Origin of the sequence: Mycobacterium sp. NPDC049093 (assembly GCF_040704635.1) — a bacterium.
GTDB lineage: Bacteria > Actinomycetota > Actinomycetes > Mycobacteriales > Mycobacteriaceae > Mycobacterium.
The window spans coordinates 285,189-398,133 of record NZ_JBEZJS010000006.1 but is presented as its reverse complement, the minus strand read 5'-3'; the positions used below and the strand labels follow the sequence as shown (position 1 = coordinate 398,133).

116 protein-coding genes and 1 tRNA gene (2 of these 117 only partly in view) are annotated in these 112,945 nt (G+C 66.2%); 51 read left to right on the top strand and 66 right to left on the bottom strand.

What is annotated here, in order from left to right; all coding sequences use genetic code 11:
- The 7 genes from AB0876_RS25145 to AB0876_RS25115 form a co-directional block, all read right to left on the bottom strand.
- Positions 1-158, bottom strand: partial view of an MFS transporter gene (locus tag AB0876_RS25145; protein ID WP_526043223.1) — the beginning only. The gene continues 1,309 nt to the left of window position 1, outside the view; the window shows 158 of its 1,467 coding nt (coding positions 1-158); the start codon lies at positions 156-158; its stop codon lies beyond the left edge, outside the window.
- A 12-nt stretch (positions 159-170) separates the two neighbouring features.
- On the bottom strand, positions 171-836 hold the full coding sequence (locus tag AB0876_RS25140) for a nitroreductase family protein (protein ID WP_526043222.1): 666 nt from the start codon (positions 834-836) through the stop codon (positions 171-173).
- Complete coding sequence (locus tag AB0876_RS25135; RefSeq protein WP_526043221.1) at positions 833-1,225, bottom strand: Rid family hydrolase; 393 nt, start codon at positions 1,223-1,225, stop codon at positions 833-835. The genes AB0876_RS25140 and AB0876_RS25135 overlap by 4 nt, the downstream gene beginning before the upstream one ends.
- A 49-nt stretch (positions 1,226-1,274) precedes the next feature.
- Positions 1,275-2,216 (bottom strand): NADP-dependent oxidoreductase, encoded by a 942-nt coding sequence (locus AB0876_RS25130; protein WP_526043285.1) that lies wholly within the window; start codon positions 2,214-2,216, stop codon positions 1,275-1,277.
- Positions 2,217-2,376: 160 nt separating this feature from the next.
- On the bottom strand, positions 2,377-2,661 hold the full coding sequence (locus tag AB0876_RS25125; protein ID WP_526043220.1) for an FAD-dependent oxidoreductase: 285 nt from the start codon (positions 2,659-2,661) through the stop codon (positions 2,377-2,379).
- Positions 2,649-3,137, bottom strand: a complete 489-nt coding sequence (locus AB0876_RS25120) for a hypothetical protein (protein WP_526043219.1) — start codon at positions 3,135-3,137, stop codon at positions 2,649-2,651. The genes AB0876_RS25125 and AB0876_RS25120 overlap by 13 nt, the downstream gene beginning before the upstream one ends.
- Before the next feature lie 15 nt (positions 3,138-3,152).
- Entirely contained in the window at positions 3,153-3,584 is a 432-nt protein-coding gene (locus AB0876_RS25115) for a cupin domain-containing protein (protein WP_526043218.1), read from the bottom strand.
- A 640-nt stretch (positions 3,585-4,224) separates the two neighbouring features.
- Between AB0876_RS25115 and AB0876_RS25110 the strand changes: the two genes are divergently transcribed.
- The 16 genes from AB0876_RS25110 (at position 4,225) to AB0876_RS25035 (ending at position 15,537) form a co-directional block, all read left to right on the top strand.
- Entirely contained in the window at positions 4,225-5,001 is a 777-nt protein-coding gene (locus tag AB0876_RS25110) for an SDR family NAD(P)-dependent oxidoreductase (RefSeq protein ID WP_526043217.1), read from the top strand.
- 41 nt (positions 5,002-5,042) lie between these two features.
- Positions 5,043-5,504 (top strand): peptide-methionine (R)-S-oxide reductase MsrB, encoded by a 462-nt coding sequence (msrB, locus tag AB0876_RS25105; RefSeq protein WP_526043216.1) that lies wholly within the window; start codon positions 5,043-5,045, stop codon positions 5,502-5,504.
- Positions 5,501-6,049 (top strand): peptide-methionine (S)-S-oxide reductase MsrA, encoded by a 549-nt coding sequence (gene msrA / locus AB0876_RS25100; protein ID WP_526043215.1) that lies wholly within the window; start codon positions 5,501-5,503, stop codon positions 6,047-6,049. Before msrB ends, msrA begins: the two co-directional genes overlap by 4 nt.
- Positions 6,050-6,184: 135 nt before the next feature.
- Complete coding sequence (gene tal, locus AB0876_RS25095; protein ID WP_526043214.1) at positions 6,185-7,297, top strand: transaldolase; 1,113 nt, start codon at positions 6,185-6,187, stop codon at positions 7,295-7,297.
- On the top strand, positions 7,294-7,848 hold the full coding sequence (locus AB0876_RS25090; RefSeq protein ID WP_526043213.1) for a DUF421 domain-containing protein: 555 nt from the start codon (positions 7,294-7,296) through the stop codon (positions 7,846-7,848). The genes tal and AB0876_RS25090 overlap by 4 nt, the downstream gene beginning before the upstream one ends.
- Positions 7,845-8,444 (top strand): molybdopterin-dependent oxidoreductase, encoded by a 600-nt coding sequence (locus AB0876_RS25085; RefSeq protein ID WP_526043212.1) that lies wholly within the window; start codon positions 7,845-7,847, stop codon positions 8,442-8,444. The genes AB0876_RS25090 and AB0876_RS25085 overlap by 4 nt, the downstream gene beginning before the upstream one ends.
- Before the next feature lie 3 nt (positions 8,445-8,447).
- On the top strand, positions 8,448-9,188 hold the full coding sequence (locus tag AB0876_RS25080) for a ferredoxin reductase (RefSeq protein ID WP_526043211.1): 741 nt from the start codon (positions 8,448-8,450) through the stop codon (positions 9,186-9,188).
- A gap of 24 nt (positions 9,189-9,212) precedes the next feature.
- Complete coding sequence (locus tag AB0876_RS25075; protein WP_526043210.1) at positions 9,213-9,494, top strand: DUF6510 family protein; 282 nt, start codon at positions 9,213-9,215, stop codon at positions 9,492-9,494.
- Positions 9,495-9,507: 13 nt separating this feature from the next.
- Positions 9,508-10,578: a sodium:calcium antiporter gene (locus AB0876_RS25070; protein WP_526043209.1), complete on the top strand. Its 1,071-nt coding sequence runs from the start codon at positions 9,508-9,510 to the stop codon at positions 10,576-10,578.
- A gap of 128 nt (positions 10,579-10,706) precedes the next feature.
- Positions 10,707-11,243: a YkgB family protein gene (locus AB0876_RS25065; protein WP_526043208.1), complete on the top strand. Its 537-nt coding sequence runs from the start codon at positions 10,707-10,709 to the stop codon at positions 11,241-11,243.
- Positions 11,244-11,386: 143 nt separating this feature from the next.
- Entirely contained in the window at positions 11,387-11,701 is a 315-nt protein-coding gene (locus AB0876_RS25060; RefSeq protein WP_526043207.1) for a hypothetical protein, read from the top strand.
- A complete protein-coding gene (gene usfY, locus AB0876_RS25055) occupies positions 11,685-11,990 on the top strand; it encodes a protein UsfY (protein WP_526043206.1) in 306 nt (101 codons plus the stop codon). The genes AB0876_RS25060 and usfY overlap by 17 nt, the downstream gene beginning before the upstream one ends.
- A gap of 100 nt (positions 11,991-12,090) precedes the next feature.
- A complete protein-coding gene (locus AB0876_RS25050) occupies positions 12,091-12,687 on the top strand; it encodes a sigma-70 family RNA polymerase sigma factor (RefSeq protein ID WP_526043205.1) in 597 nt (198 codons plus the stop codon).
- A 274-nt stretch (positions 12,688-12,961) separates the two neighbouring features.
- A complete protein-coding gene (locus AB0876_RS25045) occupies positions 12,962-13,153 on the top strand; it encodes a hypothetical protein (RefSeq protein ID WP_526043204.1) in 192 nt (63 codons plus the stop codon).
- Positions 13,154-13,180: 27 nt separating this feature from the next.
- Positions 13,181-13,903 carry a sensor domain-containing protein gene (locus tag AB0876_RS25040; protein WP_526043203.1) on the top strand — a complete coding sequence of 241 codons (723 nt, stop codon included), beginning with the start codon at positions 13,181-13,183 and terminating at the stop codon, positions 13,901-13,903.
- Between the two features lie 353 nt (positions 13,904-14,256).
- On the top strand, positions 14,257-15,537 hold the full coding sequence (locus tag AB0876_RS25035; RefSeq protein ID WP_526043202.1) for an acyl-CoA dehydrogenase family protein: 1,281 nt from the start codon (positions 14,257-14,259) through the stop codon (positions 15,535-15,537).
- Between the two features lie 58 nt (positions 15,538-15,595).
- On the opposite strand, the gene AB0876_RS25030 is transcribed toward AB0876_RS25035, so the two are convergent.
- The 3 genes from AB0876_RS25030 to AB0876_RS25020 all read right to left on the bottom strand — a co-directional run bounded on the left by AB0876_RS25030 (position 15,596) and on the right by AB0876_RS25020 (position 18,999).
- Positions 15,596-15,751, bottom strand: a complete 156-nt coding sequence (locus AB0876_RS25030; protein WP_003879572.1) for a hypothetical protein — start codon at positions 15,749-15,751, stop codon at positions 15,596-15,598.
- Positions 15,752-15,855: 104 nt separating this feature from the next.
- On the bottom strand, positions 15,856-18,336 hold the full coding sequence (gene ponA2 / locus AB0876_RS25025) for a transglycosylase/D,D-transpeptidase PonA2 (RefSeq protein WP_491841376.1): 2,481 nt from the start codon (positions 18,334-18,336) through the stop codon (positions 15,856-15,858).
- Between the two features lie 174 nt (positions 18,337-18,510).
- Positions 18,511-18,999: a hypothetical protein gene (locus tag AB0876_RS25020; protein WP_491841377.1), complete on the bottom strand. Its 489-nt coding sequence runs from the start codon at positions 18,997-18,999 to the stop codon at positions 18,511-18,513.
- A gap of 251 nt (positions 19,000-19,250) precedes the next feature.
- Here AB0876_RS25020 and phoA point away from each other — a divergent pair, with 251 nt between their 5' ends.
- From phoA to AB0876_RS25005, 3 genes are all read left to right on the top strand, one after another.
- Positions 19,251-20,753: an alkaline phosphatase gene (gene phoA / locus AB0876_RS25015; RefSeq protein ID WP_526043201.1), complete on the top strand. Its 1,503-nt coding sequence runs from the start codon at positions 19,251-19,253 to the stop codon at positions 20,751-20,753.
- Between the two features lie 172 nt (positions 20,754-20,925).
- A complete protein-coding gene (locus tag AB0876_RS25010) occupies positions 20,926-21,270 on the top strand; it encodes a hypothetical protein (RefSeq protein WP_526043200.1) in 345 nt (114 codons plus the stop codon).
- Between the two features lie 74 nt (positions 21,271-21,344).
- On the top strand, positions 21,345-21,485 hold the full coding sequence (locus tag AB0876_RS25005; protein WP_491841380.1) for a hypothetical protein: 141 nt from the start codon (positions 21,345-21,347) through the stop codon (positions 21,483-21,485).
- A gap of 27 nt (positions 21,486-21,512) precedes the next feature.
- Here AB0876_RS25005 and AB0876_RS25000 read toward each other — a convergent pair whose 3' ends face one another.
- Positions 21,513-22,688, bottom strand: a complete 1,176-nt coding sequence (locus AB0876_RS25000) for an FAD-dependent oxidoreductase (RefSeq protein WP_526043199.1) — start codon at positions 22,686-22,688, stop codon at positions 21,513-21,515.
- Between the two features lie 78 nt (positions 22,689-22,766).
- Here AB0876_RS25000 and AB0876_RS24995 point away from each other — a divergent pair, with 78 nt between their 5' ends.
- On the top strand, positions 22,767-23,330 hold the full coding sequence (locus AB0876_RS24995; protein WP_491841382.1) for a TetR/AcrR family transcriptional regulator: 564 nt from the start codon (positions 22,767-22,769) through the stop codon (positions 23,328-23,330).
- Positions 23,331-23,395: 65 nt separating this feature from the next.
- Here the strand turns inward: AB0876_RS24995 and AB0876_RS24990 are convergent, their stop codons facing one another.
- From AB0876_RS24990 to AB0876_RS24980, 3 genes are all read right to left on the bottom strand, one after another.
- Complete coding sequence (locus AB0876_RS24990; RefSeq protein WP_526043198.1) at positions 23,396-24,331, bottom strand: type IV toxin-antitoxin system AbiEi family antitoxin domain-containing protein; 936 nt, start codon at positions 24,329-24,331, stop codon at positions 23,396-23,398.
- A 127-nt stretch (positions 24,332-24,458) separates the two neighbouring features.
- Positions 24,459-27,311, bottom strand: coding sequence for an MMPL/RND family transporter (locus tag AB0876_RS24985; protein WP_491840479.1), 2,853 nt, complete (start codon positions 27,309-27,311; stop codon positions 24,459-24,461).
- Between the two features lie 141 nt (positions 27,312-27,452).
- Positions 27,453-29,387, bottom strand: a complete 1,935-nt coding sequence (locus AB0876_RS24980) for an ABC transporter ATP-binding protein/permease (protein WP_526043197.1) — start codon at positions 29,385-29,387, stop codon at positions 27,453-27,455.
- A 267-nt stretch (positions 29,388-29,654) separates the two neighbouring features.
- Here AB0876_RS24980 and AB0876_RS24975 point away from each other — a divergent pair, with 267 nt between their 5' ends.
- From AB0876_RS24975 to AB0876_RS24965, 3 genes are all read left to right on the top strand, one after another.
- Positions 29,655-29,900, top strand: coding sequence for a zinc ribbon domain-containing protein (locus AB0876_RS24975; protein ID WP_526043196.1), 246 nt, complete (start codon positions 29,655-29,657; stop codon positions 29,898-29,900).
- A 19-nt stretch (positions 29,901-29,919) separates the two neighbouring features.
- On the top strand, positions 29,920-31,176 hold the full coding sequence (gene fmdA / locus AB0876_RS24970) for a formamidase (RefSeq protein ID WP_055115280.1): 1,257 nt from the start codon (positions 29,920-29,922) through the stop codon (positions 31,174-31,176).
- A gap of 115 nt (positions 31,177-31,291) precedes the next feature.
- Positions 31,292-32,869, top strand: a complete 1,578-nt coding sequence (locus AB0876_RS24965) for a serine/threonine-protein kinase (protein ID WP_526043195.1) — start codon at positions 31,292-31,294, stop codon at positions 32,867-32,869.
- On the opposite strand, the gene AB0876_RS24960 is transcribed toward AB0876_RS24965, so the two are convergent.
- Positions 32,818-34,431, bottom strand: a complete 1,614-nt coding sequence (locus AB0876_RS24960) for an adenylate/guanylate cyclase domain-containing protein (RefSeq protein WP_526043194.1) — start codon at positions 34,429-34,431, stop codon at positions 32,818-32,820. The two genes, AB0876_RS24965 and AB0876_RS24960, sit on opposite strands and share 52 nt — an antisense overlap.
- 153 nt (positions 34,432-34,584) lie before the next feature.
- Between AB0876_RS24960 and AB0876_RS24955 the strand changes: the two genes are divergently transcribed.
- Complete coding sequence (locus tag AB0876_RS24955; protein WP_526043193.1) at positions 34,585-35,412, top strand: universal stress protein; 828 nt, start codon at positions 34,585-34,587, stop codon at positions 35,410-35,412.
- A gap of 13 nt (positions 35,413-35,425) precedes the next feature.
- Here the strand turns inward: AB0876_RS24955 and AB0876_RS24950 are convergent, their stop codons facing one another.
- Genes AB0876_RS24950 through AB0876_RS24925 form a run of 6 tightly spaced genes read right to left on the bottom strand, consistent with a single transcriptional unit; the run spans position 35,426 to position 41,268 of the window.
- Complete coding sequence (locus tag AB0876_RS24950) at positions 35,426-36,166, bottom strand: SDR family NAD(P)-dependent oxidoreductase (RefSeq protein WP_526043192.1); 741 nt, start codon at positions 36,164-36,166, stop codon at positions 35,426-35,428.
- A 3-nt stretch (positions 36,167-36,169) separates the two neighbouring features.
- Complete coding sequence (locus tag AB0876_RS24945) at positions 36,170-37,744, bottom strand: dipeptide ABC transporter ATP-binding protein (protein WP_526043191.1); 1,575 nt, start codon at positions 37,742-37,744, stop codon at positions 36,170-36,172.
- On the bottom strand, positions 37,741-38,622 hold the full coding sequence (locus tag AB0876_RS24940; protein WP_526043190.1) for an ABC transporter permease: 882 nt from the start codon (positions 38,620-38,622) through the stop codon (positions 37,741-37,743). The genes AB0876_RS24945 and AB0876_RS24940 overlap by 4 nt, the downstream gene beginning before the upstream one ends.
- On the bottom strand, positions 38,619-39,605 hold the full coding sequence (locus tag AB0876_RS24935; RefSeq protein WP_526043189.1) for an ABC transporter permease: 987 nt from the start codon (positions 39,603-39,605) through the stop codon (positions 38,619-38,621). The genes AB0876_RS24940 and AB0876_RS24935 overlap by 4 nt, the downstream gene beginning before the upstream one ends.
- Positions 39,602-41,125: an ABC transporter substrate-binding protein gene (locus AB0876_RS24930; protein WP_526043284.1), complete on the bottom strand. Its 1,524-nt coding sequence runs from the start codon at positions 41,123-41,125 to the stop codon at positions 39,602-39,604. Before AB0876_RS24930 ends, AB0876_RS24935 begins: the two co-directional genes overlap by 4 nt.
- Before the next feature lie 14 nt (positions 41,126-41,139).
- Positions 41,140-41,268 (bottom strand): hypothetical protein, encoded by a 129-nt coding sequence (locus tag AB0876_RS24925; RefSeq protein ID WP_526043188.1) that lies wholly within the window; start codon positions 41,266-41,268, stop codon positions 41,140-41,142.
- A 5-nt stretch (positions 41,269-41,273) separates the two neighbouring features.
- Between AB0876_RS24925 and AB0876_RS24920 the strand changes: the two genes are divergently transcribed.
- Together AB0876_RS24920 and AB0876_RS24915 are read left to right on the top strand one after the other, a co-directional pair.
- Positions 41,274-41,813: a hypothetical protein gene (locus tag AB0876_RS24920; protein WP_526043187.1), complete on the top strand. Its 540-nt coding sequence runs from the start codon at positions 41,274-41,276 to the stop codon at positions 41,811-41,813.
- On the top strand, positions 41,810-42,889 hold the full coding sequence (locus AB0876_RS24915; RefSeq protein ID WP_526043186.1) for a DUF4185 domain-containing protein: 1,080 nt from the start codon (positions 41,810-41,812) through the stop codon (positions 42,887-42,889). Before AB0876_RS24920 ends, AB0876_RS24915 begins: the two co-directional genes overlap by 4 nt.
- A gap of 4 nt (positions 42,890-42,893) precedes the next feature.
- Here the strand turns inward: AB0876_RS24915 and AB0876_RS24910 are convergent, their stop codons facing one another.
- Positions 42,894-43,640, bottom strand: a complete 747-nt coding sequence (locus AB0876_RS24910) for an SDR family NAD(P)-dependent oxidoreductase (RefSeq protein ID WP_526043185.1) — start codon at positions 43,638-43,640, stop codon at positions 42,894-42,896.
- Positions 43,641-43,801: 161 nt separating this feature from the next.
- On the opposite strand from AB0876_RS24910, the gene AB0876_RS24905 reads away from it, so the two are divergent.
- Together AB0876_RS24905 and AB0876_RS24900 are read left to right on the top strand one after the other, a co-directional pair.
- A complete protein-coding gene (locus AB0876_RS24905) occupies positions 43,802-44,884 on the top strand; it encodes an NAD(P)H-dependent amine dehydrogenase family protein (RefSeq protein ID WP_526043184.1) in 1,083 nt (360 codons plus the stop codon).
- A gap of 63 nt (positions 44,885-44,947) precedes the next feature.
- Positions 44,948-46,783, top strand: a complete 1,836-nt coding sequence (locus tag AB0876_RS24900) for an Hsp70 family protein (protein WP_526043183.1) — start codon at positions 44,948-44,950, stop codon at positions 46,781-46,783.
- 41 nt (positions 46,784-46,824) lie between these two features.
- Here the strand turns inward: AB0876_RS24900 and AB0876_RS24895 are convergent, their stop codons facing one another.
- The 9 genes from AB0876_RS24895 to AB0876_RS24855 all read right to left on the bottom strand — a co-directional run bounded on the left by AB0876_RS24895 (position 46,825) and on the right by AB0876_RS24855 (position 57,282).
- Positions 46,825-47,826: an FAD binding domain-containing protein gene (locus tag AB0876_RS24895; protein ID WP_526043182.1), complete on the bottom strand. Its 1,002-nt coding sequence runs from the start codon at positions 47,824-47,826 to the stop codon at positions 46,825-46,827.
- Positions 47,823-48,362, bottom strand: a complete 540-nt coding sequence (locus AB0876_RS24890; RefSeq protein WP_526043181.1) for a (2Fe-2S)-binding protein — start codon at positions 48,360-48,362, stop codon at positions 47,823-47,825. Before AB0876_RS24890 ends, AB0876_RS24895 begins: the two co-directional genes overlap by 4 nt.
- 38 nt (positions 48,363-48,400) lie before the next feature.
- The gene (locus AB0876_RS24885) at positions 48,401-50,620 is read right to left on the bottom strand and encodes a xanthine dehydrogenase family protein molybdopterin-binding subunit (protein WP_526043180.1); all 2,220 of its coding nucleotides are present in this window, start codon (positions 50,618-50,620) and stop codon (positions 48,401-48,403) included.
- Between the two features lie 61 nt (positions 50,621-50,681).
- Positions 50,682-51,770: an NADH:flavin oxidoreductase/NADH oxidase gene (locus AB0876_RS24880; protein ID WP_526043179.1), complete on the bottom strand. Its 1,089-nt coding sequence runs from the start codon at positions 51,768-51,770 to the stop codon at positions 50,682-50,684.
- On the bottom strand, positions 51,770-52,747 hold the full coding sequence (locus tag AB0876_RS24875; protein ID WP_526043178.1) for an amidohydrolase family protein: 978 nt from the start codon (positions 52,745-52,747) through the stop codon (positions 51,770-51,772). Before AB0876_RS24875 ends, AB0876_RS24880 begins: the two co-directional genes overlap by 1 nt.
- Positions 52,744-53,181 carry a cupin domain-containing protein gene (locus AB0876_RS24870; protein ID WP_526043177.1) on the bottom strand — a complete coding sequence of 146 codons (438 nt, stop codon included), beginning with the start codon at positions 53,179-53,181 and terminating at the stop codon, positions 52,744-52,746. The genes AB0876_RS24875 and AB0876_RS24870 overlap by 4 nt, the downstream gene beginning before the upstream one ends.
- A gap of 28 nt (positions 53,182-53,209) precedes the next feature.
- Positions 53,210-54,400: an FAD-dependent oxidoreductase gene (locus AB0876_RS24865; RefSeq protein ID WP_526043176.1), complete on the bottom strand. Its 1,191-nt coding sequence runs from the start codon at positions 54,398-54,400 to the stop codon at positions 53,210-53,212.
- Positions 54,397-55,752, bottom strand: a complete 1,356-nt coding sequence (locus tag AB0876_RS24860; RefSeq protein WP_526043175.1) for an MFS transporter — start codon at positions 55,750-55,752, stop codon at positions 54,397-54,399. The genes AB0876_RS24865 and AB0876_RS24860 overlap by 4 nt, the downstream gene beginning before the upstream one ends.
- Positions 55,753-55,782: 30 nt before the next feature.
- Positions 55,783-57,282 (bottom strand): aldehyde dehydrogenase, encoded by a 1,500-nt coding sequence (locus AB0876_RS24855; protein WP_526043174.1) that lies wholly within the window; start codon positions 57,280-57,282, stop codon positions 55,783-55,785.
- Positions 57,283-57,287: 5 nt separating this feature from the next.
- Here AB0876_RS24855 and AB0876_RS24850 point away from each other — a divergent pair, with 5 nt between their 5' ends.
- Positions 57,288-59,186, top strand: a complete 1,899-nt coding sequence (locus tag AB0876_RS24850; protein WP_526043173.1) for a helix-turn-helix domain-containing protein — start codon at positions 57,288-57,290, stop codon at positions 59,184-59,186.
- A gap of 57 nt (positions 59,187-59,243) precedes the next feature.
- Here the strand turns inward: AB0876_RS24850 and AB0876_RS24845 are convergent, their stop codons facing one another.
- Genes AB0876_RS24845 through AB0876_RS24825 form a run of 5 tightly spaced genes read right to left on the bottom strand, consistent with a single transcriptional unit; the run spans position 59,244 to position 62,662 of the window.
- Positions 59,244-59,894, bottom strand: coding sequence for a TetR/AcrR family transcriptional regulator (locus tag AB0876_RS24845; protein WP_526043172.1), 651 nt, complete (start codon positions 59,892-59,894; stop codon positions 59,244-59,246).
- Positions 59,894-60,796, bottom strand: coding sequence for a fumarylacetoacetate hydrolase family protein (locus tag AB0876_RS24840; RefSeq protein WP_526043171.1), 903 nt, complete (start codon positions 60,794-60,796; stop codon positions 59,894-59,896). Before AB0876_RS24840 ends, AB0876_RS24845 begins: the two co-directional genes overlap by 1 nt.
- A gap of 11 nt (positions 60,797-60,807) precedes the next feature.
- Entirely contained in the window at positions 60,808-61,458 is a 651-nt protein-coding gene (locus AB0876_RS24835; RefSeq protein ID WP_526043170.1) for a VOC family protein, read from the bottom strand.
- Positions 61,455-61,838, bottom strand: a complete 384-nt coding sequence (locus AB0876_RS24830) for a hypothetical protein (RefSeq protein ID WP_526043169.1) — start codon at positions 61,836-61,838, stop codon at positions 61,455-61,457. The genes AB0876_RS24835 and AB0876_RS24830 overlap by 4 nt, the downstream gene beginning before the upstream one ends.
- The gene (locus AB0876_RS24825; protein ID WP_526043168.1) at positions 61,835-62,662 is read right to left on the bottom strand and encodes an SDR family NAD(P)-dependent oxidoreductase; all 828 of its coding nucleotides are present in this window, start codon (positions 62,660-62,662) and stop codon (positions 61,835-61,837) included. The genes AB0876_RS24830 and AB0876_RS24825 overlap by 4 nt, the downstream gene beginning before the upstream one ends.
- A gap of 84 nt (positions 62,663-62,746) precedes the next feature.
- Here AB0876_RS24825 and AB0876_RS24820 point away from each other — a divergent pair, with 84 nt between their 5' ends.
- Positions 62,747-63,118 carry a hypothetical protein gene (locus AB0876_RS24820; RefSeq protein WP_526043167.1) on the top strand — a complete coding sequence of 124 codons (372 nt, stop codon included), beginning with the start codon at positions 62,747-62,749 and terminating at the stop codon, positions 63,116-63,118.
- On the top strand, positions 63,115-64,671 hold the full coding sequence (locus AB0876_RS24815; RefSeq protein ID WP_526043166.1) for an acetolactate synthase large subunit: 1,557 nt from the start codon (positions 63,115-63,117) through the stop codon (positions 64,669-64,671). Before AB0876_RS24820 ends, AB0876_RS24815 begins: the two co-directional genes overlap by 4 nt.
- On the opposite strand, the gene AB0876_RS24810 is transcribed toward AB0876_RS24815, so the two are convergent.
- Together AB0876_RS24810 and AB0876_RS24805 are read right to left on the bottom strand one after the other, a co-directional pair.
- Positions 64,672-65,715, bottom strand: coding sequence for a class I SAM-dependent methyltransferase (locus AB0876_RS24810; RefSeq protein WP_526043165.1), 1,044 nt, complete (start codon positions 65,713-65,715; stop codon positions 64,672-64,674).
- 2 nt (positions 65,716-65,717) lie between these two features.
- Positions 65,718-65,960, bottom strand: a complete 243-nt coding sequence (locus tag AB0876_RS24805; RefSeq protein WP_526043164.1) for an LPXTG cell wall anchor domain-containing protein — start codon at positions 65,958-65,960, stop codon at positions 65,718-65,720.
- Positions 65,961-66,006: 46 nt separating this feature from the next.
- Here AB0876_RS24805 and AB0876_RS24800 point away from each other — a divergent pair, with 46 nt between their 5' ends.
- Complete coding sequence (locus AB0876_RS24800) at positions 66,007-66,750, top strand: SHOCT domain-containing protein (RefSeq protein ID WP_526043163.1); 744 nt, start codon at positions 66,007-66,009, stop codon at positions 66,748-66,750.
- A gap of 2 nt (positions 66,751-66,752) precedes the next feature.
- Here the strand turns inward: AB0876_RS24800 and AB0876_RS24795 are convergent, their stop codons facing one another.
- From AB0876_RS24795 to AB0876_RS24785, 3 genes are all read right to left on the bottom strand, one after another.
- The gene (locus tag AB0876_RS24795; protein ID WP_526043162.1) at positions 66,753-68,126 is read right to left on the bottom strand and encodes a styrene monooxygenase/indole monooxygenase family protein; all 1,374 of its coding nucleotides are present in this window, start codon (positions 68,124-68,126) and stop codon (positions 66,753-66,755) included.
- Between the two features lie 67 nt (positions 68,127-68,193).
- Complete coding sequence (locus tag AB0876_RS24790; protein ID WP_526043161.1) at positions 68,194-68,826, bottom strand: MBL fold metallo-hydrolase; 633 nt, start codon at positions 68,824-68,826, stop codon at positions 68,194-68,196.
- Entirely contained in the window at positions 68,823-69,914 is a 1,092-nt protein-coding gene (locus AB0876_RS24785; protein WP_491840505.1) for an S-(hydroxymethyl)mycothiol dehydrogenase, read from the bottom strand. Before AB0876_RS24785 ends, AB0876_RS24790 begins: the two co-directional genes overlap by 4 nt.
- A 102-nt stretch (positions 69,915-70,016) precedes the next feature.
- Here AB0876_RS24785 and AB0876_RS24780 point away from each other — a divergent pair, with 102 nt between their 5' ends.
- The 3 genes from AB0876_RS24780 to AB0876_RS24770 all read left to right on the top strand — a co-directional run bounded on the left by AB0876_RS24780 (position 70,017) and on the right by AB0876_RS24770 (position 72,372).
- Positions 70,017-70,901 carry a chemotaxis protein CheY gene (locus AB0876_RS24780; protein WP_526043160.1) on the top strand — a complete coding sequence of 295 codons (885 nt, stop codon included), beginning with the start codon at positions 70,017-70,019 and terminating at the stop codon, positions 70,899-70,901.
- 11 nt (positions 70,902-70,912) lie between these two features.
- Complete coding sequence (locus AB0876_RS24775) at positions 70,913-71,746, top strand: serine hydrolase domain-containing protein (protein WP_526043159.1); 834 nt, start codon at positions 70,913-70,915, stop codon at positions 71,744-71,746.
- 113 nt (positions 71,747-71,859) lie between these two features.
- Positions 71,860-72,372: a DUF3145 domain-containing protein gene (locus tag AB0876_RS24770; protein WP_491840508.1), complete on the top strand. Its 513-nt coding sequence runs from the start codon at positions 71,860-71,862 to the stop codon at positions 72,370-72,372.
- 4 nt (positions 72,373-72,376) lie between these two features.
- On the opposite strand, the gene AB0876_RS24765 is transcribed toward AB0876_RS24770, so the two are convergent.
- From AB0876_RS24765 to AB0876_RS24745, 5 genes are all read right to left on the bottom strand, one after another.
- Positions 72,377-72,901, bottom strand: coding sequence for a hypothetical protein (locus tag AB0876_RS24765; RefSeq protein ID WP_491840509.1), 525 nt, complete (start codon positions 72,899-72,901; stop codon positions 72,377-72,379).
- Between the two features lie 4 nt (positions 72,902-72,905).
- Complete coding sequence (locus AB0876_RS24760) at positions 72,906-75,140, bottom strand: DUF4185 domain-containing protein (protein WP_526043158.1); 2,235 nt, start codon at positions 75,138-75,140, stop codon at positions 72,906-72,908.
- 125 nt (positions 75,141-75,265) lie between these two features.
- Positions 75,266-76,720, bottom strand: a complete 1,455-nt coding sequence (locus AB0876_RS24755) for a flavin-containing monooxygenase (protein WP_526043157.1) — start codon at positions 76,718-76,720, stop codon at positions 75,266-75,268.
- Complete coding sequence (locus AB0876_RS24750; RefSeq protein ID WP_526043156.1) at positions 76,717-77,646, bottom strand: patatin-like phospholipase family protein; 930 nt, start codon at positions 77,644-77,646, stop codon at positions 76,717-76,719. The genes AB0876_RS24755 and AB0876_RS24750 overlap by 4 nt, the downstream gene beginning before the upstream one ends.
- On the bottom strand, positions 77,643-78,527 hold the full coding sequence (locus AB0876_RS24745; RefSeq protein WP_526043155.1) for an SDR family NAD(P)-dependent oxidoreductase: 885 nt from the start codon (positions 78,525-78,527) through the stop codon (positions 77,643-77,645). Before AB0876_RS24745 ends, AB0876_RS24750 begins: the two co-directional genes overlap by 4 nt.
- Positions 78,528-78,633: 106 nt before the next feature.
- Here AB0876_RS24745 and AB0876_RS24740 point away from each other — a divergent pair, with 106 nt between their 5' ends.
- Positions 78,634-79,269, top strand: coding sequence for a TetR/AcrR family transcriptional regulator (locus AB0876_RS24740; RefSeq protein ID WP_055115214.1), 636 nt, complete (start codon positions 78,634-78,636; stop codon positions 79,267-79,269).
- Positions 79,270-79,284: 15 nt separating this feature from the next.
- Positions 79,285-80,319, top strand: a complete 1,035-nt coding sequence (locus AB0876_RS24735) for an alpha/beta hydrolase (RefSeq protein WP_526043154.1) — start codon at positions 79,285-79,287, stop codon at positions 80,317-80,319.
- On the opposite strand, the gene AB0876_RS24730 is transcribed toward AB0876_RS24735, so the two are convergent.
- On the bottom strand, positions 80,244-81,143 hold the full coding sequence (locus AB0876_RS24730; protein WP_526043153.1) for a diacylglycerol kinase: 900 nt from the start codon (positions 81,141-81,143) through the stop codon (positions 80,244-80,246). The two genes, AB0876_RS24735 and AB0876_RS24730, sit on opposite strands and share 76 nt — an antisense overlap.
- Positions 81,140-82,720: an FAD-binding oxidoreductase gene (locus AB0876_RS24725; protein ID WP_526043283.1), complete on the bottom strand. Its 1,581-nt coding sequence runs from the start codon at positions 82,718-82,720 to the stop codon at positions 81,140-81,142. Before AB0876_RS24725 ends, AB0876_RS24730 begins: the two co-directional genes overlap by 4 nt.
- A gap of 50 nt (positions 82,721-82,770) precedes the next feature.
- Here AB0876_RS24725 and AB0876_RS24720 point away from each other — a divergent pair, with 50 nt between their 5' ends.
- Together AB0876_RS24720 and AB0876_RS24715 are read left to right on the top strand one after the other, a co-directional pair.
- Positions 82,771-83,358, top strand: coding sequence for a TetR/AcrR family transcriptional regulator (locus tag AB0876_RS24720; protein ID WP_491840516.1), 588 nt, complete (start codon positions 82,771-82,773; stop codon positions 83,356-83,358).
- A complete protein-coding gene (locus AB0876_RS24715) occupies positions 83,355-84,902 on the top strand; it encodes a glycerol-3-phosphate dehydrogenase/oxidase (RefSeq protein WP_526043152.1) in 1,548 nt (515 codons plus the stop codon). Before AB0876_RS24720 ends, AB0876_RS24715 begins: the two co-directional genes overlap by 4 nt.
- Before the next feature lie 20 nt (positions 84,903-84,922).
- Here AB0876_RS24715 and AB0876_RS24710 read toward each other — a convergent pair whose 3' ends face one another.
- A complete protein-coding gene (locus AB0876_RS24710; protein WP_526043151.1) occupies positions 84,923-85,801 on the bottom strand; it encodes a LysR family transcriptional regulator in 879 nt (292 codons plus the stop codon).
- An 85-nt stretch (positions 85,802-85,886) separates the two neighbouring features.
- Between AB0876_RS24710 and AB0876_RS24705 the strand changes: the two genes are divergently transcribed.
- A complete protein-coding gene (locus tag AB0876_RS24705) occupies positions 85,887-86,636 on the top strand; it encodes an SDR family oxidoreductase (RefSeq protein WP_491840519.1) in 750 nt (249 codons plus the stop codon).
- A gap of 76 nt (positions 86,637-86,712) precedes the next feature.
- Here the strand turns inward: AB0876_RS24705 and AB0876_RS24700 are convergent, their stop codons facing one another.
- The 7 genes from AB0876_RS24700 to aceE all read right to left on the bottom strand — a co-directional run bounded on the left by AB0876_RS24700 (position 86,713) and on the right by aceE (position 96,394).
- Entirely contained in the window at positions 86,713-88,137 is a 1,425-nt protein-coding gene (locus tag AB0876_RS24700) for an acyl-CoA carboxylase subunit beta (RefSeq protein ID WP_491840520.1), read from the bottom strand.
- Between the two features lie 32 nt (positions 88,138-88,169).
- Positions 88,170-89,423, bottom strand: coding sequence for a 3-oxoacyl-ACP synthase KasB (gene kasB, locus AB0876_RS24695; protein WP_491840521.1), 1,254 nt, complete (start codon positions 89,421-89,423; stop codon positions 88,170-88,172).
- Between the two features lie 75 nt (positions 89,424-89,498).
- The gene (gene kasA / locus AB0876_RS24690) at positions 89,499-90,749 is read right to left on the bottom strand and encodes a 3-oxoacyl-ACP synthase KasA (RefSeq protein ID WP_491840522.1); all 1,251 of its coding nucleotides are present in this window, start codon (positions 90,747-90,749) and stop codon (positions 89,499-89,501) included.
- The gene (acpM, locus tag AB0876_RS24685; RefSeq protein WP_003884427.1) at positions 90,746-91,042 is read right to left on the bottom strand and encodes a meromycolate extension acyl carrier protein AcpM; all 297 of its coding nucleotides are present in this window, start codon (positions 91,040-91,042) and stop codon (positions 90,746-90,748) included. Before acpM ends, kasA begins: the two co-directional genes overlap by 4 nt.
- Positions 91,043-91,130: 88 nt before the next feature.
- The gene (locus tag AB0876_RS24680) at positions 91,131-92,051 is read right to left on the bottom strand and encodes an ACP S-malonyltransferase (protein ID WP_526043282.1); all 921 of its coding nucleotides are present in this window, start codon (positions 92,049-92,051) and stop codon (positions 91,131-91,133) included.
- 173 nt (positions 92,052-92,224) lie between these two features.
- Positions 92,225-93,508, bottom strand: coding sequence for a PucR family transcriptional regulator (locus tag AB0876_RS24675; RefSeq protein WP_491840523.1), 1,284 nt, complete (start codon positions 93,506-93,508; stop codon positions 92,225-92,227).
- Between the two features lie 96 nt (positions 93,509-93,604).
- Complete coding sequence (gene aceE / locus AB0876_RS24670) at positions 93,605-96,394, bottom strand: pyruvate dehydrogenase (acetyl-transferring), homodimeric type (RefSeq protein ID WP_526043150.1); 2,790 nt, start codon at positions 96,392-96,394, stop codon at positions 93,605-93,607.
- Between the two features lie 301 nt (positions 96,395-96,695).
- On the opposite strand from aceE, the gene AB0876_RS24665 reads away from it, so the two are divergent.
- The 4 genes from AB0876_RS24665 (at position 96,696) to AB0876_RS24650 (ending at position 98,286) form a co-directional block, all read left to right on the top strand.
- Positions 96,696-97,112 (top strand): Rv2240c family protein, encoded by a 417-nt coding sequence (locus tag AB0876_RS24665; protein ID WP_491840525.1) that lies wholly within the window; start codon positions 96,696-96,698, stop codon positions 97,110-97,112.
- 147 nt (positions 97,113-97,259) lie between these two features.
- A complete protein-coding gene (locus AB0876_RS24660) occupies positions 97,260-97,694 on the top strand; it encodes a DUF3052 domain-containing protein (protein ID WP_491840526.1) in 435 nt (144 codons plus the stop codon).
- Positions 97,694-98,155, top strand: a complete 462-nt coding sequence (locus AB0876_RS24655; protein WP_491840527.1) for a peroxiredoxin — start codon at positions 97,694-97,696, stop codon at positions 98,153-98,155. The genes AB0876_RS24660 and AB0876_RS24655 overlap by 1 nt, the downstream gene beginning before the upstream one ends.
- 56 nt (positions 98,156-98,211) lie before the next feature.
- A tRNA-Val gene (locus tag AB0876_RS24650) sits at positions 98,212-98,286 on the top strand.
- Positions 98,287-98,310: 24 nt separating this feature from the next.
- Here AB0876_RS24650 and AB0876_RS24645 read toward each other — a convergent pair.
- Together AB0876_RS24645 and AB0876_RS24640 are read right to left on the bottom strand one after the other, a co-directional pair.
- Complete coding sequence (locus tag AB0876_RS24645; protein ID WP_491840528.1) at positions 98,311-98,610, bottom strand: hypothetical protein; 300 nt, start codon at positions 98,608-98,610, stop codon at positions 98,311-98,313.
- A gap of 249 nt (positions 98,611-98,859) precedes the next feature.
- On the bottom strand, positions 98,860-99,630 hold the full coding sequence (locus AB0876_RS24640) for a response regulator transcription factor (protein WP_491840529.1): 771 nt from the start codon (positions 99,628-99,630) through the stop codon (positions 98,860-98,862).
- Between the two features lie 314 nt (positions 99,631-99,944).
- On the opposite strand from AB0876_RS24640, the gene AB0876_RS24635 reads away from it, so the two are divergent.
- Complete coding sequence (locus tag AB0876_RS24635; protein ID WP_491840757.1) at positions 99,945-102,188, top strand: SulP family inorganic anion transporter; 2,244 nt, start codon at positions 99,945-99,947, stop codon at positions 102,186-102,188.
- Between the two features lie 31 nt (positions 102,189-102,219).
- Here the strand turns inward: AB0876_RS24635 and AB0876_RS24630 are convergent, their stop codons facing one another.
- From AB0876_RS24630 to AB0876_RS24615, 4 genes are all read right to left on the bottom strand, one after another.
- Entirely contained in the window at positions 102,220-102,993 is a 774-nt protein-coding gene (locus AB0876_RS24630) for a response regulator transcription factor (protein ID WP_491840530.1), read from the bottom strand.
- A 241-nt stretch (positions 102,994-103,234) separates the two neighbouring features.
- Entirely contained in the window at positions 103,235-103,738 is a 504-nt protein-coding gene (locus AB0876_RS24625) for a hypothetical protein (RefSeq protein ID WP_491840531.1), read from the bottom strand.
- Between the two features lie 60 nt (positions 103,739-103,798).
- A complete protein-coding gene (locus tag AB0876_RS24620; protein WP_491840532.1) occupies positions 103,799-104,191 on the bottom strand; it encodes a VOC family protein in 393 nt (130 codons plus the stop codon).
- 24 nt (positions 104,192-104,215) lie between these two features.
- A complete protein-coding gene (locus tag AB0876_RS24615) occupies positions 104,216-105,043 on the bottom strand; it encodes an oxygenase MpaB family protein (RefSeq protein WP_491840533.1) in 828 nt (275 codons plus the stop codon).
- A 36-nt stretch (positions 105,044-105,079) separates the two neighbouring features.
- Here AB0876_RS24615 and AB0876_RS24610 point away from each other — a divergent pair, with 36 nt between their 5' ends.
- Complete coding sequence (locus AB0876_RS24610; protein ID WP_491840534.1) at positions 105,080-106,054, top strand: cobalamin biosynthesis protein; 975 nt, start codon at positions 105,080-105,082, stop codon at positions 106,052-106,054.
- Here the strand turns inward: AB0876_RS24610 and AB0876_RS24605 are convergent.
- From AB0876_RS24605 to AB0876_RS24595, 3 genes are read right to left on the bottom strand one after another with little or no spacing between them, the layout of a single operon-like run.
- Entirely contained in the window at positions 106,008-106,838 is an 831-nt protein-coding gene (locus AB0876_RS24605) for an SURF1 family cytochrome oxidase biogenesis protein (protein ID WP_491840535.1), read from the bottom strand. The genes AB0876_RS24610 and AB0876_RS24605 overlap by 47 nt on opposite strands.
- Positions 106,838-107,338: a low molecular weight protein-tyrosine-phosphatase gene (locus AB0876_RS24600; RefSeq protein WP_088304475.1), complete on the bottom strand. Its 501-nt coding sequence runs from the start codon at positions 107,336-107,338 to the stop codon at positions 106,838-106,840. The genes AB0876_RS24605 and AB0876_RS24600 overlap by 1 nt, the downstream gene beginning before the upstream one ends.
- Positions 107,331-108,008: an HAD-IA family hydrolase gene (locus tag AB0876_RS24595; RefSeq protein WP_088304476.1), complete on the bottom strand. Its 678-nt coding sequence runs from the start codon at positions 108,006-108,008 to the stop codon at positions 107,331-107,333. The genes AB0876_RS24600 and AB0876_RS24595 overlap by 8 nt, the downstream gene beginning before the upstream one ends.
- A gap of 53 nt (positions 108,009-108,061) precedes the next feature.
- On the opposite strand from AB0876_RS24595, the gene cobC reads away from it, so the two are divergent.
- The 4 genes from cobC to AB0876_RS24575 are packed head-to-tail and all read left to right on the top strand — an operon-like array spanning position 108,062 to position 112,077.
- On the top strand, positions 108,062-109,084 hold the full coding sequence (cobC, locus tag AB0876_RS24590) for an Rv2231c family histidinol phosphate aminotransferase CobC (protein WP_491840536.1): 1,023 nt from the start codon (positions 108,062-108,064) through the stop codon (positions 109,082-109,084).
- Entirely contained in the window at positions 109,081-110,214 is a 1,134-nt protein-coding gene (locus AB0876_RS24585; RefSeq protein WP_491840537.1) for a Nif3-like dinuclear metal center hexameric protein, read from the top strand. The genes cobC and AB0876_RS24585 overlap by 4 nt, the downstream gene beginning before the upstream one ends.
- A 28-nt stretch (positions 110,215-110,242) precedes the next feature.
- Positions 110,243-110,971, top strand: a complete 729-nt coding sequence (locus AB0876_RS24580; RefSeq protein WP_491840538.1) for a zinc ribbon domain-containing protein — start codon at positions 110,243-110,245, stop codon at positions 110,969-110,971.
- Complete coding sequence (locus AB0876_RS24575) at positions 110,968-112,077, top strand: bifunctional RNase H/acid phosphatase (protein WP_491840539.1); 1,110 nt, start codon at positions 110,968-110,970, stop codon at positions 112,075-112,077. Before AB0876_RS24580 ends, AB0876_RS24575 begins: the two co-directional genes overlap by 4 nt.
- Position 112,078: 1 nt before the next feature.
- Here AB0876_RS24575 and relB read toward each other — a convergent pair whose 3' ends face one another.
- The gene (relB, locus tag AB0876_RS24570) at positions 112,079-112,660 is read right to left on the bottom strand and encodes a type II toxin-antitoxin system RelB family anti-toxin (protein WP_491840540.1); all 582 of its coding nucleotides are present in this window, start codon (positions 112,658-112,660) and stop codon (positions 112,079-112,081) included.
- A gap of 48 nt (positions 112,661-112,708) precedes the next feature.
- On the opposite strand from relB, the gene AB0876_RS24565 reads away from it, so the two are divergent.
- Positions 112,709-112,945 carry the start of an FAD-dependent oxidoreductase gene (locus tag AB0876_RS24565; RefSeq protein ID WP_491840541.1) on the top strand. It continues 1,317 nt past the right edge of the window, so the window shows 237 of its 1,554 coding nt (coding positions 1-237); it begins with the start codon at positions 112,709-112,711; its stop codon lies off the right edge, out of view.

The following is a 112,945-nucleotide window of genomic DNA, read 5'->3' as shown; positions in this document are numbered from 1 at the left end:
TCGATGATCCACTGCTGCAACGTCAGACCTCCTCCGAGGTCATGTTCGACGGCGGCCACCGCGAGATTGATCACGGTGGAGTCGAGGAACGCCACCATGGACACGGTCACCGCGACCACCATCGCCCGGCTGGTCGGTGGGGCGCTGCGCAACCTCACTGCAGTCTCCGCTCACCATCGGTCACAATGCACCACGCGGTCGAGCGGAATCCGTTTGGCAGGGCGAAATGTCGTGCCGGTGTAATAGGCCGTCGGGATCATCGTGGCGTGGTAGACGTTGTCGGGCAGGCCGAGGATTGCCCGCATCTCCTCGTCGGCCAGAATCGTCGCCCCGGTCCACGTGGTTCCCAAACCCCGGGACCGCGCCGCGAGCATGTAGCTCCACGTAGCGGGCATGATGGAACTCCAATACTGGTTGGCGTTCGCGCTCGTCAACGTGCCGTCACCGTCGATGACCTCGACGCACGGGATCATCAAGACCGGGACCTCGCCGATGTGCTCGGCAAGGTACGCCGCACTGTCGGACACCTTGCGCTGCTCGCGATTACGCACGGGGTCGTCGTTGAACCGATCGGCGACCGCATAAGGGGATGTGACGATCCAGTCCCATGTGCGGCGGTAGACATCGGCGATCGCCCGGCGCTGTTCGGTCTCGGTGACCACGATGAAACTCCAGTTCTGCAGGTTGGACGATGTCGGTGCCTGCACCGCGATCTCCAGGCATTCCCGGATCAGGCCGAGGGGAACGGGTCTGGTCAGGTCGAGACGCCGGCGTACCGAGCGAGTGGTGGTAAGCAGCGCATCGGTGGACAGATCCACGATGGGGTAATCGCTCATGCCGGCAGGACGGCGATGGCTTCGACTTCCACGCGGATACTGGGCCACACCAATCCGTCGATGATGGCCAGCATCGCGGCGGGTTGGTGGCAGACGACCTCTTTGCTCACCGCCATATAGGCGGAGACATTGTCGCGGGTGGTGAGCCATTGGCGCATGTAGACGATGTCGGTCAGCTTGGCGCCGGCCTCGGCGAGCGCCTTTTCGACATTGGCCCAGCACTGCCGGGCTTCGTCGGTGAAGTCCTCGGGAATGGTGCCGTCGTCACGCAGTCCGGGTGTCCCGGAGACCAAAATCTGTGTGTTGCTGCCGGATACCGCAATGGCGTCGGAGTATCCCGAGGCGATGTGGGCGCCCACTCCGGTGAAGATCCTGTTGGTGGTGGTCATTTTGGGGACTCCTTGATCAGTGTGAGACTTGCTTGGGGCCTGTTGCTGGTCACTGCCATTTCTCCCTATCTGCCTTGATGACTGCGCCGTTGGGCTCGTGACCGGCGACGACGTCCGCGAGGGCCTGCGCGGCTTGATTCAGGCCCCAGGCACGCGGGGTCGGCATTCTCAAACGGTGGGAGGCGAGCAGCGCGGTCAGGTGGCTGAGTTGAGCGCCGTCGGAACGGACGTAGACCGCGGTCACGTTGATGCCGCGCACGGGAGCCGGTGGGTTCGGGGTGATGGTGGCCAGTCGTCCGCCATCGGCCAGCGCGGTCATCGCTGTTTCGGCGCCGCCGGGAGCTGCGTTGGCGACGGCACCGATGGAACCGTTCGCCAACGCCCGCGCGTGTTCCGGCCACATCGGGTCGCGGTAGTCGATGACTTCACGGACGCCATACCCACGGACTCGGTCGGTGCTGCGCGGGCCTGCGGTAGCGAGCACATCAACTCCCCGAAGCACCGCTAGCTGGACGATGAGGCCGCCGGTGACTCCACCCGCGCCGTGGACGAGCAATGTTTCTCCACTGCGAAGAGCCAACGCCTCGCCGACGACCTGCCCGGCAGTCAACGCTGGCACCGGAAAGATCGCCGCTGTCTCCCACGTAATCGTGGGCGGTTTGTGAGCGAGTGATCCGACGGCTGCGATCAGATACGGCGCCCAGGCGCCTTGAGCACGAAGCGGCACAGGGTGACACAGCACCTCGTCGCCCACATTGAAGCCGGTGTCCGTGGCGCCGACGGCACTGATGACACCGGCCGCCTCCACACCGAGGGCCAGCGGTGGGCGTGTCCCGACGTCCCACTCGCCCGTGCGAATGATGTCGTCCCAGTTGCCGATACCGGCGCTCCGCATGTCGACGAGGACTTCATCGGGCGCCAATGGTCGCGGCTCGGGCAGTTCGAACGTCTCCACCTCGTTGCCGAACGCACGAATACCCGCCACAAGCATGGTCACGGTGATACGACCTCCCGGTGCGCCGAACCGTTGCTTTTCGCCTCGGTTCTCAGGTGATGAGCTAGTTCGGTTTCTTGGGCGAGCAGCGGATCCCAGGCCTGACTGTCCGTCGGGTGCGGCGCGACAGCGTGGCGTGTCATGATCAGAAACATGCTCAATGATCACGTCGCGTTTTGCGAAGACTGCTGAAAGATCCAGCGCACCAGCGCGATATCGCTTCTTGTGCACCGGGGACCGACTTCGCCAGGTGGAACACCTCGACCGGGCGGATCAGTGTCTTGCTCGGGTTACACCCCCGGTAATGGCACTCGCCCGCCAGCAGGCGATACGCGACGATCGCGACGGAAAGGCCCGCCGACGCGAGCTTTCGCACGGCGACCACGCCGCCCACGCCGCCAAGCGCGATTACGTCGGACTCCGTACGAGTCACCTCGACCATCTCTTCCAGCGATCTTCGGCGAGAACAGCCTGAGCCTGCCGGATCGGCCTTGGACGACATCGTTGTGCGGCGGCTGGGTCGACTATGGCGTAGGCCGCGGCCGCGCTCGCTGCGGAGAAGACGCTGTAGCTCAGCGGTGCCTCCAAACCGACCGATACCGCCATCGCGACGCCAAATATCACCAGCACCAAGCAAGTTGCCGCGCCGACGAATTTCGGCAGCCAGCCGGTCAGAAGCAGGGCGCCAAGAGTGGTTTCGGTGACGGTGGCGCCCCAGGCGAGCGCGGTCAGAAACCATCCAGAGGCAAACGGAACGAGCTGGTGGACATAAGCTTCGAAGGCACCCATGCTGCCCCAACTGCCCTGGCCGACGGGCTCCCACCAGCCGAATCGGTCAGCGACAGCGGACAGGAAGGCCGCCGCGAGCGACAGCCGCAGTGCTACCCGTACCACCCGGACCAGATCAGGCCTGCGCATGGACGACTCCTGGCATCAATTGTTGGCGCCGTCATCGGCTGTCAGTGGCCCGTCTCCGGTATCGACCAGAAAGACTGCGAGTAATTCAGCGGGCTCGGTTTCACTGGCGTTTTCACTGACGGTGTGGTGCGCGCCAGGGAGTTCACGCCACGTTTCACCGGCGTGGTAGACGCGCGCGGGTTCGCCGTCGACCTGGCTGCGGATCGCTCCGGACAACACGTAGGCGACGATGAACGCGGATCTCGCGTGGTGGTGAGATGCGCTCTTCGCTCCCGGGGGATAGCTGACGGTCACCGCCTGCAGTGATTTCCCGGGCACAGTGGTGGGCTCGTCGAACGCTTTGCGGACAACTGGGGCCCGGTCCGGATTCGACGGTGCGGGGTCGGCGTGGGCCGCAGGCGCGAGTAGCAGAAAAGTGATCACCGCGGCGGAGATTCTCAGGGTCATCATCGGCTGCCTTCCGGGTCGATTGTCTTGACGACGAGCCGATCTGACTGCACGATGCGAGACAGTCCGGCGTGGGCCGGCACCCTCCTCCATCTCCACTCGCCATCTGCTGAGCAAGCATTCACCGACGCAGGGTGAGCGGCCATCACCCGTCGAGCTAATTCACCCGGGTGAGTGCGAAGAACGGTATCGCCACCAGCGAGCGAGGCGGACGCCACGGCGAGGAGACCGATGATCGGCATCGTCAGTCATTATCCCAAGGTCAGATATTCGCTGAATTCTGCAGCAGGAGTTGATAATTGCATCTGATCGCGGTCACACAACAGCAGGCTGCGGTGAGGCCACGCGTTGGTCAGGTCGACAGGCCCAGATCTCGCGACGGCCTCTGGGGGTAATCGAGACACGCCCTGAACGCAACGCTGCCCCGGTCAGCGAGCGGATGGCCGGCAGCCCGTCGGTGTCAGCCGCAACGATTTCGTGGCTCGGTCGCTCGGACACCGCCTGTCGAGATTGCGAATGTGCAGACTGCCTGGCCGGAGGGTCACCCGGGTGATTGGTGGCGCCGGGTGACGACAGCTAACCCCCGGCGGGGCCAGGCTGGACGCGCAGCAGCTGAAGAAGACAGGAAAGGGGCTCCGTTGTGGCTGGAGAGTTCGAAGGAAAGAAGATCATCGTGGTCGGCGGGAGTGCCGGCATGGGACATCAGGCCGCGCTCGATGTAGTCGAACGCGGTGGCAGCGCGGTGGTCATCGGACGCTCGAAACGTCGTGTCGACGACACCGTGGCCGAGTTGCAGAGTCTCAACGGGCAAGCGTGGGGGATCGCCACCGATTTGACCGACCGGTCCGCGGTGGCCGATGTCCAAGGGGTGTTGACCGAAAACCACGGTGACGCAACGTTGATGGTCAACGCGGCGGGATTCTTCGTCCCGAAACCGTTTCTGGACTACGACGCAGAGACCTACGATTCCTATCTCGATCTGAATTACGCGCTGTTCTTCCTCACCCAGACCGTGACGGCCGCCATGATCGCCGGGGGTGCCGGTGGATCGATCGTCAACATCGGCTCGATGTGGGCTCATCAGGCCATCGGAGCGACCCCGTCGACCGGGTACTCCATGCAGAAGGCGGGGTTACACGCCCTGACTCACAATCTGGCCATCGAGCTGGCCGATCATCAAATCCGGGTCAACACCGTCGCACCGGCCGTGGTGAAAACGCCGTTGTACGAAAAGTTCATCCCCACTGACCAGATCGACGCCACCCTGGCGACATTCGCGCCGATGCATCCCCTGGGCCGGGTCGGCACACCGACCGACGTGGCGAACGCCATCACGTTTCTGCTCTCCGATGAGGCGAGCTGGATCACCGGGGCGATTCTCAACGTCGACGGCGGCATCATGGCCGGCCGCAACTAGATATCAGACAGCCCGATCTGAAATCATCACGAGGAGTAGCAGTGACGCACCAATACCACAAGAATCCCGACGCGATCGATGCGTTGAGCCCTGAGCAGTACTACGTGACGCAGGAGAACGGCACCGAATTGCCGTTCACCGGCGAGTATCTCGACAACCACGAACCTGGCATCTACGTCGACGTCGTGACAGGCGAGCCGTTGTTCGCCTCAATCGACAAGTTCGACAGCGGTACCGGATGGCCGAGCTTCACCAAGCCGCTCGACGGCGACAACATCGTCGAGAAGTCCGACCGCCGCCACATCGTGGTGCGCACCGAAGTGCGCTCACGTCATGGCGACAGCCATCTCGGGCACGTGTTCACCGACGGACCCAGATCCGAAGGTGGTCTGCGCTACTGCATCAACTCCGCGGCGTTGCGTTTCGTCCACCGTGACCAACTAAAGGCCGAGGGGTACGGCCTTTACCTGAGCCTGTTCGAAACCACCGAGGTGCAGCCATGACCACCAAGACCGCGATTCTCGCGGGCGGGTGCTTCTGGGGCATGCAGGACCTCATCCGCAACCAGCCCGGCGTGGTCGCTACCCGCGTGGGCTACACGGGGGGTCGCAACGCCCACCCGACGTACCACAATCATCCCGGCCACGCGGAAGCTGTCGAGATCGTCTACGACCCGACGCAGACCGATTACCGCGCGCTGCTGGAGTTCTTCTTCCAGATCCATGACCCGACCACAAAGAACCGGCAGGGCAACGATGTCGGTTCCAGCTACCGGTCGGCGATCTTCTACCTCGACGACGAGCAGAAACGCATCGCGCTGGACACCATCGCCGATGTCGACGCCTCGGGACTGTGGCCGGGCAAGGTGGTCACCGAGGTGACGCCTGCCGTCGATTTCTGGGAGGCCGAGCCCGAGCACCAGGACTACCTGGTCCACTACCCGAACGGGTACACCTGCCATTACCTACGTCCGGACTGGAAATTGCCGTCCCACAGTGGTTCTGACGCCGGGGTACGCACGCCTGCGGAGTCGGGCCGTCATGAGTGAGCGCTACCTCGGACATGGACACCGCACGTCGGTGAGTGATCGGCAGATGCTGGTCGCCGCGTTCGCGCCACCGATCGTCGCGCTAATCGTACTGTTCGCCGGTAGAGCAGCGCATCCATCGAATGCAGTCTTGCGGTGACGCAGAACGCCGTTCTGAACGCCCTGTCAGCGGCGGGGGTGGCGGTCTGGTTGGACGACTTGTCTCGGGACCGCCTGCAATCGGGCGATCTGCAGCGGTTGATCGATGCCAGGAGCGTCGTCGGCGTCACCACCAACCCGTCGATTTTTCACGACGCGATCGTGCACAGCCAGGCCTATTCTCCGCAGCTGGCCCGGTTGGCCGAAAGCGGCGCCGACGCCGAATCGGCCATCCGGACCGTGATCACCGACGACGTACGGGCGGCCTGTGACGTCCTGCGGCCACAGTGGGAAGCCTCGCGAGGTCTGGATGGTCGGGTGTCGATCGAGGTCGATCCGCGGCTGGCCCACGACACCGAGGCGACAGTCAGCCAAGCAGTGGAGCTGTGGAGGATCGTCGACCGGCCCAACCTGTTCATCAAGATTCCCGCGACGACGGCCGGGATGCCTGCGATCACCGCAGCGGTGGCCGAAGGTATCTCCGTCAACGTGACACTCATATTCTCCGTCGATCGTCACCGCCAGGTGATGGATGCGTACCTGGATGGGCTGGAGGCCGCGCAGCGAGCCGGTCGGGATCTGACCGAAATACATTCGGTGGCATCGCTCTTCGTCTCGCGCGTCGATGTTGAGATCGACCGGCGGCTGGAAGCGATCGGTTCCGATGCCGCCAAGGCGCTGCGTGGTAAAGCGGCGATCGCCAATGCGCGCCTGGCCTATGTGGCCTATCAGGAGGTGTTCGAGGCCGGATCCCGGTACGCCGCGCTCAGCTGCGCCGGTGCCCGCGGGCAGCGGCCACTGTGGGCATCCATTGGGGTGAAGAACCCCGCCTATCCCGACACCATGTACGTCACCGGACTGGTTGCGCCGAACACCGTGAGCACGATCCCGGGCCGAACCCTGGATGCCCTCGCCGACCACGGTGTCATCTCTGGTGACTCGATCGCCGGCACGGCCGCCCAGGCCCGGCAACTGCTCGACGACGTCCGCGGGGTCGGAGTCGATCTCGCTGACGTCTTCGCGGTCTTGGAACGAGATGGTGTGGCCAAGTTCGCGGACTCCTGGCGGAAACTGCTGGCGGCGTACCGCTCATCGGCGGTGTCGACATGAACCGGATCGTCGATGTCCTCATCGGCGATGTCGCCGGGGTGGGGGACGTGGCGATCAAGACCTCGGCTCTGTTCTTGACCGCGGCGATCCTGTTCCGCTTCACCGAACGACGCACCTTGGCGGAATTCGCGCCGTTCGACTGGATCGCTGCAGTCGCGGCCGGCGCCATCGTGGGCCGTGCCGCCACCGCCACCGACACCGCGTGGCTGCAGGCGACCACAGCACTGCTGTGCATCCTGGGCGCCCACGCGGTCCTGGCGCGACTGCGGTTGATTCCCGCATTGTGTCGGATCATCGATCCGCCGTTGATGGTCCTGATCAGTGACGGGGAAGTGAACTGGCGCAACCTGCGCCGTTGCGGCCTGACCGCCGCCGATCTGGAGGCGGTGCTGCGCGAGCACGGGTACCCCGACGCCGGCGGTGTTCGGCTGGCCATTCTCGAAACCAAAGGGGCCATTTCGATTCTGTGGGCCGACACGATCCACGCACCACGAGCGCGGACGCCGATCCCGGGGAACCGACAAAACACCGGACAGAGGGAGCACCAATGACTGTCGTCAACAAAGGCTTCCGCGGTCGCCGCACAGAAGCGGCCCGTGAGTTGCCGCCAGGCCAGCATCTGACCGCGGACTTCCCGGTCCTGCAAGCCGGACCGACTCCGCATATCAACCTTGATGACTGGCGATTCACCATCCGAGAGGAGTCCGGAGCCGAGCATGTATGGACGTGGGCCGAATTGCTGGAACTGCCCCGCGAGCGGCCCACTGTCGACATCCACTGCGTCACCACCTGGTCGAAACTGGATACCGAGTGGGAAGGTGTTTCGCTGGATTCGCTTTTCGCTTCGGTCAACTCGGACTCCGAGTTCGCGCTCGTCAGCTCCTATGGTGGTTACACCACGAACCTCCCGGTGACCGATCTCCTCGGTGGCAGGGCCTGGATCGTGTACGGCTACCAAGGCAAGCCGCTACCCGACGTGCACGGTGGCCCAGCTCGGTTGCTGGTGCCGCACCTGTACTTTTGGAAGTCCGCGAAATGGGTGCGGTCCATCGAGTTACGCGCCGGCGACACATCCGGCTTCTGGGAGGGCCTGGGCTATCACAACTATGGTGACCCGTGGCGCGAACAACGCTATACCGGGGACTGAGTCGTGGCCGACGGTGTGGCGCGTAAGTTGCCCTGGCGGATCGCCCGCGTGGTGGACTCTGCATTCGAGACGGAATTGGCGCAGACGATCGGTCTGTCCGTGCCGGGCTGGAGTGGCCACGCGGCCGGTCAGCACATCGAGCTGAAGCTCACCGCAGAGGACGGGTACAGCGCACAACGCAGCTATTCACTGGGCAGGCCGGCCGACGGTGAGCACATCGAACTCACCGTGCAACAGATCGCCGACGGCGAAGTTTCGCCCTATCTCGCGGGAATGCGCCCCGGCGAGAACATCGAGATCCGCGGACCCATCGGCGGCTGGTTCGTCTGGCGTCCGGGTGAGAAGGCGCGGATCCTGTTGGTCGCCGGCGGATCGGGCATCGTCCCGTTGATGGCGATGTTGCGGCAGCGGGTACTGTTGGGCAGCACGAAGTTTCGACTTGTCTACTCGGTGCGCAGACCTGCCGACGTCTATTACGCCGACGAATTGTCCCGGCTCGAGCGTGATTGCGACTGGCTGCGGGTCACAGTGGTCCACACCCGGGCGGCCCCGTCGCACAGCATTCGGCCACCCGGCCGGCTCGGCGTAGGTGATCTCGCCGTGCCCGGGTGGATGCCCGACGACGATCTCCGCAGCTACGTCTGCGGTCCCAACGGATTCGTGGAGTCGGTGACATCGATGCTGATCGGGTTGGGACATTCGCCGTCCACCATCAGGACCGAGCGGTTCGGGCCGAGCGGCTGATCCGACAACGAGGAAGAAGGAACGATGTCAGAACCGATGCTGGTCGACGGTAACGCCGCGGCAGGTGCTTTCGCCGAAGCACTGGGATTCGATGCCACCTCCGCGATGTTGACGTGCGCCGGTTGCGCCACCGTCTCGGCATTCGCCGAGTGTCATGTCTATGGTCGCGCACCGGGGGTCGTGGTGCGGTGCCCGGGCTGTGGCTGTGTGCTGGCCCGGTTGGTGCGCACACCCACTGACGCGTGGCTCGATTTGCGAGGCTCTCAATCTATGCGTATTCCGTTGTGGGAGACGCAAACCCCATGACGGTAGCCGTCTCGTGAGCGAATCTCCGATGTGGCTGCTGACCGTGATGTTCATCGTTGCGGGCGCGGCGATCTGGGCTGCGGGCATCCGACTAACGGATCAGACCGATGTACTGAAGACGCGGCTGGGCCTCGGCTCGGCATTCGGCGGCCTGATCCTGCTGGCGATTGCCACCAACCTCCCCGAGGTCGCCATCGTCGTTGCCGCCACGGTGGCGGGCAATATCGGTGTGGCGGTGGGGAACATCCTCGGCGGCATCGCGATCCAGACGGTGCTGTTGGTGGTACTCGACGCTTTCGGGGTGCGTGGCTTCAGGCCACTGACCTACCGCGCGGCGTCATTGGTGCTGGTGCTGGAGGCCGCTCTCGTCGTTGCGGTGCTGGCGATTGCGATCATCGGCACCCAGTTGCCCGCAACGCTGATCACAGCGCGGCTGACGCCCGCTCCGGTGCTGATCATGTTGGTGTGGGTGCTCGGCCTGGTGTTGTTGCACCGGGCCGAACAGTCGTTGCCCTGGCACGGGTCGGGGCAGCCTCCCGACGGCCAGCAGCATCCCCGTGGGCACCGCAGCGTGATGTGCGAGATTCAAGCCTCCGCCGAGGGAACCAGTACCGGCAGAGCAGCCGTGGGCTTCGTCTCCGCGGCTGTGGTCACGCTCATCGCCGGCGTCGTGTTGGAGCGCAGCGGCGATGCCATCGCTGACCGTGTCGGTCTGTCCGGCGTATTGTTCGGCGCTACCGTACTGGCCGCGGCGACCTCGCTGCCCGAGCTGTCCACCGGTCTGCGATCCGTGCGACACGGTGACTACCAGCTCGCTGTGTCCGACATATTCGGCGGAAACGCTTTCCTTCCAGTCCTTTTCGTACCTGCAACGCTGCTGTCGGGGCAGGCCGTGTTGCCGGGCGCGCAGCGCACTGACATCTATCTCACGGCACTGGGAATCGTGTTGACGCTGACCTACGCCGTGGGTCTGGTGTTCCGCCCGCGCCGCCGCATCGTGCGCCTGGGCGTCGACTCGCTGGCCGCCCTCATCTTTTACGGAGTGGGCATGGTCGGACTGTTCAGCGTCTCGAACATGCGGTGAAGAGACAGGCCTTCGGCTCTCACCCGGGTGAGAACCGCCGTGGGGTGAAGACGGCTCACCTCCTGCGCGCAGATAGTGGTAACTGTCCGAGCAGTAAGGCGGCGATGTGAGATAGGAACGGAGAGGCGATGTCACACGATCAGGTCACCGACATGGTGGCCGATGGAGCGAGAAAGTTCCGGGCGAGCGCCATCGCGGCACTCGTAGCCCGCTATGGCCTGGTCATTGTGCTGGTGTGGTTCGGCGCAATGAAATTCACTTACTATGAGTCGCACGGTATTTCACCGCTGGTGGCGAACAGTCCGCTCATGAGCTGGATCTACGACCTCATCTCCATAAGCGCATTCGGTCGGTTCCTCGGTACTTTCGAGCTGATCGCAGCGGTTCTGCTTGCCCTCAAACCGTGGTTCCCGAAGGCGTCCATCGCCGGAGGTGTATTGGCCTCGCTCTTTTTTCTGACCACACTCAGCTTCATGATCACCACTCCCGACGTGGGCGAAGCGTCTGCCGGAGGATTCCCGGTATTGTCGGCCAACGGGCAGTTCTTGATGAAAGACATTGCCTTACTTGGTCTGGCGGTATGGCTGCTCGGGGACGCAATCGACGCGACCCGCCACCGGGAAAGGCAGGCCGTCACACGTCCCGACCTTCTGCGTTCATCGTGACTGGGTCGGCGCGCGGACGAACAGAGGGCTCAACTGTGCTGTCGTCCACGTCGACGGCACAAATTTTGCTGCGTGCAGTTCTGCTGTTGGCCTGGTGGGCCATTGGACTACTGATTGCGGCGTGGGTCGTTCCCGGAGTCACGTTGTCGGCACGGGGTTTCATCGTCGCCGTGGGGGTGTTCGCGGTAACGCAGACGATCCTGTCGGTGCCGATCATGAAGTTGCGACACGGTTACGCATCGCTGCTCCTTGGAGGAACCGGTCTGGTCTTGACGATCGTCGCTTTGATCCTGGCATCGGTGTTGGCGCAGGGGCTGACCATGGACGACGCAGCATCCTGGCCGGCCACAGCGGTCGTGGTGTGGCTGGTGACAACGATCGCGGCGGTTACGTTGCCCGAGTTGCTCATTCGGGACGAGGGCGACGACGGAGGGAGAGGTGATGGGCGACACGAATGACGATCCGACCGATCATTTCCGGACGACGCAGCCGCACGCCGGTATCGCGTTGAAGGACAACTTCTATTGGCCGGGGCTGATTCTGCTGTCCGTAGCGATGCTTGGGGTGATCGCCACGGTGGCAGCCGCAGCGTACGGACATTACGAGTGGTTGTCCACCACGGTGCTCATCGTGATTCTCGGGGTGGTCGCTGCAGTGTTGTGGTTTGTCATGGAAAATCGCCGAGTGACCCGCGTCGAGGCACTGTGGGAAGCGGCGCACCCGAGCAGGCGGATGCGAACGCGCTGAATCACAACAGCCGACACCAAAAGCGTTACGGCAGAATCACCCGGGTGGGTAGCCGACCTGGATGATGACAACTCACCCGGGCCATGCCGAGGATGTCCGCATGGCAACAATTGATCACTCTGAAGGCGGCGGCTCATCACCGAATGTGCGAGCTCCGGAGCTGGACATACGGTTCGCCAACGACGTGCTGCCGCATCTGAACCAACTCCACAACCGCGCCCGCCGAATGACCCGCAACGCCGTGGACGCCGAAGATCTGGTCCAGGAAACGATGTTGAAGGCGTACTCAGGATTCCATACCTTCGCGGAAGGAACCAACATTCGGGCGTGGCTCTTCCACATCATGACGAACGCGTACATCACCGGTCTGCGACGTGCGAAATGTCGGCCGAGCGAGTACCTCTGCGACCACATCACCGATCGGCAACTCGTCGCCCAGAGCCAGCGCTCCTCGTCAGGACCGCGATCAGCAGAACTTGATGCACTGGATGCGCTACCCGACGTCGAACTCGCCGACGCATTGGCGACATTGCCGATCCAGTTCCGGCTGGCGATCTACTATCGCGATGTCGCAGGACTTCCGTGTCGGGAGATCGCCGAGATCATGTCGTGCCGCGAAGGCACCGTCATGTCGCGTCTGCACCGCGGACGGCAACGACTACGAACCTTGTTGGGGCCCGCCCTCGAAGGGGCATGAGCTCGGCGGCGGGGGTCTGGAGCGGGCGCATAGGCTTCGGCCACCGGAAGCGTTGTGCGCGCGGTAACCCTTCGGGAACCAGACGTGTTCACGCATTGCGCGCTTCAGGCCGTCGTGCTGTTTCCCAACTCCGACCGGACCAAAGGCCTCCTCCGATGACGGAGTGCTCAGCATGGTGAGCACCCAGACCAACGCGCAGAAGGACGGATGGGCTGTGGTCCCGAGACCTGGAGATGGGCCAGATCGAGAACCGTCTGTTGGGGTGTGGTGGCCAATGCCGGCCCAACTCTGTGAGACCTCGCTCGGCGTCGAGGCCGGTGGTGTCACCGTTGCTGCGGATGCCCTGCGCGCCGAGTTTGATGATGATTCGGTAACAGTTTCGGAAAGTCTTAATCTGTTATTGGAAATGTCCTGCGTCGAGTGGGCCTTCGCTGTTTTTCTGGATTTATCCAACGGGTCAATATGACCGTGACTCAGATGTGCCGGCGAAGAAATGGGGGAACGACGAATGCACATTGCGACCACCGCGATCACGATTGCTGCTGCTTGCGCCCTTGCCGCGGGCTGCGGGCAGTCAACGGAACAAGCAGCCGAGCCCACACCGACAAAGCCCATGATCACGTCGTTTCCGCCGACGCCGCTGAGACAAAAAACACTGCCCCGATTGTTGCTGTCCCCCGAACAGATCAACGCGGCAATGACCGCAGGGGGCATGACGGTCACGGGTACCGACTCTCGAATGTCTGACGACAGCGGGACGATGGCGCCCCGCGAGTGCCTCGCCGTCGACGGCGCCGCCCAAGCACCCGTGTATGCCAACAGCGGCTTCACCGACGAGCAAGAGGTGTCGCTGGCGGTGCCGGATGTCCTCACTCACTACGCCAAGCAGGCGGTGGTCCGATTCGCCGACGCCGACCAGGCCAAGGCCTTCTATGACTCGTCAGCGCAACAGTGGCCGGCGTGCAAGCACTACACCCACACGCAGACCGGCACTCTGTGGGACGTGGGGCCCATCTCCACCGACGGCGGCGTACTGAGAACTGTGACAACCCAGACCAACGCCCAGGCGGGCGGGTGGGCCTGTGGCCGGGCATTGACCGCGAACAACAACATCGTGGTAGATGTCAATACCTGCAGCGCCAACCCGGCCGATTCGGCCGTCAAGATCGTCAGGCAGATCTCCGCCCGGATCGATGCACCGCCCATAGGCTCGTAGGTTTCGGCGATATCAGGCCAACACGGTGACCACGCCGAGCGCGGTCCCACACAAAATGACGACTGCGGTAACTACCGCGTACGCGAACACCTCCGCCGGGCGCACTCCTACTGGTCGTCGCGTCCGCGAGATGGCCTCAGACCAGGCTGTCGCCCATCAACTGGACGTCCGATGGCGCCGAGGATCCGCAAGATGCCCGGCTCGCCAGCAGAATGCCGCCGATCGTGTGTGGATCCGCCGTCACCTTGTGGGTAGCCACGGGGTTCTCGGAGTCTTTTCCCTCGCGGGCTGTGCGGCGGATGCTAGACAGGGGTACATGCCTGACGATCAGGGCATCACTCGAGGAGGCCTGTATGGCATGGGATTTCAGCACCGACCCGGAGTTCCAGAAAAAGCTCGACTGGGTCAAGCAGTTCTGTGAGGACAAGGTCGAGCCGCTCGACCACGTCTTCCCATATGCGGTGCGTTCACCCGATCCGGTGGTGAAATCGTATGTCCGAGAGCTGCAACAGGAGGTCAAGGATCAGGGCCTGTGGGCCATCTTCCTGGACTCTGAGCTCGGCGGCCCCGGTTTTGGACAGCTCAAGCTCGGGTTGCTCAACGAGATCATCGGACGATACGCGGGCGCACCGCACATGTTCGGAGCGTCGGCGCCCGACACCGGCAACATGGAGATGCTCGCCGCCTACGGCACCGACGAACAGAAAGAACGCTGGCTGATTCCACTGCTCAACCAGGACCTGTTCTCGGCGTATTCGATGACCGAACCTCAGGGCGGTAGCGACCCCAGCCTGTTCAAGACGCATGCCGTGCGTGACGGCGACGAGTGGGTGATCAACGGCGAGAAATGGTTCACCTCGGCCGGCCGGGTGGCCGACATTCTGTTCGTGATGTGTACCAACGGCATGTTCGTGGTGCCGCGCACGACACCGGGTGTCGAAATCATGCCCGAGCCGCGAAATCACAACCACATCGTCTACCGCGATGTCCGGGTTCCGCTCGACCACCTGCTCGGCCCGGAGGACGGGGCAAAGGTGTTGGCGCAGAGACGTCTTGGTGGTGGACGGATTCACCACGCGATGCGCACCATCGCCCAGTGCAACTTGGCGTTCGACATGATGTGCGAGCGGGCGCTCAGTCGGAAATCTCACGGCAAGGTCATATCCGAACATCAGATGGTGCAGGAGAAGATCGCCGAGTCCTACGCCACGATCAAGATGCTTCGGCTGTTCGTACTCGAAACGGCGTGGAAGATCGACAACACCTCCACGCAGGAGGCACGCACCGAGATCGCTGCCGTCAAGTTCACCATGGCGAAGGTGTTGCGGGAGGTGTCGTTCAACGCGCTGCACATTCTCGGTTCGCTTGGCACCACTGATCTCACGCCCCTTCAGGCGATGTATGCCGGAGCTCCGACCATGGGCATCGCCGACGGCGTCGACGAGGTACACAAGGCCACGGTGGCCCGCCGCGTGCTCAGGGATTACCACCCGCACGAGGGACATTTCCCGACGGAGTTCATCCCGTACAAGCGAGACGAGGCCCGCAGGAAGCTGGAGCCCGTACTGGCCGCGAGACCAGATCTGGCTGCGTCCGCCGAGGCCTACCAGAAGTATTTCGAACGCCACCGCTGAGCCTTCCCGCCCGAATTACGGTGGGCGGGAAGGCATCGCGGCCGGGCAGTCGGGACAGCTAGAACCAGACTTTCCGCCCTCCGACGGGGCGGCCGACGGCGCCGAGAATCCAGAGGATGATCCCGATCACCACGAGGATTCCGCCAATCGTGTAGAGGATCGAGATGCCGGCGAAATAGCCGATCAACAGGAGAATGATGCCGAGCACAATCATGGTCAGTCCGATCCTTCTAGGTAGCAACCGAAGTGTTGTCGGCGACAGGAATTGCCAGATCCGTCGATATTCAAACGTGCGGGCACGTAGGTGTCCGTCGGCCGTTACGCAGGGGGCGGCGGCGGCGGAGGAGGTGGTGGCGGTGCGGGCGGCGGCAACGTGATCGGCGGTAGCCCGGGGATCTCGATGACGTTGGGCGGCGGGGGTGGGCCCAGCTGATTGAGCAGGTCTCCGGGTGGCGGAGGTGGCGCTTCCGGCGGCGGGATGTAGACCGGCGGCGGCACATACCCCGTGCTGGTGTTGATCGTGACGATCGAGCCGGGAATGGTCCTGCCGCTCGGAGTGGTGCCGACCACCGAACCCTTCGTGGCATTGCTGTTGACGGCAGTGGGTTTGTCGGCCACTCGGAAACCGGAGTCCAGCAGGCGTTTCCGGGCGTCGTCGACCTTCAGACCGGTCACGCTCGGTACTTCGCCGCCGGGGCCGCCGTCGACGTAGCGCGGGTCGGTGGGAGGTAGGCCGATGGGGCCGAAGTCGTCGGCAATGGGACTCATTGCGGCATACCAGGTCAACGCCGGCTCGGTACCGCCGAACAGGGTGCCGTCGCCGCATTTGCGCAACGGGTACGAGCACAGTCCCGACGGTGACGACGAGTCGTCGAAGACGTAGTTCGCGGCGGCGTACCGATTGGTGAAGCCGATGAATCCCGATGAACGGTGGGCCTCGGTGGTGCCCGTCTTGCCCGACATCGGCAGCTTCCAACCGACCGAACTCGCTGCGCCGGCGGCGGTTCCGCTCTGGGAATCCTTGCTCAGAGCGTTCGACAACGTGTTGGCGAGGCCCTCGGGCACCGCCTGATCGCACGGAACGGTCTCCACACCCACTTCATGCCCGTTGCGATCGAAGATCTTGTCGATCGGGCTCGGGGGACACCAGGTACCGCCGGAGGCGAGGGTGGCTCCGACATTCGCCAATTCCAGCGCATTGAGCTCGAACGGGCCGAGCGTGAAGGAGCCGATGTTCTGCCGCTTGACGTAGTCGGCGATGCTCTCGTCGGGGTTTGTCCCGTCCGGGTTGTAGTCACGCGCGCTACCGGGTTCGGCGTAGGACCTCAGCCCCAGTCGGACCGCCATGTCCACCGCGCGCGGTACCCCGATCTGTGAGATGAGTTTGGCGAAGGCGGTATTGGGTGATTGTGCCAGGGCGTCGGTGACACTCAGCGGGCTGCGGAAACCGTGCACGTTGCGCACGCACCAGGTTTCCCTCGGACACCCAGGGGTGTCGCTGCTGCCCAGTCCCTTGCCCGCAAATGTTCCGGGGACATCGAGTGGGGAGTTGATGCCCATGCCCATATCCAGTGCGGCTGCGGTGGTGAAGATCTTGAAGATCGACCCGGCGCCGTCACCGACCAACGAAAAGGGCTGCGGTTGCACGGTCTGGTTGGCATCGAGATCGAGTCCGTAGGTGCGACTGTCGCCCATCGCGATCAATCGGTGGGAGTCCTTGCCGGGAGTGATCACGCTCATCACGCTCGCGACCCCGGCGGCGTTGGGGTCCGCATATTTCTCGATGGCCGACTGGACGCTGTCCTGCACCTTGGGGTCCAGCGTGGTGCGGATCAGGTAACCGTTGCGCGCGACGTCCTTCATCGTGAGACCGGAGCGCGCCAGGTAGTTCAGCACATATTCGCAGAAGAAGGCCCGATTCCCGGCGGCGATGCAGCCTTGCGGAAGTGGGTCTGCCTGGGGGAGTACCCCGAGCGGTGTCGCCTTGGCGGCGCGCAGTTCCTCGGCGCGGTCCGGCAGATAGTCGATCAGCGTGTCGAGCACGAGGTTGCGTCGGGCCAGGGCGCCGTCGGGATTGGTATAGGGGTCCAGTGCGCTGGTGGACCGCACCACGCCGGCCAACAGGGCGGCCTGCGGCCAGGTGAGGTCGGCGGCATCGACGCCGAAATAGGTACGCGCGGCGTCCTGAACTCCGAAGGCTCCGTTGCCGAACGACACGAGGTTCAGGTACCGGGCCAGGATCTCGCTTTTGGGGAGGGTCTTGTCCATCGCCAGCGCGATACGGATCTCGCGCAGCTTGCGTGCGGGGCTGACCTCGACCGCGGCCAGACGCTCGGCGTTGGTGTTCGCCTTGACCAGAAGGTTGTAGTTCTTGACGTACTGCTGCTCGATGGTGGACCCGCCGCGGACCTCGTCGATGCCTCGCAGATAGCCGAAGAGTCCGTTCAGCGTGCCCTGGACATCCACTCCGTTGTGTTCGACGAAGCGCTTGTCCTCCACCGAGACGATCGCCAGCTTCATGGTGTCGGCGATCCGATCGGGAGGAACCACCCATCGGCGCTGCTCGTACAGCCAGGCGATCGGTTTGCCCGTGATGTCGACCATGGTGGTGACGAGCGGTGCGTCCCCTTTGAGCACCTCCGCCGAATCCTGTGCCACCGTGTCGGACAGCCGTGCTGTCATCATGCCGATGCCGCCGACGACGGGAAACATCAAGACCGCCGCGAGTAAACCGGCCAGCACACAGTGCATGGCCAACTTGGCAACCGTAGACCGCGACCGCGGTGGCGGGCCGGACATGTCCTCAAGCGTAAGGCGCTCAGCGGCCGGCGATGGATAGATCGCACGCAACACGTTGGCTACGTTGTGATTTCAGAACCCCGGATTATCGATTCTGATGAGATTCTCACGGCCGACGGCCGCTGCCCGCTGTGCATCGGCGCCCTGACGCGCAACCGGGCCGACGCAGCGTCGCTAACGATCGCCGCGACTGCAGTTCGGATTCGCCGGCTTGGCAGGCCAACTGCACACGTCGATGTAAGTGGTGTTGGCGTACCCACCGCCGTCGAACACGCCGTAGGCGTCGCCGTGGGTGCCGGTGTAGGTGGCACCGCCGCCTCCGCCGCCGCCCGAAGTGATGATCGTGGTGACCGTCCACCCCTTGCTCTGTAGCGCGTCCTTGTACGCGGTCATCACGTCATTCGGAGACCCGTTGACCTGGTAGTGCACGTGGATTCCGCCGTCGGCGATGTCGTCGGGCCCTCTGGTCTGCTGCACGTCCGCGGGTGTCGGCACCAGTGCCGCCATCGCCGCGCTGCCCCCGCCCGCGGTGGTGGTGGCACTGGTGCCGACCGGCGCCGTCGTCGTGGTGGCCTCGGCCTTCTCGGTGACCGGACTGCACGCCGTGGCGGCCAGACCGATTGCCAACGCCCCGATGAGGCAGGTCGTGGTGTGCTTCGTCATGGCATCCCCGTTCGTCTCGCCGCACGCTACCAACGCAGGCAAAGACGTTTGGACAATATTGACGCGAGAAACCACAGGTCGTTCCGATTGCAACAACGCGTCATGCCGGCTACCGCAACCATCGGTGCCGATAGACCGGCTATCTGTTTGATTGTCGTTACCCGGGTGTCGACTGTCGGGAAAGTATCGGTTCACGTGCGGCTTCAACCATGTGTGGGCTTGACGGAGATGACGACGATACGGAGACATGGATGAGGCGCAGGCGGTACCCGGTGGTGGCAGCGTTGGTGTGTACAGCGGCCCTGGTTGCCGCCTGCAATGGCGGCAAGGAGGACGACGCGTCCCTTCCGCTGCTGGACCCCGCCGCCAAGGGCACCCTGTCCGAACACGGTGGAGCGACCCGCGCCGGCGACGACCGCAGCTCGCTGATCGCCGAATCCATCAAGAACACCGGCGCCAAGAACGTCATCCTGTTGATCGGCGACGGGATGGGCGATTCAGAGATCACGGTGGCCCGCAACTACGCACAGGGAGCCGGCGGCGCCTTCCCGGGTCTCGACGCCTTCCCGCTGACCGGCCAGTACACCCACTACTCGTTGGACAAGGACGGCAAGCCCACTTACGTGACCGATTCGGCCGCCAGCGGATCGGCCTGGGCCACCGGGACCAAGACCTACAACGGCGCGATCTCGGTAGACATCCACGGCAAGGAGCAGCAGACGCTGCTGCAGCTTGCCAAGGACGCGGGCAAGGCGACCGGAGACATCTCCACCGCCGAGATCCAGGACGCCACACCGGCGGTGCAACTCGCGCACGTCACCGGACGCAAGTGCTACGGGCCGGATGAGACGACCGCGAAATGCCCGACCAATGCGCTGGAGAAGGGCGGCAACGGGTCGATCACCGAGCAGCTGCTGAGCACGCGTGCCGACGTCGTGATGGGCGGCGGCGCCGAAACCTTCCAGCAGGTCGCCAAAGCCGGTGACTACCAAGGCAAGACGCTCGAGGTTCAGGCCAAGGAGCGCGGCTTCACCATCGTGCGCAACGTCGACGAACTCGGCAAGGTGGACAAGGCCGGCCAGGAGGCCCCATTGCTCGGCCTGTTCGCCGAGGGCAACATGCCGACCCGGTGGAGCGGCCCGGTGGCGGGCAAGGGCGGCTACCTGGAACCGGCCGTCGAATGCAAGGACAACCCGGAGCGCAGCGCGTCGGTGCCGACGCTGGCCGCCATGACCCAGAAGTCCATCGACCTGCTCAAGGGCAATGAGAACGGATTCTTCCTGCAGGTCGAGGGGGCGTCGATCGACAAGCAGGATCACGCTGCCAATCCGTGCGGGCAGATCGGCGAAACCGTCGACCTCGACGAGGCCGCGAAGGTGGCCCTCGACTTCGCCGAGGAGAACAAGGACACCCTGGTGATCGTGACCGCCGACCACGCCCACAGCAGCCAGATCGTCGACACCATGAGTGTCGATGACGTCCGCGATGCCGCGGCCGAGGCCAAGCTGCCGTTCGAGGTCACCCGCGACGCCATCTACCCGGGCCTGACCCGCGTGCTGCGCGGTAAGGACGGGCAGGACCTGACCATCTCCTACGGCACGTCGGACAACCTCGATGCCATGGACCAGGGCCACACGGGAGCGCAGTTGCGTATCGCGGCCTACGGTCCGAGCGCGGCCAATGTCGTCGGCCTCAGCGACCAGACCGACCTGTTCTTCACGATGGCCCGCGCCCTGGGACTGAAGGACAACTGACCTCGCGCGGAGTGCGGCACCTTCTCACAGCGGACTGCAGGCAAAGACCAAGCCACGCCATAGCGTGCGATTCGTGATGGTGTCGTGGCCTGAATGTGACCCTTGCGGACCAGTGTTGCCCGAGTGACACAAGTGCACTGATGCACTCCACGTCAGATCGGGGAGGACCACCATGACGGCGCACGCCACCTTCGGACGACTGTTCGGTTACACGGCGCTGAGCGTCGCCGGCGCGCTGGCGGCACTGACGGTCAGCCACGGGATGGCGGCGGCTGCGCCGCGGGCGCCGTTGCCGTCCGACGACCAGACGCCCGCGGTGCCGTTCGACCCGGGCGCGTTGGTCAACGCCATCGACGACTACGCGTCCCTGTTGTCGATACTGACCGGAGGCCACAGTGCTCAGCCCGGCCTCGGCGGGCCGGTCGGCGCTGCTCGGCAACCGGTAGGCACCGTTGAGCAACCCAGCGGTGCCTACCCGATGCTCCCCGGGGTACCGATGCTGCCCGGGGAGCCGTGAACCCAGTGCCTCGATGCACCGTGTATCCGATACCAAGCCGAGAACGATCAATCAGCGGAACGGAGTGAACCATCGTGTACCTCAGCCGAACAGTTGACACGCGCACCACGCGGATCGCCCTTTCGCTGATCCGTTGCCCCATCAAGAGCCGGCGGTATCCCGCCAAGCAGGAGCGCCTGGTCACCGAGCAGGAAGCGGCACTGCTCACCCGGTGAATCAGGGGTGGTTGTGGCCCTGACGGTTCACGCGGCCAGTTCCGCGTCCTCGGCGACCCGCTCGGCGTCGTAGGTGTTGATGGCGACGCTGTCGAGGATCGCGTGCAGTTGCTCTGCCTGTGCATGCGGGGCGAGTTCGGTCGAGCGGTAGATGAGTCCGGCGGCCCGCGCCTGGCGCCGCACGTGGCGGGTGCGATTCATGCGCAGGTCTTCGTAGCGACGCAGCCGCGCAGCGATCTCCTCGGGCTGCGCACCGCGCAGAAGCACGGCCAGCGTCATGGCGTCCTCGATGGCCTGATTGGCGCCCTGCCCGAGGTGGGGCGTGACCGCATGGGCACTGTCGCCCAGGAGGGTGATCCGGTCGGTGGACCAGCGGTCCAACGGTTCCCGGTCGTAGATTCCCCACCGGAACGTGGAGTCCATCGCGTCGATGATCGACAGAACGGTCGGGTCCCAGACCTGGTAGGCGGCGGCGAGTTCGGCGACATCGCCAGGGGCGGTCCAGGATTCGGCCACGGTGAGATTGGTGGGGACGAACGCGACGATGTTGAGCAGGTCGCCGGCGGACACCGGGTAGGCCAGGAAACTCTGCCGGGGGCCCAGCCACATCGCGCTGGCATTCATATCGACGACGCCGCGCAGCCGCTCGGCGGGAATGAGTCCGCGGTAGGCCATGATTCCCTCGCTCACGGGTGCGGCCGGGCGAGTCACCCTGCCCTGCAAGCGGGAGTGGATGCCGTCCGCGCCGACCAGAAGGTCTGCGTCCACGGTTGTGCCGTCGGAGAATTCGACCAGGACCCCGTCACCGTGCTCGGTGGCCCCGACGCAGGAACGGCCCAACTGCAGGGCGCCGGCGGGCAGCGCGTCGGCGAGCACCTTCTGGAATTCCCCGCGGTGCAGGCACCACGTTGTCGCCGGGTCCCCGAAGCCGAGGGCAGACGGCTCACCGGCGATCGGCTCGGCCTGCCAGGTGCGGAACTGATAATGCGTGACGGGACCCGCGATCGCGGCAACCGCAGCGCCCACCCCCAGTGTGTTCAGGACGCGGGATCCGTTGGTCGCGATGGAGACGCCGGCGCCGAGCGCCTTGAGCTCGTGCGCCTGCTCGTACACGGTCGCGTCGATTCCGTTGGCGCGCATGGCGATCGCGGCGGTCAAGCCGCCGATGCCGGCGCCGACCACGGCAACTCGTAGCTGAGCCATGAGATTCTCCTCAATCGCGATAAATGTACCGAGAGGTACGCTATTGACTATAAATGTACCGATCGGTACGGTCAAGGGGTGGCCCGGCCAGCAGATCCCGCAAAGCGTGAAGAGCTGCTGAAGGGCGTCGTGCGCTACCTCGAACAGCACGGGATCGGCGAGATGTCGCTGGCGCCGATGGCCGAGGCCCTGGGCACGAGCAAGCGCATGCTGCTGTACTACTTCGGTGACCGGGCCGAACTCCTGGCACAGGCCCTCGATGCCAGCCGTCCGGAGCTGGGGGAGATGTTCGCCCGTGTCACCCGCCCCGACGAATTCGTCGATGCGGCAACGACATTGTGGCGGGAGCTGACCCTCGGCGGTGAACGGCGCAATGTTCGGCTGCTACTGCAGGTCCTCAGCTTGGCCATCACCGACCCGCAGACCTATGGCGGATCAGCCCGCAACGCGGTCGAGACCATGATCGGTCCGATTGCCCAAGCCTTGACCGCGATCGGCTACGGCGCCGACGATGCGCGGGCGCGGGCCACCCTGGTGGTCTCCGGGCTGCGGGGGCTGTGCCAGGACGGTCTGGTCACCGAGGACGGATCACGGGTCGACGCCGCCGCTGCGCTCCTGATCGCGGCGGCCGTCGAAAGCTAGACCCCGCGGATAGGCAATGCGGCGGATCACTGCTCAATAGTGACTGCAATCCGCCGCAACGACGACTACGCGGCGCGGTCGACTCGAGTGAACTCGCACCCAGGCCCGCATGGGCGACTGGCCACCGCGATCCCGTGCCGCTGCAGGATCTGAGCGATCTTGCTCGCGGTCTGACACGGCCGGTCGAAGACCTGCCCATAGGAAAGCCTGACGGTCGAACGGCCGTCGACTGCGGCATCCAGGTCCCGCTCGAAATCGGCATCGCGCAGCGTCGCCGAATCGTGAAACACCTTGCCGTCCAGCTCGACGACGAGCCGTCCACCGTATTGCGCATCGCGATAGCAGACGCCGAGCGATGACATCGACCGCTTCTGACGTGTGGCTCGCGGCAGACCGTGCGGCCTCTCGACCCGAACAAGATAGCCGTGCTCAAGAACCGAGCAGGTGCCGTCGGCGATGTCGAGCAGCACCGCCTGCAACCAGCGGCGCCGTCGGAGCCGACCGCGAGAGTCGAGGGTTTGCAGCAGCCGCCGAGCAGTGGTGCGCCGAGATTGGCAGGCGTTGGCCAGAACGGCTATGGCATCGAGTTCGCGCGCAGAACGGCCGGCGACGTCGAGTGCGGCTTCCTCGTACCGCATCCGCGGCGGGCCGGCGTTCCACAGCACGCGATCGTCAACGTGGGCGACACGGTGAATGCGGACACCGACCGGCTCAGCCAATGTCGACCGTTGCCGCTCGACGGCGACATGGATGGGTGACGTCTGCACTCCCAACGCCGATTCGAAGCACAGAGCGGCCGGGGCCGCGTAAAGCACTGCAGCCCATGCCCGCTGTATCCACGTCAGCGGACCGGTGTGTGCGACATAAACGCCTGCGTGTACCCGCGCCCACTCATTGCGTCTGAGCAACCGTCGGATTTCGTGCTCAGCCAGGCCCGCATCCAACGCCTGCCGACGCGAGATCACCCCATCCTGTTGACGAAGAGCTTCACCGACATCCACGGAATCGATGCTCGTCGACCGGCGCGATGGTCACCAGAGCCATTCGGCAATCTGTGGATAACCACCTAGGCGGCGGATCACTGCTCAATAGTGACTGCAATCCGCCGCAACGACGACTACGCGTGCTCTAGGTGTTCGACCGCTCCATCGCGCGCGCCACGACGCCGCGCGCCGGGCGCTGACGCACCAGCTGCGGCCACCAGAACCAGCGGCCCATCAGTGCCGCGATCGACGGTGTCATGAAGGACCGGATCACCAGGGTGTCGAACAGCAGACCCAACCCGATCGTCGAGCCGACCTGGGCGACCACGATCATCTCGCTGACCACCATCGACATCATCGTGAACGCGAACACCAGCCCCGCCGCGGTCACCACCGAACCGCTGCCGCCCATGGCCCGGATGATGCCGGTGTTGATGCCCGCGGGCAGCTCCTCTTTGAGTCGCGCCACCAACAGCAGGTTGTAGTCGGCGCCGACGGCCAACAGCACGATCACCGCCATCGCCATCACCATGAAGTGCAGTTCGATGCCGATCAGGTGTTGCCACACCAGGATTGACAATCCGAACGAGGTTCCCAGCGATATCAGCACGGTGCCGACGATCACCGCGGCGGCGATCAGGCTGCGCGTGATGATCAGCATGATGATGAAGATCAGGCACAGGGCCGAGATGCCGGCGATGATCAGGTCGTAGTTGTTGCCTTCCTGCATGTCCTTGAAGGCCGACGCCGTACCGCCCATGTAGATCTTGGAACCCTCGAACGGCGTGTTCTTCATGGCCTCCTTGGCGGCCAGCTTGATCCCGTCGATCAGCTTGATGCCTTCCGGCGTCAGCGGGTCACCCTCGTGAGAGATGATGAAGCGCACCGCTTTTCCGTCGGGGGAGATGAAGCTCTTCATGCCGCGTTTGAAGTCGGCGTTGTTGAAGATCTCGGGCGGCAGATAGAAGGTGTCGTCGTTCTTGGCGTCGTTGAAGGCCGTGCCCATGGCGGTCTGGTTCTCCGACATCGCCGCCATCTGATCCTGCAGACCCTTCTGGGTCTGGTACATGGTCAGCATCATCGTCTTCATCGTCCGCATGGTCTCGATCTGCGGTTGCATCATGGTGGCCATCTGCGGCATCAGTTCGTCGAGGCGATGCATGTCGGGCATCAGTTCCTGGATGCTGTCGGTCAAGGCGTCGACACCGTCGAGGCCGTCGAACACCGAACGCATCGACCAGCAGACCGGGATGTTGTAGCAGTGCGGTTCCCAGTACAGGTAGTTGCGCAGTGGCCGCAGGAAGTCGTCGAAATCGGAGATATGGTCCCGGAGTTCCTTGACGTCGACGACCATCTGGTCCATCTTGCCGACCATGTTGTGCGTGATGCCGCTCATCTCCTGCATCAACGCGATCATCTGATCCATCGTGTTGATGGTCTTCTGCATCTCGTCGGCCTGCAGCAACATGTCGTCGGCGCGGTCGGTCAGGTACTTGCGGTTCATGGTCTGCATGACCCCACCCATGCTCATCTGAGCGGGAATGGTGCTGAATTCCAGCGGTTCACCCTGCGGTCGGGTGATGGCCTGCACGCTCCCGACCCCGGGCACCTCGAAGATCTTCTTGGCGATCCGGTCGATCACGAGGAAGTCCGCGGAATTGCGGATGTCGTGGTCGGTTTCGATGAGCAGTAGCTCGGGGTTCATCTTGGCCGCCGAGAAGTGCCGGTCGGCCGCGGCGTAACCCTCCTGCGCGGGCAGATCGGTCGGCAGATAGTTGCGGTCGTTGTAGTTGGTGCGGTACCCCGGCAGGGTCAGCAGACCGACCAGCGACAGCAGGATGGTGCCCAGCAGCACCGGACCCGGCCAGCGGACCACGAAGGCGCCCAGCCGCCGCCAGAAGCGGATGCGCATGGCGCGTTTGGGTTCGAGCACCTTGCCGAACCGGCTGGCCACCGTGATCACCGCCGGCCCCAGGCTCAATGCAGCCAGCACCGTGACGGTCATGCCGACAGCCATCGGAATGCCCAGGGTCTGGAAGTAGGGCAGCCGGGTGAAATGCAGACACAACGTCGCGCCGGCGATCGTCATACCGGAGCCGAGGACCACGTGCGCAGTGCCGTGGAACATCGTGTAGTACGCCTGTTCTCGGTCCTCGCCGACGCTGCGGGCCTCCTGATATCGCCCGATCAGGAAGATCGCGTAATCGGTGGCCGCGGCGATCGCGAGCGTGACCAAAAGCTGTGTCGCGAACGTCGAGAGGCCGATCAGGTTGTGATAGCCGAGGAATGCGACGAAGCCGCGGGCCACGGACAGCTCGATCACCACCATCACCAGCACCAGGAGCACCGTGATGATGGACCGGTACACCAGCAGCAGCATCGTGATGATGACGAGGAAGGTGACGCCTTCGATGATCTTGACGCTGCGATCGCCGGAGATCTGCTGATCGGCTGCCAGGGCGGTGGGTCCGGTGACGTACACCTTCAGCCCCGGCGGCGGGGACAGCTCCGCGATCAGCTTCTGGACGGCCTCCACCGATTCGTTGGCCAACAACTCGCCCATGTTGCCGGCCATATAGACCTGGACGTAGGCGGCCTTGCCGTCATTGCTCTGGGCGCCGGCCTCGGTGAGCGGGTCGCCCCAGAAATCCTGGACGTGCTCGACGTGCTTCTTGTCGGCCTCGAGCCGGTCGACCATGTCGTTGTAGAACCGGTGCGCGTCGTCGTTGAGCTTGTTGTCGCCCTGGGCCTCCAGCACGATCATCGCCGAGCTGTCGGAATGGAACTCGTCGAACACCTTGCCGACGCGCTTCATCGCGATCACCGACGGTGCCTCTTCGGGGCTCATCGACACCGAGCGCATCTGACCGACCACCTCGAGCGGCGGGACGGTCACGCTCAGAAACGCGAGGAGGGCGATCCAGCCGACAATCACCGGAACGGCGAGTCGACGGATCCATCGAGCAATCCCCGTGTGGGGAGCTCTGGAATCGGCCATCAGGAACCCTTGGTGGTCGGTGGGGAGGACACGATGCAGCGGTCGGGCATTGTGTGAAGGCTTACCTTACTACGCGGTGTCGTTCCCACCGTCTTACCAGACGCGCTACGGCGACAGGCGGCCAGCTTTCGTCACCAGGCGCTATACGCCGACCGGTTCGGCCTCGTCGACTGGGCCCAGCCGCCACCTTCCCTCGCCGAGCAGTTCCAGGTGGGTGTTGTGGTGGCGGTGGACCGTGGAGCGGTGGGTGACGCTGACCAGCACGGTGTCGGGTAGTTCGCGGCGGACCAGGCTGTAGATCATGAACTCCAGCGGCTCGTCGAGCGCCGAGGTCGCCTCGTCGAGGAACGCCACCTTGGGTTTGGTCAGCAGCACCCGGGCGAATGCGACCCGTTGCTGTTCGCCGGGGGAGAGCACCTTGGCCCAGTCGGCGTCCTCGTCGAGCCGGTCGACGTAGCGCGGCAGCGCGACCGCGAGCAGGGCATCGCGCAGCGCCGAATCGGGCAGCGCCCCGGGTTGCTGCGGATAGGACACCACGGTCCGCAGATCACCCAGCGGGATGTAGGGCACCTGCGACAGATACAGCGTCTCGTTGTCACCCTGAGGACACCGCACCGCCCCGGAGGCGTACGGCCACAGCTGGGCGATGCTGCGCAGCAGTGTGGTCTTGCCGGTGCCCGACTTGCCGGTGATGATCATCGCCTCGCCGGCAGCCAGCGACAGGTTCAGATCGTCGATCAACTGCTCGCCCGCCGGGTTGCGCACCTCGACGTCGTCCAGCTCGACCAGGCTGTCGGTATCGGTGGCGAGCCCCGCGACATCCAGTTTGGGCAACTCGCGGCTCTGCTTGTCGGCGGTGACCAACCCGTGCAGGCGGATGATCGACGCGCGGTAACCCGCGAAGGTGTCATAGGAATTGCGGAAGAACGACAACGCGTCCTGGATGGCGCCGAACGCGGCCACCGACTGGTTGACCGTGCCGAGCTGGATCTGGCCGGTGAACAATCGCGGAGCCTGCAGCATCCACGGCAGCGGAATGATGATGTGGTTCATCGACAGGTTCCACCCGGTGAAGGCCATGGTCCGGTTGATGAAGTGCTTGTAGTTGGTGACGACGGCCGCGAAGCGTTCGCGCAGTTGTGACCGCTCGGCCCTCTCCCCGCGGTACAGCGCCACCGATTCGGCCGCGTCGCGCAGGCGCACCAGCGCGTAACGGAATGCGGCATTGAACTTCTCGTTGTTGAACGACAGCCGGATCAGCGGGCGGCCGAGGGCGAAGGCGACCACGGTGGCGAACGCGACATAGACGAACACCGACCAGAACATCGCCCGCGGAATCTCGACCCCGAACAACGAGAGGTCACCGGAGAGGTTCCACAGGATCGAGGTGAACGAGATGACCGAGACAATCGACGAGATGGCGCCGAACGGCAGTGTGCCGTTGCTGGTCTGGTGCGGGGTGTTGGGCTGCGGGCCGGACAACGCGGTGAATACGTCGATGTCGGACTGGATGCGCTGATCCGGGTTGTCGATGGTCTGGTCGATGAACCGGGACCGGTAGTAGGCGCGGCCGTCGAGCCAGTCGCCGGTGAGCCGGTCGGTCAGCCACGCACGCCAGGCCAGCATGAAGCGCTGCGTCATGAAGAGGTCGATCAGAACCCGCGTGACCAGAATCGCGGCCAGCCCCATGAACGTCGCCAGCGCGACCCAGAAGCCGCGGATCCCGGAGTCCCTGACCTCGTCGTTGCCGGTGGCCAAACCTTCGACGGCGACCTGGGCCGAGGTGAACAGGTCGTTGCCCTGATAGCTGAACAGCACCGACAGACGCACGCCGATGATCACCGACAGCAACATCGCGGCCAGGATCAGCCAGGGCTTGATGCTGTGGCGTCCGGTGAAGTAGGCGCCGGTGACGGTCCAGAACTGCCGCCCCCAGGTGGTGAACCGGGCGAGCAGGGTCAGTACCGCCAGGGTGCAGACCGCGGTGATGGTCCAGGCCTGGACCAGCCACCACAGCGAGTGCAGTAGCTCGTTGCTCCAGTCGATCGAGGGCGAGAACGGTTTCAGTTCATTCACCGGGGCCCTCCTGATGTGCCGTCCGGATTACCAGACGTGTCTGCGTGAAGCTACCGCAGCGGATGGGTCCGGCCGCCACGCAACACCGGAAGTCGGACAAGTCCGCCGCGAACGTTAAAAGGTCCAAACTTTGGGGCTCTATTGCCAAAGTGGCGCGCCAATACCGGCGTTCGTCGGTAGTGTGACGTTTGTCGACAGAGCAGGTCCCGGCAACGTTAAGGAAACCTGTTGGTTCTCTACGAATTTCGGTGTGCGTCCGGTTGCGGCGTGACCAAGAAGATGTACTCGATGAGTGCCCGTCCGGACGCGATCGACTGCCCGAACTGCCGGGGCCCTGCGCGCCGGACCATCGCCGCGCCGAACCTGGGCCGCGGTGGCTCGAGCGCCATGGCGCTTCAGGACGCAACCCGCTCCACGGCCGATCGTCCGGCGGTGGTGACCGGATCGCCACCGGCCGGTCGGCGACAGTCAGTGACCACCAACCCGCTCCACCAGAAGTTGCCCCGTCCCTGAAGTCTTCGAAGGAGGATCAATGCCTGAAGTCGTATTCCCGCTCGACTCGACCAAGAAGTTCACCGATCAGGAGAAGCTGGGCCACAACCGGTGGCACCCGGACATCCCGGCCGCGGTGACGGTCAAACAGGGCGACTCTTTCCGGGTTCACTGTCGCGAGTGGTTCGACGGCGCGATCGTCAACGACGATTCGGCCGACGACATCCTCAACGCCCCGCTGACCACGGTGCATGTGCTCTCCGGCCCGATCGCGGTCGAGGGCGCCAAGCCCGGCGACCTGCTGATCGTCGACATCCTCGATGTCGGTCCGATCCCGCAGGAGGACTCCGGGCCGCTGGCCGGCCAGGGCTGGGGCTACACGGGTATCTTTCCCAAGCTCAACGGTGGCGGGTTCCTGACCGATCAGTTCCCGGACGCCTATAAGGCGATCTGGGACTTCTCCGGCCAGAAGGCCACGTCACGCCACGTGCCGCACGTGGAGTTCACCGGCATCGTGCATCCCGGGTTGATGGGTACCGCGCCCTCGACCGGGCTGCTCGGCAAGTGGAACACCCGCGAGGCCGCACTGATCGCGACGGACCCCGACCGGGTGCCGCCGCTCGCCCTGCCGCCGGAACCGCGCGACGCGATTCTGGGCGGGCTGACCGGGGACGCCTTCACCAAAGCAGCCGCCGAGGCTGCCCGCACCGCACCGCCGCGCGAGAACGGCGGCAACCAGGACATCAAAAACCTCACCAAGGGCAGCCGGGTGTTCTATCCGGTGTACGTCGACGGGGCGAACCTCTCGGTGGGTGACCTGCATTTCTCGCAGGGCGACGGCGAGATCACCTTCTGCGGTGCCATCGAGATGGGCGGCTTCATCGACCTGCGCGTCGACGTGATCCCCGGCGGCATGGAGACCTACGGGGTGAGCGAGAACGCCATATTCATGCCGGGTAACACCGATCCGCAGTACTCCGAATGGATCGCGTTCTCCGGCACCTCGGTCACCCTCGACGGTGAGCAGCGCTACCTGGACTCGCACCTGTCCTATCAGCGGGCCTGCCTGCACGCGATCGAATATCTGACGAAATTCGGTTACAGCCCCGAGCAGGCGTACCTGCTGTTGGGTGCAGCACCCATTGAGGGGCGGCTGTCCGGTGTCGTCGATATCCCGAATGCCTGTGCGACGGTGTACATCCCGACTGCCATCTTCGATTTCCCGGTCGCGCCGTCGGCTTCGGGACCGGTGAAGATCGACCCGGGTATGGGGGCCCCGCACTCGTCGTTCGGCTGACGCGTCCGGACACCGCTGGCGGCGGGCCGGGCCGCGGTCGAACTATCCTCGTCACCGAGACGACCGCTGCCCGCCCCACTCCGAGGGGCATGGTGCAACCGGAAAGGATCGCGCAATGACCCCGCCCCCTGGTGCCTCGCGCCTCGGCACCCGGTTCGGACCCTACGAGCTGAAATCGCTGATCGGTGTCGGTGGCATGGGTGAGGTGTACCGCGCCTACGACACGGTCAAGGAACGCATGGTGGCGGTCAAGCTGCTGCGCACCGAGATCGCCGCCGACGCGAGCTTTCAGGAGCGGTTCCGGCGTGAGTCCCGCGTGGCGGCCCGGCTGCAGGAACCCCACGTCATCCCGGTACACGATTTCGGCGAGATCGACGGCGTCCTGTACATCGACATGCGCCTGGTCGAGGGCGCCAGCGTCAAGGAACTGCTGCGGTCGGGCGGCCCGCTCACCCCGGAACGGGCCACTGCCATCGTCACCCAGGTGGCTGCCGCGCTGGACGCCGCGCACGCCGACGGCCTGGTGCACCGCGACATCAAGCCGGAGAACGTACTGCTCACCCCGGACGACTTCGCCTATCTGGTGGATTTCGGCATCGCCCACGTCGGGGGTGAGGCCAGCGTCACCATGACGGGCGTGCTGATCGGGTCGAGCGCCTACATGGCGCCCGAGAGGTTCTCCGGAGGCCCGGTCGGACCGGCCGCCGATGTTTATGCGCTGACCTGCCTGCTCTACGAGATGATGATCGGCCGGCCGCCGTACGAGGCCGGTGATCTGCGCCAGCTGATGAGCGCCCACATGTTCTCCCCGGCGCCCCGACCCAGCATCATGCGTCGCGGCATCCCGCGGGCATTCGACGAAATCGTCGCCAAAGGCATGGCCAAGGACGCTGTCGACCGCTATTCCAGTGCCGGCGAACTGGCCAAGGCTGCCCGAGTTGCCACGACGTCCGGTCCCTCGACGGCACCTCCGCCACCGGTACCGCCCGCTCCGGCTCCCGCGCCACCACCGCTACCGTCACCGACACCGCCATCTCCGGCAGCGACACAGTCGCACCCGCCGGGCACACGGGAGTTCTCGTCGATCTACCCGAACCCGGATCACACCGGCTTCACGCCGTACCCGCCGGCGCCGCCCGCACCGCAAGCGCCGCAGGCTCCGGCCCGCAAGCCGCGGTTCAGCCGGACTCAGCTGAGCTTGATCGTGGCGTCTGTGGGGTTGTTCGGGATCGCCGCGGTGCTGGCCGCAGTGCTTGCCGGCGGCGGCGACAGCTCCTCGACGCACGAGACGCTGACCGCGCCGACCCCACCGAACACCACGTCCGAGTCGCCGACGACGACCACCACGAAGGCCGGCTCGGCGACAGCCGACGTCAGCGGCACCGACGAGCAGGGCTTCATCGATCACACCGCGCGCTGCGTCGAGGGGACCACCCCGGCCGCCGTGATCCGGACCGCGTCGTCACTGGCGGTCATCTGCCAGAGCGGTCCCGATTCCTTCTCCTACCGCGGTGAGCGGCTCAGTGACGGCGCCAATCTCCAGATCCCTACGGCCGAGCGCTCCGGAAACGGTTTCGTGGCAACCAATCCCGCTGACGGTGCCCGCTACGAGGTCGGGCCCGACGGGCTCACCATCAGCAGCTACGGCCACGTCGATTCGTCAGAGCCGCCCCTGGAGTACGGCGAGCGCTGACACGCCGGGGCGTACACGGCCACCGGGTTGGTCTTGCCCTTGAGCGCCAACCCGGGGCGGGCCTCGAAATGACCTTGGTCCCTGGTGAGTTGACTCAACGTGGCCCCGGTGAGCAGCACGGTGTCACCGGTCTGGCGGGTCGCGGTCTCCACCCGGGAGGCGATGTTCACCGCGTCGCCGATCACGGAGAACTCCAAACGCCCTGCGCCACCGACATTTCCGGCCACCACCGGCCCGGAGTTCAGTCCCACGCCCACCGACAGCGTGCCGCTGAACTCGTCGTGCACGGCGGCGGCGATCTGCAGCGCCGCACCCAGGGCGTCGTCAGCGTGCCGGTCCTGGTGCCGGGGCGCGCCGAAGACGGCCATCAGTCCGTCGCCCGCGTACTTGTCCACGTGGCCGCCGTGATCGTGCACGATCGGGACGATTCGCTCGAACAGCCGGTTGAGCGTCGTGACCACCTCGGTGGGCTGCAACTGCTCGGCAAGCGTGGTAAATCCTCGGACGTCGACGAACATCAGCGTGACGTCCACCTCCTGGGCTTCCACCGATCCGGCGGCGCACAGAATGTGTTCGGCCACATCGCGATCCACATAGGTGCCGAAGGTATGACGGATGCGCTCGCGTTCGGCCAGGCCCGCCGTCATCGTGTTGAAACCGGCTTGCAGGCGCCCGATCTCGCTGGCGTCGTCGACCTCGACCCGCGCACCGAAATCACCGGCCTGCACCTGGGCCAGAGCCCGGCGCAGCGCGGTGACCCGCTCGGTGACCGACCGGATGGCGATCAGGATCGCGAACAGCCCGACCACGATCGCCACTGCCACCAGGATCAGGATCGCCGCGAAGGTGCGTTGAGCACGAAAACCGACGTCGGCCAGATAGCCCACCGCCAACACCGCTACGCCGAACAACGGAACCCCGGTCGCCAGCAGCCAGGCCATCATCAGCCTGCGCCCGATTGTGGGGCCGAACCGTCGGTCCGGGGTGGCGCCGTCGAGGGCACGAGCCGACACCGGCCGCATGACCCGCTCGACGATCAGATACCAGACCGCGCTCGTCGAGATACCGCCCAGCGCCACGACACTGAAGATGTACACCGCGGTGGACACCTGCTGACTGAGCGCCAGCGACCCGAAGATCACCGCGCCGACACCCCACACCGCCGCCGACAACCGCACCGCCTCCCCGGAGGCACCCAGTGTCATCCGCTGCTCCTTCGGGGTGGGCGCACGGCCCTCACTGAGCCAGGCGGTGCCTGCGGCGAACCGGTGGCGCCGGACCCGCATCATCACCGGGACCGCGACGGCCAGGAATACGACCAGCACGGTGCCGCCGCGCATCAGCAGGTGTTGGGTGTCGGCCGGGCTCAACACGATGGGAGCAGCGAAGGCCAGGAAGGCGCCGACTATCCCGCCGCCACCGGCGCCGACCACGGCCGCACTGAGCACCCAGCGCTTGAAGGTCTGATCCCGAAGTTCGGCCCCGGCGTCGCGGGGGGTGACGTCGGAGGCGACAGCGACGGGCGCCCTGAGGTGGGCCAGGCCGTTCACGGTGGCATCCATGAGCTGAGCTTGCGCGCGTAACCAGAGCGGCCGATAGCGTAGTCGGCTACCTGCTTTTCGGTCGGTGTGCAAACCCGATGGGTACTCCCACCGCCCTCTAGTCTGGGATCGGAGGCACGAACCGGACCGCACGAACGGAGCAAGGGGACCCACATGAAGGTAGTGCTCGGGTATGACGGGTCGCTGGTGGCCAACTCGGCGATCAACTGCGGTGCTGCGCTGTTCCCGGCAGCCGATGCGGTGGTCGTCTATCTGTGCACGCCACCGTTCGGCAGCAAGGGACTGCGGGCCCGGCTGCGGCACTCGGCACGCAATGTCGACGAGCTGATCGATCTCGTCGACAGTGAAAGCGAGGGTGAGGCTGCGCGACTGGTCGACACCGGCGTGATCCTCGCCCGGGCCGCCGGCTGGAATCCCGAGGCGTTGGTCAAGCGGACCTGGGCGGGAGAGGGCCTCGGGCTGGCGCAGGTGGCCGAACAGCTCGAGCCCGACGTGCTGATCGTCGGTGCCCGCGGCGCAGGCGCGAGCGACTCGAAGCTGGGCAGCGTCTCGGATCTGGTGGTCCACCACGCACCCCGCGCGGTGCTCGTGGTGTCGCAGAACATGATCTCGGCCGAATATGAGGCGGTGGCCGACGGGCCGGTCGTGGTGGGAGTCGACGGTTCGAAGGGTTCCGACCGGGCGCTGGCCACCGCCGGCGCGCTGTTCCCCGACCGCGAGGTGGTCTCGGTCGGGGTGGACGACGGTGGCGCGGTCGACGTGGCTACCGCCCAACCCGGGCACCGCGTGCCCAGGTTCCGCGGATCAGGCGCCGGCGCCACCGCCGATGCGCTCGTGGCCTTTGCCGAAGACCAACGGGCAAGCGTCGTGGTGGTGGGCTCGCGCGGACGGTCCGCGCTGAAGAAGGTGCTGTTGGGCAGCGTGGCTGCAGCGACGCTGCAGCGCACGTACCGGCCGGTCCTGGTGGTGCCGGGAGGCTAGGAGCCTTACCTGCTCATCCCGCTGTCTTGCCCGCGTCGACGATGTAGACCGCACCGTGCACGGCGGCCGCGTCGTCACTGGCCAGGAACGCGATGGTCTTGGCGACATCGGCCACGTCCATCATTCCGCGGGGCGCAGCGATCCTCATGATGAGATTCCAGTCGGCGTCCTCCGGGGCGGCGAACTCGGTGGTCTGTGGAGTGAGCATGCCGCCCGGGCACACCGCGTTGACGCGGAGGCGCTCCGAGGTGAACTCGATGGCCAGGGCGCGGGTGAGTCCGACGAGACCGTGCTTGGCGGCGCAGTACCCCGCCGAGTACACCTCACCCTCGATGCCCGCGATCGACGCGACGTTGACGATGTTGCCGCCGGCCTCCAGCAGATGCGGAAGTGCCGCCCGGCTCAGGAAGAACGGGCCGTTCAGGTTCACCGCGAGATCCTTGTCCCAGTCCTCGTCGGTCACCGACACCGTGTGGCGCATCTGGTGGAATCCCGCGACGTTGATCAGGGCGTCGAGACGGCCGAACTTCTCGACGCACTGGGCCACCGCGTCCCGGCAGGCTTCCGAGGAGGAGATGTCCACCGAGGCGTACGCGCCTCCGGACACATCCTCGAACACCGTGGCCATCCGTTCGGCGTCGCGGGCCACCCCGAACACCTTCGCGCCGCGCGCGGCGAACAACTGGGCCACTGCCGCGCCGAGTCCCGATGAGGCACCGGTGACGAGCGCGACCTTTCCATCCAGAGCAGTCATGGCTCACACCTTCTCACGCGGCCTGGCCGGCGGAACCGCGGCCAGCAGGGTCCGGGTGTAGGAGTGCTGCGGCGCCCTGAACAACTCGGCGGCCGGGCCGTATTCGACCACCTCGCCGGCCCGCATCACCAGCACGTCGTGGCACATGCGGTGCACCACCGCCAGGTCGTGCGCGATGAACAGATAGGTCAGACCCAGCTCACGCTGCAGCTCGGACAGCAGGTCGAGCACCCGTGACTGCACCGACACATCCAGCGATGCGGTGGACTCGTCGAGGATCAACAGATCCGGCTCGGTGGCCAGCGCACGGGCGATACTGACCCGCTGCCGCTGACCACCGGAGAGCTCGTGCGGATACCGAGATGCGAAATCCGTTGGTAATCCAACGAGTTCGAGGAGTTCTGCCACCCGCGCGGCGCGGGCACGCCGTCCTGCCGCCAACCGGTGCACCCGCAGCGGCTCACCGATCGCCGAGCTCACCCGGGCCCGTGGATCGAGTGAGGCGAACGGGTCCTGGAAGACCAGGCTGATCCGTCGGCGCAACTCACGCCCGCCGGCGAAGACGTCGTCGCCGGCCAGCGTCGCCGTGCCCGCCGACGGTGCCGCCAGTCCGGTCAGGGCGGCTGCCACCGTCGACTTGCCCGACCCTGATTCGCCCACGATGCCCAGCGTCGTCGCCCGTCGGATCTCGAAAGACACGTCCTTGACCGCCTGCACCGCGCCGTAGCGCACCTCAAGTCCCTTGGTCTGCAACAGAACCGGTGTATCGACGTCAGCCGGTTCGGGGCCGGGGCCGTCCACCAGGGGGCGGGCCGCCAGCAACTCACGGGTGTAGGCGTGCTGCGGATGATCGAAGACATCGAGGATCGGCGCCTGCTCGACAGCTTCGCCGTCACGCAGCACCGTCACCTCATCGGCCACCTGACCGATCACCCCGAGGTCGTGGCTGATCCACACCACCGCGGTGCCGAAATCCCGCTGCAGGTCCGCCACCAGCTCGATGATCTGGGCCTGGGTGGTCACATCGAGGGCGGTGGTGGGTTCGTCAGCGATGAGCAGTTCCGGATCGCAGGCCAGCGCGATCGCGATCATCACCCGCTGTCGTTGCCCGCCGGACAGCTGATGCGGGTAGGCATCGAGCCGGTCGTGGGGGAGTCCGACGGCATCAAGCAGCTCGCCGGCGCGGACACGGGACTGACGGCGGGTCATATTGCGATGTGTCTCAAGGGTTTCGGTGATCTGACGTGCCAGTGTCAGCAGGGGGTTCAGCGACGTTCCGGGATCCTGGAAGACGAACCCGATCCGGCTTCCGTGCACCGCCCGCAGGGCCCGGGCCGACGCCCCGACCAATTGGGTGCCACCGGTCAGCGTGCTGCTCCCGGCGACCACCGCGCCCGGTGCGTCCAACAGACCGGTGGCAGCCAGCACCGTCATCGACTTGCCGGACCCGGATTCTCCGACGATGCCGACGGTCTGCTCACGGTGCACGTCGAACGACACACCCCGCACGATCTCGCGGCGGCCGATCGCGACCCGGAGGTCGCTGACTTCCAGTACCGGTGAGGTCGGTGAAGTCACTGTCGACCCGCCCTTCTCGCCTCGATGGACGTTCGTTGCTTGGGGTCGAGGACATCTCGGAGACCATCACCGAACAGGTTGAACGCCAACACCATCACGAAGATCGCCGCACCCGGGAACACCGCCATCCACCAGGCCAGGGTGACGAATCCCTGGGCGTCGAAGATCATCCGGCCCAGCGAGGGCTGCGGTGGCTGGATACCCAACCCCAGGAACGACAGTGCGGCCTCGGCCAGGATTGCGAACGCCAGCGACAACGACAGTTGAACGATCAACGGCCCGGCGATATTCGGCAGGATGTGCCGAATCAGGATGTAGCCGTCTCCGGTACCCATACTCCTCGACACCGCGACAAACGGTTCCACCCGCACACCCAGCGCCGACGCCCGGGCCACGCGGGCGAAGATCGGAATGTAGACGATCCCGATGGCCAGCATGGTGGTGGTGATGCCGGGGCCGAGAACCGCCACGATCGCCAGGGCGAGCAGCAACACCGGAAACGCGAACATCACATCGACGATGCGCATGACCACGGTGTCGATCCAGCCCCCGCGGTAACCGGCGAGGACACCGATCAGCACGCCGATCACCGCGGCCAGCGTCACCGAGACCACCGCCACCCGAAGCGACGCCGCGATCGCCACCAGTACCCGCGAGAACACGTCGCGGCCGAGTTCATCGGTGCCGAACCAGTGTGCGGTGCCGGGGCCCTGCAACGCGCTGGGCACGTCGATGTCGTTGATCCCGTACGGCGCGATCCACGAGGCGGCGACGGCGACGATCAGCACGGCGAGCAGTACCGCGGCGCTGATCGCCGTCACCGGATTGGACAGCAACAGTCGCCACGAGGCGACGCGGGAATCCCGAGTTTCTGTCATGACAGCCGGATCCTCGGGTCGACGATCGCATACAGCACATCCACCAGCAGGTTGATCAACAGGAACAGCACCGCGATCAACAGGACCGCCCCCTGGATCACCGGATAATCCCGGGCGGCAACCGAATTGAACACCAGTCGACCCAAACCCGGCCAGGCGAACACCACTTCGACCACGATCACCCCACCCAGGATCGTGGCCAACTGGATTCCGGTGATGGTCAACACCGGCAGCAGCGCGTTGCGCACGATGTGACGGAACGTGACCACCGGCGGGGGCAAACCCTTCGACCGTGCGGTTCGGACATAGCCCATGGCCGCGACCTCCAGCACCGCCGAGCGCACATACCGGGTCATGATCGCGCCGGCCACCAGGCCCACGGTCAGTCCGGGCAGGATGATGTGGCGCAGCCAGCCGCCCGGATCCGCAAGCAGCGGGCGGTATCCCGAGGTGGGCAACCAGCCCAGCGTCGAGGCGAAGAGGCCGATCAGCAGGATGCCCAACCAGAAATCCGGGACCGACACGCCGAATTGGCTGGCGACCCGCACGATTCCGTCGCTGAGCCGACCTTCCCGCAGCGCCGAGAAGATCCCGGCGGGCAGCGCGATCACCAACGCGATGAGGATCCCGACCACGCCGAGGGACAACGTGGCCGGCAGCCGGTCGAGCAGGGTCAGCGAGACCGGGTCACCGTTGCGGAAACTGACGCCGAGATCGCCGGTCAGCGCCGAGCCGAGATAGGAGAAGAACTGCTCGACGATGGGCCGGTCCATACCGCTGGCGGCCCGCAGCGCGTCGTAGGCCTGCGGGGTGTAGCGGGTGCCGAGCGCGATCCGGACCGGATCGCCGGGCACCAGATGGACCAAGGCGAATACCACGATCAGCACGCCGATGAGCACCACCGCCGAGTACAGCAGCCGTCGGGCCAGGAACTCAGCGATCGGGTGGTCGGCACGGGCCTTGTTGAAAGCTGTCAGATTCACCGGGTTTCACCTTGATCCAGGTCGGCAGTGCGGAACCGGACGGCGCCGTCGCGGCGCACCTGATACCCCGACAGGTTGTTGGCCCAGGCCTGGATCACCGACGGGTTGTACAGGTAGATGTAGCTGGCCTCATCGGCGATCCGGGTTGCGGCCTTGGCATAGAGGTGTTTTCGTTTGGCGACATCGGTTTCGGTGCGGCCGGCATCCAATAGGTGGTCGACCTCGGGGTCGGAGAACTTCTGGGCATTGCTGGTGCCGTTCGTGTGGTGCTGGGCGTAGTAGAAGTCATCCGGGTCGATATTTCCGAGCCAGCCCATCATCAACATGTCGAAGTGTCCGGTGTTCTGTTCATCGAGCCAGGTGGCGAAGTCCACGGTGCGAATGTTCACCGTGATGCCAAGGGGTGCAAGGTTGTCGGCGATGATCTGGGCCGCCGTCACCGTCTCGGGGTACTCACTGGTTACCAGCATGTCCAGGTTGTGCGGTGCGGCGCCGGCTTCGGTGAGGAGCTTTCGCGCTTCTTCGACGGAGTAGCGATAGCGGTGGTAATCGGTGAACCACGGGCTGCCCTGCGGGATCGCCAGTTGATTGGTCTCGGCAGTGCGATAACTGGTGGCCGTGGCGATCGCGTCGCGGTCGATGCCGTACGCGATGGCCTGCCGCACCCGCGGGTCATTCCACGGTGCGCGGGCCTCGTTGAGTGCGAGGTACCAGTAGTCGTTGCCCGGTGTGACGGCCAGTGTCAGCGAATCGTCGTCACGCAGCTGGGCGACGCGCTGTGGCGGTACCGAATCCGTCCAGTCGACCTCGCCGGCCTGCAGCGCCGACAAGGCCGTCGTCGGCTCGGAGATGAACCGGAACGTCACCCCTGAAATCGGGGGAGGGCCGCCCCAGTAGTGCGGGTTGGCCTTCAGAGTGATGGAGTCACCGCTGCGGCGTCCGGCGAACGAGAACGGACCGGTGCCGACCGGATGGGTCGCGATCTGGCCGCTTTCGACATTGGACCGCTGCACGATCGCCATGCCCTTGAACCCGCCGAGATTGGTCAGCAGATTCGGCGTGGGCCGGCGGACCGTGATCCGGACGGTCGCGGGATCGAGCGCGGTGACACCGCTGATGGCACTGAATTTGTCGACGTTGGTCAGCTGCTCGTCGATGATGCGCCGGTACGAATACACCACGTCGTCGGCCGTCAGCGGGGTGCCGTCGTGCCAGCGGACGCCGTCGCGCAGGTGAAAGGTCCAGACCAGTTGGTCGTCGCTGACATCCCAGGACCGGGCCAGCGCGGGACGCATCTGCAGGTTCTCGTCCGGCTCGACCAGCGTGTCGAACACGTTCTCCAACACCTCGAACGAGAAGTAGGCGCTGGTGCGGTGCGGGTCGAGTTGATCGGGTTCCCCCGCGATGGCCGCGATGAGATTGCCCGCCGATTCGTCGCCGAGGTCCACCCGGCTGCCGGTGGAACACGCCGTCGAACAGGCAGCCAGCACGAATACCAGGACTGCTGCCAACGCTTTCACCGCTGGTCGTGTGGTCACGATTTCTCCAGGATCACCGCGGGCGATCCGCCACTGCGCTCACCCGCTGGGGCCGTCAGGCGGGTCCAGATTGACGCGTGTGGGCCCATACCGGTGACGACGCTGATGAAGACTGCGATACTCACCCATTGTGACCTTCAAGCGCACAGCGGCCGCGACCGCCCTGATGTCGGCCCTGGGAATCGGACTCAGCCTGGGGGTTGCAGTTCCTGCACAGGCCGAGCCCGTCATGCAGGGTGTCTACACCTACATGCAGGACGGCATGGACCCGCAGACGTTCACGGTGTACCCGTCGTGCGTCCCGGTGGTCGGCGATCTGCGTGAGCCGCTCGAACTGGCGGTGGCGTGCAGACTGCACGTTGCGACGCCCAAAGACCTCAAGGGCGGCGATGCCCGGCTGACGGGCGGACAGTGGGTCTATTCAACTGCGGTGCTCGAGGGCATCCAGTGCTCGGATGGCAGTTGGGCGCCGACCAACGAGACCTACAAGTTCGACGACATCGCCCTCACCGGCACCCGCAACGTTGCGAACAACGAAGCCTGCGGTGGCACGTTGGCGCCGGCGATCCACACCTTTCCGTTCACCTTGAAATACGATCGGCCGTTGCCGGTCCCAGTCGACCTCTATCCGCTGAATTGTCAGACCTGGGGCCTGCGCTTGTGCATGTGAGCGGTGCCGTCCCGTTGATCGACGGCAAGGTCGTCGACATCACCGGGCCGGGACGCACCGACCGGTTCGGGGTCACCGCCACCGATCTCGGCGCATCGATCATCGCCCCCAACGGCAAGTTGGTGTCGGTGTTCGGTGACACGTTCTCCGGCAGCCGCGTCGGGCAGGGCGACTGGCGTTCACCGGTGGTGCTGATCGGCACCGGCGACGCCAACCACGAGATCGTCTACGAATACGCCGGTGGGCCCGACCCCGCCTATGCGCGGCAACTGTGGGATTACCTCCACGACGACGAGGCGTCCGGGTGGCGGCGCGGCGGCATCAGCACCGTGATCCCGTCGGATCTGCTGCGCGTCGGCGACTCGCTGTACCTGCACGCGATCGTCAACCATGGCTTCGGCACGGTCATCTGGACCGAGATCTGGCGCTCCGACGACAGCGGGGTGTCCTGGACTCATATGGGGGAGCAGGCGAAATTCCCGGCAGATCTGCACGACGGTCATGCGCAATGCTGGTCCTGGGACTTCGACCCGCACGACGGCTGGGTGTACGTGGTGGCAACCGGATTTCAGCGCGACAAGGGCATCATCCTGATGCGGGTGCGGCCCGATCAGATCGGCCGGCGGTCGCAGTACTCCAGCTGGGGATTCGTCAACGGGCGCTGGCAGTGGGGAACCCAGGCCACCCCGATCACCCCGCCCGACGAGCACTGGGGTGAGCTGAGCTTCCGCCGCACCGCCCCCGGCCGATGGGTCCTCGGCGGATTCCTGGCGTCCTCATATGCGTTGGGCTACCGGGTGGTGTCCTCGCCGGTGGCCAACATGTACACCACCCCGGTTCAGACACCGATCACCGGATCGTCGTGGGATGCCGAGGACCAGGCGAACAGCAAGGTTGCCCAGCTGTACGGCGGCTACCTGCTGCCGGGCTCGCGCTTCGGCATCACCGGCGGTGTCGGGCTGGTGGTCTCTCAGTGGCGCACCGATACCGGATGGCCTTACCGCGCAATGCAATTCAAGTCCACGCTGAAGGACACGTCCAAGAAGCCGCAACGGCCCGACCCGATCAACCTGTGAGCGATCAGGCGGTGAAGCCGCCGTCCACGTTCCAGTTCGCCCCGGTGACGTAGCCCGACTCCGGGCCGGCCAGGAAACTCACCACGGCCGCGATGTCGCGGGTGTGCCCGTAGCGTCCCAGCGCGGTGGTCTGTCGCACGGCATCGGCGAATTCGCCTTCGTCAGGGTTCAAGTCGGTGGCGATCGGCCCTGGCTGCACGTTGTTGACGGTGATACCGCGAGGCCCCAGATCGCGTGCCAGGGCGCGGGTCAGGGAGGACACCGCCCCCTTGGTCATGGCGTACACGGCGGTCCCACCGGTGGGTACCCGGTCGGCGTTGATGCTGCCGATGTTGATGATCCGGGATCCCTCACCGAGATGGCTGACCGCGCTGCGGATGGCCGAGTACACCCCGCCGATGTTGATGGCGACCAGTCGGTCGAACTGCTCCTGCGGGAAGTCGTCGATCGGGGCCAGGTACGCGGTTCCGGCGTTGTTGACCAATACGTCCAATCCGCCGAGTGCACCCACCGCCTCTTCGACGGCACCGGACACCTGCGCCGGATCGGCGCTGTCAGCCTGGATCGCGACGACTTTCGCGCCGTCCGCGCTCAACTCGCCGACCAGTTTGTCGGCCTCGGCGGCGGAGGTCCCGTAGGTGAAGGCCACCGCGGCGCCGTCGGCGGCGAGCCGTCGCACGATTCCTGCGCCGATTCCGCGGGATCCGCCGGTCACCAGTGCGCGTCGTCCGGCCAGTGTGTTTGTGCTCATCGGAGTCCCTCTCGTCCTGAGTTCGAAGCTTGCGAAACCGATCGATTACTAAGGACATGCGGCCGCGCCATATCGATGCCCGGTGTGACTGGTATCACTGCGCGAACATCTGACGACGGGCTGGCCGGATCCCCCGCGGGGAGGTAGGTAGTACACCTAAGGTGAACGCCGTGACGAAACGAGTTGTGGTCTGGGGCACCGGGTTTGTGGGCAGCATGGTGATCGCCGAGATCATGCGGCATCCACTGTTCGAGCTGGTCGGCGTAGGGGTCAGCAATCCGGAGAAGGTGGGCCGCGACGTCGGCGAGATCTGTGGTCTGGGCGCTCCGATCGGCGTGGCCGCCACCGACGACATCGCTGCGCTGATCGCGCTGAAGCCCGATGCGCTGGTCCACTACGGTCCGACGGCGGCCCACGCCGACGTCAACATCGACGTCATCACCCGGTTCCTGCGGGCCGGTATCGACGTCTGTTCCACCGCGATGACCCCGTGGGTATGGCCCAAGATGCACCTCAACCCGCCCAACTGGATCGAGCCCATCACCGAGGCGTGCGAGGCAGGAGGGGCGTCGTGCTTCACCACCGGAATCGACCCCGGCTTCGCCAACGACCTGTTCCCGATGACCCTGATGGGTCTGTGCTCGGAGGTGCGCCAGGTGCGGGCCTCGGAACTGCTCGACTACACCAACTACACGGGCGACTACGAATTCGAGATGGGCATCGGCAAACCGCCTGAGCACCGCGCCCTGCTCGAAACCCCGGAGATTCTCATCTTCGCCTGGGGTGCAACGGTTCCGATGATCGCGCACGCCGCGGGGATCGAGCTCGACGAGATCACCACGACGTGGGACAAGTGGATCACCCCCGACGAACGCAAGTCGGCCAAGGGCATCATCCCGGCCGGCAACGTCGCCGCGGTGCGGTTCACGATCAACGGCGTCTATCGGCGCGAGACCCGGATCCAGCTCGAGCACGTCAACCGGATCGGCCTGGACGCCGCACCGGACTGGCCATCCGGAAACGACAACGACGTCTACCGCGTCGACATCGAAGGCACCCCGAGCATCTCCCAGGAGACCGCGTTCCGGTTCACCGACGGTTCGGGTCGTGATGCCGCTGCCGCGGGCTGCCTGGCGACCGGGCTGCGCGCGCTCAATGCCGTGCCCGCGGTAAATGAACATTTGCCCGGCTGGGTGACGCCACTGGATCTACCTTTGATTCCGGGGTTCGGCACCATTCGCTAGGTAACGCGCGCCGCGTCAAACGAGATGGAATACCGGATAGGGTCCTTCTCGAAACGGGGTGAAATGGCTGACGGGATCGGGTTGTCGATCGGATCGACGAACCTCACAGCGGTAGTGGTGGGCCGCGCCGCGGTGACGCGGTCGCCGGTGCTGACGCTCTTCGGCCACCGGGCTCCCGAAGTGGGGGTACCCAGCGAGAACCCCAACCTGAACGAACGCGGTCTGATCCTCACCGACTTCGTCGAGCGGGTGGGCGACCCGGTCGGAATGCTGGCCCCTGACGGCTCGTCGCACCGGGGCGAGACCGTGCTGGCCGATGCGCTGGCGGCGCTGCTGCGCACGCTGACCGGGGGACGCCCGCCGGCCGATCCGATCGCGGTCACCCATCCCGCGCATTGGCGGGCCAACCAGATCGAGGCGCTGCGCGCCGAGCTGGCCGCCCTCGGCGGGTTCGGTGATCCGGTTCTGGTGCCCGACGCGAAGCCGGCGCTGGTCGCACTGCAGGACAACCCCGGGGTGCCGACGCGGGGTGTGATCGCCGTATGTGACTTCGGCGGCAGCGGCACCAGCATCACCCTCGCCGACGCCGACCGCGGCTTTCAGCCGATCGCTCCGACGATCCGACATTCCGACCTGTCCGGCGACCTGATCGACCAGGGACTGCTCACCCACGTGGTGAACGACCTGTCTGCGGCCGGGACGATCGACCTGGCCAGCACCTCGGCGATCGGCTCGTTGGGTCGTCTACGCGCCGAATGCCGGCGGGCCAAGGAACGCCTGTCCACCGAATCCGTCACCGCTCTGGTCGCCGAACTTCCGGGCCATCGCAGCGACGTGCGGCTGAACCGCAACGAACTCGACGACGTGATCGCCCAACCACTGCGTGAGTTCATGTCGGTCCTGCAGGGTGCGATTGAACGCACCGGGCTGCGCCCCGGAGAACTCGTCGCGGTGGCGTCCACGGGCGGGGGCGCCCGGATCCCGGCAATCACGACGACGCTGTCCGAACATCTCCGCCTGCCGGTCATCACCGCGGCGCAGCCGGAGCTGACCCCGGCCATCGGTGGCGGTCTCATCGCGGTGCGCGGCACCGTGGAGGACGGGAAGACGGCCATGGCCCCGGCCTCCACCGCAGCGGCCCCGCCGACGCAGGCCGCGGCCCTGGTGGCGCCCGAGCCTCCGGCCGCGTCACAGGCACTGGCCTGGTCCGATGCCGAGAACGTGCCCGACGTCGCGCCGATCGATGACTACCGGGCAGAGGAGTACGGCGACGACTACGGGACCGACTTCGATACCGGGTTGGACGCCGCGGGCGGAGGACGGACCACGGCGCGACCGCAACTCGAGTTCGGTGAGCGGGAGCTGACCGAACGCGACGAGATCGCAGCCATGCCCTGGTATCGGCGGCCGCCGGTCCTCCTGGGCGCCGGCGCCGCGGCGGTGTTGGTCGGTGTTGTCGCGGTGTTGGTGAGCATCATGGGGAGTGACGAGCCCACCCGTCCGGCGTCCACCTCCAAGGCGGTCACGTCGAGCACGGCAGCTCCGGATGAGCAGGCGCCTGCCACGGCGGTCGACCAACCGGACAATGACCAGGCGCCGCAGACCGTCACTCGGGAGGCGCCGGCCCCCCACACCGTGACGCAGACGGTGGAACAGCCGGCACCCGAGGCCCCGCCGGTGACGGAGAACCCGCCGCCCGCCGAGACGCCGCCACCGCCGACGACCACGGAAGCGCCGCCGACGACGACGGAAGCTCCGCCCACCACCACGACACAACCGCCGACCACCACGCAGACGCCCACCACCACGCAGGCACCGTGGAGTCCGACCGCCCCGTATCCGACGATCCCCGGCCTGCCGTGGGTGCCGGCACCCGGCGGCGGTCACACCGGCGGCTGAGGCTCAGCGCGGACGCGACTCCAGCGTTTGACGGAGGCTCGTCAGACGCTGCCATCGATTCCTCGATCGACAGAGGCCAGGGTCAGGGCACGAACGATGCTGTGGCGGCCCAGATCGACCTTGAACGCGCTTTGCGTGAGCGGTTGGGCATCAGCCATCGCGATTGTTGCGGCGGTGTGGAACGCGTGCAGATCGGGTCGTTGGCCGATGAGGCTCGACTCAGCCTCATGCAGTCGCCATGGTGTGGCTGCTACCCCGCCCAAGGCGAGGGCGGCGCCGACGATTTCACCGTCCTCGACGTGTAGCCCGGCGGCGACGGAGACGAGCGCGAAGGCATAGCTGTGCCGGTCCCGCACCTTCAGGTACCAACAGTGATCGTTGAAACGAGACGGCGGTAGTTCGATCCCGAGGATCAGGTCGTGTGGTTGCAGCGTGTTGTCGATCTCGGGCGTCTGGCCCGGAAGCGCGAAGAACTCGCCGATCGGGATGTGGCGTCGTCCCGTCGAGTTCTGCACGTGCACGACCGCGTCCAGCATGGCCAGGGCCACTGCCAAGTCAGACGGGTGGATCGCCACGCAGTGCTCGCTGGCGCCGAAAATGGCGTGCTCGCGGTGGAATCCGTTGATTGCGGCGCAACCGCTCCCTGGTTTGCGCTTGTTGCACTCGGAGATCGCGGGCTGCATGAAGTAGGGACATCGGGTGCGCTGCAACAGATTTCCACCGGCGGTGGCCATGTTTCGCAACTGTGTGGTGGCTCCGCTGAGGATGGCGTGCGAGACGACCGGGTAGTAGGTGCGGATGAGGGGGTGGTTGGCCAGCGCGCTGTTGGTGACGCCGGCTTCGATGAACACCCCGCCGGTGTCGGTGGCGGTGATCGATGTCATCGCGAGTCGGCGAAGATCGATCAACGCGGAGGGCTGCTCGACGCCTGTCTTCATCAGGTCGAAGAGGTTCGTTCCGCCGGCGAAGTACGTGGCGCCGCGCGCGGCCGCGTCGATGGCGTCGTCAACGGATTCAGCGTGTCGAAAGTCGAAGGTCTTCATGCCGGCCCGCCGTGGGTGGCGCTTTCGATGGCGTCGACGATGTTGGCGTACGCACCGCAACGGCAGATGTTGCCTGCCATGCGTTCCCGAATTTCGACCTTGGTCAACCGCGGGCAGCCGGTCAGAACGTCGTTCCTGGTGCCATCGAAGGTCGCCATACTGAGATCGCCGCGCCGGTGCTCGGCCAGCATTGCGTGGGCCGACGAAATCTGTCCGGGAGTGCAGTAGCCGCACTGGAATCCATCGCAGTCGAGGAACGCTTGTTGCAGTGGGTGCAGGTCGTCGCCGTCGGCAATTCCTTCGATGGTGAGGACGTCGGATCCGTCGACCGATGCGGCCAGTGTCAGGCAGCTGACCACGCGCTCGCCGTTGACCGAGACCGTGCAGGCACCGCACAGGCCGTGGTCGCACCCCTTTTTGGTGCCGGTCAGATGTAGACGCTCCCGCAGTAGGTCGAGCAGGCTGGAACGCACGTCGACCGTGAGGCTGTGGGTTGTCCCGTTGATGCGCAGCCGCAGTTCGTACTGGTTGGTCACATTGGGTTCCGTTTCGGCGGAACAGATCTCGCTGTTGTTCACGACCCGGCTTTCGGGGACTGATAGGGCGCCATGAGATCCTCCAGAGTGATGGGCAGGTCACGTAGTCGTTTTCCGGTGGCGTGGTGAATGGCATTGGCGATGGCAGCCGGCACGCCGCAGGTGCCGATCTCACCGATGCCGCGCACGCCGATCGGATCCAGTGCGTAGTCGGGATGCTCGAGGAAGGAGATGTCGAATTCGGGGCGATCGGCATGCGTGGGCAGGTAGTACTCGCCGATCGGCAGCGCGGACGCCTCGTCGTAGGGAACATGTTCCATCAGTGCCATGCCGAGGCCAAAAGTGATGCCGCCCATCACCTGGCTGCGAGCCAGCTTCGGGTTGAGCACCCGACCGCAATCCATCACGGCCACCCACCGGACGACACTGGCCCGTCCGATGTCTTCGTCGACCTCGACCTCGCAGAAATGCGCGCCAAACGACTGAACCGCGTGTGTTTCCTGACCACCGCCATCACTACTGGTCGAGAAGCTCAACTGGTCGCGGTAAGCCGCCGCGGCAGCGGGGCTCAGGGCGGTGATGTGCACGGTCGCCGGATCGGCGCCGAAGTACGGCGAGCCACGGTCGGCGGTCAGAGCTGCGATGAAGCGGCGCTTCCATTCGACGCCGGCGGCGAACACGGCGGAGCCCACCGTGGCAGTCGTCTGTGATGCGCCGCTGTAGGGCGCTGAAGGGAACGACGAATCACCCGACATGAAGCTCAGCCGGTCCATGGCGAGGCCGGTCGCGTCGGCGGCCACCTGCGTCATCACGGTGCGTACACCAGTGCCGATCTCATGGGTAGCCGAGGAGAAGTGCACGAATCCGTCTGCGTCGGTGTCCACTCGACATCCGGCCGGCATTCGGCGCCCGGGATAGGTCGCGGTGGCCATTCCCCAACCGATTTGGACTCCTCGGCGCCGTACGGTTCGGGGCGCCGCCGGGCGATCGTGCCACCCGAATCGTTGTGCACCGACCTCATAACACTGCAACAGATGCTTACCCGACCAGGGCTTCCCACTGGCCTGGTCGATCTCGGCGTGGTTGCGGATACGGAGCTCCAACGGATCGACTCCGCTGCGCTGGGCAAGCTCGTCAATGGCCACTTCGAGGGCGAACAATCCCGGCGCTTCACCGGGGCCACGCATGAAGCACGGCGTGGGGGCGTGGATACGGGCCGTGCGGTGCGACACCACCAGGTGCGGTGAGGCGTAGAGGAACCTGGTGGAAATGCCTGCGGGCTCACAGAAGTGGGCCACGGTGGAAGTCTCGGTCACGGTGTGATGTTCGGTGCTGAGAATCCGGCCACCCTGATCGGCGATCAGGGTCACGTCTTGTTCTGTGCGCGGGCGATGTCCGGTGGAGGTGAACATCTGGTCGCGCGTGAGCACCAGCTTGACGGGCCGGCCGACGGCTCGGCTGGCGACAGCGCACAGGACGACGTGCATCCACAGGAAGCTCTTGGACCCGAACGCGCCACCCACCAATGGTGAAAGGATGCGGATCCGTTCCTCAGGCATGCCCAGATACGCTGCCAGCGTAGCTTTTTCGCCCGCAATCCATCGGGTGCTGTCGTGGACGGTCAGGTGATCACCGTCCCACTGGGCGATGGTCGACGACAGCTCGATCGGGTAATGCGCATTCGTCGGGGTCGTGTAGCGAGCATCGACACGGTTGGCCGCGGTGCCCTGGCGAGGTGTTTCGCCACGACGGTCCTGCAGTTTCTCTTCTTCGAGTTTCACGAAGTGGTCCGGAAGATAGCTCCCGTGGCGGATCTGGCCGCCCTTCTCATCCGGGGCGGTCGGCTGCTCGAGCACTGCGCGGGCCGTCATCTGCGCCGGTAACTCCTCGTAGTCCACGACGAACTGAGATGCCGCCTCCGTAGCGTTCTCCAGTGAGTCGGCGACCACCACTGCCAGATGCTGACCGACGTACTGCACGGTCAGATCAGACAGCGGCGGACGCCGCTCCAACGGCAGGTCAAAGGTGAGTTCGCGCGGTAACTGCTGTAGCGCAGGGCAATTCAGCGGAGTGAGGACCTGCAGGACACCAGGTTCTCGGCCGACTCGGTCCGCGGTGTGGCGCAGCGATTCCTCGATGACATGCCCGTGCGGGATCTGCGTCTGCGCCAGCACCGCGTACACCAAGCCGGGGATGACAACATCGGCGGTGTAGTGCGCCTGCCCGGTCACCTTGTCGACTCCTTCGACACGGCTCACCGGCTCTCCCATTGTGCCTCCATCATGTCTCATCGCTCGATGTCGCGCATGCCACGGGCGCTCATGTGAAGGCGCGGCTGTATTGGGGCGGGTAGGGAAGGACCGTGCCGGTACGCCGGGCCGCATCGCGGACCCAGTTCGGGTTGCGCAGCAGGGCCCGCGCCACGAAGACGGCATCGGCCTCGCCGCCGGAGATGATCGCTTCGGCCTGTTCGGCTTCGGTGATCATCCCGACCGATGCCGTCGGGGTGTCCGCCTCGGCCCGCACCCGCTTGGCGAACGGCACCTGATAGCCCGGAAACACGGGGATCCTGGCGTCGGGAACGGCCCCTCCGGAGGAGACATCGACGAGATCGACACCTGCCGTCTTCAACCCGGTGGCCAACGCGACGGTGTCCTCGACAGTCCATCCGGGACGCGGATCGTCGGTGTCATTGGCAAGCCAGTCGGTCGCCGACACCCGGAAGAACAGCGGCAGGTGGCCGGGCCAGGCCTCCCGCACCGCGGTGGTCACCTCCAAGGCGAATCGCATCCGGTTCTCGAGCGTCCCGCCGTACTCGTCGGTGCGGACGTTCGCTTGCGGTGACAGAAACTGGTGAATGAGATAGCCATGGGCCCCGTGGATTTCGACGACCCGGAACCCCGCCGCAGCCGCCCGGCGGGCGGCTGCGGCGAAGGCGTTCACGATGCGTCCGATCTCAGCGCGGCTCAGCTCGTCGGGCACAGGATGGCGGCCAAAGGCTATCGGGCTGGGGCCCACCGTCGTCCAGGGCTCGGGTCGGCGGGTCGGGTCCGGCCACGGGCGGCCGGTGGATCCCTTCCTGCCGGCGTGCACGAGTTGGATTCCCGGGACCGCGCCCTGGTCGGAGATGAAGCGCGTCAAGCGCTGGAATCCGGGCACCTGGGCGTCATTCCACAATCCGAGGTCGTAGATGCTGCTGCGCCCGACGGGGTCGACGGCGGTGGCCTCGACCATCGCCAGCGCAACCCCGCCGATCGCCCGTGCACCGAAATGTTGCAGATGCCAATCGGTTGGGCTGCCGGCCTGCGGTCCGTCCACGACCGCCGAGAACTGCATCATCGGCGACATCCAGGCCCGGTGGGCGAACGTGACATCGCGCAGGGTCAGGGGACTGAAGAGACCGGGCATCAGTTAATCCCCAGAAAGGCTCGCGCCGCCCGCGCCAATGCGTTCTCGTCAGGGCCGTGTTTGACCGCGAACCGTACGGGTTCGGGCTCGGCCATGTCGAACGGGTAGTCACTGCCGCACACGATCTTGTCGTCGCCGGCAATCGCGCAGAGAAGCTCGAGCTGGGGTGCGTCGTGGGTGACCGTATCGAAGTAGAGGTCGCGGATCACCTCGGTGGGCAGTCGGGTGCATCCCGCCCGCACGTCGGCACGTGCGCGCCAGCCGTGATCCCAGCGCCCGAGCAGTCCGGGAGCACAGCCTCCGCCGTGCAGGAAGCAGATGCGCAGGGCCGGCAGCTCGTCCTTGAGGCCGCTGAGGATCAGATTCGCGACTGCGGTGGCGGTCTCGACGGGGTTCCCGATGAGGTTGGCCAGGTAGTAGTCCGACCACTCCGGTCGCCCGATCTGCATGGGGTGAACCAGCACCGAGAGACCGAGGCGGGCGGCTTCGGAAACGATGTGCCGCAGCACCCCGCGGTGCAGCGATCCACCGTCGACCACAGGGGGGATGGCGACCCCGGCGATGCCGTCGGTGTCACGCAGCGCGGTGAGCTGGGTGGTCACCAGTTCCGGTGCACCCGGGCTGACGGTACCCAGGCCCAGCAGCCTTCCGTCCGCGCGGCTCACGACATCGGCCAGCGAGGTGTTGAAAGCCTGGGCGTAGTCGGCGCCGGCCGCGTCGTCGGTGAGCGGAAAGGCGAACGGTGGCGCCGAGAGCACCCGCACCGCAACCCCGGCCCGTGCCATGTCCTCGATGATGGCGGACTCGTCGCTCATCGCCTCGGTGGCGATCGACAGCGGCAGGTCACCGAGGTACAACTGGCCTTCCCGGTCATTCATCGGTCCGTACGGTGCGCCGGCCGGCAGCCCGAACAACTCGCGGGGGAGCCAGTGTGCGTGGACATCGATGACGCCCCGCGGGTCCGTGTCGGCGCTCATCGTGTGATGTCCAATGCGGTGTTGTCGCTGTCCAGGTGTTCGACGGTGGTGAAGACCAGCTCGGTGTCTCCGATGTTCTCGATGTCGTGCAACAGGAATTCGCCTGGCCCGAAATGGAAGTGGCGCGTCTCGCCGGCATGGTAGGAGACCTCACGGACGGAGCCGTCGTGGGTGTGCTGGCGGCTGCGGCCGGCATTGATCGCAGTCCAGAAGTAATCGAGAACGTGGCGGTGAGCGTGCCAGCGCTCACCGGGCGCCAACCGGATTTCCCACACCCGCACGCGCGCATCCTCGCTGAGAAGACGGGATCCGACGTGCCCGTCGAATGCGTGGTCGGTGAATTCCGTCTTGAGCCAATCGGGCCAGCTTTCGAAGTCGGTGGCCACCAGTTCACCGGCGAGCGGCAGGTCGGTCAGATAGTTGTTGTCGTTCATCATCGAGTTCCTCTCTTATCGAAGGGTTTTAGCGCCCGGGCCCATACAGGCCGAATCGCAGATCCGGGTCGCCGGGCGTCCAGGTGTTGCGGAACTGGGAGCGTTCGCCCATGTCGACCACTCGGCGCAGGAGCGTGTCGCTGAGTTGCAGCTGAGCCGGCTCCCACTTCGACAGGGCCGAGGTGATGTCGCCCGATGAGGCGGCCAACGCGTCGGCCAGGGCCCAGGCGTCCGCCGCGGCCTTGGCGGTTCCCGCCGCCGCGTGTGGCCGCGATGCGCATGCGGCATCTCCGATCAGTGCGGCCCGGCCGAGCGCCATCCGCGAGGAACGAACGTCCGACAACACCTGCAGATAGGGCTGGGCGGTGGCGGCGACCACCTCGGCCACCGCGGGGGCCAACTGCATGTTGGCCGCTGCGCGTAGTTCGGTGATGAAGCGGTCCTGTACCTGCCCGGGGTGCACGGACACCGATCCGGTGAATCCCCGCTTGTCGGTGAGCAGTTCAGTGAGCTGGGGCCCGGCCGAAACGTTGCGGTACCAGACGTAGTTCATCAGACGGTCGGCCTCGTCGAGGCCGGCTTCGCCGGGGATGGGGTACATGGTGATGTGGGAATTCGGGATGACGGTGTAGGTGACGGCATCGCCGAGCGTTTCGCGGGTCTGCGCGCTGAGGTCTGACAGCGCGACGGTGCCCCGCCAGCCGACATAGCCCGAATAGGCGAGTTTGGCGTCGGGGTCGAAGAATTCACGTGCCGGCGAACTGATGCCGTCGGCGAACACCACCAAGTCGGCTCGGGCTGTTCTTCCGCTGACGAACCGCACGGTCACCGTGTCGGCATCCTGGTCGAAGCCGCAGGCGAACTCGCCGTAGTGGTAGTGCTCGGGACCGAAGTCGGCAAGCAGCGCACGGTAGAACGTGCCCCACGAGGTGTAGGTCCACACAGCGCGTTCGCGGTGGATGACCGCCCCGCTGGGGTCGAGGTACTGCACGTAGTCGGTGGAGGTATGCAGGTCGGCCAGGTTCTGGCGGCTGCGTTCGGCGAACCAGCGCACGGTGTCGGGTTGCAGGACGATGCCGCTGCCGCGGCCGTCGAGGGGGACCGGGGTGCGTTCGTAGACGTCGACGTGGAATCCCAGTTCGCGCAACAGCAGGGCAGTCGTCAGCCCTCCGATGGATCCTCCGACGACGATCGCCGACGCATTGGCGTATTCGGTCATGACGTGCTCTTTTCGCTCAATGGAATGTCTTGGACGGCGTTGTGGTCGACCGGCATCGGCTCCCCACGGGTTTCGCGCGCGAAAGCGAGGCCGATGACGGCGACCAGCCCGATCGCAGACACCGATGCCGTGGCGATGCCGAGGTTTCCGCCGAACCACGAGGTGGCGATCACACCTGCGGTGAATGGCCCCAGTGCGGTGATGTAGCGGCCCACGCTGTTGCAGATCGCCAGCGCGGTGGCGCGCACACTGGGCGGAAACAGTTCTGGGCCGTAGATGAAGGTGCCCGACAGCGCGCCAAACAAGCCGAAGCCGAGAAGTGGCATGGCCACGAGCATCTCGGTGTAGCTGCGGTCGATCGGGAACGTCCAAGCGATCGCGACGGCCGACACCACGAAGCTGATGAGGAAGGCTTTCTTGCGGCCGATGGCGTCGGCCACGAAACCCCATGCGGCATAACCGATGATGCCGCCGGCGTTGAAGAGCATGGCCGCCACCGCGACCCGGTGGTCGGCGACGGCTCGGCCAAGGCCGTCGGCGGTGGTCATCTGCCGGATGATCTGCGGGTACCAGGTCGACACGCTCCAGAACGAGATGAGTGCTCCGGTAGCCAGTGCGGTGCACACCAGCATCGGGTGCAGCAGCGGGGGAGCGAAGAGGCGCCGCAGCACGAATCGATCGTGATCGTGGTTGCGGCCGAGCGCTTTCCGTTCCTTTCGGGCCTGCAGATGGGCGCCGATTTCGGGCGGCTCGGGTACGTAGCGGCGGATGAACCAGACTACCAGCGCCGGGATGCCTGCGAGCAGCATCATGGCGCGCCAGCCGTGATCGCCGAGCAGCGCGTACGCCGCGGCTGCCATGAAGAACCCGGCCGCGTATCCGGCCATCATGACCCCGCCTGCACGGGCACGGAAGCGGTTGCGCCAGGATTCTGCGATGAGTGCCGCGCCTACCGGGGCCTCGACCCCGGAGCCGAGGCCCGCGATGAAGCGCAGAATTCCGAGTTGCCACCAGGTCTCGGCGAACACGGCCAGAGCGCTGAAGACGGCGTAGGTAAGGATGCCTACTGACAACACCCGGGTGCGGCCGAAGTAGTCGGCGAGCATCCCGAACAGGATGCCTCCGGTGGCCCAGCCGATGAGGAACAAGGCGACAGTCAGCCCGCCGTAGAAGCCGATCGCCGCTCCGTCGGTACCGATACCGCTGTTGGGCAGCAGTTCGTTCATGGCCGGACCGAGAACGAGGACGTAGAGGCTGCCTGCGAAGCCGTCGAGCCCCCAGCCCAAGGTGGTGCCTGCCAGTACGAGCCATTGTGTCCGGGTGATGTCCTGATGCCAACGTCCTGTGGACATGGATGTGCCTTTCGTGGTTTCGGGGAAGGGTCAGTTGAGCCGGCCCTGCGGCCGGCCGCCGTACCAGTCGACGTGGTCGGCCGCGGTGCGCACAACGATCGTCTTGACCCAGGAGAAATCCTCGAATGACTCTGTGCCGGCGTCTTTCCCGGAACCGGACTCCTTGATGCCGCCCCAGGGCAACGATGGTTCGAGGCGGTGGTGGTCGTTGACCCACACCATGCCCGCGTTGATCTGGGCTGCCACGCGGTGTGCCCGACTGACGTCGGTGGTCCACAGGCCGGCACCGAGCCCGTAGGGGTTGTCGTTGGCCATGCGTATCGCGTCGCACTCGTCATCGAACGGGATGACCACCGCCACCGGGCCGAAGATCTCTTCACGCGCGACGGTCATGGTCATGGTGGCGTCGGAAAGCACGGTGGGCGGCAGGAAGAATCCGTGGTCGAACGGGCTTGGCAGAGAAAGGGTCCGGCCTCCGGCCTGGAGAGTGGCGCCCTCGTCCACACCGGTCTGGATCAGGGCCGCCACCTTGTCCCGCTGGCGGGCGCTGATGAGTGGTCCCATCTGGGTACCGGGCAACGCCGGATCGCCGAGCCGAATCGCCTGCGCGCGGGCGGCGAGCGCGCCGACGAATTCGTCGTAGATGCCGCGCTGCACCAGGAATCGGGAACCGGCCACGCACGACTGGCCTGCCGCGACGAACGCCGCGAATGCCGCGCCCTCCGCGGCGACGGCGGGGTCGACATCGTCGAACAGCAGCACCGGTGTCTTGCCGCCTAGTTCGGCCGTGATGCGCGCGAACCGCGCTGCAGTCGCGACCGCCGCCGAGCGGCCTGCCTCGGTGCCACCGGTGAGGGTGATCTTGGCGATATCGGGATGGTGGGTCAGGCGCTCGCCGGCCTCGCGTGCACCTGTGACGACGTTCAGTACACCGTGGGGTAATCCTGCCTCAGCGAGGATGTCAGCGAGGGCCAGGGTGGTCAGCGGGGTCAGCTCGGACGGCTTGACCACCACGGTGTTTCCGTTGGCCAGCGCGGCCGACAGGCTGCGCGCCAGGATGAGCATCGGATGGTTGAACGGCGTGATGATGCCACACACGCCGAGCGGTAGCCGCTGCTGATAGGAGAGGTACGGGCCATCCCCGGGAAGCACGGCCTGGCGCTGGGCCGCCAACAGCCCGGCGTTGTACCGGAACCATTCCGGTACCCGGGACAGCTGTGCCCGGGTTTCGGTGATCGGCCGGCCATTGTTGCGGGTTTCGAGGGTGTAGAGCGTCTCGCTGGAGTTCTCGATGGCATCGGCGATGCGCAGCAGAAGCCTGGCGCGGTCGCTGCGGACCATGCTCGGCCACGGCCCGACCTCGAATGCCCTGCGCGCGGTGGAAACTGCGGCGTCCACTTCGCGGTCGCCCTGTTCTGGCAGCGTGGCGATCACTTCGCCGGTGGCGGGGTTGAGGATGTCGCGGAACTGGCCGGGCAGAACGGCCGAACTCGGCGTGTGGGGCGTGCTCTCCAGTGAGACGTGGGTCATGGGACATGAGTGTCGTCACACGGGGGCGACCCTTCAATGTCTGGCTAGACATACTTCTTCTATATTTATGTCTATCCAGACATCTCTATCTGCGGCACACTGAGCGCGTGGCCTCCTCGACGGACAATCAACGGCCCGGTGCGGAACTGGTGACGTGGCTGGCAGCGCTACGCAGTCTCAGCGCTCAAGCCTGTGCCGATGCCGATCTGCGGGAGGTTCTCTGTCTGGTCGCCGACACAGCGCGGACACTGCTGGGTTTCGACTTCTGCGGCGTCCTCGTCCCTGATGCGAATCGCGATCGGCTGGTGGTGCAGGGATGGAGCGGCCTGTCGGAGGAATACGTCCAACAGGTCAATACCGACAGGCCCATCCGGCTCGACAGCGGATCGCCCTCGAGCCGGGCATTCCACCGCGGCGAACCCGTGTCCATTCGGGACGTGCGAGGCGAGCCTGAGTTCGCGCTCTGGGCCGGCGTCGCGCAAGAACAGGGATACCGCGCCATTGTCGCCGTACCGCTGGTGGCCGGCGCTGACGTGTTGGGGACTCTCAACGGCTACTACGCCTCGGTTCACACGTTCACCCGGTACGAGATCGAGCGGCTGATCTTGCTGGCCAACCACGCCGCGATCGCGGTCACTTCGGCGCGCCGTCTCGACGAGTTGCGCACCCTCACCGGCTCATTGCGTGAACAACGCGACGCGCTGGCCCGATCAGAGCAGATCCACGAGCGGCTGTTGACGGTCACATTGCGTTCCGGCGGGATCACTGGGATCGCTGCCGCGCTGAGCGATCTCATCGGCCGACCGGTGCTGATCGATGACGGGCGCCAAGCTGAGCTGGCCCGCACTGGGGACGGTATCGAATTTCCCACTCCCGCAGCACGTTCGGCAACGGCCGAATTCATGCCTACTGAGGCCACGGCGACGGTCGAGGCCGTCGCCGATGTCGACGGCGACCTCAGCGGGTGGCTTGTTGCCCGCGTGCGGTTGGGAACAGAAGTGGCCGCACGAATCTGGTTCCCCGGCGACGCCGAAACGCTTGACCCACTCCAGGTTCGGGCCGTCGAACACGCGTCCATCGTGGTGTCGGTCGAGCTGCTGCGGGAACAGACGGCGGCCGAGGTGGAAAGGCGGCTCAGCGGGGAATTGCTGACCGATGTGTTGTCCAGCAGCGGGTCCCTGTCCGACCCCTTGTTGACCCGTGCCCGCCGGCTCGGTCATGACCTCAGCATCCCTCACGTCGCAATCGTGGCAACACTGGCCGGGTCCACCGACGTGGCCGCCCGCCTGGCGTGGCAGCGTGCGCTGGCGGCGGTGACGGAGTTGAGCTCGGCCTACCGGCCGAAGCCGTTGGTGGCGATGCACGGCGGCATGCTTGTCACGCTGTGGCCGGAAGCGTCCGACACCAGAGAAGCGCCCGGCGTCATGGTCCAGCGCGCGATGGCCCAAGTTTCACAGGAGATCACGGCCACTGCCGCCGTCGCTGCGTCCTGCGCCGACAGCGTCGGCGAGGCCTACCACATTGCCAAGGGAGCGTTGGATATCGCGGTGCAGGGCGGCAGATCCGGCACTACGGTCACCCTCGAGGATCTCGGTCTCGTCGGATTGCTGCTCCAACTGAACGAGCCGGCCAAACTCGCGGCGTTCGCCGCTCGAACGCTCAAGCCGGTGATCGACTATGACGCGAACCATCGCACCGAGTTGATGACGACGTTGCGGAGCTACTTCGCAAACAGGCATGACCGCAACGCGACCGCCAAGGCGCTGGTGATCCATTCCAACACCGTCGCGCAACGACTTCGACGCGTCGAGCAGTTGTGCGAGGTGAACCTTGCCGATCCGGCGACCACCATGGAGTTTTCATCTGCGTTGATGGTGCACGACGTCGCCACCCGTGGCACCTGACGAAAGTTGTCGCACCCTTGAAGCTGTTTCGGTGCCGGAAATTGGTTGCGGTTGGCGTCAGTTCAGGCCCGCGCCGATCTCCTTCAGGGCTTGGACGGCCTCGGGGGCGTAGGCGATCGACGAGTCGAGAGCGGCGGCAGTCCGCAACGACGTCGCCAGTGCCGTGGCAGCGAGTTCGACCAGGGTGTCGACGTCCACATCGCGATGGGTGATGCGGTCGATCATCATCTCGTCGAGGAATCCGATCCAGCCGTGCATGGCGGTGCGCAGGGTGGGTGCGATGGGTTCGACGACTCCGAGTGCCAACAGAATTCGTTGGGCCCCCAGCCATCGAAGACGCTCGACAGCTGACTGATGTTCGGCATCGGCGCCCAATGCGCCGCGAAGCAATGCGACGAAACTGTCGGAGTACGAATCGATGTGGGTGATATGAGCGCGCAGGGCATGGCGCAGCTGATCCACCAGCGATGCACCTGGGGGCGCGGGCGCTGTCTGCGCCGCCGTGATCTCCGCCGCGATCTCGTTCATCACCGCCAGGTACAGGCCGCGCTTGTTCTCGAAGTGATGGGCGATCAACCCGTACGCCACGCCCGCGTTCTTCGCGATCTCCGATGTGGTGACCTGGTCATAGGGGCGGGTCGCGAAGAGTTTTCGGGCCGCGTCGATGATCAGTTGACGCCGGTCGGCGACGGCCGGTTTGGCTGGCATCAGCCCAGGCTAACGGGATTGCTCAAGGACCCGATGCCATCGATCTCGATACGTACCGTGTCGCCGGGCCGGAGGAACCGGCCGACCGGCCAGCCGGTGCCACCGAACGTTCCGCATGCCACCACATCACCGGGCCGCAGGGCGCAGAACCGGCTGAGCCGGCTGACCACCTGCGCGGGGGACAGCAGCAGATCGCTGATCCTGCCGCGCTGCCGCTGCTCGCCGTTGAGGTAGGTGCGCAACTCGGCGGTACGCAGGTCGAGTTCGTCGGCGGTCACCAGCCATGGTCCGAGCGGACCGTGGCTGGGGTGACTTTTCGCCAGTGCGGTCGCGGTGGGATTGTCGGTCTGCCAGTCGCGGATCGATACATCGTTGGCGATCAGGTAACCCGCGATCGCCGTGCGGGCCTCGTCCTCGCCCACGTCGTGGATGCCGGTGCCGATGATAACCGCGAGCTCGCCTTCCCAGTCGACCTGTCTGGCGCCTTTGGGCAGCACGATCGGAGCGCCGTGCCCGACGATCGACGATGGTGCCTTGGCGAAGAAGAACGGATACCGCGGACGTGGATGGGCGAGAAGGTAGCCCGCGGCGATCCTGACGAGCCGTGGTTCGCGCAGCAACCAACCGACGTTGACGTCCCGTCGGTGGTCGGGCGCGTTGAGCCCGATGGCCATGAACAACGACGGTGTCGGAACCGGTGCATGCCACACGACGGTCTCGAGCGGATAGCGGGGTGCATGCGCCAGCAGCGATGTTGCCGCGGTCGTCCAATCGGACCGCTGCAACAGGCTCAGGATCGAGTCGGGACCGCCGTCACAGGCGCTCAGGTCGGCGATCTCGTCACCGAGGACGGCGCCTGCCCGAGGCTCACCGGTTCCCGGTGAGAAGGTGGCCAATCGCATTTCACATGCTCCTACAGAGTTTTCCAGCGCAGTGTGCGCATTCCGGCTCGGGCGGGTCGACCTTCGGGCGGCGCCGACCCTCGCCGGGTGAGTCCCGGGACGCCGGCAGTCACCAGTCGTTGCAGCACATCGGGATCGAACTCGACGCCGATCGGGTTGGCGTCGAACTGGCCGCCGTCGAGCCAATCCAGCAGTTCCTGATTCGTGGTGAAGTTGTCGACCTGGAGTTCGATCCGATTCCCGTCCGGGTCCTCGTAGTACATCGAGGTGGTGGGGCCATGGTTGATGCACCACACCGGTGCGATGCCGGCGTCGGCCAGCCGGCGGTGGGTGGCCAGCAGCGCCTTGAGGTCTGGGTAGGAGAACGCGATGTGGTCGACGCCGTAAACCTTGCGGTGCAGTTTCCACACCATCCCCGGAAACCTAAGCAGCCGAGGCACTTTGATCAGCGCGATGCGGTGATGTTCGTGATCGTAGGTCAGAAAGGTGATCCGGCTATCGTCGAACACCACGACGGCATCCAGGGCGCGGCAATACCAGTCCGCCATCTCGGCTGCTCGTGGCGTCTTGAACACGATGTGGGCCAGCTTGTGCGGTGCGCCGGGTCGCGGCGACTGGTCCAGATCGGCGGCGCTCACGCACACCCCGGGCTGCCCGCTCATCGGTCGAACTGCCGGGCCAGCACCAGTCCGCCCAGTCCCAGGACCAGATCGCTGGTGAGTACCAGAGCCGACAGCGGGCCACCCCGACGCCCGCGTAGCGTCGCGACGGCGCGCACCGCCGCCATCAGCAGCCCGCTGATGGCAGTGCTCCGGATGAAGGTGGCGTCCCGCTCCCCACGGGAGACTCGGTACAGGCCGTAGGCGAATCCGGCGTTGACCGTGCCGGTTTCGCGGCGAAACCAGGGATCGGCGGTCAGCCCCAGTCGGCTCTCCAGCGATGTGGGTACCGCGAAATGGGCGACCAGCGCGACCAGGACGTGGATGAGTCCCAGTGTGGTGCCGACGCGGATCTGCCGGTCGCTGAGGACGAGGCGGATCATCGGGTCCCCAGTTCCAGTGCGTCGAGGGTGTTGACCCGTCGGCCGCCGACCGCGGCCACGAGCCGGCCGAATGCCGGGATTTCGAGCGGCACCAACGAGTAGGAGGGATAGACGACCCGGGTGGCGCCACGTTGCAGGCCGCGGACGACAGCCCTGGCGGTCGATGCCGGCGATACCGGAGGCAGTGTTCGCGGAGGTCTCGTCTTCCAGGGAAGTTCATCGACATCGCGCAGGGCGGTGTCGGTCGAGCCGGGCACTACCTCGAGTACCCGGATGCCGGTCTCGGCCAGCTCCAACCGCAACGACCTGGTTGCCTGGGCGAGTGCCGCCTTGGACGCCGCGTAGTACCCGAGTAGCGGCAACGGAACCGCCTGCACCGTAGAAGTGACATTGACGATCGTGCCGGCGCCCGCGGCGTGCATCGCAGGCAGAAGCGCCGCGGTGAGTGCGAGCGGCGACCACACGTTCACCTCGAAAACCTCACGAGCAAAAGCCGAATCGGCGATCAGTGATTGTGGCCCGGTCAAATTGGCGCCCGCGTTGTTGATGACGATGTCTACGCCGCCAAGGGCGTCGAGTGCGTGCGCTCCGACGCGCGCGGCCGACCCTGGCTCGGCGAGGTCGGCGGCCAGGACACGGGGACTGGTGCCTCCGGCGTGCGAAATTTCGTCCGCCAGCTTGTTGAGCAGGCCTTCCCGCCGGGCCACTACTACCAGTTCGGCACCCTGACGGGACAGGGCCATGGCCATTTCCCGGCCGATTCCGGTAGAGGCGCCGGTAAGCACAATTCGCTTGCCGGCCAGGTTGATTCGACGTCGTCTCATGTCTGTCCCCGATTGACTCCGGTTGGTGTTCCCGCCTACCGTGCCATATTGATTGATAATCAGTCAATAGAGGAGCGGGTGGAGATGACCAAACACGGCACTGCGGAACTGGTACTCGGGGCGGGAGCGTTGGCGATGGCCGCCGGCGCGTTCACCGGACATGTACTGGCGCCCGGGAGGGTGGCAGACCACTATGGATGGGTGCATGACCGGTGGTATCAACGTGAAATCGGGGCCTTCAACGCAGGCCTGGGCTACGGCATCGTCGCCTACGCCAGGGGGCGAAGAGCAGAGGCTTTTCTCGGGTCGTGGTCGGTGGCCGCGCTCCTGCTGGCCATGACGCGCCTGGCGGCGATCCGCAGCGGAGACCGCCGCGGGTTCTGGAACATGGCCACCGTCGCCGAGGATGCCGCGCTGGGTATCGGCGGACTGTTGTTGATGGCCAGGCGCTCATGAGCACCGGCGCCGAAGTGGTGGTGAACCGTCTGCTCGCCGAGGGCGTCGACGTGTGCTTCGCCAACCCGGGCACGTCCGAGATGCACTTCGTTGCCGCGCTGGATTCCGCTCCCGCGATGCGCCCGGTGCTGTGCCTGTTCGAAGGCGTCGCCACCGGAGCGGCCGACGGGTACGCCCGCATCGCCGGCACTCCCGCGGCGACCCTGCTACACCTCGGCCCAGGGATGGCCAACGGTCTGGCTAACCTGCACAACGCCCGGCGCGCGTTCACCCCGGTGGTCAACGTCGTCGGCGATCATGCGACCTACCACCAACCGCTCGACGCGCCGCTCGAATCGGACATCGATGCGCTCGGGTACTGGACCGGCGGTTCGGTGCACCGGCCCGAATCAGCCGCCGGCCTCGATGCCGCCGTGCACGCTGCGGTGCAGAGCGCGACTGGCACGCCCGGACGTGTCGCCACCCTGGTCCTGCCTGCCGACTATTCCTGGGGCAGCACGCCGCAGTACCCCTTGCCCGACACAGGTATCGGACATCCAGTTGGTGACGGACCGGCCGGCCTCATGGATGTCGCCGACGCCGCCGAGTTACTGTGCACCCAGGGGGAGCGTGCTGTGGTATTGCTGGGCGGTGCTGCGACCCACGCGGACGGTCTACGGGCAGCGGCACGGATCGGTGCGGCAACCGGGGCGCGCGTGCTGGTCGAGACTTTTCCGGCCCGGCTGGCCCGCGGACAGGGCGTGCCGCCCATCGAACGGCTCGGCTACCTGGCCGAGCAGGCGACCCAACAACTCTCCGGGGCAACGCATCTGGTGTTGGTCGGTGCGAAATCGCCGGTGTCGTTTTTCGCCTACCCGGGCAAGCCGAGTGTGCTGGTACCCGAAGGTGCCGAGGTATGTGCGCTGTCGGTCCATGAATTGGCCGCACTGGCAGCCGAATTGGGTGGAACGCTACCCGCCGCGCCGCCGCCGTGCCCGACCGAGTTGCCCACCGGCCCACTCAATCCACAGAATCTGGCGCAGGTGATCGCGGCGCTACTGCCGGAAAACGCGATCATCTCCGACGAGGCCAACACCAGCGGCGTGTTCCTGCCGGCGGCCACCGCGTCCGCGCCGCGCCACGATGTCCTCACCCTGACCGGCGGTGCTATCGGACAGGGCTTGCCGGTCGCGGTGGGAGCCGCAATCGCCGCGCCGGACCGACCGGTCATCGCCCTGCAGTCTGATGGCAGTGCCGCATACACCATTTCGGCACTGTGGACGATGGCCCGCGAGCAACTCGACGTCACCGTGGTGATCCTGAACAACCACGCCTACGCCATCCTGCAGCTCGAGTTGTTGCGGGTGGGCACCGAGGCCAACGGGGAACGGTCGCGCTCACTGCTCGACCTGAGCCGGCCGGATATCGACTTCGCCTCGATAGCGCAGGGATTCGGAGTTCCGGCCACCCGGGCCACCACCGCCGACGAGCTTGCCGACCAGTTCCGCGCGGCGCTGTCGGAGCCGGGTCCGCATCTGATCGACGCGGCTCTGCCAACTTGGTCGCCGGTGTGATCACTGGCTCGGCCGGCGTTTCTCCAACACCACCGCGGCGATCGGAATGCGCATCTCCTCGGGCTCGGCGGACAACCGTGCCGCGATGCAAGCATGCAGCCGGTCGTAGAACACCGGCAACCGGTCGGGTCCACCTTCTAGTGTCGCCCCCAGATCGGCGAATGCCGTGAATCTGAGGAAATCGGCCCAGCGGGTGCCGAAAGCGCCTGCGTCCTTGTCACTTCGGTAGGCGTTGAAGATTCGGTCGTCTGCGTCGATCAGCTCGACGTGCTGGATCTCCAGCCGCTCGAACCGTCCCGACGGCGCGAACGGTGCGGTGAAATCCGCGGCACGCCGTCCCGCGATCGGCAACGACATGCGCGTCGCCTCCTCGGCGCTTACCACACCGGCGGCGATCAGCTCGGTCAGCGCACCGACGACGGCGCGGAACAGCGGGCGATAGCCCAAATCACCGTCATCGTCCACTGCGGTCGTCAACACCACCAGCCGACCACCCGGGCACAGTTCGCGGCCCCGGAAAGCGATGAACTCGTGCCAATCGTGAGCTGCCTGCCTGGCATAGGCAGCGCGCACCCGCTCGTCGTTGCTGTAGGCCGCGACGACGTGGTCGGCGACAGGCATGGGCACCGTGCTCAGTCGCGCTACCGCCCAGGCCGACCAGCCGAGGTGCACGCTGTTCGATGGCAGGATCTGGCTGTAGAACGACCGGCCGATCGCCGAACTGAAGGTGGCCGAATCTCGGTGCCGATAGGACTCCGGATCCTCCTCCAGGATCCGGAACATCGTGGAGAAGTCGTTGTCGGCGACATCGGTGTGCGTCACCAGAATCGAGTGCTCGGGTCGGGTGCGGCTGCGCACCGCGGCGATGGCGGCGTTGATCGGTTGCATCGAATTGTGCGCGGTGCCGGCCCCGTAGTCGGCGATGACGACGGGTTGAGGCGCCGCCGGGATCGGTACCGTGTGCGCCGCGAGCTCGAGAAGCTTGATCGCCGAACTCATTCCGGCGGCATGCGGGCGGGGTGTGGTTCGGCGCGGTCTGGCCATGATCAGGTTCGCCGTCGCCGGCGCAGCAGCAGTCCGATGAGTAGGCCCATGACGAAAATGATGACCAAGATGAACCACATCGGCGACTCGACGGTCACCCACAGCACGTGTACACCCACCCGATCACGGTTCTGCGCGACGAAGATTGCAGCCAGGGCGACCAAGATCAGCGCCACCCAGTAGCGCAGCGCCAACCGGCGTGCCGGTCGGGCGGTCTCGGTGCTCTCCGTGTCGTCGCGAGGCATACCCCGACGGTAACCCGCCACCGACCGGCTATGACACACTTCGGCGATGAGTAACGGAGGGGGCGCCCCGCGGACGGCGATCATCGTGTCCGTCATCGCCTTGGTCATCGGTGTTCTCGGCATCTTTGCGTCGGTGATGGTGAACGCGTTCGTCATCGCAGATGACGATGCCTACGGCGAGGTGCCGATCCCGGGCTCGGCGAGTCTGGAGTTGCCCGCCGGCGACGTGGACATCGCCTACCGTGCCACGACCCTCACCGTGGGCGGCAAGGGGGTGATGGTGCCTCCGATCCAACTGGCCATCACGCCGCCGACCGGAGTGGCCACACCGCTCATCACCGACTCCATGAGCAGTTCATCGAAGACCAACCGGGAAATCACGGTGCGGGTCTTCACCGCCCACATCAAGGAGGCGGGCACCTACCGTATCGACGCCAAGGCCTCGGTCTTCGAGTCTCAGAATCCGAGGCTGACATTCGGACACAGCAGCCCCTATTACTGGGTGATGTGGCCCTTCATCGGGACGACGGTCCTGGCCGCTGTCGCGCTCGGCCTGTCGATCATGTGGAGCCTCCGCTCGGGGAAGCGGGCGACTCCGCTGCCCAGCTACCCGACGACGTACACACCGACCGGCACCCCGACGTACACACCGACATATTCCGGATCCCAGGTTCCCAGCGATCAGGATGTCCGGATCGAACAGATCAAAACCATTGCTGCCCTGCGTGATACCGGTGCGTTGACCGAGGCCGAGTTCGAAGCGGAGAAGCGCCGGATCCTGGGCAGCTGAGGCTAGGCGGCCCGCGTCACCAGGCCGGAGCGCTGGAAGGATCCGACGGGGACGAACCGCTCCAGTAACGCGTCGGCCGGCTCACCGGAGAAATCGGTGATCAGCTGCTTGGCGGCGGCCACCGAGTCGAGACGTTCGACCGGCCTCGGATCATTCAGCAGTCCATAGAGTTTCGAGGCGAACCGCGGGCTGCCCTGTGCCGCCGCGAAGAACAGGTTGCCGTACTCGGCCAGCTCGGGATCGGACAGGAACAAGCGGGTGACCAGTTGCGCGGCCCGTGCCCGGTCCGCGTAGAAATCCTCGAATGCGTTGCGCAGCCACGCCTCGTCGAACGGTCCGTCGTGCTCGGTTGCCTTGCTCACCAGTGCTGCGGCCTGTATCAGGCCGCCTTGGGCGCCCTGGCCGGCGATCGGATCGTAGGTGACGGCGGTATCGCCCAGGGCGGCCACTGGATGGCCGCCGGCGGTGCGGCCCACCCCGCCGCGCACCACCTGGGTGACGGCGCCTTTGAGCCACGAGTGCGGATCGGTCTCGATGGTCCTGAGCTCACCGACCTCGGGCAGATCCCAGTCGATGAAGTCACGGTGCAGCGCGGTGACGATGTCGAGTGCGGATTGTGCGTCCTGCGCGCCGGCGAACCGGTTCTCCCACTCGCTGCCGGGGCGCGCCCAGCCCAGGAACGCCCAGGTCGGTCCGGCATCCTTGTGCAGGTATCCGCCCCACCAAGCCTCACCCTGATCGGAGACCACCGTCAAGGCGCTGTGGCGCCCACCTGCGCCGCTGCGATGGGCGAAAACCTCAGGCCCGTAAGGTAAACCGGTCAACGTCACCGTCAACAGACTGCGCTGGGGCCGATCGTAGGCGGAGCGCTCGGCGTCGACAGGAAACAGAGACGACAACCCACCGCGCCCGGTGGCAACCAGCGTGAGGTCGACACTCGCAGCGATCCGGTCCAGGCGCACCGGGTCGACGGCCTCGACCACGAACCGCCCACCGCGCTGCTGGAACAGGGTGAGCCGATCATCGGCCTTGAGCCGGGTATCCACCGCAAGCCCGACGAAGCCATCGAAGTCGACGTCGAAGGCGATCTCCTCCGACCGGTCCGGACCGGAACCGTCCACCACGCGCACACTTTCCCCGGTCGAAGTCGGGGCGGTGGCCAGGTAGGTGTTCAGACCCAGCGACTCCTCGGCCCGCTGGGCCTCCCCGAAGATCAGCGCGGTGCCGGTGGCCGGAACGTCGTCGCGCAAACTGCGCTGGTCACGGTCGCTGTACAGGGTGACCTCAAACCCGTTGTCCAGCAGCCCGAGAGCGGCCGTCACCCCGGTTTGTCCCGCGCCGATCACCGCTGCGGTACGCCCATCTGAACTCGTCATGGGTGCCACTATGGCCGCGCCGCCGCCTGCCGGTAAGGGACTGGCTCAACGTGATCGCAACCCGGGGTCAGTGCCCGCGCGCAACCCATTCGTCGTAGTGGACGATCTCGTCGCCAATGGTGGTGGTGTCACCGTGGCCGGTGTAGACAACGGTCTCGGCGGGCAGCATTCCCAGCCGCTTGGAGATGGAGTCCAGGATCGTCGGGAAATCCGAGAACGACCGACCGGTGGCACCCGGGCCGCCCTGGAACAGGGTGTCGCCCGAGATCACCGCGTTGAGTTCGGGGATCGACCAGCAGACCGAGCCGGGGGAGTGACCCGGGGTGTGCAGGGCGTGCAGTTCGATGCCGCCCGCCCGCAGCACCTGACCCTCCTCGACCGTACGGAAGTCGTTGTCGGGGTGCACGACTCGCCACAACATCTCGTCGGCGGGGTGCAGCAGCACCGGTGCGTCCAGTGCCTTGCCCAGTTCGGGCGCAACGGTGATGTGGTCGTTGTGGCCGTGGGTGCAGACCACTGCGACGACGTTGCGGCCGCCCACGGCCTCGATGATCGGGGCGGCAGTGTGGGCGGCGTCGAACACGATGACATCACTGTCGTCGCCGACGATCCAGATGTTGTTGTCGACGTCCCAACTGCCGCCGTCGAGTTCGAACTTGCCGCTGGTGACAACGCGCTGAATCTGCGTTGGCCCGCTCATTTCTTCAACACCACCACCGAGCGCAGCACCTCGCCGGCGTGCATCTTGTGGAAAGCATCCTCGATCGAGTCCAGTCCGATGCGCTCGGAGACGAACTTCTCCAACGGCAGCCGGCCCTGCAGGTACAGGGAGATCAGGGTGGGGAAGTCACGTTCGGGCAGGCAGTCGCCGTACCAGGAGGACTTCAACGATCCGCCGCGGGAGAAGAAGTCGACCAACGGCATCTCCAGGGTCATGTCCGGGGTGGGGACACCGACCAGCACCACGGTGCCGGCCAGATCGCGCGCGTAGAACGCCTGCTTCCAGGTTTCGGGGCGGCCGACCGCGTCGATCACGACGTCGGCGCCGAAGCCGTCGGTGAGGTCCTGGATGGTCTTCACCGCGTCGAGCTCACGGGCGTTGATGGTGTGGGTGGCACCGAAATCGCGGGCCCAGTTCAGCTTCTTGTTGTCGGTGTCGACGGCGATGATCTTCTTCGCGCCGACCAGGGCGGCACCGGCGATCGCCGCGTCGCCCACGCCGCCGCAGCCGATGACGGCGACGGTGTCGTCTCGGGTCACCGCACCGGTGTTGATCGCCGCGCCGATGCCTGCCATCACACCGCAGCCCAGCAGGCCGGCCACGGCCGGGTCGGCCGCGGAATCGACCTTGGTGCACTGGCCTTCGTGGACGAGGGTCTTGTCGGCGAACGCGCCGATACCGAGCGCCGGAGTGAGCTCCGTGCCATCGGTCAACGTCATCTTCTGCGCGGCGTTGTGGGTGTCGAAGCACAAATGCGGGCGGCCACGTTTACAGGCGCGGCATTCTCCACACACCGCGCGCCAGTTGAGGATGACGAAATCGCCGGGTTCGACGTGGGTGACTCCCTCGCCGACCGACTCGACCGTGCCCGCGGCCTCGTGGCCGAGCAGGAACGGGTATTCGTCGTTGATACCGCCCTCGCGGTAGGTCAGGTCGGTATGGCACACGCCGCAGGCGATGATGTCGACCACCACCTCACCGGGACCCGGATCGGGGATGACGATGTCGACCAGTTCGACCGGCTGACCTTTGGACCGAGAAATCACACCACGCACCGTCTGGCTCATGCCTATAACCTAATGCAAACCGGACAGGTGTCCAATTAGTGGCCGGATGTCGTCGTCCACTGAATCTCGGCCCGCTGGAGCGCCCGCGCGTTACCGTGGGTTGTGGTCGACGATCGAACCCAACTGCTGGTGGTTGCACGCTCGGCGTATCGGCGAAATGACTGGCGTACCAGCTACGAATCCTTCAGCCGGGTCGACGGCGTGCTGACCCTCGACACCGACGATCTTGCCGTGTACGCCGCGGCGGCCTGGCGGCAGGGTCATGGCCGCGAATCGGTGCGGATCAACGAACAGGTGCACACCCGGCTGCTGCGCACCGACCCGGTGCAGGCCGCGATGAAGGCGGCCGAACTCGGCCTGGCCTGGTTGGCTCGCGGTCACGTGTCGCTGGCGGGCAGTTGGGGGCAGCGGGCGCAGATGCTGCTGGACGGCGTCCCGGAGACCACCGCGCACGGTTACCTGGCATACCTACTCGCGGCGACAGCGGCCGACACCGGCGATGACGACCAATTCGGCGCTGCGACTCGCCGATTGTCCGTCCTCGCAGAGAACTTGGACGACGCCGCCCTGGCCACACTGGCGCGGGCGCTCGGCGGCATGGCCGCCGTCGCGGCGGGCGATCCGACCGGTTACCAGGCGCTCGATCAAGTACTGCTGCCGGTGCTCGACGAACCGGTGCCGGTGGAATGGGCGGCGGATGTGTACCGACGGTCGTTGAGCCTGGCGCGGCGGCAAGGTGCCGGTGATCGGTTGACGTCGTGGACACAGTCGATGCAGCAGTGGTGTGAGGCCACCGAACCGGACTCACCGGAGTCGGCCTATCGTGCGGTCCTCGACGTGCACCGGCTCTCGGCGGTTGCGAACCCCGATCCGCAGGAGTTGGTTCGGCGGGTAGTCGGACTGCGCCGCCTGGTCGCCGACGTGGATGCGGTGGCCGCGAGCATGGTCGAGGAGATGCTGTCCCGGAGTCTGGGGCGTGCCCGATAGATTTGGTCTCGATGAGCGCCGCCGAAGTTCTCCGCGTTATCGATACGTGGCCCGTCGACACGGCGGCTGCGGCAGTGGTCGGCCCCTCGGGCGTGATGGCCGGCCATGGCGATCTCGATAAACCCTTCACTCTGGCCTCGGTGACCAAACCGCTCGTGGCCCGGGCCGCGCAGATCGCGATCGAAGAGGGCGCGGTCGAACTCGATACTCCGGCCGGCCCGCCCGGCTCGACGATCCGGCACCTGTTGGCCCACGCCTCGGGCGTGTCGATGCGTTCGGCCGAAGTGCTCGCCCGGCCGGGGCAGCGTCGGATCTACTCGAACTACGGATTCGAACTGCTGGCGCGTGCTGTCGAGAGTGCTGCTGACATCGAGTTCGCCAGCTATCTGACCGAGGCGGTCTTCGAGCCGCTGCAGATGACCAAGTCCACTCTGTTGGGCGGGACGCAGGCGGCCGGGTTCGGCGGTGTATCGACCGTCGGGGATCTGGCGGCATTCGCCCGGGAGTTGCTCCGCCCGGCACTGGTGTCGCAGCAACTGCACGACGACGCGGTGACGGTGCAGTTTCCCGGGCTCGACGGGGTGTTGCCGGGGTTCGGGGTGCAACGGCCGAACGACTGGGGGCTGGGCTTCGAGCTCCGGGACGGCAAATCGCCGCACTGGACGGGGTCGGCAAACTCGGCGCGCACGTTCGGGCATTTCGGTCAGTCGGGGACGTTCCTCTGGGTCGATCCGGCCGCTGACCTGGCCTTGGTGGTGCTCACCGACCGCGACTTCGGGGACTGGACCTACCCGCTGTGGCCCGCGATATCTGATGGAGTGCTGAGAGAAAACGGGACAGACTAGCGCAACACTGGCCACACAGGGCACAATAGACACGCGCGGCACACACAACTGCATGCTTGATCGGAATACCAGGCCGTTGGGGAAGACGTCCCTCGTATCCGAAGGAGTAGCAGATGCGTGCGTCGAACCAGTTCGCCGACGCGGCGACGGGCGTGGTGTATGTCCATGCCTCACCCGCGGCGGTATGCCCGCATGTTGAGTGGGCGTTGTCGTCGACCCTGTCGGCGCGGGCGAACCTCAAGTGGACGCCGCAACCGGCCATGCCTGGCCAGTTGCGCACGGTGACCAACTGGGTTGGGCCCGTCGGCACTGGGGCGCAGTTGGCCAATGCCCTGCGCTCCTGGTCAGTGCTGCGCTTCGAGGTGACCGAGGACCCCAGTGCCGGGGTGGACGGGCACCGCTGGTGCCACACCCCCCACCTCGGTCTGTGGAGCGGTGCGATGAGCGCCAACGGCGACGTGATGGTCGGCGAGATGCGGCTGCGCTCCCTCATGGCCGGCGGCGCCGACATGCTGGCAGCCGAACTCGACACCGTGCTGGGTACCGCATGGGACGAGTCGCTCGAGCCCTACCGCAACGGCGGTGACGGCGCCGAGGTGTCTTGGCTGAACAGGGGTGTGGGGTAGCTCGTCAGCTACGCGCCCAGAGGCAGTAGCCGCTGAGCTTCGTCGTGAACATGTGGTCGCTGACCTCGATGGTCAGCGACTGGCCCGGGTCTGCGCTGAACGTCTGCGGCTCCGATGTCCTGCCTGCGCCCAGGACATCGACAACTTCGGCGCCACAATGGGCCTCGGCGGTCTGCGGGGTCGCTGTCCAAGTGCCCGCCCGGGCTTCCGGGTTTCGCCTGCCCTGCCCGTGCAGTATCACCTGGGGCCCGGTGGTCAGCCAGCGATCCGACGAGGGATAGGGGCCGCCGAACGTCTGCCAGGTCCCGGCCGTGCACTGCAGCAGACGCCGGTTGTTGCCGGTCTGTGCGGGATCAGCCGGAGTCAGTGTCCCGTCGACGTTTTCGGCGCACGACGAGTCTGGTTGAGGCGCTGTGGTTTCCGATGGTCCCTGCGGCACCGGCTCGGGATCGGCGTGCGCACAGGCACTCGTGCTGAGTGCGGCAGCCACGGTCAGGACCGCCGCACTCAACGCCAACGTTCGAGACATCCGGCTACACCGAGACCGTCTTCATCGTGGACAGGTCGGTCTGCATCAACCGGACGTTGTAGTCGCCCCAGTAGGACAAGTTGTAGTACAGGTACTGCGAGTTGTCCTCCACGACATTGCCGTTGGCGTCGACCTTGTTGAAGTAACCGGTCCCCGACATCGGGTGGACCATGGGTGCATACATGCCGGTGTTGGTCGTCAGGTTGTTGTTCACCAGCGTCGTCGTATCCGACCATTCACCCTGCGGTGAATCCGACACCCGCATCACGACGTTGTTGCCGCCATCGGTGTAGAGCACGACGTACTTGCCCAGATACTCGTTGTACTGCACCGACATCTCGCTGACATTGCCGCCCGTGGGCAGCCCGCCGACCCAGATGCCGTTGGCGATCTTGGTGAACAACCCGAAGGTGAAGAAGTCCGCCACCTTGTAGAGCGTCGGCAGGAAATCGGTGCTGCTGGAGCCGAACACCGGAACCGCCGCCGACGGATCACCCGTCACCCACTTCCCGGCGCCACTGGAATCCTCACCCGACCAGTACTCATAGGCATCCAGATTGGTGATCTGATCCTTCTGCACCCGAGCTACGTACGCCGAACCCTGCCTGCCCGAGGGAGTTCCGTACACGTAGACGTACGGGTCGGTCGGGTCGTCCGACATCACCAGCGCGTTCTGCTGGAAATGTTCGTCGCCAGGGACGTAGGCCGGGCCGGCTCGGAACCAGCCCGACGAGCGCACGGTGTCGCGGTCGACGGTCCAGGTCTTGCCGCCGTCGTCGGAGTAGGCGATCGCGGCGTAGTTCGTGGTCCAGCTGCCCGGGTTGTCCCAGGTGCGGATCGACATCACCGTGGCGTACTGCCGGTAACCGCCTTCCGCGTCGGGATTCTCGATCGCGATGGCCGACGTCGGGATCATCGTGTAGGTCTGGCCGAACAGCCCGTTGAGGCCGCCCGGATCGTAGATGATCTGAGAGGCGCCCGCAGGCGCACCACCGGTGCCGTACCACTCATGAGTCCCGTTGGGGTCGCCGGGATATTGCGCCCCAGCATTGATCACCGCACCGTCGAATTGCAGACCGTCGGACAGATCGGTGTCGATCGTGCGGAACAGCACGTTGTTGCGCCAGTCGCCGGCCATGCCGGGCTCGCTGTAGGTATCGCCGAACAGCGTGTAGATGACCGGTTTTCCGGTGACCGGGTCGGTGTAGCCGCTGTTCCACATGATGCCAAGGTCGGTCCCCGCGACGTACCAGTGGTCGGTGACGCCTACCCCGGTCACCCACTTGAGCGCTGTGGTGGCGCTCGCCAGGGAAGACGGGACCTGAGGCTTGGGTGTCAGGTCATCGGTCTGCACAGCGGCATTGGGGGCGGCCGCAGCCATCGGCTGGATCTCACCCTCGGCGACCACCGAGGCGGCGTCATTGGCCGACACCACACGCGACCCGACCGGATTGATCGTCCGCTCGAATTCCCTTCGTGTCCAAGCCATCATGGCCCACAAAGCGGGCGACTGGCCGGGTGCGACCGGGGTGTTACCCGCACCGAACGGCGACAGCCCCGCGACACTCAGCAGGGCTGAGACGACGGGCGGTGCGCTGATCTTGGGTGCGGTGGCGGGAGCAGCCGGGACGGTGGTCTTCTCCGGCACGATGTCGGGGATAGTGGGGATGTCGAACTTCGCGACCTCGGTGCCCAGGGTGGAGGCGGCCTCGTTCAGACGCACCACCACCGTGTTGGTGTTGGGGCGTTGCGTGCGCTTCAGCGTCGGCGCAGACGTCGCCGCGTCCGGGGCGATCCGGGTGTTGTCTGTCTTCGTGGTGATGTCGGCCTTGTTGCCGGTTTCGGGGACATTGGTGAGTGTGCCCTGAATCTTGCTCCGGGCCTTGGTGGTCCGGTTTCGCAGCGGGGTGCGGGCGGTGTCCAGGCGGCTCTGCGTCTGCTTGAGCGTGTCGCCGACATCGTTCAGTCCCGACTCGACGTCCTTGCGGATCCGCTCGCCGATCTTCGACAGTGCGCCGGACGGCGTCGTGGCCGGCTTCTTGATCGTCGAGGGTTTGCTCGGGTTCTTCTTTGTCCCCGGGCTCGAGGTGGAACCGTCGGCGCTGCCCGTCGTTGATTTGCCGGGATCGCCGGACCCACCGTCGGCCCAGGCGATTCCGGTCCCCGAGGTCAACGCTGTGCCGATGCCGAGAGCAACGGCCAGTGCGCCTACGCGGCCGATGTACTTGGTCGATTCCATGACGCTCCGTACCAGTCCACTCCACTCAGAACCCCGACCCAGACGAAACGTACCGTGTGCCGTTCACGGTGTCGGGCAAACACGCCGAATCGCCGGGGGTGGGTGGGTACCGCGAAGGCTCGCCGTCACCTGATCCGGTAGTGGGCGGGGTCCGGTGCGGACAGCATGCGCGTGAGGGTAGCCCGGTCGAACGGCCACAGGTCGATGGTTCCGGCGTCGGTGAAGTACCACGAGTTGCACCCGGTGTTCCAGACCGTCGGACCGAGCGCGTCGGCGACTGCGGCGTTGAACTCGTCGGTGGCCTCTTCGGTGACCTCGACCTCGCAGAGTTCGCCGTTCTCAAACCGCTTGAGCCAGGCCACGATGTAGCCGGCGGTGCGCTCGGCCGAGTACTGCAGCGGGATCGATCCCGTCGGTGAGTTCGGGCCGAGCACGGTGAACAGGTTCGGAAACCCGGGGATTGCTGTCATCCGGTAGGCCCGTGGCCCCTTGACCCACGCCTCATCGAGGGTGATCCCGTCGCGGCCCACGACGGTCATCGGCCGCATGTAATTGTGTGCCTGGAAACCTGTGGCCAGCACCGCGACATCCACGTCGTGGTGCGTGCCGTCCGCGGTGCGGATACCTGTCGGGGTGAATTCCTGGATGGGATCGTCGACCAGCGTGGCATTGGGGCGCTTGATGGCGCGGTAGTACGTGCCCGAGACCACTTGCCGCTTACACAGCGGTTCATAATCCGGAGTGAGTTTCGCCCGCAGCGTCCGGTCACGGACCTGGGCGGCCAGGCTCCACCGGGCATAGGACTGCACCAGTTTGCGTCGCCACGAGGGCGTGGTGACGACATCGGCGAGGATGTTCGAGCCCCACTGCAGACGTCGGAAGAGAAAGCCATGCCATCCCGGCCGCCGGTGCAGGACCTTGGCGAGCACCGACGACTGCCGCAGCGACATCGGTGCCCACAGGATCCACTGCGGGGATCTGGCGAAGTGCAGCAGCGTGCGGGCCTTGGGTTGCAGGGCCGAAACCACCTGCACGCCGGTCGATCCCGTGCCGATCACGGCGATTCGCCGACCGTCGGTCTCCACCCCCGGATCCCACCGCGCGGTGTGCACGATCTGCCCGCCGAAGGTGTCCATGCCGGGAATGTCGGGTATCGACGGATGGTGCAGCACCCCGGTGGCACAGATGACGAAATCGGCCGTCAGAGTGTCACCGTCGGCCGTCGTGAGTGTCCATGACGTGGCGGTGCTGTCGTAACGCGCCTCGGTCACTTCGGTGTCGCACCGCAGATGGGCGTCGAGTCCGAACCGTGCCATGACATCGCGGTGATAGCGCTGGATGTCCTCACCGGTGGCCCAGATGTGGCTCCAGTCCGGTTTCGGTGCGAACGAGAACTGGTAGATCTGCGACGGCACGTCACAGGTGAGTCCCGGGTAGCGGTTCCAGTGCCAGACGCCTCCGACGTCCGAACCTTTCTCCAGGATGGTGAAGTTCGTGAATCCGGCTTGCTGAAGCGTGTAGGCGGTGGCGATTCCGGCCATCCCCGCGCCGATGATGACGCTGCGGACTTCGCGGCTCATCGAGCTTCCTCGCTGACGGCGAGTGCCCGCCGGACCGTGGTAGGTGCGGTCAGCATCGATGCCTCGAACGCCGACTGCCGCCGGTTACGGCGCATGAAGTGGGAACCCAGGCCTGCGAGATCTGCCGCGTCGGGACGGATGAGGACGACCTGCGTGCCACGCGCACGCACCGCCGCCACTTCGCGGTTCAGACCCACCGACATCGGCCGGCGCAGCAGACCGTGCTCCAGCCTGCCGCCGAGTCCCGGTGCGCGCGTTCCCGGTTCGGAGGCCATGGGGGTGATCACGTAGATCGTTTCGGCTTCCTCGGGTCCGATCAGATCGACCGATGCCGTCGAGGCGGCGCCACCGTCGACGAAGTTCCTGCCGCCGATCGTGACCGGTGGCATCCAGCCGGGGACCGCCCAGGATGCGCGTAGGGCTTCACCTGCGGTGGCCTGCGGCGCACCTGGCGCGCCGAAGGCGACACCTTCGCCACGCTGGTAGTCGAACGCGACCATCCGGGCACCGGGGTGTCTCATCCAACCTGTGCCATCGGAGAATCCGTCGGCAAGGCGCTGCAGCCAGTCGGTGTTGCCTCGACCGACGGGGGCGATGCCGGTGGCGGCGGCGAGACCCTTTTGGCCGACGAGCAGCCGGGGGTTGAGCAGGCGGGGCGCAGGAATCGGCGGCACGCTGGGCGGCGTGTCCGCGATGTGGCGGCGCAGGCGCTCGTCGGTAGAGGTGCCGCGCTGCATCGAGATCAGATCGTCCACCGTGGCACCGCCGCCGAGAATCGTGACGAGCTCGGCTCCCGCCGAGGTGCCCTGCAGCACAGCGGCGTCGCGCGGATCCCATCCGGTTTCTTCGGCCAGGGCATGCAGCGCCGCGACTGTCCACGCTCCTCCGATGGTCCCACCGCAGCCGATCACCAGTGCCTTGGTCATGGCGCCACCTCGGAATCGGACTGTGCACCATGGGCTTTCGACTGGCGGTCGAGACGCTGCAGGTAGCTGGATCGGCCCTGCGCATCGAGGGCGGTCAGGGCGCGGCGGTCGTCGATCCTGGCACGCACCGCGCTCTGGAGTGCCTCGGGCACCAACGCGTCCACCAGGGCCCACCCGGGAGCGACCCAACCCGGCACCGAGGTGCGGGCGGCGTGAGTGCGGACAGTTTTGAGGATCGCGCGTGCGACATCATCGGGATCCACTGTGGGAAGGCCGTTTCCGAGCTGCACGCCAGAGGTGAGTTCGGTTCGAACCGCTGACGGCAGCACTGCCGACACGGTGATCCCGGTGCCCGCGTACTCGCGACGTGCGGCCAATGACGCGCCGAGTGCGGCGAACTTGCTGGCGTTGTAGGTCACCATGCCGGGGATCGGGATCATGCCCGCCATCGACGCGACATTGACGACGTGCCCGCGCCCGCGGGCCACCATCGACGGGACCACGGCGCGCATGCCGTTGAGGACGCCACGAACGTTGACGTCGAGGATCAGGTCAGTGGTGGCCTCCGGTTCGGCGTCGAATGCACCGAGGGGCATGACCCCGGCGTTGTTGACCAGGATGTCGACGCGGCCCGATTCCCGGACGACGTCGGAGACGAAGCGATCCCACGACGACCGCTGCGTGACGTCGAGGTAGGCCGCCCGGCAGCGGGGGATACCGGCCGCGGTCGTCGCAGCCACATCGGCATCGACATCACCGATCGATACCGTGGCGCCACGGGCGGAGAACAGCTCCGCCGTCTTGGCGCCGATGCCCCGCGCCCCGCCGGTCACGATCACCACCGCGCCGTCCACCGACGCCTTCCGCTGTGAAAACCGCACGTCATGCCTCCCCTGAAGTCGCTTCACGACCGTTCGGATACTGACGGTATCTGAATACTTTGAGTTAAATCAATACCCAAAGTCTGCTGCGCTCTATCATCAGCGCATGCCGCGGCTGACCAGGGCTCAACGCCAGGAACAGACGCGGGCCGAGCTGTTGCAGGCCGCCAAAAAGCGCTTCCTGAGCCACGGGTATGCCGCCACGAGCCTCGAAGACATCGCCGACGACGCGGGCTTCTCCAAGGGAGCCGTGTACTCCAACTTCGGCAGCAAACCCAACCTCTGCCGCGATGTCCTCGAGTTGATCCACCGCGAGAAGTTCGCCGAGATGGCCGAACTCGCGATATCCGATGCCGAGTTGGACACCCGCGTGGAGGCGTTGAGCGCCTGGCTGGAGCGCACCGCAGGCGACGTCGGCTGGACCATGCTCGAACTCGAATTCGCGGTCCTGTCGCGGAACAACCCCGAGCTGGCCCAGATGATCACGGCGTTGCGCAACGAGGCCGCGCAGATGGTCATCGACGTGGTCAGGTCGATGTCTGCCGAGCTCGGCCTCACCGAAACGCAATTGGTGAACAGCGACGTGGCAGCGAGCCTCGAGGATCTCGGCAGTCTGCTGCTCAGTGCCGGGATCGGCCTCGGCATCCAGCGGGCCATCGATCCCTCGGTGCCGGCGCGGCCGTTCACCGACGCATTCGGGCACCTGGTGAAACTGCTTGCCGCCCTGGGATCGCCGAAGTAACCCGAAGGAGTTTGGATGGTATTACCGGCCGCCGCACTGTCGACCCGACGCCCGAGTCGCAGATCCCGGGCGTGCTACGGCATCGCCCGCCGAACCCTCCTCGTCCAGGTACGTAGATCCGTCGCCTATCAAGGGAGTCGATCCGCCGAGGATCGCCTTACGGCAATCGGTCGTCGCATCAATGCACTCGCGCGGCTCCAGCGACTGCGTCCGAAGCGGGGGCTGCGGGTCAGCCGGATCACGCTGGGGCGCGTCACCGTCGAGACCATCCGCACCGCCGAAGCTGCACACCGGCCCCTGTCCGACGGTGCCATCCTCTATCTGCACGGCGGGGGGTTCTTTCTCGGCGGCTTCGACACCCACCAGCACGTCGTGGTCGCACTTGCCCGGCGAACCCAACTTCCCGTGGTGCACGTCGAGTATCGGCAGCACCCCGATGTGACCGTCGACGAATCCGTCGCGGACTGCCTGCGCGTCTACCGCTGGATGTTGGACCAGGGCGCAGAGCCGGCCAACACCGTGGTGGCAGGTGACTCGGCAGGTGGATTCCTGGCCTTCGCAACCGTTCTCGCCGCCCAGGCGCAGGATGTCGGTACGCCCGCCGGCGTCATCGGTGTCAGCCCGCTGCTCGAACTCGACGGAGAACGCCGCTCAGGCCATCCCAACTTCGCCGAGGACAGGATGGGAATCGGACTTGCCCTGCCGATGATCGTCGAATGCGTCGGCCCCAAGGACTCGGACGGTCATGCCCTGTCACCGGTCAACGGAGTGCTCACCGATTTTCCGCCGAGCCTGATCATCGCGGCGGAATCGGAGGCACTGCGTTGCGATGCCGAACGCATGCATGAGGTGCTGACCGACGCGGGCCGGTCGAGCACGCTCAAGGTCTGGCCCGGTCAGCTCCACGCTTTCCCGGCGTTCCTGCCGTTTCTGCCGGAGAGCCGGGAGGCCCGCGACTGCATGGTCGAGTTCATTCAGGACTGCTTGGGCACCAGTAAGCGCAGTGCAGCCGGCACCGCGGACACCGTGACCGGCAACGGAGCCGCGTAATCCCCGTCGGCGTAGGCGTTGATCCCTGGGCATTCCACGTGGATTGTCTTGGCCCGCTTGGTGGTCACCTCGTCGAGCTCGACATGGGTGCCCTTGAAAACCGTGGGGAACAGGCGGATCAATCTGGTGCGGGATGCCGACGTGATCATCGTGACGTCGAGCAGTCCGTCCGAATGGTCCGCACCCGGGCAGATCAACATGCCACCGCCGTAACTGCGGGTGTTACCGAACGCCGCCAGGGTGAGGTCGGTGCGGATCTCCGGGTCGTCGCCAAACGTGAGCCGGAACGGCAGCAATCGTAGCTTCGAGATCTCCGCGACCATCGCCACGTTGTAGCGCATCCGGCCGTGCGGCCACCGCATCCGGTTGGTCCGGTCGCTGACCAGCGAATCGAATCCGGCGGCCATCACGGTGCCGAACCACTTGACCGCGCCGGCGGCATCCTCGATGTGACCGAGGTCGACCGTCTCGGTGTAGCCGTCGGCGATGACGTCGGCCGCGGCCTCGGGATCGCCTGTCGGCAAACGGTATTCGCGCGCGTGGTCATTGCCCGTCCCGGCCGGGACGATGCCCAGCGGGACATCGCCGGTGGCCAGCGCCTGCAGGGCCAGCGAGATCACCCCGTCGCCGCCGACCACCACGAGGGCGTCGGTGCCACGGTCGAGGGCCTCGTCGACCAGGCGGCGGGCGTGCGCGGCGTCGGTCCCGACGATGGCGCACACGTCGATGCCGCGCCGCTGGAGCTGCGCGCCCGCCCGCTCGGCCGCATGCGGCGCATTGCCATGTCCCGATAGGGGATTGGTCAGGACCGTGACCCGATTCACGGAATCAGCTTGCCCGGGTTGAGGATTCCTGCCGGATCCAGTGTGGCCTTGACGGCGCGCAACACCTGGGCGCCGAGGTCTCCGATCTCGTCCCGCATCCACGGGCGGTGGTCCGCACCGACGGCATGGTGGTGGGTGATGGTGCCGCCGTTGCGCACCATCGCTTCGGAGGCCGCGGTCTTCGCGGCCTGCCACTGCTCGATCGGGTTGCCGCGCTGGGCGGCGACGACCGTGAAGTAGAGCGAGGCGCCCGTGGGGTACACATGCGAAATGTGGCACATCACCAGGGCCGGCGTGCCGGATTCGGCGAGCGCGGTGGTCAGGGCCTCGGTGACCGCGGCCTTCAGCGTGCCCAGGTTGGACCAGGTGGTGGCGGTCTCCAGTGTTTCGCACAATGCGCCGGCGGCCAGCAGTGAATCACGCAGATACGGTGCGTTGAACCGGCCGTGCTCCCAGCCTCGCGCCGGGGCCTCGCCCAGCGACGTGCCGCCCTGGGCTTCGAGGACTGCGCGGGTCTCCTCGTGGCGGCTCTCGGTGTGCGCCGCGGTGCCCTCGAACAGCGTGATGGCCAAGCAGCCCCCGGTGATGCTCTGCTCGCCGATGCTGTCGGTGGTGGCCAGGTTCACCCCGGTCTCGGCCTCATCGGACAGCCGGATCACCGTCGGCCCGGTGCCGGTCTGGATGACCGCCCGCAGCGCCTCGGCGCCGGTCGCGAAATCCGGGAAGGACCACGCCTCGTAGCGGGTGGTCTCGGGCACCGGGTGCACGCGAACCCGGACCCGGGTGATGACACCGAACACCCCTTCCGAACCGAGGAGTAGCTGGCGCAGATCCGGTCCGGCCGCCGAGGCCGGGGCGCGACCGAGCTCGAGCGTCCCCGCCGGGGTCACGGCGCGCAGTCCACGGACCATGTCGTCGAAGCGTCCGTAGCCGGCCGAATCCTGCCCCGAGGACCGGGTGGCGGCGAACCCGCCGATGGTGGCGAACTGAAAGCTCTGCGGAAAGTGGCCCAGTGAGAAGCCATGTGCGCCCAGCAGTGCCTCGGCCTGTGGCCCGGTGACGCCCGCGCCCAGCTCGGCCTCGCCGCTCACCTCGTCGAGGCTGTGCAGCGCGTCGAACCGGCGCAGATCGAGCGCCACGACCGCGGCGAAGTCGCTGCGCAACGGATCGAGGCCGCCCACCACGCTGGTCCCCCCGCCGAACGGGACGACCGCGATGCGGTGTTCGGAACAGTAGGTCAGGATTGCGGCGACCTCGTCGTCAGTACCGGGCAGCAGGACCGCATCGGGTGCATCCTGAACGGCGGAACCATTGCGGCGCAACAGGTCCAACGTCGACTTGCCGCCGGCGTGCAGTAGCCGTGACATGGTGTCGGTGCCGCAGTGGGGTGCACCGACGATGGCGGCGAGGGCCTCGCGATCGGCGTCGGTCAGGGCCGACGGCTGCAACTGCACCTGCTCGGGTGTCGGCTCTGCCGCCGGAGCTGCGTCGACGCCCAGCGCCTGTTGCAGCAGGGAGCGGATTCCGTCGGACAGCGGCTTGGCCGCGTCCGGATCGCCCCAGGCATTCCACTTCATCGGAGGCAGAAACTGTTCGGCCGGCTGAGTCATGCGTTACAGTATTACACATGATGTCAATCAGTAACGAGAGATCGCTGAGCGACCAGATCTTGGATGCCGCCGCGAGCTGCGTGCTGGCCTTCGGCGTGGACCGGGTGACCCTGGCCGAGATCGCCCGCCGGGCCGGGGTCAGCCGCCCGACCGTGTACCGGCGTTTCCCCGATACCCAGTCGATCCTGGCTGCGCTGCTCACTGCGCGGGTTGTCGGTGTCCTCGATGCAACCGAAGTGAGCGGTCCGGACCGGGCGGCGCTGGTCGACCGCATCGTCACGGTGGCCGCGCGGCTGCGTCACGACGAGGTGATCATGGCGGTCCTGCACTCGGCGCCGGAGGTGGCGATGGTCTACATCTCCGAGCGGCTGGGCACCAGTCAGCAGATCCTGATCGATGCACTGGCCGGGGAACTCAAGCTCGCCCAGGAGGTGAGCTCTGCAACCGACCGGGTCCGCGCGGGGGATCCCCGCCAGCTGGCGACCATGTGCCTGCTGATCACCCAGTCGGCAATCCAGTCCGCGCAGATGGTCGAGCCCATCCTCGACGCCGATGCCCTGGCGGTCGAGCTCACCCACGCACTGAACGGATACCTGGCATCATGACCGGCCCGACTGCGCTCAATCACACGAGGCGCACAACCGAATTGGCGGCACTCGCCGACGGCGAACAGGTCGACGTGATCGTCATCGGCGGCGGGATCACCGGTGCGGGCATCGCCCTGGACGCCGCCACACGGGGTCTGAGCGTGGCACTGGTGGAAAAGCACGATCTGGCCTTCGGGACCAGTCGGTGGAGCTCGAAACTCGTACACGGCGGACTGCGCTACCTGGCTACCGGCAACATCGGGATCGCTCGCCGCAGTGCCATCGAACGCGGAATCCTGATGACCCGCAACGCACCCCACCTCGTCAAGGCCATGCCGCAGCTGGTGCCGCTGTTGCCGTCGATGGGCCGCGGGTCACGCGCGTTGGTGCGCACCGGATTCGTGGCCGGAGATGGGCTGCGCAGGCTGGCCGGTACCAGCGCGTCGACCCTGCAACGCTCACGCCGGGTGGACGCACGCCGCACTGTCGAACTGGCCCCGACTGTGCGCACCGAGGGGCTCGACGGCGGTTTCCTGGCCTACGACGGTCAGCTCATCGACGACGCCCGTCTGGTGGCCGCCGTCGCCCGCACCGCCGCGCAGCACGGAGCCCGCATCCTGACGAGGGTGTCGGCCGGCGCTGCCGGCGCCACCTCGGTGCAGCTGACCGACGAACTGACCGGCGATTCCTTCGATGCGTCCGCGCGCGTGGTGATCAACGCCGCCGGCGTGTGGGCCGGTGATCTCGACCCGGCGCTCACGTTGCGCCCCAGTCGCGGAACACATCTGGTATTCGATGCCGCGGCCTTCGGCAATCCCACCGCGGCCCTGACCATTCCGATACCGGGGGAGTTGAACCGGTTCGTCTTCGCGATGCCCGAACAGCTCGGCCGGGTCTATCTGGGGCTCACGGACGAAGATGCACCGGGTCCCATTCCCGATGTGCCCCAACCGACTCCGGGTGAGGTCAACTTCCTGTTGGACACCGTCAACACCGCGCTGGCCACCGACCTGACCACCGAGGATGTGCGGGGCGCCTATGCCGGGCTGCGGCCGCTGATCGATACCGGGGAGGGCAATACGGCCGACGTGTCCCGCGAGCACGCGGTGGTGGAGTCGGCGAGCGGGGTGATCAGCATCATCGGTGGGAAGCTCACCGAGTATCGCTACATGGCCCAGGATGTGCTCGACCGGGCTCTGGCGCTGCGCGGGCTCACCGCCTCGGGGTGTCGTACCGCCAACCTGCCGCTCGTCGGCGCACCGGCGAATCCGGTGTCCACCTTGCGATCTGAACACGCGTTGCCGTCGTCACTGGTCGCGCGGTACGGCTCCGAGGCTCCCAACGTGATCGCGCGGGCACAGTGCGCTCGCCCCACCGAGCCGGTGGCCGAGGGAATCGACGTCATTCGCGCGGAATTCGAGTACGCCGTCACGCACGAGGGCGCCCTGTGTGCCGATGACATCCTCGACCGGCGCACGCGTATCGGGCTGGTCAGCGCAGACCGGGAGCGTGCCGCCGGCGTGGCCGCCGAGATGATCGCCGAATTCGGGGAAGTCGAGTAGCCGGCGAACACGGTCTGTGACTACGGCTGCGCCAGCAGCGTTTCGCGCACCGCTGAACTGGTGTGGCGCTGCCACATCGCCTGGGCGCCCACCAACAGCGGTGGTTCGAGTTCGATGACCATCACCCGGCCGTCCATGGCAGGGCCGGGGGGAGTGGTGACGAACGTGACCGCCCCAGTCGTGAGAGGGGCTGCGACGGTGGCCGCGCCTTGGACCCGGCTGACGACGTATTCGGGTTCGAAGCCGGCCCGCCGGCAGGCACCTATCAGAAAGTCGCTGTAATACGACGCCCCAGGGGGAGCCCACAGGGCGATGCGCTCGCCGGCCAGCTCGTCAATGCCGACGACCGGCCGGGCGGCCAGCCGATGTTCACGCGGCACCGCTAGCCGAATGCGGTCGTAACCCAGGATGGCCGTGGCCAATTCGTTGGTCGGAACAACTCCCCGGCGTAGACCGAGGTGCACGCTGCCGTCGAGCACCGCATCGGTGAGCTGATCGGGGTAGAGCTGACGAAAGGTGAAGGAGGTGTCGGGGAATGCGTAGATGGCGGGTTCGAGACGGGTATAGGCCTCGCTGCCGCTGAGTGCCGGGGTGTGGCCGACTACGAACATCTCGGCGGTTCCGTGGGCGCTGTGTTGCACCCGTGTGGCCACGGTCTGTGCCGCTGCCAGCAGTGGCCGGCCCTCGGCGAGCAGCAACTCACCGGCCCGGGTGAGCGTCAGGCGGCGGCCTTCGCGCCGGAACAGCGTGGCACTGAGGTCCTTCTCAAGTTGCTGCATGGAACTGCTGAGAGCCTGCTGGCTAATGTGCAGCGAAGTGGCCGCAGCGGTAACGCTACCGACATCGGCGATGGCGATAAACTGACGTAAACGTCGCAGATCAGGCACGTCCGGTGACACTGGTTCACCCTATACAACTTGTGCTTGTGGATGCCTCCGGCTTTTGCGTTGTTGCTCTGTGAATGACGAAACTACGCTTGTGATTGTGAGCAAACTAGAGGGTAAGTCAGCAATCGTTGCCGCCGGCGCGAAGAACCTGGGTGGTCTGATCAGCGCGACGTTGGCTTCGAGGGGTGTCAACGTCGCGGTTCACTACAACAGTGCCTCCAGCGAGGCCGACGCCGACAAGACGGTGGCGGCAGTGCAGGCCGCCGGGGTCAAGGCGGTCAAGGTGCAGGGCGATCTGACGGTGCCGGCCAATGTCGAGAAACTGTTCGACACTGCGATCGATGCCTTCGGTAGCGTCGACATCGCGATCAACACCGTCGGCAAGGTACTGCGTAAGCCGTTCGTGGAAACCACTGAGGCCGAATATGACTCGATGTTCGACATCAACGCCAAGGCGGCCTATTTCTTCCTGCAACAGGCAGGCAAGCGGCTCAACGACAACGGCTCGGTGGTCACCATCGTCACCGCATTACTGGCGGCCTACACCGACGGGTACTCGACCTACGCGGGCTCCAAGAGTCCCGTCGAACACTTCACCCGCGCCGCCTCCAAGGAATTCGGCGTCCGCGGCATCAACGTCAACAACGTCGCCCCCGGCCCGATGGACACGCCGTTCTTCTACCCGCAGGAAACCCCGGAGCGGGTCGAGTTCCACAAGTCGCAAGCGATGGGCAACCGGCTGACCGAGATCACCGACATCGCCCCGCTGGTCGTGTTCCTGGCCGACGAGGGCCACTGGATCAACGGGCAGACCATCTTCGCGAACGGTGGTTACACCACGCGCTGAAACGCCGAATGGCCAGTTATTGCACGGGCTTTCGCCTGAAATGTGCAATAACTGGCCATTCGCGCCAGCTGAAGAGTTACAGCGGGATGTTCTTGTGGCGGCCGCGCCGGTGCGGGGCCTCGGCCAGCGCCTGCGTCAACTTGCTGCGGGTGTGGGCCGGGTCGATCTTCTCGTCGACCACGCCGATCTCGATCGCCGAATCCACACCGCCGGCGATGCGCTCGTGCTCGATCGCGAGTTCCTCGTGCAGGGTGTCGCGTTCGGCAGGATCGGCGACTGCGGCCAGCTTGCGCTTGTGCAGGATGCCGACGGCCGCCTTGGCGCCCATGACCGCGACCTCGGCGTCCGGCCAGGCGAACACCTTGGTGGCGTTGAGCGACCGCGAGTTCATCGCGATGTAGGCGCCGCCGTAGATCTTGCGGGTCACCAGGGTGACGCGGGGGACCGAGGACTCACCGAAGGCGTGCAGCAGCTTGGCGCCGCGACGCACCACGCCGCCCCATTCCTGATCGACACCCGGCAGGTAGCCCGGAACGTCGACGACCACCACCAGTGGAATGCCGAAGGCGTCGCACAACCGCACGAAACGTGCTGACTTCTCGGCGCTTTCGGAGTTCAGGCAGCCACCGAGGCGAAGCGGGTTGTTGGCGATCACGCCGACCGACCGGCCGGCCAGGCGACCGAGGCCGACGACGATCGACGGGGCCCACTTACCCTGGAACTCCTCGAAAGGCACACCCTCGTCGAGGAGAGCCTCGATGATCGGGTGCACGTCGTAGGCGCGGCGAGCCGATTCGGGCATCAGCGCGGCCAGGTCGGTGTCGCCGGCCTCGGCCTTGGTGCGATCGAAATGACCCTGCTGGCTGAACAATCCGACCAGACGGCGGCCCCGCTCGTAGGCGTCGAGCTCGTCGTCGGCGACGATGTGGCACACACCGGACTTCTTGTGGTGGGCGTCGGGGCCACCGAGCGACACCATGTCGACGTCCTCACCGGTGACACTGCGCACCACGTCCGGACCGGTGACGAACACCTTGCTGTCCGGGGCCATGATGATCACGTCGGTCAGGGCGGGACCGTAAGCCGCACCGCCCGCGGCGAATCCGACGACCACCGAGATCTGCGGGATGTAACCCGACGCCCGGATCATCGCCTCGAAGACCAGGCCGACCGCGTGCAGCGCCTTGACGCCCTCGGCCAGCCGCGCACCGCCGGAGTGCCAGATCCCCACGATCGGGCTCTGCTCTTCGATGGCGTTGTCGTACGCGTTGACGATGTGGGCACAGCCCTCGATGCCCATGGCACCGCCCATCACGGTGCCATCGGTGCAGAACGCCACCGTGCGAACACCGTTGACCGTGCCGGCTGCCGCCAGCACGCCCGAGCGGTCCCGCTCGTGCAGCAGCTCGACGCTGCCGTCATCGAAGAAGGTCTGCAGGCGAAGCAGCGGGTCGCGGGGGTCGAGCGACTCGGCAGCGGTTTCGGGGGCCATGATCGTCATTTAGGTCTCCTTTAGTGGAAAGCTCTGGAAGCTCAGTACTTTCCGAAGGCGAGCGCGACGTTGTGCCCACCGAATCCGAACGAATTGTTGATGGCGTACTTGTAGTCGCCTTGCCGCGGCTCACCGGCCACCACGTCCAGATCGATCTCCGGATCGAGGTTGCGCAAGTTGAGCGTCGGAGGAATGACGCCGTCACGCAGCGCCAAAACCGTCAGGATGGACTCCACAGCACCGACCGCGCCGACCGAATGGCCGAGCGCGGACTTGGGCGCGTAGACCGCGGGTGTGTGACCGCCCATCGCGTTGTTGATTGCCTTGCCCTCGGCCACATCGCCGACGCTGGTGCCGGTGGCATGCGCGTTGATGTGATCGATGTCTGTAGGTTGCAGGCCCGCCAGTTGGACGGCGCGGGTCATGGCGTAACCGGCCTGTTCGCCGTTCGGGTCCGGCGCCACGATGTGGTAGCCGTCCGACGTCACGCTCGCCCCCATGAGGCGGCCCAGGATGTTGGCGCCGCGTGCCTTGGCGTGCTCTTCGGTCTCGATGACCATCAGCGCACCGCCCTCGCCGAAGACGAATCCGTTGCGGTCTTTGTCGAATGGCCGACAGGCACCCGCCGGATCATCGTTGCTGTTGGACAGCACGATGCGCATCTGCGCGAAGCCGGCGATCGGCACGGCTTCGATCTTCGTTTCCACGCCACCACAGATCGCGATGTCGGCCTCACCGAGCACGATCTGGCGCCAGGCGTTGGCGATGGCTTCCGAACCCGAGGCGCAGGCGGAGATCGAGGTGCACACCCCGGCCTTGGCCTTGCGATCGAGTCCGACGGCTGCCGCCGCGCCGTTGGGCATGTACATCTGCACCACCAGCGGCGACACGGCGCGCAGCCCCTTGTTGCGCATCCCGTCGTACGCGAACACGAGTTCCTCGGAGGAACCCATGCCCGTGCCGATGGACACCATGAGCCGTCGGGTATCGACCTCCGGGGAGCCTGCGTTGGCCCAGACCCGGCGGCCGATCACCGTCGACATCTTTTGCAAATATGACAGTCGGCGCAGTTCTACCCGCGACAACTCGTGATCAAAGTCCTCCAGGAGATGACCACCGATGCGAACCGGCAGGTCGTACTCCTCGACGAACGAATCGGTGAGAGTGCGGATGCCACTCTGCCCGTCGAGCAGCTTCTTCCAAGTGCTTTCAGCATCGGTTGCCAGCGCCGTTGACATGGCTACGCCGGTGACAACCACATTGGGAAAACCATTCCCCGTGGACAATCCCGCCATATTTACGGAGTTCTTCCTTCCGTGCATTCCCTCGGTTTTTTACCCTCGGGTTTACCTACTGGACGTCTGCCGCCCTCAGTACTTCCCAAAGGCCAGAGCCACATTGTGGCCACCGAATCCGAACGAGTTGTTGATGGCGTACTTGTAGTCGCCATAACGAGGCTCGCCCGCAACCACATCGAGATCGATCTCGGGATCCGGTGTCTCATAGTTCAGCGTCGGGGGGATCACCCCGTCCCGCAAGGCGAGCACCGTCAACACCGACTCGAGGGCACCGACCGCACCGATCGAGTGACCGAGAGCCGACTTCGGCGCGTACACGGCAGCGTTCTGACATCCGGCAACGCGGATGGCATTGGCTTCGGCGGTGTCACCGATCGGGGTGGCCGTGCCGTGGGCATTGATGTGATCAATGTCCTTGGCTTCCAGACCCGCGGTTTCCATCGCCCGCTTCATCGCGGCACCGGCACGCTGACCGTTGTCCGCCGGAGCGACCATGTGGAAGGCGTCCGAGGTGATGCCGGCACCCATCAGGCGGGCCAGCGGCTTGGCGCCACGAGCCAGGGCATGCTCCTCGGTCTCGATGATCATCATCGCGCCGGCCTCGCCGAACACGAAGCCATCACGATCCTTGTCGAACGGCCTGGACGCACCCGCGGGATCCTCGTTGCGGGTCGACATGGCGCGCATCATCGAGAACGCTGCGATCGGCAGGGCCTCGATTCCGCCTTCCACGCCGCCGACGACGGCGAAGTCCGCGTCACCCATCACGATCTGACGCCAGCCGTGGGCGATGGCCTCGGAGCCCGACGAGCACGCCGACACCGGGGTGATGACCCCGGCACGGGCGCCCAGCTCCAGGCCGGCGACCGCGGCCGCACCGTTGGGCATGATCATCTGAACGGCGAGCGGGCTGACCTTGCGGATCCCGCCCTCGTTCATCGCGTCGTAGGTCTCGACGATCTTCTCGCCACCGCCGAGACCGGTGCCGATCACGACCGCGAAACGATCGGGATCGACCTCGGGCGCACCCGCGTTCTTCCATAGCCGGCGGGCCAGCACCAGAGACATGCGCTGCACGTAGGAATTACGGCGCAACTCGATGCGGGTCAGGTGACTGTCGACGTCATCGACGAGGTGACCACCGATACGCACCGGAAGGTCCCACTTGGTGACGAAGTCGTCGGTCAACTCACGGATGCCGCTTTCTCCGGCCAGGAGGCCCTTCCACGTGCTCTCGATGTCAGCAGCGAGCGCCGTGGTGGCCTCCACGGCAGTCACCACGACGTTCGGGAAGCCTCCGTTAGCAGTGGAAGGTTTTGTCATTCCGAGCCAAACTTCTCGCGCAGGGCGGCGGCGGCCTCGGGGTTCTCTTCTTCGAGCTTCTGGATGTAGGAGACCACGTCACCGACGGTGCGCAGGCCGGCCAGATCCTCGTCGGGGATCTTCACGCCGTACTTGTCCTCGGTCTGCACGGCGATCTCGACCATCGACAGCGAGTCGATGTCCAGGTCGTCGACGAACGACTTCTCGGGGGTCACCTCAGACGGCTCGATGCCGGTGACCTCTTCGATGATCTCGGCGAGACCGGCGATGATTTCTTCTTGACTGGCGGCCACAATGGCTCCTTCTTGTTGTTGACAGCCCTCCGGGTGCGGAGGACATACGGGACGTTCGGTTGGTGCTGCTATTCAGTTGTCGCTGGACTTACAGCTCGTCCAGCCCATCCAGGTCTGCTGGGGCTTTAATAGCCCTGGCCGGTGTGCCCTTCAGTTCGCGCTTCGCGATGCCGACCAGGGTGCCCGCCGGCGGGAACTCGACGATCCCGGCGCGCTCGGCGCCCTGGAAGCGATCCCGCAGGGTGGCGGTACACAGATCCCAGCGCACCGGCTTGGTCAGCTGGGACACCAGCTTCTCCATGGCATCGGCGGCCGAGGCGACGGGCTGGCCGTCTGCGTTCGACAGAAGTGTCGCGGTGGGCTCCGAGGTTGTTACAGATCCCGCGGCGGCGGCGTAGCCGTCGAGGGCCGAGGCCATGTACCGGGTGTGGAATGCACCTGCGGTGGCCAGCTGACGGACGCGGGCCTTGGCCGGCGGATCCTCGGCGAGCTTCTCCAGCGCCGCGATCGCGCCGGCAGCCACGATCTGGCCGGCCGCGTTGCGGTTGGCGGGTACCAAGTCCAGCGACTCCAGCCGCGCCAGGACTTCGGCCTCGTCGCCACCGAGAACCGCCGACATGCCGGTCGGCTCGACCGCGCAGGCCTTGGCCATCTCGGCGCCACGGGTGGCGGCCAGCTTGACCGCATCATCGGCGGAGATGACGCCGGCGATCGCGTAGGCCGCGATCTCACCGACGGAATGGCCCGCGACGATGGTTTCAGCGGTCTGGGGGAGGCCCCGCTTGGTCAGTTCCTCATACGCCAGCAAGGTGGCGGCCACGACCAGCGGCTGGGTCACCGCAGTGTCGGTGATCTCCTCGGCGGTGGCGGTGGTTCCGAGGCGCGCCAGGTCCAGGCCGCTGATCTGCGACCACGTGGCGAGGCGATCGGCCGCACCGGGCAGCTCCAGCCAAGCGGAGAGCATGCCGGGCGTCTGCGATCCCTGTCCGGGGGCAAGCAATGCGAGCACGGGTTGAGGCACGTCATTAAGAGAACACTGTGAAGACGGTTTTGTGGGGTGTAAGAGATTATGAACCTTGTCTTATGTTTTTGTAGGTTCCCCACAAAAGTGCATGTTATGCGACGTTCCCTATATCGCAGCGAAATCTGGCACAGGCCTCTCGGGCGGCAGGTGATTCAAGATCAGGCCCGCTGCCTCGGGGAATGAGCCGGGCGAATCGCCGAGATGGCGGCGTTACCACCATATGGCGTGTTCGGCTGGTATGCCTGTTTGCTCAATCTGCCGACGGTCGACGCAACCCGCAGCACGTAGGCGTCCCGTGGAACGACCGGATCGCGGCCGGTGAAGTCGCCGATCCGTTTGAGCCGGTAGCGCACCGTGTTTGGATGAACGAACAATTTGCGTGCACAAGCTTCTATGGCGCCCCCGGAATCCAAGAACGCGTCGAGGGTCTCCGTGAGCGCCGGGCCGGCGTCGGCCAATGGGCGCATGACCTCGGTTTCCAGTGCTGCGATCGCAGTCTCGTCTCCCAGCAGAGCCCGTTCGGGCAGCAGCTCGCGTGCCGGCACCGGCCGGGGTGCGCCGGGCCAGCCGGCCACCGCGTTCATGCCGGAGATCGCCTCGGTCGCGCTGCGGTGTGCGGCCGTCAGTGTCGGGGAGGTCGGCCCGACCACCACCGGACCGTCCGCGAACACCGACAGCAGGTCCACCAGGAAGCGGTCGGTTGCTGACAGCGGGCCCGACACGATCGTCACCAACCAGGTTCCGTGCACGTCGGACAGTGCCGCCCGGTCGTGACGCTTCACGACGTCGTGGATGTCGTCGCGGGCCAGATCCAGCCGGTCCGGACGCGGCAGGCCGACGATCACCGTGGCCGGAGCGGTGGCGTCCCAGTTCAGCGCCGCCGCCTGGGACTGCAGCTCGGGCCCGGTATCCCCGCGCACCACGGCGTCGACGACGTTGGCCTCCATCCGCAGATCCCAGGCCCCGCGGGCCTCGGCCTGGTCGGCGTACGCGCTGGCCGCCGCGAACGCCAGGTCCCGGCTGTAGCGCAGGATGCCTGCGGTCAGCGCGTTGAGCTGCACCTCGGAGCGGGCCAGCAGCGGCACCACCTCTTCGAAGAACTCCATCGAGGTCCGGACCATCTCGACCGATTGGCGTAGGGCGATCCGTCGACGCAGGTCCTGCGGCACCACCTCGAAAGCCTGCGCGGTGTAGCTGACGTCGCTTTCCGGGTCGCGCATCCACTCGACGAAGTTCACGACGGCGGTCTGCACCACCAACTGGACGCTGGCCCGCTGCGACGCGTCGAGATCGGAGAAGAAATCGAGACGCTCGGCCATGGCGTGGACCGCCTCGGTGGCCAGCCGGCCGGAATACTGCTTCAACCGGCGCAGCGTCGACTCGGGCACGCTCTCAAGGACCTCGACGGTCGATTTGGGCGGCACGAACCGCTTGTCAGCCATCCCTAAAAGCTACGCCAATATTCTGGTGGATTCCTCCAAGAGGACCGCGCCGAGGGCTGTCGCTCCCTTAAGAGAGACAGCCCTCGGCGCCCTCGGCTAGGCGCTGCCGGTGTCGACGTAGGACACCGCCGCGGCGAACACGTCGTCGATCTTGTATTGCTTGGCCGCCGCGGTGGGCACCGAAGGATCGATCTCCCCGTCACGGGCCAGCCCTTCCAGTGCTGCCACCACGACCGACTCGGCGTCGGTGTTGAAGAAGCGCCGCGCAGCGGGCCGCGTGTCGGAGAAGCCGAAGCCATCGGTGCCCAGGGTGATGTAGGTACCGGGGACCCACGGCCGGATCTGCTCGGGCACCGCACGCATCCAGTCCGATACCGCCACCACCGGGCCGGCCGCATCGGCCAACGCGCTGGTGACATGCGGGGTGCGGGCGGGCTGATCCGGATGGCGCAGCCGGTGCCGCTCGATCTCCACGCCTTCGCGGTTGAGCTCGCCCCAGCTGGTCACCGACCACACGTCGGCCGCCACATCCCACTCCGCCGCCAGCATGTCCGCGGCGCGCAGCGCCTCGGGCATCGAGACGCCCGACGCCAGGATCTGAGCGGTGTTGCTGCGTGTCTCGGCGGCCCGCCGGTAGCGGTACATGCCGCGCAACAGGGCCTCGGTGTCCAGACCGGCCGGTTCGGCGGGCTGCACGTAGGGCTCGTTGTAGATGGTGATGTAGAAGAACACGTTCTCAGCGTGCTCGCCGTACATCCGCTGCAAGCCGCTCTCGATGATGTGGGCGATCTCGTAGGCGAACGCCGGGTCATAGGTCACCGCGGCCGGATTGGTCGACGCCAGCAGCAGCGAATGACCGTCGGCGTGCTGCAGGCCCTCACCGGTCAGCGTGGTGCGCCCGGCCGTCGCGCCGAGCACGAAGCCCTTGGCCATCTGATCCGCCGCGGCCCACAGGCCGTCGCCGGTGCGCTGGAACCCGAACATCGAATAGAAGATGTAGATCGGGATCATCGGCTCGTTGTGCGTCGAGTAGGAGGTGCCGACGGCCGTGAACGACGCGGTCGAACCGGCCTCGTTGATGCCCTCGTGCAGAATCTGGCCGACTTCGGATTCCTTGTAGGCCAGCATCAGTGCCGAGTCCACCGAGGTGTAGAGCTGCCCGTTGCGGTTGTAGATCTTGAGGCTCGGGAACCACGAGTCCATGCCGAACGTGCGCGCCTCGTCGGGGATGATCGGTACCAGCCGCGGTCCGATGTTCTTGTCCCGCAACAGTTCCTTGAACGTGCGCACCGTCGCCATCGTGGTGGCCACGGACTGGTTGCCGGACCCCTTCTTCAGCGCCTGGTAGGTCTCTGAGCCGGGCAATGGCAGCGGGGTGGTCTTGTTGCGGCGGGCCGGGACGAATCCGCCGAGGCTCCGGCGACGGTCCAGCAGGTACCGGATCTCTGGGGTCTCCGGTCCTGGGTGGTAGTACGGCGGCAGGTACGGGTCCTCTTCGAGCTGGGCGTCGCTGATAGGCACCCGGGTGACGTCGCGGAAGTCCTTGAGGTCTTGCAGCGCAAGCTTTTTCATCTGGTGCGTGGCGTTGCGGCCCTCGAAGTGGCTGCCCAGGGTGTAGCCCTTGATGGTCTTGGCCAGGATGATCGTCGGCTGGCCCTTGTGCTCCATCGCGGCGCGGTAGGCGGAGTACACCTTGCGGTAGTCGTGACCGCCGCGCTTGAGGTTCCAGATCTCCTGATCGGTCATCGGCTCGACCAGGGCCTTGGTACGCGGATCGCGGCCGAAGAAGTGATCGCGCACGTAGGCGCCGTCGTTGGCCTTGTAGGTCTGGTAGTCGCCGTCGGGCGTGGTGTTCATCAGGTTGACCAGCGCGCCGTCGCGGTCGGCGTGCAGCAGCGCGTCCCACTCGCGGCCCCACACCACCTTGATGACGTTCCAGCCCGCGCCGCGGAAGAACGACTCCAGCTCCTGGATGATCTTGCCGTTGCCGCGCACCGGGCCGTCCAGGCGCTGCAGGTTGCAGTTCACCACGAAGGTCAGGTTGTCGAGCGCCTCGTTGGCGGCCACCTGGATCAGGCCGCGGCTCTCCGGCTCGTCCATCTCGCCGTCGCCGAGGAACGCCCACACGTGCTGATCGGAGGTGTCCTTGATGCCGCGGTCGTGCAGGTAGTGGTTGAACCGGGCCTGGTAGATCGCATTCATCGGACCCAGGCCCATCGACACCGTCGGGAATTCCCAGAAGTCCGGCATCAGGCGCGGGTGCGGGTAGGACGGCAGGCCGCCGCCGGGGTGGCTGTGCTCCTGGCGGAAACCATCCAGTTGGTCGGTCGTCAGCCGGCCTTCCAGGAAGGCGCGGGCGTAGATGCCGGGGGAGGCGTGGCCCTGGATGAAGACCTGGTCGCCGCCGCCCGGATGGGATTTGCCGCGGAAGAAGTGGTTGAAACCGACCTCATACAGCGACGCCGACGATGCGTACGTCGAAATATGGCCGCCCACACCGACTCCCGGGCGCTGGGCGCGGTGCACCATGATGGCCGCGTTCCACCGGATCCAGGCGCGATAACGTCGCTCGACGTCCTCGTCGCCGGGGAACCAGGGCTCCAGTTCGGTCGGGATGGTGTTGACGTAATCGGTCGACGTCAGGGCTGGGATGGCGACGCGCTTCTCGCGTGAGCGCTCGAGCAGTCGCAACATCAGGTACCGGGCGCGCGCCGGGCCGGAGCGCTCCAGCAACTCGTCGAACGACTCGAGCCATTCCGCGGTCTCGTCGGTATCGATATCCGGAAGGTAGGACGCAACCCCCTCCCGAATGACCCTCACCCGGTCGGGTTCGGCTGCGGTAGAGGAGTTTTGGGCCAGATCCTGGCGCACGAACTCGGTGGTCAACTTCCGCTCCTTGTTAGGCGGTAACAACTGACAGTGCTTGTGGCACCTTCTATCGTCCACCCATCTTGCCGCCTCCGCGCCGCTGGGGGTGGGGGTGCGTAAGTTACCCATGAGTTGCTTTGTGAACCGGTAACGTCTGCAGATCGTGCCGGTTGATGGGCGATTTGGGGCAAAGGCGAGGATTGCCGCGCGCGCAGTCGGCGGGGCCGCGGTGATCGCCATGGTGGTAGTGGGTTGTACGTCCATTACCGGCGGTACCGCACAGGTCGATTCCTCCGCTGCTCCCGTATACCGGGCATCGGTGAAAGCGTCGATCGAAGAGTCCTCTCTGAGCTCGGTGACCCGCGAATCCGAACGCCAGGCCTCGTTGACCACCCGCGCCGTGCACACCGTGTGCGAGGACCTCAGTACCTCCACGGTCGACGCAATCAATGCGGTCAACGGCTACGTCGAGGCGGTCAACAACGGGGGTGACACCGCCGCCAAGGCCGGCCCCGCGATCGACGGGCTCAACCGCAGCGCCGATCTGGTCGGTTCCGGCCTGTCGGACGCGCTGTCCCCGGATCTGCACGCCGCCCTGACCGAGTGGATCGACTCGGCGAGAGCCCTCGTCAGCGCCATTTCCGGCCACGTCGGCCCGGATGAGTTCAACGCCGTATCGCAGCGATCGAACACCGCACGAGAGAACGCACTCACCAGATGCGACAAGGCTTACTGACAGGTGCGCGGACAAACTCGCCCGCCGGACACCCGCACTGATGCCTCGTCGTGCGACGATAGATCGCAACACGCATCGCGCACGCGAATGAACGAGTGATGGTCAAGTCTTGAGAGAGGCTCGAGAAGAGGTTAAGGAGGACCGACGGTGGTCGCGGCGGGGACGGACTCAAGCCCGAACTACGCCCACATACTGGGCATCCAGAAGGATCAGATAGTCCAGGAACTGGGTTGGGACGAGGATAGCGACGACGACATCCGGGCCGATATCGAAGAAGCGTGCGGATCTGAGCTGGTAGATGAGGATTCGGACGAAGTAGTCGATGTCGTATTGCTCTGGTGGAGGGACGACGACGGGGATCTCGTCGACCGGCTGATGGATGCCATCACCCCACTCGCCGAGGACGGCGTGATCTGGGTGGTGACTCCCAAGACCGGTAGACCCGGGCACGTGCAGCCCGCGGAGATCGCCGAATCGGCGCCGACGGCCGGTCTCATGCAGACCTCGTCGGCCAAGTTGGGGGATTGGACGGCGAGCCGGTTGGTGCAACCCAAGTCGAAGGCTGCCGGAAAGAGGGGATAGTGCTCGCTGTCGGTGCCCCGGCGCCCGATTTCACGCTCCGGGACCAGAACGGCAGGCCTGTCACCCTCAGCGCGTACCGCGGTGCCAAGGACGTGCTGCTGGTGTTCTTTCCGTTGGCGTTCACCGGTGTGTGCGAGGGCGAGCTCGGAGAGATCCGCGACAAGCTGCCGCTGTACGAGAACGATCACACCGCGACGCTGGCTGTCTCGGTCGGCCCGCCCCCGACGCACAAGATCTGGTCCATCGAAAGTGGATTCACGTTCCCGGTGCTCTCGGATTTCTGGCCGCACGGCGAGGTCGCCCAGGCCTACGGCGTCTTCAACGACGAAGCCGGGTATCCGAACCGCGGCACGTTCGTCGTCGACAAGACCGGTAGGGTCCAGTTTGCCGAGATGATGGACCCGGGCCAGGCGCGCGATCAGGCGGTGTGGCGGGAGGCATTGGCGGCCTTACGGGTCTGACTAGTCTTCGCGGGATTTCCGGTCACGCCCCTGCGGCGTGTACCGTGCCTGCGACGGGGCGCGTAGCTCAGTGGTAGAGCTCTGGTTTTACACACCAGCGGTCGGCGGTTCGATACCGTCCGCGCCCACCAAGATCATCATCAGCCCGTCGGGCGTCATCCCTTGCAGTGCAGGTCGACGTAGACCGTGGTGTAGCGCGTTTGGGTGCCCACCTGGCCGGCCGGTCCCCGGATGATCCAGTTGTTCTTGACGTCGTGGCCGTCGCGCACCGCACTGACGGTGCACTGATCCACCGAGTTGTTGCCGACCTTGGCGACGATGACGTTGTAGCCGTCGGCCTTCAACTTGTCGATGGTCTCCTGCGCGGACGGGTTCGACGGTGCGGGGACGGCGGGAGCGGCCGTTATCAGGCCCAAGGCCGCTGCACCTCCGATAATCGCCACAACACCGGTCATTCGGTTATATCTTGGTCCTTTCATGATTGGAAACACCACCTTTCCAGTAGGTGAAATATCCTTCAGTCTAAGTTCGAATAGAGGTGGCATCGACCACCTCATATCGAAATCACATGTTTTCACCGGATGGTTTCCCACGGAGAATTCATATGAATCGAATGTCTAATTCACAGAGGATGCAGTGGAAATGATGGCCAGCGTCATAGAGTGCGCCATCGGCGATCCTAAGGTGAATTGCGTTCTAGAGAATCATTCCCCTGGCCGCAGCATGTATCCGACTCCGCGAACGGTGTGGATCATCGGCGAACGTCCGGTGTCGATCTTCTTCCGCAGATATGAGATGTAGAGGTCGACGATGCTCGACCGGCCGCCATATCCGTAATTCCACACCCGGTCCAGGATCTCGGCGCGGCTGAGCGCCCGGCGGGGGTTGCGCATCAAGTAGCGCAGCAGCTCGAACTCGGTGGCGGACAAGGACACGGGCACCCCGTCGCGCAACACCTCTCGGCTGGCGTCGTCAAGCACCAGATCACCCACCTGTAGCGTCTCGACCTCAGGTGATGCCACGTCACTGGATCTGCCCAGCAGGCCGCGTAACCGCGCCATGAGCTCTTCGAGGCTGAATGGCTTGGTCATGTAGTCATCGGCTCCCGCTGCCAGCCCCGGTGCGCGGTCCATCACCGAATCGCGCGCAGTGAGGAGCAGGGTCGGCGTGTAGCTGGCGGACTCCCGGACGCGTCGCAGAACCTCCAGCCCGTCGACATCGGGCAGCATGACGTCGAGCACCACGACATCCGGGTCGGTCTCATCGAAACTTGTGACAGCTTCCTGGCCGTTGCGAGCGACCTCCATCACCCAGCCCTCGTAGTGCAGGGCCATCTTCACCAGGTTGGCCAGCGCCGGCTCGTCGTCCACCAGCAGAACTCGAATGGGTGAACCGTCGGCACGGCGAATGCGCGGCTGTTGACCGGGGACCGCTCCCCGGGGTCGCTGCACACCTGTCACAGACGCCGATGTCATGATTCCATTTTCCTGACGACGGCAATCGCTGTCACCGAGGTCATATCGACTCCTAATGTGCGCAGCTCGCAATACGTTGAATGACGCATCGAACTGCATTCGAAGCGCAAACATTTGGGTTCGCTATGCGTCGGTCCGCATTGCTTGACGCCACTTTCCGACGATTAATAGCCTGGTAGTGGAGAACGGGTAAGCGATGATCGCCTACCCGCGGGTGAATTCGTTCGTGAATACTGCACAGCTTTCTTTTGGTAACGACGTCGGCAACGAAATGCCGCCTTGCCGACGCCGACCATCGACCGAAGGAGCCTGCCATTGCGCAGCGACTGACGCCGGCCACTCAGCGGCCCGCCGACGAACCAATTGGCCCGTCGGAGCAGTCGCGTCTGCACTCACTACTGCGCTATGACCTGCCGGCGTCGCTCGTCGTCTTCCTCGTCGCGCTGCCGTTGTCGTTGGGTATCGCCGTTGCCTCCGATGCGCCTGTGCTTGCCGGAATCATCGCCGCGATCGTCGGCGGCATCGTGGTGGGCATTCTGGGCGGCTCACCTCTGCAGGTGAGTGGGCCGGCCGCCGGGCTGACGGTGATCGTGGCCGGACTCGTCGCCGAGTTCGGTTGGGCTGTCACCTGTGCGATCACCATCTGCGCGGGTGTGCTCCAGGTCTTGCTGGGGCTCAGCCGGATTGCCCGCGCGGCGCTCGCGATCTCGCCCGTCGTCGTACACGCAATGCTTGCCGGCATCGGAGTCACGATCGCCTTACAGCAGACTCACGTGCTGCTCGGCGGTGACTCCGCAAGCTCCGCCTGGCGCAACGTCACCGGACTACCCGGGCAGGTCCTCGATGCGCACGGGCCCGGTACGTTCCTCGGCCTGCTCGTCATCGGCATCCTCGTCGGATGGCGCTGGATGCCGGCGCGGGTGAAAGTGGTGCCCGGCCCGTTGGTGGCGATCCTCGGGGTGACGGTGCTCTCGCTCGTCGCACCATTCGATGTGTCACGGATCAACATCGACGGCTCGCTCGTAGATGCCCTGCAGCTCCCGAACCTGCCCCATGGAAATTGGGGTGCGTTCGCCACGGGGGTACTGACGGTGGCGCTGATCGCCAGCGTCGAAAGCCTGTTGTCCGCCGTGTCGGTAGACCGCCTCCAAAGCCGCGCTCCGCGCACCAATTTCGACCGCGAGCTGATCGGTCAGGGGGTGGCCAACATTGCGTCGGGTTCCATCGGCGGACTGCCGGTGACCGGCGTGATCGTGCGCAGCTCCACCAACGTTGCCGCCGGCGCCCAGACCCGCGCGTCGGCGATCCTGCACGGCGTGTGGGTGCTGGCGTTCGCGGTGCCGTTCGCGGGTCTGGCCAAGCTGATCCCGACATCGGCGCTGGCCGGTCTACTGATCGTGATCGGCATACAACTGGTCAAATGGGCCCACATCAAGACGGCGTGGCGCACCGGCGACCTTGCGGTCTACCTCGTCACGATCATCGGTGTGGTGTTCCTCAACCTGCTCGAGGGCGTGCTGATCGGTCTGGCACTTGCCATCTCGCTGACCGTGTGGCGGGTGGTCCGGGTCAAGATCACTGCCGATCCGGCCGGCGACGGTGAGTGGCGCGTCGTCATCGACGGTTCGGTGACCTTCCTGTCGCTCCCAAGACTCAACAGTGTGCTGGCGTCGGTGCCGGAGGGGTCGCATGTCACCGTCGAGTTGTCGGTTGACTTCATCGACCATGCTGGCTACGAGACCATCGACTCGTGGCAGCGTCAGCAGGTCGCGTCGGGCGGCAGCGTCGACATCCACGATGTCGGCGCGGTCGAGATGGACAGTGCCGTCGCTGGGCCGCCGATGCGCGGATTCACCCCCATCGACAAGCGCACCGGCGTGGTGCCCTGGAGTTCCTGGCAGCCGCGGCTGCGGCCGTCGGTGCTGCACGGACTGGCGGTCTACCACCGCCGCACCGCGCCCTACATCCGGCCGCACATGCAGGAGTTGCGGCACGAACAGAGTCCCGAGACGCTGTTCATCACCTGCGCCGACTCGCGGATCGTGCCCAACGTGATCACCAGCAGCGGACCCGGCGACCTGTTCACCGTCCGCAACGTAGGTAACTTCATCCCGACCGGGCGGCAGGACGTGTCGGTGGACGCTGCGATCGCATTCGCGGTGAAGGCCCTTGACGTGTCGTCGATCGTGGTGTGCGGACATTCCAGCTGCGGCGCCATGAACGCGGTATTACGCGATGGCTCAGGCCAGTCCACTGGTGACGAAGTGTTGGACACCTGGCTGGAGTATGCACGCCCGACCCTGGCTGCCTTCGACGGTGGTTGCCACCCGATCGCGCGGTCGGCAGCCGCCGAAGGGTTCGACGCAGTGGATCAGCTGAGCATGGTGAACGTGGCGTTGCAGGTGCAGACGCTCACCGAGCATCCACTGTTGCGTGACCATTATCAGCAGGGTCGGCTCGACATTCTCGGGCTGTTCTATGACATCCCCAGCGCGGCGGTACTACGGGTGACGCCGACCGAGGTGAGCGCATTCGAAGTGGGGCCCGCACGGTCATAGTGGCGTCGCCAGACCGTCGTGTCGTGCCTCGTCATTCCTTGGGGCGCAGCATGTATCCGACACCCCGCACGGTGTGGATCATCGGCTCGTGGCCCACGTCAACCTTCTTGCGCAGGTACGAGATGTAGAGGTCGACGATGCCCGATTTGCCGCCGAACCCGTAGTTCCACACCTGATCGAGTATCTCGGCGCGACTCAGCGCCCGTCGCGGATGACGCATCAGATACCGCAACAGTTCGAACTCGGTCACGGTCAGCGTCAACGCCGTACCGTCGCGCGTCACCTCGTGACTGGCTCCGTCCAGCACGATGTCGCCGACTCGCAGCACCTCGTCGACCGGCGGTGCAATATGGCTGGACCGCCGCAGCAAACCCCGCAGCCGAGCAACGAGCTCCTCCAGGCTGAACGGCTTGGTCATGTAGTCGTCCGCGCCGGCGGTCAACCCCGATACCCGATCCACCACCGAATCACGCGCAGTGAGAAACAAGGTCGGGGTGTAGGTCTCGGCCGCCCGCACTTGCTGCAAGATCTGCAACCCGTCGATGTCGGGCAGCATGATGTCCAGCACGACGACGTCGGGTTCGGTATCGGTGAACAAAGCCATTGCGTTGCTGCCGTTGTGGGCGACATCCACGGTCCAGCCCTCGTAACGCAACGCCATCGTGACCAGGTTGGTCAGCGCCGGCTCATCGTCGACCAGCAACACTCGGATCGGTGACCCGTCAGCACGATGCATCCGGGGCAGCTGCCCCAGCATCGCCTGCCGGGGTGTTTGTCCACGTGGAGACACCGACATCGCCGCCATAACACCATTGTCCGGAGGCATAGATAACTGTCACATGGTTCATGCCGAATTCATATGCAAACAATTCACGGGTCGATAACTTCATTTCGAAGTATTTGCGCCCCGTGCGGGTCCCAGCTGTGTGCGGCTGGTCGGCGGGCTCTGCGTCGTCCGCCCAAAGATGTTCGGCCGCAACTCAAACGGAGATGGCCGATTGTGGCCTGGCGGCCACTGCGGTCATGGTCCTTGGTGAATTTCGGTGCTACGACCACACCGCCTTCGCGCGTCTCAGCGCGAGTTGTTGCCCGCGCATGGCGGTATCGCCCCGGCAGGATGGGCTGTCCCGGGAGAACTTCATGTTCACGAATCCCGTGAGATCGGCTCGGATGACGTATTTGAACGGAACCGGGCCCGTCCTGTACTCGGGGCTGCCGGGCCGGCACTGCATGCCGGGGTTGACGCGCTCACCGACCCACGCGCCGTTGTGCCGATCGGCGGCGGGGTCCCAAGCCAGATCCAGCTGCCAGGTGCCCTCCGGCGCGGGTGAGAGCACGTGCAGGCACTGCGGGCCGCACCCCGACAAGGTCCAGTTGTAGGGCTCCGGCGCACGGTCCGCCGAAGTCTCGGTGACGGTGTAGAGGCCCGGCCGAGGCAGCGGCGGAACCGGTGCCTGCGGGGCGGCGACCGGCGGGCCCGATGAGTGGAGGCCGCCGATCGCAAAACCGATTGCCAGGGAAGCGGCAACCGGGGCAATGAGCTCTTTCAAGGTTCCTCCGCGTGGGATCATATCCACGGACTCGGCGATACCCTGCCGTACGACCCGAATTCAAGCTCCGGCGAAGAACTCCAGCGCGATGCCGTCGGGATCGCGGAAACTGAGCCCCGACCCGTACGGTGCGTCGACGATCCCGCCATGGGCGATGCCCAGGCCGTCGAGTCGGTCCACCCAGGCCTGCAGTTCCGCACGTGACGCACAGCCGAAGCCGACGTGGTCCAGGCCCACCCGGAACTCGCTGAAACGTCCATCAGGGGCCGGGGTCTGATGCTGGTGGATGCCGAACAGCGTGCCGCCGTCCAGCAGCCACACCAGGTGATGGAAGCCGGCATCGGTGTCCTCGTCGAGCACCGGATCGGCACCGAACAGGGCTCGATACCACGGCCCGCTGATCGCCAGATCGCGAACCGTGACCGCCACATGAGCAAGAGCGGGGAACGTCATCTTGGCCTCCTGAAACAGACTGAGTCAGACCACTCGCTTGCCGAGCCGGTCGCGGATCCGCATGTCCCACAGGTAGATCTGATAACCCAACAGCCACACCTCGTGCGGGATCACGCGATCGGCGACCCGCAGCCCGGTCAACAGCCACTCGAAACGCCGCTGCTGATCGGCTGTCCAGCGCAACTGCATGCGGCTGCGGAACTCTGCGGGTAGAAACCCGGTGGTGGCGAACAGGTTGAACCGGCCGGCCAGCAGGCGCAGCGGGGCGGGCAGGAACGCCATCGCTGCCACGCCGTGCAGATGCTCGCGTACCGGAGGGTCGATCCGCAGGTCGTGCAGCGACTGCTTCCAGTACGTATCGAAGGCGTCCCGGTCTTCCGGCCACATCTCGTCGCGCACCTGCAAGGTGGTGCCCAGCGCGCGGGCGTCGGCGTAAATCGCGTCGGCCGATTCCTCGTCGAGCGGGCCGTAGAGGAACTCGTGCATGTCGACGTAGTAGCGGTACAGGCAGGCCGCCACCCACAGCTGTAGCCGAGGGTCGAAAGCGTTGTAGGACACCGGGCTTGAGGCCCGCGAGCGGACCAGGGCATGCACCTTGTCGATCTGGGCGCGCAGTAGCGCCCGGTCGGTGTCGGTACCCATGGTGGCCGCGGCCAGATAGGTGCCCGTGGTGCGGGCCCGTTTGAACGGATGCTTGTAGACGTTGCCGCTGTCCACCGGGCTCTCCAGCACCCCGTAGCCGACCCCGGGGGAGGACAGCTGCATGATGACGTTGGCCGCGGGCAGCAGCGCCGCCGCCGGGTTGAGCAGATCGGTGACACGTCGCGGGCGTCGTGGCGGACCCAGCCTCATGACTTCGAGTAGACCACCTTGTGAGACGCTGCCGGGGTGTTTGCGCGTAGAAGCCCGCAGGTCTGGCACCGTCGGGCCGCCGGTATCGCCGTCGGGTTCCTGGCCGACCTGCTGCTCGGCGATCCGCGCCGCGGGCATCCGGTGGCCGGGTTCGGCACTGGCGCAGCACGGTTGGAGAAGCTGACCTATGCCGACAATCGCAGGGCAGGTGCCGTGCACACCGCGCTGCTGCTCGGTGGGCTGGCCGGGCTGGGCTGGGCGGCGGGACGCGGCGACCGCATCTGGGTGACCGCGGCGGCCACCTACGTCGCGCTCGGTGGCACCTCGCTCAACCGGGTGGGTGGGCAGATGTCGACGCTGCTGGGAACGGCCGACCTCGACGGCGCCCGCGCCCTGCTGCCTTCGTTGTGCGGGCGGGATCCGGCCGCACTGGACACCTCGGGTCTGACCCGGGCCACGGTGGAATCGCTGGCCGAGAACACCTCTGACGCCCAGGTGGCGCCGCTGGTGTGGGCGGCGATCGGCGGGGTACCCGGGGTGCTGGTGTACCGGGGCGCCAACACGCTGGACGCGATGATCGGGCACCGCTCACCGCGGTACCTCAACTTCGGTTGGGCCGCAGCCAGATTCGACGATGTGCTGAACTACCTGCCGGCCCGGCTGACCGGGGTTCTGACGGTGCTGTGTGCGCCGGTGGTGGGTGGGTCACCGCGGGCGGCCTTGCGGGCGTGGCGGCGCGACGCGGCCCGCCATCCCAGCCCCAACGCCGGGGTGGCCGAGGCCTCCTTCGCCGGTGCGCTCGGGGTGCGGCTGGGCGGCCCGACGCAGTACGCGCATCAACTGGAAATCCGGCCCACCCTGGGCGACGGCCGCATTCCCGAAGTGGTGGATGTGGCCCGCACGGTGCGACTCTCGCGCGCGGTGCAGGCCTCGGCGGCGGCCGTGTCGGTGCTACTTGTGGTTGTCAGCGCCGCTTGCCGTAGCGATCGGCGATCTTCTCCTCGCCGGTGAGTTCGCGGGGCGGTTCCTTTGCGGCCGCCTGGGCGACGGCCCGTTCGCGCCGGCGCTGCTGAATCTCGGCGTAGACGAAGTAGCCCACGCCGAGCGGGGCGACGATGCCGAATGCGATCCACTGGATGCCGTAGGACAAGAACGGTCCGGCGTCGAGGTGCGGCAGGGACAACTCCCCGAGACCGCCGGGTTGGTTCGCCACCAGCTGCAGATACGACCCCGTCAGCGGCACACCGGTGAGCGCGGCGATCTGCTCGGGGTTGATCGAGTACACCTGCTGTGCGCCGTCGTCGCCGCGGAACGGCTCCTTCCCCGGCAGGCGTGCTTCTGCATCCCGGACCCGGGCGGTCACGGTCACCCGGTCGGTCGGTGCCGGCGCGAACTGGGGCACCTTGTTTCCGTCGATCGGGGTGATGAAGCCACGATTGACCAGCACCACCGGCCCGCCGTCCACGGCGAACGGGGTGAGGACCTCGAAGGCCGGTTCGCCGTCGACCACCCGCAGCCGGACCAGCACCTCCGACTTCGGCAGGTAGTGCCCGGTCGCCGTGACCCGCTGCCACTGGGCATCGGGCGCGACCGAATCCTGGTGTGGCAGAACAGTGGTCACCGGGACCGGATCGGCCTGCAGCGAATGGCTGATCTGGTTGTTCTCACGCGAGGTTTTCGTGTTCTTGCCCAGCTGCCAGGGCGCCAGCACCGTGAAACACAGGTAGGCGAAGGCGGCCACCACGATGAACAACGCCACCCATTGCGGCCGCAGCAGGAAGGTCAGGCGTCGCATCAGACTGCCGTTCCCCGGATTCCCCGGTCGGCCAGCGCCGCGTCGACCCAGGCGTGCAGCCCGGGCAGGGACGACTCGATCACGGTGAACACGTCCTCGAAATCGGCCTTGCCGCCGTAATACGGATCCTCCACGTCGAGGGCGTGCGCTCCCGAGCGCGGGTCGAACGAGCGCAGCATCCGCAAACGGTCGGGAACCACGCCCAGATCGGTCAGGATGCGCAGGTGGTTGCGGCCCAACGCGACCACCATGTCGGCGCCGAGATGGTCATCGCAGACCTGGGCGGCGACGTGCTCGCTGGGATAACCGCGCTCAGACAACACCAGGCAGGCGCGGCTGTCGGCGCCGTCACCGGCGTGCCAACCGCCCGTGCCGCCGCTGCTCACCCGGACCACGTCGGCCAGGCCGCGCTCGCGGATCTGGTGGGCGAACATCTTCTCGGCCATCGGGGACCGGCAGATGTTGCCCGAGCACACGAACGTGACATGCAGCTCAGACACCGAGCACCTCCCGAAGTGCGGTAACGCTGTCCACGTGGGCGTGCGCCGCGACCGCGGTGGGGCCGGTGAAATCGGCGGCGCCGTAACCCCAGCCGACCACCACGGTGTCGATACCGTGCTGGGCCGCACCCTCGACGTCGTGCATCCGGTCACCGACCATCAGGACGCGCTCCGGCAGGGGCTGCAACTGGGCCAGCGCGTAGGCGACCACGTCGGCCTTGGCTGCCCGGACGCCGTCGGGGCTGGCTCCCGCGATCACCTCGAAATAGCCGTCCAGGCCGAAATGCTCCAGGATGCGTCGCGCGGTCGGTTCGGCCTTCGACGTCGCGACTGCCAGCCGCACTCCGGCGGCCCGCAGATCGGCCAGCACCGCCTCGACCCCGTCGAACAGGCTGTTCATCGCCCAGCCGCGGCTCGTGTAATCGGCGCGGTAGGCCGCGATCGCGGCGTCGGCGTCGAAACTCGTCGTACCCAGACTCAACGCCTGCAACGTCTCGTGCATGGGTGGGCCGACGATGCGTCCGACCAGGTCACCCTCCGGAATACCGGCGCCGACATGGGTCAGGGCATGGCGGAAGCTCGACACGATCCCGGCCGCCGAATCGGTCAGGGTGCCGTCGAGATCGAACAGCACCAGCTGCGGTCGGGTGAGTTCCAGCGTGTCAGTCACGTCCCCATTCTCCCGTATGCCGCGGGCAGCCCTCCGACCACTAGTGTCGTGCTGTGCCGAACCCACCCCGCGCAGGCGCCCGCTACCACGGCGACCAGGCCGCATTGCCGGGAATGCTGGACTTCGCGGTCAACGTCCGCCCCGGTGGGCCGCCGGTCTGGCTGACCGACCGCTTGGCCGCCCGACTGCCGGACCTGGGCAGCTACCCGACCCAGGCCGATCAACGCCGTGCGGTGGAAGCCGTGGCGACGCGGCACGGCCGAGCCACCGACGAGGTGGCGCTGCTGGCCGGTGGAGCCGAGGGCTTCGCCCTGCTCGCCGGGCTGCGGCCACGGTTGGCTGCGCTGGTCGCCCCATCGTTCACCGAACCCGAAGCCGTCCTGGCCGCAGCCGGTGTGCCGATCCAGCACGTGGTGCTGCCGCCGCCGTTCACGCTGACCGGAGCTGTCGTGCCGGAGGAAGCGGACCTGGTGGTCATCGGCAACCCCACCAATCCGACCGGGGTGCTGCACCGCGCCGACGACATCCTGGTGTTGTGCCGGCCGGGTCGACTGGTGGTGGTGGACGAGGCGTTCGCCGACGGTATTCCCGGTGAGGCGCAGACACTGGCCCGCGAATCACTGCCCGACGTGCTGGTGTTGCGCAGCCTGACCAAGACCTGGGCACTGGCCGGGCTGCGGGTGGGATACGCCCTCGGCGCGCCCGACGAGCTGGCCCGACTCACCGCGCCGCGTCCGCACTGGCCCCTGGGCACCCTGCAACTGGAGGCCATCGCCGCGACCGGCAGTCCGGAGGCCGTGGCCGAGGCGGACGCCTCAGCCCGGCGGCTCGCCGGGTTGCGGGCCTCGATGGTCGCCGGGCTCGAGGAGCTCGGATTGGGCGTGGTGGCGGGCGACGCGCCATTCGTGCTGTTCACCGTGCCCGACGCGGAGCTGATGCGGAAACATCTGGAAAGCAAAGGCATCGCGGTACGGCGTTGCGATACTTTCGTGGGCCTGCCGGAAAACTACCTGCGTGCTGCGGTGCGGCCGGAATGGCCCGCACTCGTCGACGCCATGACGGAGGTACTGCAATGAGCGCGCGACCGGCCGGGGTGCCGTTGGCCGACGTGATCGCCGCCCTGGACGCGGCATACCCGCCGCACCTGGCCCACGACTGGGACTCGGTCGGGTTGGTGTGCGGCGACCCCGGCGAGCCGGTGGAATCGGTCACGATCGCCGTGGACGCGACCGAGGCCGTGGTCGACGAGGTCCCGGACCGCGGCCTGCTGTTGGCTCACCACCCGCTGCTGCTGCGCGGCGTGGACACCGTCGCGGCCGACACCGCCAAGGGCGCGTTGATCCACCGGTTGATCCGCACCGGCCGGGCCCTGTTCTCCGCCCACACCAATGCCGACGCGGCCTCACCCGGCGTGTCCGATGCGCTGGCCGAGGCGTTGGGTCTGAGGGTCGACGCGGTGCTGTCGCCGGTGGCATCCGGTCCCGATCTGGACAAATGGGTGGTGTTCGTACCGGCGGCGGACGCGGCGACGGTGCGCGAGGCGTTGTTCGACGCGGGCGCCGGGCGCATCGGCGACTATTCGCACTGCAGCTGGAGTGTGGCCGGAACCGGCCAGTTCCTGCCGCACGACGGGGCCGCCCCGGCCATCGGCGAGGTGGGCACCGTCGAGCAGGTGGCCGAGGACCGGGTCGAGGTGATCGCGCCGTCGCGGCTTCGGTCCACCATCCTGTCTGCCCTGCGGGCCGCGCACCCCTACGAGGAACCTGCCTTCGACATCTTCGCGCTGGCGCCGATCCCCGGGGACGTGGGCATCGGTCGGATCGGGCAGCTGGATCGGCCAGAGCCCTTGTCGGCGTTCGCATCCCGCGTCCGAGCTGCGTTGCCGGCCACCTCGTGGGGGGTGCGGACCTCGGGGGATCCCGACGCCATGGTGTCGCGCGTCGCCGTCTGCGGGGGAGCGGGCGACTCACTGTTGGGCACAGTGGCCCGCGCCGACGTACAGGCTTACGTCACCTCGGATTTGCGGCACCATCCCGCTGATGAGCACCGACGCCTGTCACCGGTCGCGCTCATCGACGTGGCGCACTGGGCCACCGAGTTCCCCTGGTGTGCCCAGGCCGCCGGAGTCCTGCGCGGGCAGTTCGGTGACGCGCTGAAGGTGCGAGTGTCCTCCGTACGCACCGACCCGTGGAACGTCGAGTGCTGATCGCTACCAACAACATGAAAGTCAGGGCATGAAAGCCGAAGTAAAACAACAACGTTCGCTTCTCGCGCTGACGGAGGTCGATGCCGAACTCGGGCGCATCGAGCACCGCGCCAAGCACCTGGCCGAACAGCAGAAGGTGGACGAGGCACAGGCCGCGCACGCCGCCGCCGGTGACGGGGTCGGCGTGCTCGGCATCGCCCTGGAAGACCTGGAAGCCCAGGTGACCAAGCTCGAAAGCGAGATCGACTCGGTCCGTCAGCGGGAGGACCGCGACCGCAAGCTGATCGACGGTGGCACGGTGGCCGCCAAGCAGGTCGCCGAGATCCAGCATGAGCTGGAAACCTTGCAGCGCAGGCAATCGAGCCTGGAGGACTCCCTGCTGGAGCTCATGGAACGCCGCGAGGAACTGGCGGGACAGCAGGCCGAAGCGATGCAGCGCATCGATGACCTTCAGGCCGCGCTGTCGTCGGCACAGCAGGCCCGTGACGCGGCATTGGTGGAGATCGACCAGGCCAAGCACCAGGCGGTGACCCGCCGCGAAGGACTCGTCGGTCTGATCGATCCTGAGCTCGTCGGTCTCTACGAACGCCTGCGCTCCCGAGGCGGGGCAGGTGCCGGGTTGCTGCAGGGCCGGCGCTGCGGCGCTTGCCGGATCGAGATCGACCGCGGTGAGAGCGCCCGGATCGCTGCGGCGGCCGAGGATGACGTGCTGCGCTGCCCCGAGTGCGGAGCGATCCTGCTGAGGTTCAAGCAGTGAAGGTTCTCGTCGAGGCCGACGGCGGATCCCGGGGAAATCCGGGACCGGCGGGCTACGGCGCGGTGGTGTTCGACGCCGAACACACCGCAATACTGGCCGAACGTAAGGAATCGATCGGCCGCGCCACCAACAACGTCGCCGAATACCGCGGCCTGATCGCCGGTTTGGAGGCCGCTACCGAGCTGGGCGCGGACGAGGTGGCAGTGTCGATGGATTCCAAGCTCGTCGTCGAACAGATGTCGGGACGCTGGAAAGTCAAGCATCCCGACCTGATTCCTCTGCAGCGCCGGGCGGCTGAGCTGGCCGCGGGCTTCGACCGGGCCAGCTACACGTGGATTCCGCGCGAACGCAACAGCCATGCCGACGGGCTGGCGAACGAAGCCATGGACGCTGCGGCAGGCATTCTCACCGAGCAGCCTGCGCCCGAGCCGGCCAAGGAGCCCGTGCAGGCCGAGAAGGCTGCGCTGTCGGCGCCGGGTTGGACCGGTGCGACCGGCGCTCCCACGCGGCTGTTGCTGCTGCGGCACGGTCAGACCGAATTGTCCATCGCCCGGCGCTATTCGGGCCGCGGGAACCCGGTGCTGACCGAGGAGGGGCGCAGGCAGGCCGACGCTGCTGCGCGGTATCTGGGCGCCGGCGGGGGTGTCGCGGCGGTGGTCAGCTCGCCGCTGGAGCGGGCCTATGAGACCGCAGCGGCGGCGGCCAAGGCGCTCGGCGTCGACGTCCGTGTCGACGATGACCTGATCGAGACCGACTTCGGCGCGTGGGAAGGACTGACGTTCGCCGAAGCCGCGCAACGGGATCCGGAACTGCACCGGCGCTGGCTGCGTGACACCAGCGTCGAGCCGCCCGGTGGCGAGAGCTTCGATGCGGTGGCGCACCGTGTCGGTCGGGCCCGCGACCGGATCGTCGCCGAGTACGGCGCGGCAACGGTTCTGGTGGTCTCGCACGTGACCCCGATCAAGACGATCCTGCGGCTGGCGCTCGATGCGGGGGAGGGCATCCTGTACCGGCTGCACCTGGATCTGGCTTCGCTGTCGATCGCCGAGTTCTACGGCGACGGTGGATCTTCGGTGCGGTTGGTGAACCAGACCGCATACCTGTAGGTCAGGCGTGCAGGTGTAATTGTTCGCCGTGCGGGCCGAAGATCGTGATCGCCTCGACCGGTCCGTCGATGACCCCGAACCAGTGCGGGGTCCAGGTCGAGAACTCCACGGCCTCACCGGGTTTGACGACGAAGTCCTGCTCGCCGAGGATCAGGCGCAATTGGCCCGACAACACGTACATCCAGTCGCGTCCTTCGTGGACCGGGAATTCGGCGGGTGGCTTGCGGCGCTTGGCACTGATCCGGATCTTGTAGGCGTGCAGCCCGGACGCCGGGCCCTGCCGGGTCAACGGCCAGTAGGTGATGTCGTGGTGGGTGTGTGAGCTGCCGGTGACCCGGGGATCCTCGGCCTGTGGCGCGCGCAGTAACTCGTCGGTGGTGACCGACAGCGCGGCGGCCAGTCGGGGTAGGTGGTCCAGGGCGAGTCGGCGCTTGCCCGATTCCAGCCGGCTCAGCGTCGATACGTCGATCTGGGCGCGGCGCGCAACATCTTCCAGGGTGAGCCCGCGTTGGGCGCGCAACTCACGAAGCCGGCTGCGGACCAGGGCGTCGATGTCGGCCGGATCGGCTGCGTTTGCCTCCATGGCAAATTAGCTTGGCACTTTGCCATGTGATTGGGCAAGCTCGAAGTCATGGAGAATGTTTGGGACTGCGTAATCGTCGGTGGTGGGGCGGCCGGACTGAGTGCGGCGCTGGTGCTGGGCCGGGCCCGCCGGCGCGTGCTGCTCGTCGACGCGGGGAATCAGAGCAACCTGGCCGCACCCGGCATCGGTGGTCTGCTGGGCAGTGACGGCCGTCCGCCTGCCGACCTCTATGCGGCAGGCCGCGCCGAGTTGGCTGCCTACCCCACCGTGGAGGTGCGCACCGGC

What these genes read in the sequence shown, in the direction of transcription:
- AB0876_RS25140 (WP_526043222.1), bottom strand. Translation starts at nt 836, where the DNA reads ATGAGCGATTACCCCATCGTGGATCTGTCCACCGATGCGCTGCTTACC.
- AB0876_RS25135 (WP_526043221.1), bottom strand. Translation starts at nt 1,225, where the DNA reads ATGACCACCACCAACAGGATCTTCACCGGAGTGGGCGCCCACATCGCC.
- AB0876_RS25130 (WP_526043285.1), bottom strand. Translation starts at nt 2,216, where the DNA reads ATGCTTGTGGCGGGTATTCGTGCGTTCGGCAACGAGGTGGAGACGTTC.
- AB0876_RS25125 (WP_526043220.1), bottom strand. Translation starts at nt 2,661, where the DNA reads ATGGTCGAGGTGACTCGTACGGAGTCCGACGTAATCGCGCTTGGCGGC.
- AB0876_RS25120 (WP_526043219.1), bottom strand. Translation starts at nt 3,137, where the DNA reads ATGCGCAGGCCTGATCTGGTCCGGGTGGTACGGGTAGCACTGCGGCTG.
- AB0876_RS25115 (WP_526043218.1), bottom strand. Translation starts at nt 3,584, where the DNA reads ATGACCCTGAGAATCTCCGCCGCGGTGATCACTTTTCTGCTACTCGCG.
- msrA (WP_526043215.1), top strand. Translation starts at nt 5,501, where the DNA reads ATGACCACCAAGACCGCGATTCTCGCGGGCGGGTGCTTCTGGGGCATG.
- AB0876_RS25090 (WP_526043213.1), top strand. Translation starts at nt 7,294, where the DNA reads ATGAACCGGATCGTCGATGTCCTCATCGGCGATGTCGCCGGGGTGGGG.
- AB0876_RS25085 (WP_526043212.1), top strand. Translation starts at nt 7,845, where the DNA reads ATGACTGTCGTCAACAAAGGCTTCCGCGGTCGCCGCACAGAAGCGGCC.
- AB0876_RS25075 (WP_526043210.1), top strand. Translation starts at nt 9,213, where the DNA reads ATGTCAGAACCGATGCTGGTCGACGGTAACGCCGCGGCAGGTGCTTTC.
- AB0876_RS25065 (WP_526043208.1), top strand. Translation starts at nt 10,707, where the DNA reads ATGTCACACGATCAGGTCACCGACATGGTGGCCGATGGAGCGAGAAAG.
- usfY (WP_526043206.1), top strand. Translation starts at nt 11,685, where the DNA reads ATGGGCGACACGAATGACGATCCGACCGATCATTTCCGGACGACGCAG.
- AB0876_RS25050 (WP_526043205.1), top strand. Translation starts at nt 12,091, where the DNA reads ATGGCAACAATTGATCACTCTGAAGGCGGCGGCTCATCACCGAATGTG.
- AB0876_RS25045 (WP_526043204.1), top strand. Translation starts at nt 12,962, where the DNA reads ATGCCGGCCCAACTCTGTGAGACCTCGCTCGGCGTCGAGGCCGGTGGT.
- AB0876_RS25040 (WP_526043203.1), top strand. Translation starts at nt 13,181, where the DNA reads ATGGGGGAACGACGAATGCACATTGCGACCACCGCGATCACGATTGCT.
- AB0876_RS25035 (WP_526043202.1), top strand. Translation starts at nt 14,257, where the DNA reads ATGGCATGGGATTTCAGCACCGACCCGGAGTTCCAGAAAAAGCTCGAC.
- AB0876_RS25030 (WP_003879572.1), bottom strand. Translation starts at nt 15,751, where the DNA reads ATGATTGTGCTCGGCATCATTCTCCTGTTGATCGGCTATTTCGCCGGC.
- ponA2 (WP_491841376.1), bottom strand. Translation starts at nt 18,336, where the DNA reads ATGTCCGGCCCGCCACCGCGGTCGCGGTCTACGGTTGCCAAGTTGGCC.
- AB0876_RS25020 (WP_491841377.1), bottom strand. Translation starts at nt 18,999, where the DNA reads ATGACGAAGCACACCACGACCTGCCTCATCGGGGCGTTGGCAATCGGT.
- phoA (WP_526043201.1), top strand. Translation starts at nt 19,251, where the DNA reads ATGAGGCGCAGGCGGTACCCGGTGGTGGCAGCGTTGGTGTGTACAGCG.
- AB0876_RS25010 (WP_526043200.1), top strand. Translation starts at nt 20,926, where the DNA reads ATGACGGCGCACGCCACCTTCGGACGACTGTTCGGTTACACGGCGCTG.
- AB0876_RS25000 (WP_526043199.1), bottom strand. Translation starts at nt 22,688, where the DNA reads ATGGCTCAGCTACGAGTTGCCGTGGTCGGCGCCGGCATCGGCGGCTTG.
- AB0876_RS24985 (WP_491840479.1), bottom strand. Translation starts at nt 27,311, where the DNA reads ATGGCCGATTCCAGAGCTCCCCACACGGGGATTGCTCGATGGATCCGT.
- fmdA (WP_055115280.1), top strand. Translation starts at nt 29,920, where the DNA reads ATGCCTGAAGTCGTATTCCCGCTCGACTCGACCAAGAAGTTCACCGAT.
- AB0876_RS24965 (WP_526043195.1), top strand. Translation starts at nt 31,292, where the DNA reads ATGACCCCGCCCCCTGGTGCCTCGCGCCTCGGCACCCGGTTCGGACCC.
- AB0876_RS24960 (WP_526043194.1), bottom strand. Translation starts at nt 34,431, where the DNA reads ATGGATGCCACCGTGAACGGCCTGGCCCACCTCAGGGCGCCCGTCGCT.
- AB0876_RS24955 (WP_526043193.1), top strand. Translation starts at nt 34,585, where the DNA reads ATGAAGGTAGTGCTCGGGTATGACGGGTCGCTGGTGGCCAACTCGGCG.
- AB0876_RS24950 (WP_526043192.1), bottom strand. Translation starts at nt 36,166, where the DNA reads ATGACTGCTCTGGATGGAAAGGTCGCGCTCGTCACCGGTGCCTCATCG.
- AB0876_RS24940 (WP_526043190.1), bottom strand. Translation starts at nt 38,622, where the DNA reads ATGACAGAAACTCGGGATTCCCGCGTCGCCTCGTGGCGACTGTTGCTG.
- AB0876_RS24910 (WP_526043185.1), bottom strand. Translation starts at nt 43,640, where the DNA reads ATGAGCACAAACACACTGGCCGGACGACGCGCACTGGTGACCGGCGGA.
- AB0876_RS24900 (WP_526043183.1), top strand. Translation starts at nt 44,948, where the DNA reads ATGGCTGACGGGATCGGGTTGTCGATCGGATCGACGAACCTCACAGCG.
- AB0876_RS24895 (WP_526043182.1), bottom strand. Translation starts at nt 47,826, where the DNA reads ATGAAGACCTTCGACTTTCGACACGCTGAATCCGTTGACGACGCCATC.
- AB0876_RS24880 (WP_526043179.1), bottom strand. Translation starts at nt 51,770, where the DNA reads ATGCCCGGTCTCTTCAGTCCCCTGACCCTGCGCGATGTCACGTTCGCC.
- AB0876_RS24875 (WP_526043178.1), bottom strand. Translation starts at nt 52,747, where the DNA reads ATGAGCGCCGACACGGACCCGCGGGGCGTCATCGATGTCCACGCACAC.
- AB0876_RS24870 (WP_526043177.1), bottom strand. Translation starts at nt 53,181, where the DNA reads ATGAACGACAACAACTATCTGACCGACCTGCCGCTCGCCGGTGAACTG.
- AB0876_RS24865 (WP_526043176.1), bottom strand. Translation starts at nt 54,400, where the DNA reads ATGACCGAATACGCCAATGCGTCGGCGATCGTCGTCGGAGGATCCATC.
- AB0876_RS24860 (WP_526043175.1), bottom strand. Translation starts at nt 55,752, where the DNA reads ATGTCCACAGGACGTTGGCATCAGGACATCACCCGGACACAATGGCTC.
- AB0876_RS24855 (WP_526043174.1), bottom strand. Translation starts at nt 57,282, where the DNA reads ATGACCCACGTCTCACTGGAGAGCACGCCCCACACGCCGAGTTCGGCC.
- AB0876_RS24850 (WP_526043173.1), top strand. Translation starts at nt 57,288, where the DNA reads ATGAGTGTCGTCACACGGGGGCGACCCTTCAATGTCTGGCTAGACATA.
- AB0876_RS24845 (WP_526043172.1), bottom strand. Translation starts at nt 59,894, where the DNA reads ATGCCAGCCAAACCGGCCGTCGCCGACCGGCGTCAACTGATCATCGAC.
- AB0876_RS24840 (WP_526043171.1), bottom strand. Translation starts at nt 60,796, where the DNA reads ATGCGATTGGCCACCTTCTCACCGGGAACCGGTGAGCCTCGGGCAGGC.
- AB0876_RS24835 (WP_526043170.1), bottom strand. Translation starts at nt 61,458, where the DNA reads ATGAGCGGGCAGCCCGGGGTGTGCGTGAGCGCCGCCGATCTGGACCAG.
- AB0876_RS24830 (WP_526043169.1), bottom strand. Translation starts at nt 61,838, where the DNA reads ATGATCCGCCTCGTCCTCAGCGACCGGCAGATCCGCGTCGGCACCACA.
- AB0876_RS24825 (WP_526043168.1), bottom strand. Translation starts at nt 62,662, where the DNA reads ATGAGACGACGTCGAATCAACCTGGCCGGCAAGCGAATTGTGCTTACC.
- AB0876_RS24820 (WP_526043167.1), top strand. Translation starts at nt 62,747, where the DNA reads ATGACCAAACACGGCACTGCGGAACTGGTACTCGGGGCGGGAGCGTTG.
- AB0876_RS24815 (WP_526043166.1), top strand. Translation starts at nt 63,115, where the DNA reads ATGAGCACCGGCGCCGAAGTGGTGGTGAACCGTCTGCTCGCCGAGGGC.
- AB0876_RS24810 (WP_526043165.1), bottom strand. Translation starts at nt 65,715, where the DNA reads ATGGCCAGACCGCGCCGAACCACACCCCGCCCGCATGCCGCCGGAATG.
- AB0876_RS24805 (WP_526043164.1), bottom strand. Translation starts at nt 65,960, where the DNA reads ATGCCTCGCGACGACACGGAGAGCACCGAGACCGCCCGACCGGCACGC.
- AB0876_RS24800 (WP_526043163.1), top strand. Translation starts at nt 66,007, where the DNA reads ATGAGTAACGGAGGGGGCGCCCCGCGGACGGCGATCATCGTGTCCGTC.
- AB0876_RS24795 (WP_526043162.1), bottom strand. Translation starts at nt 68,126, where the DNA reads ATGACGAGTTCAGATGGGCGTACCGCAGCGGTGATCGGCGCGGGACAA.
- AB0876_RS24790 (WP_526043161.1), bottom strand. Translation starts at nt 68,826, where the DNA reads ATGAGCGGGCCAACGCAGATTCAGCGCGTTGTCACCAGCGGCAAGTTC.
- AB0876_RS24785 (WP_491840505.1), bottom strand. Translation starts at nt 69,914, where the DNA reads ATGAGCCAGACGGTGCGTGGTGTGATTTCTCGGTCCAAAGGTCAGCCG.
- AB0876_RS24775 (WP_526043159.1), top strand. Translation starts at nt 70,913, where the DNA reads ATGAGCGCCGCCGAAGTTCTCCGCGTTATCGATACGTGGCCCGTCGAC.
- AB0876_RS24770 (WP_491840508.1), top strand. Translation starts at nt 71,860, where the DNA reads ATGCGTGCGTCGAACCAGTTCGCCGACGCGGCGACGGGCGTGGTGTAT.
- AB0876_RS24765 (WP_491840509.1), bottom strand. Translation starts at nt 72,901, where the DNA reads ATGTCTCGAACGTTGGCGTTGAGTGCGGCGGTCCTGACCGTGGCTGCC.
- AB0876_RS24760 (WP_526043158.1), bottom strand. Translation starts at nt 75,140, where the DNA reads ATGGAATCGACCAAGTACATCGGCCGCGTAGGCGCACTGGCCGTTGCT.
- AB0876_RS24755 (WP_526043157.1), bottom strand. Translation starts at nt 76,720, where the DNA reads ATGAGCCGCGAAGTCCGCAGCGTCATCATCGGCGCGGGGATGGCCGGA.
- AB0876_RS24750 (WP_526043156.1), bottom strand. Translation starts at nt 77,646, where the DNA reads ATGACCAAGGCACTGGTGATCGGCTGCGGTGGGACCATCGGAGGAGCG.
- AB0876_RS24740 (WP_055115214.1), top strand. Translation starts at nt 78,634, where the DNA reads ATGCCGCGGCTGACCAGGGCTCAACGCCAGGAACAGACGCGGGCCGAG.
- AB0876_RS24735 (WP_526043154.1), top strand. Translation starts at nt 79,285, where the DNA reads ATGGTATTACCGGCCGCCGCACTGTCGACCCGACGCCCGAGTCGCAGA.
- AB0876_RS24725 (WP_526043283.1), bottom strand. Translation starts at nt 82,720, where the DNA reads ATGAAGTGGAATGCCTGGGGCGATCCGGACGCGGCCAAGCCGCTGTCC.
- AB0876_RS24720 (WP_491840516.1), top strand. Translation starts at nt 82,771, where the DNA reads ATGATGTCAATCAGTAACGAGAGATCGCTGAGCGACCAGATCTTGGAT.
- AB0876_RS24715 (WP_526043152.1), top strand. Translation starts at nt 83,355, where the DNA reads ATGACCGGCCCGACTGCGCTCAATCACACGAGGCGCACAACCGAATTG.
- AB0876_RS24700 (WP_491840520.1), bottom strand. Translation starts at nt 88,137, where the DNA reads ATGACGATCATGGCCCCCGAAACCGCTGCCGAGTCGCTCGACCCCCGC.
- kasB (WP_491840521.1), bottom strand. Translation starts at nt 89,423, where the DNA reads ATGGCGGGATTGTCCACGGGGAATGGTTTTCCCAATGTGGTTGTCACC.
- kasA (WP_491840522.1), bottom strand. Translation starts at nt 90,749, where the DNA reads ATGACAAAACCTTCCACTGCTAACGGAGGCTTCCCGAACGTCGTGGTG.
- AB0876_RS24675 (WP_491840523.1), bottom strand. Translation starts at nt 93,508, where the DNA reads ATGGCTGACAAGCGGTTCGTGCCGCCCAAATCGACCGTCGAGGTCCTT.
- AB0876_RS24645 (WP_491840528.1), bottom strand. Translation starts at nt 98,610, where the DNA reads ATGACCGGTGTTGTGGCGATTATCGGAGGTGCAGCGGCCTTGGGCCTG.
- AB0876_RS24640 (WP_491840529.1), bottom strand. Translation starts at nt 99,630, where the DNA reads ATGACATCGGCGTCTGTGACAGGTGTGCAGCGACCCCGGGGAGCGGTC.
- AB0876_RS24630 (WP_491840530.1), bottom strand. Translation starts at nt 102,993, where the DNA reads ATGGCGGCGATGTCGGTGTCTCCACGTGGACAAACACCCCGGCAGGCG.
- AB0876_RS24620 (WP_491840532.1), bottom strand. Translation starts at nt 104,191, where the DNA reads ATGACGTTCCCCGCTCTTGCTCATGTGGCGGTCACGGTTCGCGATCTG.
- AB0876_RS24615 (WP_491840533.1), bottom strand. Translation starts at nt 105,043, where the DNA reads ATGAGGCTGGGTCCGCCACGACGCCCGCGACGTGTCACCGATCTGCTC.
- AB0876_RS24605 (WP_491840535.1), bottom strand. Translation starts at nt 106,838, where the DNA reads ATGCGACGCCTGACCTTCCTGCTGCGGCCGCAATGGGTGGCGTTGTTC.
- AB0876_RS24585 (WP_491840537.1), top strand. Translation starts at nt 109,081, where the DNA reads ATGAGCGCGCGACCGGCCGGGGTGCCGTTGGCCGACGTGATCGCCGCC.
- AB0876_RS24580 (WP_491840538.1), top strand. Translation starts at nt 110,243, where the DNA reads ATGAAAGCCGAAGTAAAACAACAACGTTCGCTTCTCGCGCTGACGGAG.
- relB (WP_491840540.1), bottom strand. Translation starts at nt 112,660, where the DNA reads ATGGAGGCAAACGCAGCCGATCCGGCCGACATCGACGCCCTGGTCCGC.